Origin of the sequence: Bacillus sp. PAMC26543, from assembly GCF_014250375.1 — a bacterium.
In the GTDB taxonomy this organism is placed as follows: domain Bacteria; phylum Bacillota; class Bacilli; order Bacillales; family Bacillaceae; genus Bacillus; species Bacillus halotolerans.
On the sequence record NZ_CP060193.1, the window covers coordinates 3,861,684 to 3,965,000 of the forward strand.

Consider the following 103,317-nt stretch of genomic DNA (forward strand, 5'->3'; position numbering starts at 1 on the left):
TGAAGGAATACATCCGCCAGAAAATCACAGACTGCATGGACGTGAGCACTGATCCCGCAGAAGGCATTCAAGCCTTTTTGAAGGAGCTCTCTTGTCAATTCTCATGCACAGAGGACATCGAAGGCCTGCCCGTCGGCTTGCTTGCGGCAGAGACATCATTAAAAAGCGAGCCTTTGCGAAAAGCCTGTGATGAAGCCTACAAAGCGTGGTCCCTTGTGTTTGAGGAAAAATTGCAGCTGTCGGGTTACAGCGAGAGCCATGCCAAGGAATCAAGCATCATCATTAACGCGATGATTGAAGGCGGCATTCTTTTATCATTAACGGCAAAAGACAGCACACCGCTTCTTCATATCTCCAGCCGCATTCCCGCTCTGTTGAAGAAATAAAAAAAGAGACATACTACTACAAGCTGAGTGAATACATTCAGATGAACGAGAGGAGAAATAGATTTGGAAACAGCAGCTAAAGCATCTCAGCAATATAAAGTGATGCCAATTATGATATCTTTGCTGACGGCCGGTTTTATCGGCATGTTCAGTGAAACAGCGCTGAATATCGCGTTAACCGATCTTATGAAGGAATTGAACATTACAGCAGCAACCGTTCAATGGTTAACAACAGGCTATTTGCTTGTGCTCGGTATTCTTGTTCCTGTTTCAGGTCTGCTATTGCAGTGGTTTACAACTAGACAGCTTTTTACTGTGTCACTGATTTTTTCAATCATAGGCACCTTGATTGCGGCGCTTGCGCCTAGCTTCTCATTTTTATTAGCGGCGAGAATCGTTCAGGCACTTGGAACGGGACTCTTATTACCGCTCATGTTTAATACGATTTTGGTGATTTTCCCGCCCCATAAACGGGGAGCGGCCATGGGAACAATCGGACTTGTCATTATGTTTGCGCCGGCAATCGGCCCTACATTTTCCGGGTTGGTTCTTGAGCACCTTAACTGGCACTGGATTTTCTGGATCTCTCTTCCGTTCCTTGTGCTTGCGCTCATTTTCGGTATCCTGTACATGCAAAATGTGTCTGATATCACAAAACCGAAAATTGATGTCCTGTCTATTATTCTGTCGACGATCGGCTTCGGCGGCATTGTGTTTGGATTCAGCAACGCGGGTGAAGGCTCTGGCGGATGGTCCAGCCCGACTGTGATCGTTTCACTTATTGTCGGTGTTATCGCCCTTATTCTATTTTCAATCCGTCAGCTGACGATGAAGCAGCCGATGATGAACCTGCGTGCATTCAGATACCCGATGTTTATTTTGGGCGTCATTATGGTCTTTATTTGCATGATGGTCATCCTGTCATCCATGCTGCTTCTGCCGATGTATCTGCAAGGCGGCTTAGTCTTAACAGCATTTGCCTCAGGACTTATTCTCTTGCCGGGCGGTATTTTAAACGGATTTATGTCACCTGTCACAGGCCGTCTGTTTGATAAATACGGGCCGAAGTGGCTTGTTATTCCGGGATTTTTGATTGTGACTATTGTTCTGTGGCTCTTCTCAAATCTCACGACAGCTTCAACAGCAGTGCTGATTATCGTGCTGCATACGTGCTTGATGATTGGGATCTCCATGATTATGATGCCTGCTCAGACAAACGGTTTAAACCAGCTTCCGCGTGAGTTTTATCCGGACGGCACTGCCATTATGAACACACTTCAGCAAATGGCGGGCGCGATCGGAACAGCTGTTGCGGTCAGCATCATGGCTGCCGGTCAGCATGACTACATGAGCAGCGTAAAAAATCCAGCCGATCCGGCAGTCATTCCGCAGGCATTGACAGCTGGCGTTCAGCATGCATTTGTCTTTGCGATGATTGTTGCGATTATCGGTTTAATTGCCGCTTTCTTTTTGAAGCGAGTAAAGGTTGATCATCAATAAGAAAACCCCCTGATCTTGAGGTCAGGGGGTTTTTTATGCCTATATCGGACAACACACTCAAGCAAGACGCGAGCGGCGCCGAAGGAGGTGAACATCTATTTTTAGGTGATCGCTTTTAACGCGCGGATAAAATCGCAGCCATTTCATCAATCGCATAACGCAGTTCGCCCTTCGTATTATAAAAGTGAGGAGCGAGACGGATGACATTGTCCCGCGGAGCGCAAATCACGTTTTTCTTCTTTAGTAACGCCGCCGTTTCCGATGCCCGTTCATCCCGAATGGAAATCATGCCCGGCTGCTGTACCGATGGCGCCCCCGCAAGCTCCAGCCCTTTTTCAGCTGCATATTGAAACGCATCGGCACTCACCGCTTTTATATGATCGCGGATACGGGACATTCCGATATGATTCAGCAGCGATAAAGCCGCAGCCGCTGCATACACGCTAATAAAAGCAGGGGTTCCTGTTTGAAAACGCCTCGCACCTTCTGCATAAGACGACGCCCCAAACCCGTTTTCCCGCCCGAACCAAGCAGATGCTTTGGGCTTCAGCTCGTTCGCCAGCTCTTTTCTCACATAAAGAAACGCCATGCCCGGTATACCGAGCATATACTTTCTGGTGCCTGCCGCCAGCATATCTATGCCCCATTCCTTCACATCAATAGGAAGATGCCCGGCAGATTGATAAGCATCCACAAATACCATCGATCCCTTTCTCTTGGCGATGGCAGCGATGGCTTTTATATCCTGAATGCAGCCGTCACGATAATGAACGTGCGGAACACAGGTCAGCACCGTCTCTTCCGTGATATACCTTTCATATTGTTCGAGCGGCAGCTCACCGTCTATTGAAGGGATCACAGATACATTATAATCAGATTGTGCCTGCCAAATATGAGACACCGCCGGAAAATCCATCTCCGTGTATACAACATGTTTCTTTTTAACAGCAGACAAGGAAGATGCCACGGAAATCAGCGCATCAGAAACTGACGGCACAATCGCAATCTCATCCGGCTCAGCCCCTACCAGTCTCGCAAACTCGTTTCTGGCACTCTCTGTCTTTTCAATCGCTTCATTCCAGTTCGTCCCTCTATGCAGCAAGCTGTCATGATAATCTTGTATCGCCTTTGACACCGGCTCTGCCAACGCGCTCTGTGAGCAGCTGGCAAGCATGATGCGGCTCTGCACGGTTGGGAACAGATGTCGGTACTGCTGCGGCAAATGTTCCATTCTGATTCACTCCTTTTTATTATTTTGATGAAAAATCCAGAAATAAACAATAGAATAATAGAAAAAAGGAGATGGCAGCCATGAGAAAAAAAGTGCTCTTCACAGGTTTTGACCCTTTTGATCAGGAAACTGTCAATCCATCGTGGGAAGCGGTGAAACGGCTGAATGGCTTTGAAACGGATCAGGTGATCATCGCTTCGGCACAAATTCCGACTGTGTTCAGAACCGCTCTCGACACTTTGCGGCAAGCGATTCATAAACATCAGCCGGACATCGTGATCTGCGTCGGGCAAGCCGGCGGCCGGATGCAGGTGACACCGGAACGGGTCGCGATCAATCTTGCAGACGCGCGTATCCCGGATAATGAAGGAAACCAGCCGATTGATGAAGAGATTTCTCCCGGCGGGCCTGCCGCTTACTGGACAGGGCTTCCGATTAAACGCATTACATCTCAAATGAAGGAAAACAGCATTCCGGCGGCTGTTTCCTTTACGGCCGGCACATTTGTATGCAACTATCTGTTCTACGGGTTAATGGATCACATCCACCGTACGTCTCCGCACATTCACGGCGGGTTTATCCACATTCCGTACATTCCGGAACAAACAATCGACAAAACAGCGCCGAGCCTCAGCCTGGACATGATAGTCAAAGCATTGAGGATCGCCGCTGTTACGGCCGCACAATATGATCAGGATACGAAGTCACCCGGCGGCGCGCTGCACTAAGCGGCGGCCGCTTCACTGGTCAGTCTCTTTTTGTATACAAACGCTGATAGTGTGACGCTCACTTCGAACAGGACAAGCAGCGGAATCATCACGAGAAAATCAGAAATAAAATCTGGCGGGGTAATCAATATGGACACCACGATCAGCAGAAAATAGGACAGCTTTCTCGCTTTGGCCAGCCGGTATGGATTTAAGATGCCTAACCTTGTCAAAAACATCACCACAAGGGGCATTTCAAACAGAAAACCGAACGGCAGGCTCAAATTCACCATAAACCTGAAATAGCGGTCAGCGGTAAACATCGTTTCAAAATGGCCGGCAGACAAATGAGTCAAAAAGCCGAGAACGATCGGAAACAACACAAAATATCCGAACGAGATGCCGGCCAGAAACAGGGCGAATAATCCCGGTATGTACATCAGTGTCACGTTGCGCTCCGTTTTTGTCAGCGCCGGCGCTACAAAACGCCAAAGCTGATAGGCGGCAACGGGGATGGAGGCGGCAATCGCACAAATGCCGGCAAGCATCATATATACCCAGAGAATTTCACTCGGTCCGAGAACAGCTAATTTTCCGTCAAAATCTCTGATCAGCCAATCATAAATGTCCTCCACAAACAAAAAAGCCGTAATTAAAAACAGAAGAAAAGCCGCAAGTGTGAAGATGATCCGACGGCGAAGCTCTTCTAAATGTCCGATCAGATGAGTTTCTTTTTTATCCATTCAAAAAAGCCCTCCCTTTCATGAGAAAAAGAGGCAGACCATGCGTCTGCCTCATCAGCACTCAGCCTGCGTTTTTGTCCTGCTTCACCGCTGACAGCTCAGCTGATTTTTCTTCTTTTTCATCACCAGACACAAGTGATTTTGTGGCGCTTTTGAATTCCAGCAGAGTCCGACCGGCGGCTCGCCCGATTTCCGGAAGCTTTGAAGGGCCAAAAATAATGAGGGCGATGACAAAGATCAGAATCAAGCCTGGTATTCCAATGTTTGAAAACATTATGTTTCACTCCTTAATGCGTAATTTTTGCCCGTTTTTTGATCATTTGTTTTTCATGAGCTTTGTTGTGCTCAAAGAAACGATCCTCTTCGACTTCATTGGATTGTTTCACTCCGCCTTGAACCATTGTCGAGGATACCTTTCTCAATCCTGTTTGGTCTTTTTGATAAACGAATGAAGCCCGTGTGGAAATAGCTGCTCCCGGCTCTGTCACAAATGGCATTACCCGATAATCAGCTTTCCACTGGTGCGGCGTTACTGTACAGCGGACATATCCGCGGTAATCGTTAAAGAACTTGATATGTGGATTTTCCTTTAAAATTTGATCGGTATCCGCCCGCTTATCCGCTCCGTTTCCTCCGGATGTGATGGAGGTGCCGACAAATTCAGCCCCGAAAATTTTTGAGCTTGTTTTATTAAAATCGACATGCAGATTCGATGCCCAGCTTGCGTGTACATCTCCTGTCAGCACGACAACATTGTTTAAATTTTTGCTGTTAATGTAATTGACGACCCGTTCGCGCTGAGCCGGATAACCGTCCCATGAATCCATGCTGTAGATCGGGCTTGAGCTTGTCCCGAAATTCCACTTCGCAAAGAAGATTTGCTGTGCCAGCACATTCCAATATGCAGTCGAGCTGCTCAAATTGTTAAAAAGCCATTGCTCCTGTTCTTTTCCTAACAAAGTCCGATTCGGATTGAGCGATTCATCAGAAGGCGGCTTATTGCCGTCGTTATTGGCTTGGTCATCTCTGTACTGGCGTGTATCCAGCACATTAAATGATGCCAGATTTCCATACGTAAAGTGGCGGTACAGCTGCATATCCGGGCCATTCGGCAGAGAGGAGATGCGGAGCGGCATATGCTCATAATAAGCCTGATACGCCGCCGCACGCCGCAATACAAACGCGTCAACCGACTGCCCTTTTTCCGGGATTTTATTGGCATAGTTATTTTCAACTTCATGGTCATCCCACGTGACAACCCAAGGAAACGCCGCATGCGCCGCTTTTAAATTAGCGTCTGAACGGTATTGGGCATGGCGGTTTCGATAGTCCTGCAGCGTAATGATTTCTGCGCTGTTGTGCGTCCGGACATTGCCTGTTTTCGATACATATTCATTCGGCCCGTACTCATATATGTAATCACCGAGATGGAAGACAAGATCAAGCTTTTCCTTCGCCATATGCTTGTAGGCTGTATAATAGCCATGCTCATATTGCTGGCAGGAAGCGAAGGCAAAGGTCATTTTCGGCACATTGGCACCTGGGGCCGGCAGTGTTTTTGTTTTTCCGACAGGACTTAGCTCATGTCCGGTTTTGAATCGGTAGTAGTACACTTTGTTCGGCTCAAGCCCGTCCGCTTCCACGTGGACAGAATGGGCGAGACTCGGTTTGGCCATTTCTGTGCCCTTTCTTACGATCTTGCGGAAGTTCTCATCCTTTGCCACTTCCCATTTTACAGGCACAGCCTGGTTCGGCATCCCCCCGCCGTTCAGCGGATCTGGCGCCAAACGCGTCCAGAGCACGACGCTGTCAGAAAGCGGATCTCCTGAAGCGACGCCGAGCGTAAACGGATAACTAGAGAACTTAGGCGCAGCATTTACTTCAAATGCTCCGACTGACTGAGCAATGGTTAACCCAAGAGAAAGCCCCGCAATTTTTCCAGCCCCCTGAATAAATTTGCGGCGGTCAAACGTATTATTCTGAAAGCTTTCGTCTTTCAATTTCTGTACCCATTCGTCAAAACGACTGTCATATGCCATTCCAGATCCCCTCTCTTCTCATTGATCGCTTTCATTATAGGAAACCATTGTTAATTAGCTGTGAAGAAGTGTGAAGGGATTGTAAGCACTGAACATGGGAAACAGGACTTCATTCACAGCCCTTTCGCCGAAACATGCCGACAGCTGGCAAAACGGCGTATTTTCTGCATATCCTGTCGTTTGCAAGCCGCCCTTTTTACCCATTTTTCTTCACATGATCTTAAAAAAACAAAAACACCGAGCGATTTTGCAAAATCACTCAGTGTTCGGAAAGGCTATCTGTTATTTAGAAAACAATCTGCTGAAAAAGCCCTTCTTTTCCGGTTTTGCAGCTTCAGGCTCTTGTTCTATTAAAATTCCTTTTTCCTTCACTTCTTGCAGCCAAAATGGAAATTCAGTAAGCAATGCATCATAAAGCTCATCATCAGAGATGCATTCAATGTCTTCGATATGCAGGAAGTTTGCGTTATCAACAACACGCCCTTCTAGCGTATCCAGTTTATTAAGAAAATCGAAATTGCCGTTACCGATGCCGACAAACTGCCAAAACACCGGTTTATCAGAGGCAGCTTCAATAATGGGTTTGATGGATTTTTTACACCCTCCATCATTAATAAAAACGATAAAAGCGGGATATGAACTCGGTTCTTCCACAACATATTTATGTAACACATCTTTTATGACCGGCGGCTCATCATTTCTCCCGAATTTATGCAAGAGTTCATTATTCAAAATTTCGCGATCAACATAGCCTGAAAAATCGATTTCAGAGACTGGCTTTAACCGGGAGAATTCATTATCATAAACCCATACATCAAGCAGGCCGTTATCATCAAACTGATCAGCCACAGCCAAAATCCGCTCCACCACTTTTTGAACCGTTCCGTTTTTATACAGCGTTCTCATTGAACCGGTAATATCCAGCACCAGCCCGACACGAGCCGTCACCTTGGTTAACTGCTTTTTCTCCAGTACGATTTTTACGCTCTTCTTTTGCAGGTCAATTGTCGCCATTTTGTCATCTCCTGTAGTTCTTTTATCCGATTATCTCACAGAAATATTTACCATTGGTATAACTTTTTAAAGAAAAAACACCGTTCAGATGTGAACGGCGTCTCTCCTTAAAATGTGTTATATACATTTTCACATGTTTCGCCCGTCGGCTGATAAAAACAATGTGATTTGAATCTGGCCACAAACGGCTGGTTATACCAGGTCGGCGGGCAGTTTCCTCCCGGCTTGAAATACCACAAGCTGAATTTTGCCGGCCAGAACCTCTCCCCGTTTATCGTCCGGCGTGCCAAGGCCCGCTCGCTTTCCCGCGGTCTTTGATAAAAGTATCCATGGGTCACCGCTTCAAACGCATGCGGCTGAAAAATCATCTGCCTGATGGTGCGGAGGCCTTTAAAATCAGAGCAATTGGCCCTCAGCCGATTAATCCCAACATTTCCGACAAGCAGCATCCCCTGCTTTCCTTCACCTTCCGCTTCCGCTCTGAGCAGCCGTGCCATCAAGTTGACATCAGCGCTTGTTGCTCTCACAACCGCCATCACGTCACCTCCCCTTTTTCTCCTTTCATCATATTGCAATACCCAAAGAGTGATGACGGAGGGACAGGAGAAGTTTTAAAATTTATTCTCCCGGTGCTGTCACAAACCATAAAGATCGGTAATTGTAGAAGAAAAATGGACATCTGGCCGTCAAGGAAATCTCCGGTAAAATCCCGGATTCCACGGGCATGGCAGATGCCGCTTCATCCCCTGATTCATAACAGTTCTTCAGCCTTTTTCCACCTGTAGCCGAAAACGCTTTGTAAAGAACACAAAGTAATGTTTAACTTTCCGTATTTGAGGAATCATACATAACAAATCAGATAAAAGAAGGAGGAACCTTATCATGACACATGTGAAAGCGCTCGCGATTAAAGGTATTATGACGATTATTGTTTTGTATTTGGTGCTGGGTCTTGGCTTTGGTTTCACGTTTGGTGATACGCTGCTGATGACGGTTGTGTTAGGGGTCATTTCTTATTTGCTTGGAGACCTTTATGTATTGCCCCGATGGAACAATATGATCGCCACTTTGGCTGATTTCGGTTTGGCATTTCTCGTGATTTGGCTGATGGGCATGCCGCTTTCTATGGGGATGACTGGCGGAGAAATTGCGCTGGCGGCTCTATTTGGAGCAATCGCCATGGCCATCGGTGAATATTGCTTCCATTTCTATATGATGAGCAAAGAAATTGGCAAAAAGCATTATCTTGAAACAAGAACAGATTCATAATCAAAAGGCCGGTGCTGACAGCATCGGCCTTCTATCATAAAGCATCTTCCCGGTCTATGTTTCGGACAGACCAAATCGCTATCAAGATGCCGATCGCACCTAAAGAAAGCGGAATGTAGATAATCGTTGCCAGCGATAACTCGGGGCTTTGCTGGCTGATCAGTATCGTCAATATAACCGATGAAATGATAGCAGCCGGAACAGAGCGTTTCCTCATCCCAAAATATAAAGGAATAAAACTCAAGCACGCAGCCGAAGCGGCATATATCGCCATACTGCCGACCTCTTGCCCGATAGTCTGGACTGATAACATCGCAGGTGTAAGTTGATAATATTGATTGATTTGCGCAAAGATGAATGAAAGCGCAATTTCAGACACCATAATGGTGATAAACGTCAGTCCGCCTGTAATCAGCAGCTTGGCAGCAATCAGTTTTTTCCGGCTGATGGGATATGTAAACATGACGGTAATCGTTTTATTTTTGTACTCGCTAATAATCAATTTGGCAATCAGCACACTGGCGAAAACAACAAATACAGATCTTACAAACGTTCCAAGCAAAAATAGCGTGGATGTCGCATCAGTCATCACCTCCGGCTGCGGGAGTTTTTTTTCTTCTGATGCGATCAAGCATATAAATCCGAGAATACATAGATTTGCAATAACGGCGCCTCTGTAATACCAGCCTAATTTCATTTTTTTTAATTCAAGTTTCATTAAATTCAACATGTTGTTTCAACTCCGTATTTAAGCATCTTGCCGGTCTGCTTTCCTGACTGCCATGTATGAAAAAAACAAACCGACAGCAGCTAGAGATAATGGAATATATACAATGGAAGAAATGGACAGGCCCGGGCTTGTTGAACTCATCAGCATGACGATCACGACAGATGAAATGATGGTTGCCGAGACAGAGTGCTTACGCATCCCAAAAAAGATGGGAACTAAACTGGTGCCAGCGGCGCCAAAAGCGAAAACCGCCATTTTTACCGAATGCTGAGAAATGACATCGGCGCTCAATTCTCCCGGAATGACATGGTAGATCGAATTCAGCATATAGAAAGCGGCTGCTACGAACGCATTTGAGACTAAAATAGTGATAAACGTCAGCCCGCCTGAGATGCTAAGCTTAGCAGCAAGCAGTTTTTTCCGGCTGATCGGGTACGTAAACATCACTTGAATCGTTTTGTTTTTATATTCCGATATGACTAATTTGGCGATCAGTACAGCGCCAAAAACGATAAACACCGCTCTGACAAAAGTGCCAATGACGAGAAATGCATCATCCATGCTTTGGAACGATTCAGTGCCCTCCGCTTTTTCTATGTAACTGACCAACCACATAAAGCCAAGGATAATCAGGTTAGCAATGATAACTCCTCTCACATACCATCCCATCTTCATTTTCCTTAATTCGATTCTGATCAAATTCAGCAACGGTCTCGCCTCCTCTACGCACTGATGTGATTGCCGTTGATCAAGCTGATGAAGTAGTCCTCCAGTGAAGTATACTTTTTATTCATTGATTCAATGTCTACATCATTTAAAATCAGCGCTTTTGATATGGCACCCTGTGATCGTTGAGCATCATAAATCCGAATGGTTTTATCATTTAAGATTTTAAAGTTGGCAATGTGAAGTTCTTTCTCAAGCACAAAGCAGGCTTTTGTCTGATTCGATGTAACGAGTTCGATGTATTCTGTGTTTTGTCCCCTTACATCTTCCATCGACACCTCTTCCAGCAGTCTGCCGTCACGAATGACGCCGATTGTGTCCGCAATTTGTTCGATTTCACTCAGCATATGGCTGGAGATCAGCAGTGTCATTCCATACTCTTTGCTTAATACTTGAAATAAGTTTCTGATCTTTTTAATGCCGACAGGATCAAGGCCGTTTACCGGCTCATCCAATATAAGCAGATCAGGTTTGGTGAGGATGGCGCGCGCTATGCCGAGGCGCTGCTTCATTCCAAGCGAAAATGTTTTGACGGGTTTCTTGTCGATCTGTTTTAAATTCACCATATCGAGCACTTCTTGAATGGCTTTTTTATTGTGGTATCCCATGTATGCACAATGCAGCTCTAAATTTTCGATAGCCGTCAGATTTTCATAGAAAATTGGATATTCAATCATGCTACCGATCTTGCCAAGCACCTCATATGACGTATGAGTGAGATTGTTTCCGAGGATATTGATTTCACCGCTTGTCGGTTTTACAAGACTTGTCAGCATTTTCATGATGGTTGTTTTCCCTGCTCCGTTCGGGCCGAGAAAGCCGTAAATTTCACCTTTTTTGATATGCATGCTGACATCTGATACGACTTCTTTGCCTTGAAACGTTTTGGTCAGTCCGTTTGTTTGTACGATGTAAGTCAACGTTGTTGCTCCTTTCCTCTTTTTCCTGTTTTCTATTGTAGCGGCGGGCCCTGTCATTTTTATTTCTTCATTCTTAAGAAATTCTTACGATTGTTAATAGGTCATTCGTTTTAATGTAATCGTAAACGCTGTCCGTTCATACGGCTTGCTTTGAAGAGAGATGGAGCCCCCCATTTTTTCCACAAGCCTTTTCGTGATCGTCAAACCGAGACCGCTCCCTTGGAATGCTTTGTTTCTTGATTCTTCAAGTGTGTACAGCCTCTCAAATACCCGCTGCTGGTCTGTTTCACTGATTCCTTTTCCGCGGTCCCATACGGAGATGGCAATGCTTGTCTCATCATAAGAAAGTGATAATCCGATAAACTTGCCAACCGCGCCATATTGAATCGCATTGGATAATAAATTTTGCAGGATACGGTCCAGCGCCTCTTCATTTGCATGCGCGTATACCGGTGTATCCGGAATATCAATCTCCGCGTTAAAACCTTTTGCCTGAACGGCATCATAGTAATGCAGGATATTTCGTTTGCATACTTCGTTGATATGTATTTTTGTGATCGGGATTTGTTTGTCTTCAGATTCCAATTTGGCTAAATCAAAAAAAGAGTGGATCATTTGGATGAGTTCATTTGTTTTTTGGTGCAGCTTCTCAAGCAGTCTTTCCCGCTCGCTGTCCGGCATATCCCGGTCACTTTGGATGGCTTCGATATAACCGAGAATGACCGTCAGAGGTGTTTTGAGATCGTGTGACATATTGGTCAGCATCCGTCTCATGGATTGCTCTGTTTTTGCAAACCGGGCGTTGATATGCTGATGATCCTCAGCGAGCAGATTGATGTTGACAAGCAGATTCCTGAGCGCACGGTCATCTGTATGAAGTAAAACCTGATCGGCCGATTCGTTGTCAAGCATGGCGCTAAGCTTTTCTGCCGTATACGTCAAATTCCTGTCCCGGTTCTTTTTCATCATATATTGAATGACATTCAGACACGCCAAAGCGATGATAGCGGCTATCGTTAATACTGCCATTCTAAAACTCTCCCCATTTATAGCCGATGCCCCATAATGTTTTGATATATTGAGGAGACGATGGATCATCTTCAATCTTTTCTCTCAGCCGTCTCATATGTACATTAATGATGTTTTGGTCTCCAAAGTACTCCTCATTCCATACGGAACGATAGATTTGTTCTTTCGTAAACACCTTTTTAGGATTTGCTGCAAATAGTATCAGCAGCTGCCATTCGGTTGACGTCAGCTGAAGCGGTTCGCCGTTTTTCAGAACGGATACATTGTCTATATCGATCGTAAGCTGGTGAACACGAATCACCTGATGTTCAGCCGGTTCACTTGACGAATATTGCGTCGCCCTCCGTATCGCTGCTTTGACTCTGGCTGTCAGTTCAATCATCGAAAACGGTTTGGCGATATAATCATCCGCCCCGAATCCCAGCCCCAGTGCTTTATCAACATCTCCGTCTTTTGCTGAAATCATTAAAACAGGAATCTTGCTTTTTTCCCGAATGATTTTTAAAACATCCATTCCATTCAGCTCCGGAAGCATAATATCAAGCAGAATAAGGTCGTACGCCTGCTCTTGAAACCTCCGAATGCCCTCTTCACCGTCGTAAGCATGCACGATTTCAAAGCCTTCTTTTGTTAAATAATGGTCCACCATTTCACTGATGGAATGGTCATCCTCCACAAGCAATATGCGCTGCATCCTCTCACCTAACCTTTTTCATAGTCAAAAAAACACACATGTCATTACGCTTATTGTAATTGAAAAACATGTGTGTTTTACAAAATTTATTCTTTTTTTCCTGTTTTCAGCTTTCGCCTGCAGCCGTTCTGCTCATCACTGCTCAGCTTTTCTCCTTTACTTGTTCATATGTTTTTGGATAAAATCCAAAAGCGTATTTCCTTGTGCGGTAAGAATGACGCCCTTCCCGCTGCATGCCGGACAAGGTTTGCCTTCTATTTCTCCGGCTCTTTCACAATGCGGACAAGCAACCTCCAGATCATCAGTTGCGATCACCATTTGAATTCCTCCTTTCCCATTGATTAAACATGGACCACCAGCCTTCTTCCATTGGCCGTCACCTCCTTTAAGAAACACAAAAACCCCCGTCCTATCAAAGGACGAGGGTCTCGCGGTACCACCTTTATTAACAGCTAAAAAGCCATTCGCTCATCAGTACAGAAAACGTCAGTTTCGATACTCCTCTCTTGGTAACGGGGAGAGCATCCCGGCATTGCCTACTATCTATTCAGCAATGCAATTCAGAAGCCCATTCGGCATCAGGGGAGGATCGGTTCACACCTGCCACCGACTCTCTGAACCCCGCTCACTGATGCTTACTTGCTCTTCCTCACAATTGTTAATCCGTTCTTCCATTTGTAAAATTTATAATACTCCGTCAATTTACAGAAGTCAATTCTTAATTCAATTTAGGTTCGCCAAGTGCTTCCAGAGCCATATTTACGTGCTCCTCTTGCTGTGTCTGAAGAGCGAACTTGGCAATTTCCAGCGGATACGCCGCCTGCATCTCTGAGATGTGATCCTGCATTTTTGACCATACACGGCCGCCTGCTTGATCATAGCATTCAAGCAAACGGGCTGTTTCTTTTTCTCCGAAAATCATGTGGTAAAAGACAAAATCCTTGGCTGGATCGGCGACTTTCGCTTCTGTCCAATCCAGGAGGCCTGTGACGTGTTCATTTTGATCAATAAGGATATGCGGCGGATGGAGATCGCCGTGTATCAGCGCGGAGAAACCGGGCCAGTATGCATCATCATTGATCCACGTTTGCCATCTTTCCCAAAGCTGCTTAGATACGCCAAACTTATTCTTCACATCAGCCATAGATTCAGCTGTCATTTTCCTGACATCTTCTGGCATCACCACTTCTATTCCGGATTGGCCGGCAGATGTTTGATTCATGCCATGTAATTCTGCCAGTATTTCGGCAAGTGTATGAACAAAATCGTCTGACGGCGGCTGATGACTCATATTCCATACATACTGTTTCTGTTCCAAATCAATCCCAGCAGCAGGCGTTCCGCTAAGCTTCGGGTAAGCGATCAATTCCGGCATATGAATTTTCCAATCCGGCACATCAGCTGTGAGGTGCGCGCGGAGAAAGGCAAGCGTTCTGCCTTCTGAAGCTGCTCTTTCAACTACATCGCTTCGCCGCGGTTTTCGCAGTACCCATGGCATACCTGTATCATCCTCGGCAAATACAACTTGAAAATCCATTCCCGTTTCATTCAATTGAGCGTTATCACAGTGAACCGTCAAACCTTGATTGCGTGCAAGCGCGACAATCTCAGTGATTAGCTGCCTTTCGTTCGGGTTTGTCATCTCTTTTCCCCTTTCTCATATTCCGCCTGTCGTTAGAGAGAAGGGATGTTTTTAAGGAACAAAAAAAGAGGGCAGCATCGCCACCCTCTTTTCATGACAATATAAGGGTACATACATAGGCAGATTCATCCCGATTCCCCGCATCCAGGCGAGTGTCGTTCACTATTGAATTCGTGTCAATCGGAATCTAATGAATGCCATGTCGGAACCCCTCCGTTCATTGTAGTTGATCTCCATCTTACATCATATTCCAGTTTTGATCTACTATAAAAAATGAATCAAGTCACAGGCGCGGGATTAAACAAACACAAATCATTATGAAGGCCCCAATGGTCCGCCCATGTTTGTTTCCTGCCGCTCGCTACATCTAAGACCATGCGAAAAATCTCCCAGCCGACTTCTTCAATACTGGCCTCTCCGGTAGCAATTCGCCCGGCATTGATATCGATTAAATCCGCCCAATGCTCTGTTAATGAATGGCGTGTAGATACTTTCAGCACCGGCGCAGCAGCCAATCCATACGGTGTTCCTCTGCCTGTCGTAAAGACCTGCAGATTCATGCCTGCCGCCAGCTGAAGGGTTCCGCACACAAAGTCGCTTGCCGGCGTCGCTGCAAACAGCAAACCCTTTTTCTCCGCCTTCTCCCCAGGCCCGAGCACACCGGAAATGGGGCTTGTGCCTGACTTTGCTACCGATCCTAACGCTTTTTCCACCACATTGGATAAACCGCCTTTTTTATTGCCAGGTGACGGATTGGCGCTTCTGTCTGCTTCCCCCCGCCTCAGATAGCTGTCATACCACTTCATCTCATCGATCAGCGAACGACCGACCTCTTCGCTGACAGCCCGGGGCGTTAATAAGTGAATCGCATCCCGCACCTCAGTCACTTCAGAAAACAAGACCGTTGCGCCTGCCCGAACCAATAAATCAGCCGCATATCCCACTGCCGGATTCGCCGTCACGCCGGAAAAGGCATCACTGCCGCCGCATTGAAGGCCGATTACCAGATCAGAAACAGGGCAGGTTACACGGACTCTGCTATTGAGTCTGATTAACCGCTGCTCCGCCATTTCCATCATCGATTGAATCATATTCGCAAAGCCTTGATGATCTTGGAGTGAAATGATGTGGTCTTTTTTCTCAGGTGCAATCCGTGCCGGGAGGAGCTTTTCACATCCTAATCCGACCACCATCACTTCCCCGCCGAAGTTCGGATGCTTTGCCAGATTTTGAATCGTGCGGATGGGAATCACGGCGTCTGGGGCATTGATGGCCACGCCGCATCCATATTGATGATGAAGCGGCACGACATCATCGACATTTGGATATTTCGGAAGAAGCTCTTCTTTTATCCGTTTTACCGCATAATCCAGCACGCCGACGACACATTGAACACTTGTGGTGATACCGAGAATATTTTTTGTTCCCGCACTGCCGTCAGCATTTCGATATCCTTCAAACGTATAGCCTTCAAGAGGCGGCAGCGGTTCAGGCACTTTGTTTGCGATAGGAAGGTCATGGAGTTCCGGAGGGGCGGGCATTCTCACCAAAGCTTCCCGCACCCAGCTTCCGCGTTTGATCGGCTGATCTGCAAATCCGATCACTTCTCCATAACGCACGATGGCATCCCCCTGATTCAAATCGGTTAGGGCCACTTTATGGCCTTGAGGAACATCTTCTTCAAGCATCAGCCCGCATGGAAAAACAGTGCCCTTTTTCAGTCCGCCGTCATTTACAATAATCGCCGTGTTATCTTTTACATTCACTTTAATGTAAAGAGGCGCTTGATTCTGTCTGAGGTTCATCACCATAGGAATATCACTCCTCAACATTGTAAACGCTTTCCGATTTTGGTTTAAGAAAAGCCGCAAATCCCGATTTCAAACTGCGGCTGTCATAACAATTATGTTTCGTCTATCCCATTCAAAATTTTGTCACGGACAAATTTCAAATGCTCATACATGTGGTAATGAGCCTGGTAAGGATCTCTTTTGGCAAGGGCGTCGTAGATTTTTTTGTGGTATTCAACCGTAACATCCCTTTCCCTGTACGGAATCTGGCTGTCGATTTTCGCATGCGTGATCAGCAGAGATTGAATCATTCCTTCAACAACGGGATTATTAGCGCTTAATGCAATAATTCGGTGAAATTCTTTATCTGCTTCTCCATAATTGTTGTCAGTGCTGCTGGCGATGTCGTCGATTGTTTTCTGTAAACGCTTAAGCTCTTCTTCATTTATTTTTTCCGCGGCAATCGTCACCAGCCCGAGTTCTAACGCCATCCGCGCTTCAATAATGGCCGGAAGATTATCAGTTGCCAAAGCAAGCATGACGGAAAAAGGCTGCATCCCGATTTTGTCGTTGAAATACGTGCCGCCGCGGGTTTTTCTCGTAATAACGCCCAGCGTCTCTAGTGAGCTAAGCGCTTCGCGAAGCACCGGTCTGCTGACATGTAAGATATCCATTAGCTCCATTTCCGTCGGCAATTTGTCTCCGGCCTTTAATTGTCCGCTTGACAGTAAATGGACAATCCGTTCAATGACCTGCTTGGCTAATGTTTTCCGATTGACTGTATCCACCTTCAGATCTTCTAAACCTTCGTACACGAACAACTCTCCCTTCAGTTGTTCAATTGTAAGACAAAATATTCGTTATGACAATATTTAGAATAAAACTTATCGCACCAGACACGGGCGCTTGCGGTCAAATTCCCAATTGCTGATTAGAAACTGCATAGGGATTGCATCGTTCCGTGCGCCTAAATTCATTTTTCGATAGAGATCATGCGCTTTTTCCACTTGTTCCATATCAATTTCGATGCCAAGCCCAGGCTTATCAGGCACCTTCACACAGCCATCAGCAATTTCTAAAGGCTGTTTGGTTAAACGCTGCCCGTCCTGCCAGATCCAATGGGTATCAATCGCGGTGATGCGTCCCGGAGCTGCGGCCGCCACATGGGTAAACATGGCAAGGGAAATGTCAAAATGATTATTGGAGTGCGAGCCCCACGTCAGCCCCCAATCATGGCACATCTGTGCAACCCGCACCGAACCCTGCATCGTCCAGAAATGGGGATCAGCCAGCGGAATATCGACCGCATGCAGCTGAATCGCGTGCCCCATTTCCCGCCAGTCAGTCGCAATCATATTTGTCGCGGTCGGCAGGCCTGTCGCGCGGCGGAACTCAGCCATCACTTCACGTGCGGAATAACCGTTTTCCGCCCCGCACGGATCTTCGGCATAAGCAAGTACATCATGCTTTCCTCTGCATAATGTAACAGCTTCTTCTAGCGGCCAAGCCCCGTTCGGATCAAGGGTAATTCTCGCCTCAGGAAAACGTTTTGATAACGCGGTGACGGCTTCCATTTCTTCCTCGCCCCGCAATACGCCGCCTTTCAGCTTGAAATCTTGGAAGCCGTAGCGCTCTTGCGCCGCTTCTGCAAGACGTACAACGGCCTCAGGAGTCAGCGCTTCCTCATGGCGGAGGCGGAACCACTCGCAATCTGACTGCTGATTGCTTTGATACGGCAATGTCGTCCGCTTTCGGTCACCAATGTAAAATAGATAACCGAGCATCTTGACCTCATCCCGCTGCTGTCCTTCTCCAAGCAAAGCCGCAACCGGTTCATTGAGAAATTTGCCGAGCACATCTAACAAAGCGGCTTCTAAAGCCGTGACCACATGCACCGCAGTGCGCAAATCAAATGTCTGGATTCCGCGGCCTCCCCTGTCCTGGTCCGCAAACTGCTTTCTGACTGTTTGCAAAATCGACTGGTACGCGCCGATCGATTTTCCGACAACAAGCGGCTCTGCAAGCTCCAGTGTGCGGCGGATCGCTTCCCCGCCCGGCACCTCGCCGACACCCTGATTCCCGCTGCTGTCCGTTAAGACGACAAGATTTCGGGTGAAAAATGGGCTGTGGGCGCCGCTTAAATTCAGCAGCATACTGTCATGCCCCGCGACTGGAATGACTCTCATTTCAGCAATTGAAGGAATATTCGATCTTTTTTCTTTTTGAACCTGTTCCTGTATTGGTGAACTCATCTGTCATCCTCCTTGGATAAAGCGCTTTCATAAGTATTAGACAGGCAGTGATTGATCGGGGTCTTGCTCTTGTTTCTTTAATACGACCCGTTTGATCGGCCCGACCAGCAGCAAATAGCTGAGGACTGCTGCAATCGCATTAGCGCCGACAAAAACGAGCGCGCCATTAAAAGATCCTGTAGCATTCACGATGTAGCCGATCATAATCGGAGTCGTAATCGAGGCGATGTTTCCGAATGTGTTGAACAAACCGCCGCTTAGTCCCGCACACTCTTTTGGCGACGTGTCCGACACGACAGCCCAGCCCAAGGCGCCAAAGCCTTTTCCGAAGAACGCGAGTGACATGATTACAACGACGAGCCACGCTGAATCTGTATAGTTGCAGATAATCATGCTGCAAGACAGCAGCATGCCGACAATGATCGGTCCTTTTCTCGCAAAGGTGAGAGAACGGCCTTTTTTCAGTAAAAAATCAGATACGATGCCTCCAAGCACGCCGCCCGCAAATCCGCACAGCGCCGGGAGGGAAGCCACAAATCCCGCTTCAAGAATGGACATTCCGCGGGCCTGAACCAAATATACCGGAAACCATGTGAGAAAGAAATAGGTGAGAGTCGTAATGCAATATTGCGCGATGTACACGCCAATCAGCATGCGGTTGGTTATTAATTGTTTGATATACGGCCATTTTGATTCTTTTTCCTGCTTGCTTTGACTGTCATCCATTGAAATCAGCCCGCCGCCTTCTTCAATGTACGCAAGCTCGGCTTTGTTGACCTTTGGATGTTTTTTCGGTTCATATACCGTTTTTAACCAGATAAAAGCCAGTAGGATTCCCGCGGCCCCCATCACTACGAAGACGGAATGCCAGCCAAAAGAGTGGGTGAGCCAGCCCATTAAAGGAGAAAAAATGACGATTGCGAAGTATTGAGCTGAGTTAAAAAAGGCTGAAGCTGTACCGCGTTCGGAGCTCGGGAACCAGGAAGCAACCACTCTGCCGTTTCCGGGAAATGAAGGCGCCTCAGAAAGCCCGACTAAAAAGCGCAGCGCGAACAGCAGGATAATCGCTGTGCCAGCGGTAAAGAATCCAATCGCCCCTTGCAGCAGCGTAAAAAATGACCAGAAAAAGATGCTTAACGCAATAACCGTTTTTGAACCAAACCGATCCAGCAGCCAGCCTCCGGGAAGCTGTCCGATGACATAAGCCCAGCCGAATGCAGAAAAAACATACCCCATGGCAACCGAATCCAGCCCAAGGTCATGCTGGACGGAATCACCCGTAATCGAAAGCGTCGCACGATCTGCGTAGTTAATAGACGTCACAAGAAACAGCATAAATACGATGAACCAGCGTACAGAGGTTTTTTTGCCCGCCGGCGAAACATTCGCATGGTCTTTTTTCATAATATCTTCTCCTTTGTCAAAGTAGAGAATCATATGCTGGCGGTGATAAGGCTTGGAAAGAGACAAGCGCCTCTTTCCAGCACCTTTACTGCTTCACAAATACGGTTTTGATCGCCGTGAAGAAGTCCTTCGCGGCCTCACCCTGTTCGCGGGAGTGGGAGCTTGATTGCTTCATGCCGCCAAATGGGGCCTGAAGCTCAACCCCTGCGCTTTCTGCGTTGACCCGGACAAGCCCGGCTTCAATCTCATCAACGAATGAAAGCATACGGCCGATGTTTTGCGTAAAAATAGATGCACTTAATCCGAACTTCACATCATTGGCGATGTCTAAAGCCTCCTTCATCGTGTCCACCTTTAACAGAGCGATGACCGGTCCGAAAATTTCCTCCTGGGCAATCGTCATGTCAGATGTCACGTTGTCAAATATGGCAGGCTGCACATAATATCCGTTTTGATACTTTCCACCCTCCAGCTTTTCTCCTCCGATCAAAAGAGAAGCGCCTTCCTGCTTGCCTTTTTCAATATACGACAGACAGTTATCAAGCTGATTTTTGCTTGCGATCGGTCCCATCCAAACGTTTTCGTTCAAGCTGTCTCCGATCGTAATCTCCTTTGTGCGCTGCAGCAGTTTTTCTTTAAAGCGGTCGTAAATTCCGCTTTGGACAATGACACGGCTTGTTGCGGTGCACTTCTGGCCCGTTGAACGGAAAGCGCCTGTCACCACGGCTTCTGCTGCCGCTTCAAGATCAGCATCGTCCGCTACGATCACCGGGTTTTTCCCGCCCATTTCAAGCTGATATTTGGCGCCTCTCGCTAAAGCGGCTTGCCCGATGATTTTCCCAACCTGATTCGAACCCGTGAACGTAATGGCATTGACCCCGTCATGTTCGGCAATGCCTTGGCCGACAACTGACCCTTGGCCAGTCACCAAATTGATGACTCCCGCCGGAAGTCCCGCTTCTTCAAAACAAGCGATGATCTTCGCACATGTAACGGCAGTTTCTGTTGCGGGTTTGATGACAACAGTATTGCCGTACACCAGTGCCGGCGCCATTTTCCAAATCGGGATCGCTACCGGGAAGTTCCACGGCGAAATCACGCCGACGACACCAAGCGGGACACGGGTTGTAAACATCAGTGCGTCTTTGTCAGTAGACGGGATGACATCTCCTGTTTTGCGCATGCCCTCGCCGGCGTAATAGCGAAGAATCGCAATGCCGCGAGCGGTTTCTCCTTTTGCTTCCGGCAGGGTTTTTCCCATTTCACGCGTCGCACATGCGGCGATGTCCTCTAAGCGCTGCTCCATGATATCAGCTGTTTTGTACAGCAATTGGCCCCGTTCTGCACCCGTCAGCTTCCTCCATCCCGTTTTTGCCTCATTAGCGGCGGCGACGGCCCGGTCCACATCATCAGCCGTTGAACTCTGCACATAGCCGACGATGTCATTCACATCCGCAGGATTTTCCGACTTGATCATGTCGCCTGATTGAGCTTTGACCCACTCTCCATTAATAAAATTGAGATATGTATTTTTTTCCGTGATTACAGACATGCCCATTGCCCCTTTCATGCTTTTTATGTTTGTCAAACCGTCGCGGCCTTCTTCGGGAAACGATCCGCCGCTTGCTTCAAAATGGCTTCCAATTGCTGATAGTGTTCTTTTTCAACCGGTCCGACAGGCGGTCTGGCTGTATTTCTCACATTCATCCCCATAATCTCCATGCCGGCTTTGATCAAGGACACCGCATACCCTTTCCGCTGCTTCCGAATATCGTTGATCGGCAGAATGACATGCTGATAGAGTTCCTTCACTGCATCGTTGTTTCCGTTTTTCAAAGCTTCATAGAACATCCGGGAAATATGCGGAATATAATTCGAAATGGCTGAAGAATAAGAGTGAAAACCGATTGGCAGGTAGGACGGCATCGTCACTTCAGCCATCGGCATTCCGTTAAGCCATCCCAAGCGGTCACCGATTGTATAGGCGAGGTTGATATTCAAATCCATGTTCCCCACCCCGTCTTTCACACCAACAAGCTGTTCAAGCTCCGTCAGCCGCTTGATCTGTTCAAGAGAAAATACGGCGTTGTCGCGCTGATACAGAATGGCATTCAAGTCCGTGCTTTCAATAATCGTTTTGGCGTACTGATACAGCCCCTCCTGTTCGCCATGCACCAAATACGGAGGAAGGATCAAATAGCCGTCAGCGCCTTTTTTCTCCGATATACGCGCCCAATCAAGCGCGGTGCTGAGGTTGCCGCCCACTCCCGTATAGACCGGGACCTTTCCTCCCGCTGCCGAAACCGCGACTTCCACCATGTTTTCGTATTCTTTCTGGCTAAGGGACTGAAATTCCCCTGACCCGCAGGCGATAAAAATCGCTTCCAAGCCTTCTTCCAGCAAAAACTCAATATTTTGAAACAGAGCTTCTTCCTCCAGCTTTCCTTGTGTATTAAAAGGCGCAACCGGAAAACCTAAAATCCCTTCAGGTGCTTTTCTTATACGGCTCATGTACAAAACCTCCTGTCATTTGTGTAAACAGCTCATTTGAAAGCGCTTTAAAATCATGTGGTTGCATATCCTCTCCTTTCCGCATTTCCTTTTGTTTAATTGTAAGACAAATAAACAATAAGTCAATAAATTTATTTTCAGACTTTTCATAAAAACGCTGAAAGCCCCCGTTTTTCCGCATAAAAAAAACAGCCGCTGCTAGCCGGCTGTTTTTTCACATACTTCTTTCTTTCATTGTTTCGTTCAAAAGCTTCGCTTCCAAAAAAAATACGTGGATAAATTTTTTCATATTCACTCTGGCAGGTGCGAGGGGTTTTGCCTCTTCGGATTGAATTTCTTTCATTTTTTGGCTGACGACTGGAAAATCAAAGAATTTTGATGCGTAGGTTTCGAATTTAGGATTCGAAAAATCAGTTGTGCCCAATGAGGCAAAATGGTCCAGCGAATGAATAATGGCTCTGCGGATTCGCTGTTCCGAGGCTTTCATTTCGCGGTTGATTTCCGTTTGTGATGCCGCAGCTCCAAGCTTTCGTTCCGCTACTTGTGTGAAGATTTGTTTTAAAGAAGGGATATTTTTTTCGTAAGGTTCAGATTGTTCATGCTCAGTTAAATACTGAAGGACCGCCATCATATCATGAGCGCCGCCTTCCCCCATCATGCCGAGCTCGGATAGCAAGAACGTTCCCGCTTCTTTTAAGCTGTTGTCATTTTTATACTGAGACCGTGCTTTCCGTTCGGTTCGGCTGACCAGCCGGCTTAAAGAGTTTTGGATATCTCCGATCGAGTTTTCAAGCTCGATTCGTTCCTTCACCTTTTGCAGAACAGTCACAATTTCAATACGGTTAATTGGTTTATGAATAAAATATTCAATGCCGAGAGAATACGCTTCTCCGACCATTTCTTTAGCTTCCACTTGTGAGATCATAACGATTTTCCCGGAATAAGAGTCCTTGATCCGGCGTATGGTCTCAATTCCGTCCCGCCCGGGCATTAATAAATCGATTAACAAAATATCAATCTGCTTAAATTGCAATATATGCCCTTCCACTTGGCTTCCGTCTTCCGCTTCACCCGCAGCCTCTCCAAGGTCCTCATCCTCTATGATCTGCCTTAAAATCGACCGCACCGCGCGGTCATCATCAGCGATAAAAAAACGCATATTATCCGTTCATCCTTTCTGAATCAAATGTCTGGCAGGCAGCCTGATGGTAAAGACCACTCCTTGCTGCTGGTTGTGAAACTTGATGTCTCCCTCAAGCTCTGTCACGATTTCCTTGACGTAGGAAAGCCCAATTCCGGTTGAGGGCGTGCCAAACTTGTCATACGTTGAGGTAAAGCCCGGATCAAACACAATATCTCCTATTTTCTCCGAAATGCCGGGACCATTGTCTTCCACCTGAAATTCTATCATACTCTCATCTGGCTTACGGAGCCTCAGGCTGACCGTTCCCTCATCCCCCATCGCCTCCACCGCGTTTGCCGTCAAATTATTAATGATAGAAAGAACAATAAATACATGATAATCGTCATGCTCGCCCTCTATTGAACAATGAAAATTGATCTGTTTGCCCAATGATTCAGCGTACTTTTCATTCATTCGAATGACAAGCCGGAAAAGGTCCGAGGCATTCATATAATCTTTAAAACTTTCATTAGAAATCAGTTTCGAAAGCCCGGCATATATCCTCTGGTTGTCCTTTTTCACTTCATGAATTTCCCCTGCCAGCCTTAGAATCCTGCCGCCGAGCTGATCGTCCTTGCCCTTCACTTCCCGGTAGAGCTGATAGGATTCGTTTGTCACGTGCTCTGTCGTTTTCAGCGTCTTTTTTAAATGCACTGTTTCTTCATATAAATTCGACACAATCATCAGCATGTGCTCATTTTGCCGCCTTGTCTGCTTTTCTCTGGACTGCGTTTCATACAGCTTCAGCACGTTAAAAAAGCTGATGACAATAAATGTATGAGAAATCGCAACGACCGCGATATCCGTTATTTTCTCAGGCGTCACCACCGTATGAAAAATAAGAAACTGAACGGCCAGCTCGACGCTATCGGAAGCAATTTCAATCATAAATCCATAAAAACCGAGCATTACCGGCCGATCACGATAGCGGTTCGCCCGCAACACATAAAACAGACATGCAAACGTCATGTAAAAGAAAAAGCCGGACGCTTGATCATACAGGATTGGAATCAGCCCTGCGTGTCTTCCGTCCCATAATTCCAATAAAACACGAAATACGAAAACCGATGTTCCAGTCAAAAATCCCGGCAATACAGCGGACACATGCCGCAGCAGCACTAAGAAAAAGAAAAAAGCCGGCGCGCCGAAGCTGATTCGGAACTCTTCATTGAGGGGATAAAATTTCAGTTCGCCTGCAAGCGGCACAGTAACGAGCATAAGCGCCATTATATATGCGTCTTTCTCAAAAAAACGTTCCAGTTTGATTATGATCACATCCTCATTTTTTATTTTGAGGAAAGGACAAAAAACCTGCAAATTTCTTTCGACCCAGTATGTAAGCTTTTTATAAAACCAACGGCTTATTTTCAAAAAATTTTTGTCGTATTTTGTATGATTCTGTAGTCTCCATTATACAGTTATGATACCTTTCCGCATTCTTGAAAGCGTTTAACGCCTCGCCTGTCTTCGATTTTACTCCGCCTCAGTCCCCAATAGCAAAAACAGATAGGAGGAATTTGATGAAAGAACTGATAAAAGAACGCCCGGAAGAAAAGAATCTGGCGTCACAGCTGTATGAATGGGTAGAACATTACCGCCCCTTTGCCGCCAATGGACAAAGCGCAAATTATATCCCCGCGTTAGGAAAAGTTAATGACTCACAGCTCGGCATTTGTATATTGGAGCCTAATGGAGCAATGATACATGCCGGCGATTGGAACGTCCCTTTTACCCTGCAAAGCATTTCAAAAGTCATCAGCTTTATCGCTGCGTGCATGAGCCGCGGCATTCCCTATGTGCTTGACCGCGTCGATGTCGAGCCGACAGGTGACGCCTTTAATTCAATTATCCGTCTTGAAATGCACAAGCCCGGAAAACCGTTTAACCCTATGATTAACGCTGGCGCCATTACAATCGCCTCGCTTCTTCCGGGAGAGACAGCCCGCGATAGGCTGGAGTATCTGTACTCTGTCATTGAAACATTAATAGGGAAACGGCCCAGAATACATGAGGAAGTTTTCCGGTCTGAATGGGAAACCGCCCACCGTAACAGAGCACTGGCTTACTACTTAAAAGAGACAAACTTTTTAGAAGCCGATGTGGAAGAAACGCTGGAGGTTTACCTGAAGCAATGCGCTATGGAAGGCACGACAGAAGACATTGCATTGATCGGCCTGATCCTTGCTCATGACGGTTATCACCCGATTCACCGCCAGCAGGTGATTCCAAAGGATGTGGCAAAGCTCGCCAAGGCTTTAATGCTGACATGCGGCATGTATAACGCCTCAGGCAAATATGCGGCGTTTGTCGGGGTACCGGCCAAAAGCGGTGTCTCCGGCGGCATCATGGCGCTGGTTCCTCCAAGCGCCAGAAGAGAGCAGCCTTTCCAAAACGGATGCGGCATCGGCATTTACGGGCCTGCCATTGATGAATACGGCAACAGCCTGACTGGCGGCATGCTGCTGAAGCACATCGCGCAGGAGTGGGAACTCAGCATTTTTTAAAATAAAAAACGAGGTGATTGTATGCAGCAATTCCTGGAACATATCGTCGGTTTCGCAAATGATTTTTTGTGGTCAAAGCTATTAATTGTATTGCTTCTTTCTTTGGGGATCTATTTTACGTTCAGGCTTAAATTTTTGCAGGTTCGCATGCTGAAGGAAATGGTCAGGGTGTTAAAGGAAGGCGCTGCATCCCGGTCGAAAAACAGCATCTCTCCGTTTCAAGCGTTTTGTATCAGCATGGCAGCCCGTGTCGGCACCGGAAACATTACGGGTATTGCCATTGCGATTGCGCTGGGCGGGCCTGGTGCGATTTTCTGGATGTGGATTATTGCCATTATCGGGTCAGCGTCAAGCTTTGTCGAAAGTACACTGGCTCAAATTTATAAGGTGAAAGATGCAAACGGCTTCCGCGGCGGTCCTGCTTATTATATGGAAAAAGGACTGAACAAAAGATGGATGGGCGCCTTGTTCGCCGTTTTAATCACGCTGTCGTTCGGTATCGTCTTTAACTCGGTTCAATCAAATACGGTCAGTCTCGCGTTTGAAAACGCGTTCGGCACAAACCGCCTGACACTTGGACTCATTTTAATTGCTGTGTTTGGAACGATTATCTTTGGCGGAATCAAACGCATCGCAAAACTGGCTGAATATATTGTTGTTGTTTTGGCTGTCCTGTATATCGGAGTCGCTTTTTTCGTGATTCTCACAAACATCACCCAGCTGCCTGCCGTTTTTGCGCTTATTGTCAAAAACGCGTTTGGATTTGACCAGGCGGCCGGCGGCGCTTTGGGAGCGGCTTTAATGCAGGGTGTCAGACGGGGGATTTTTTCAAACGAAGCGGGAATGGGAAGCGCACCGAATGCCGCTGCCACCGCGACGACAAGCCATCCTGTAAAACAAGGGCTGATCCAGGCATTTGGTGTGCTTACTGATACGCTGGTCATTTGTACAAGCACGGCCTTTATCATCCTGTTTTCAGACGCCTATCATACACCGGGACTGAGCGGAATCGCATTAACTCAAGCCTCTCTCAGCTCCCATATCGGACCATGGGCATCAGGCTTTCTCGCCATCCTGATCCTCTTATTCGGATTCTGTGCCTTGATCGGCAACTATTATTATGGCGAAACCAATATCGGCTTTTTGAACAAAAGCAAAAAACTGATCTTTGTTTACCGTATCGGCGTGCTTGCAATGATCGTGTTTGGCTGTGTAGCCAAGGTGCAGCTTGTATGGGATTTGGCCGATTTGTTTATGGGCTTGATGGTCGTCGTCAACTTAATCGCCATTTTCTTATTGTCGAAGGTGGTTTTTGCGGCTCTCAAGGACTATACCCGTCAGAAAAAAGCGGGCAAAGATCCCGTTTTTTATAAAAATGTCATAAAAGATCATGAGCGGATTGAATGCTGGGAGCTTTCAGAAACGCCTGCTGATCCTCATAACAAACAAATATCATAACGCAGAAGGTGTTCAGATCAATGGAATCTGAACACCTTTTATCTTTCGGTTGATTGACAAACATCAAGACGTCCTTTACCATTTTCATATCTTTTCAAAAAATCAGAAAGAAGGAACGGAACAGCCTATGAATCCAATTCAGCATCTATTAGATACATACCCGCTTATCGTGTTAGACGGCGCGATGGCAACCGAGCTTGAACGCAAAGGCTGCGACTTGAATGACAGTCTCTGGTCGGCAAAAATTCTGATGGAGCAGCCAGACCTGATTAAACAAGTTCATACTGATTATTTTGCGGCAGGCGCCGACTGTGCGATCACCGCCAGCTATCAGTCTACGTTTGAAGGCTTTGCCGCACGCGGGCTCAGCGAAGCGGAAGCCCGCCGGCTTATCCAGATGTCCGTCAGTATCGCGGCCGAAGCCCGTGATGAATTTTGGGCACAGAAAGGTAACCGCTTGAATCGGCCAAAACCGATCGTTGCGGCCTCTGTCGGCCCGTATGGCGCCTATCTTGCGGATGGCTCTGAGTATCGCGGAAACTACGGAATCTCTGAGGATGAGCTGGCTGAATTTCACCGCCCCCGTATGAAAGCCCTGATTGACGCCGGTGCGGATGTTTTGGCATGTGAAACGATTCCATGTCTTACTGAGGCAAAGGCAATTGTCCGTCTGCTGAAGGAATTTCCTGAAACATATGCGTGGTTCAGCTTCAGCGCGAAAGACGGTCTGCATATCAGTGACGGAACCCCTGCCGCTGAATGCGCGTCATGGCTTGATCAGCACAGTCAAGCGGCGGCGGTCGGGATCAACTGCACTCCGCTTCAGCATATCCCTTCATTGATTGCTGAGCTAAAGAAGAACACTTCTAAACCGATTATCGTCTATCCGAATTCAGGCGAACAGTATGATCCGGACACCAAAACATGGAACGGCGCAGCATGCGGCGAGCCTTACGGACAAAACGCGCGCATCTGGTATGAAAACGGAGCAAAGCTGATTGGCGGCTGCTGCCGGACAAAACCGGAGGATATTAAAGAAATTGCCGGCTGGGCCCGGACTTTAAAAACCACTTGACTTATCGGAATAGTTTGTATATTCTAACCTAAAAGCCGGCTTGCCGGAATCTCGTGTCACCCGCTGACATGAGATTTTTTATTAGGAAGCCATCAAATCGCCGTATAGAAAGTTGGAAAAAGATGAAATCCGCTCACAACAAGAATGAGACAAACTTTCAGAGAAGTATGAAAAGCAGACACCTCTTTATGCTTTCATTAGGAGGCGTCATCGGAACCGGTCTGTTCTTAAGTTCAGGCTATACCATACAGCAAGCAGGCCCTGCCGGAACCATCCTTGCGTACTTAGTCGGCGCGGGAATTGTCTATTTGGTCATGCTGTGCCTTGGCGAATTGTCTGTAGCCATGCCAGTGACAGGCGCGTTTCATACCTATGCAGCAACATACATAGGGCCGGGCACAGGTTTTACGGTCGCCTGGCTGTACTGGCTCACATGGGCCGTTGCATTGGGATCTGAGTTCACAGCGGCAGGCCTGCTAATGCAGCGCTGGTTCCCCGATACGTCTGTTTGGATGTGGAGCGCCGTTTTTGCTTTGTTGATTTTCTTGCTCAACGCGTTTTCAGTCAAGTTTTTCGCTGAATCAGAGTTTTGGTTTTCCAGCATTAAAGTATTAGCCATTGTATTATTTATTCTTTTAGGCGGCGCCGCTATGTTCGGCATCATCCCGATCAAAGACGGGGGCGCTGCTCCGATGCTGTCCAACTTCACAGCGGAAGGCGGGCTCTTTCCGAATGGATTTGTCCCCATTTTCATGACCATGCTGTCTGTCAACTTTGCCTTCTCAGGAACTGAGCTGATCGGAATTGCCGCGGGAGAAAGCGTCGATCCCGACAAGACCATACCAAAAGCGATTAAAACAACGGTCTGGCGTCTCTCACTCTTCTTTATCGGAACCATTTTTGTACTCTCAGGGCTGATTCCGATTCAAGAAGCGGGCGTTATCAAAAGCCCATTCGTTGCAGTCTTTGACAGAGTCGGTGTACCGTACGCAGCTGACATCATGAACTTTGTCATTCTGACAGCCATCCTGTCAGCCGCTAATTCCGGACTTTACGCTTCGTCCCGTATGCTTTGGTCACTGTCAAAAGAACAGACGCTTCACCCAACATTTGCAAAGCTGACATCAAAGGGAATCCCGCTAAACGCGCTGGTGTTCAGCATGATTGGCGGCATCCTGTCATTACTGTCCAGCATATTTGCGCCAGACACGGTGTACGTTATACTCGTGTCGATTTCCGGCTTTGCCGTCGTTGTCGTTTGGATGGGCATCGCCGCTTCTCAATTCATGTTCAGAAAACGTTATTTGGAAGCGGGAAACAAGGTCACAGATTTGAAATACCGAACGCCTTGGTACCCATTTGTGCCGATTGCCGCATTTCTTTTATGTCTGGCATCCGTGATTGGCATTGCCTTTGATCCGAATCAAAGAATCGCGTTATATTGCGGTGTGCCGTTTATGGCCATCTGCTATGCGGTGTATTACACGAAAAACCGCAAAAGCCGTCCGGCCGCTGATATGACCCATTCAAAATAAAAGAACCTGCCCCAAGGCAGGTTCTTTTTCTATCCTCATACTTCCACTGTCCAATGAAACGGGTCTTTCACTTTTCCAAGCTGAATGTCAGTTATCGTTTGATACAGCTTTTTTGAGATTTCTCCTATTTGCCTGTCGTTCACAATCACCGTTCTTCCATGAATATTGAGTGCGCCGACAGGCGTAACAACCGCAGCCGTACCTGTGCCGAATACCTCTGTCAATTCCCCTCGTGCGGAGGCTGCATAAATATCATCGATCGATATCTTTTCTTCCCGGACCGGGATGCCCCAGCTTCTGATCAGCTCAATAGCAGAAGCTCGTGTAATCCCGCTCAAAATGCTTCCGCTTAATGCAGGAGTCACAACTTCTCCATTTATGACGAAAAAGATATTCATGCTCCCTACTTCTTCCGCGTATTTCTTTTCAATGGCATCCAGCCATAGCACCTGATCATAGCCTAATTCATTCGCCTTCTGCTGCGCCTGAAGACTCGCCGCGTAATTTCCTGACGTCTTGGCATTTCCGACTCCGCCATTAACTGCCCGCACAAACTCATCTTCCACATAGATGTTAATCGGCTGCAGCTGATCGCCATAGTAAGAGCCGACAGGCGAAAGCACGATCATAAATGTATAGTTTTTTGACGCCTTTACACCGAGACTCGGTTCAGTGGCAATAACAAACGGACGAATATACAGCGACGTTCCCTTTTCCCTCGGAACCCACTCTTTTTCCAGCTCGACCAATTGCGTCAGTGCCTCCAGCACCAGCTCTTCGTCTACAGGAGGCATACTCATTCGCTGACATGATCTGTTCAGCCTTTTAATATTTTGCTCCGGCCTGAACAGCAGCACCCTGCCATCTTCAGTTCTGTATGCTTTCAAACCTTCAAAAACAGCCTGGCCGTAATGGAAAACAGAAGAGGATGGATCGAGCATAATCGGTGCATAAGGAGTAAGTCTTGGACGATGCCAGCCCTTTTCCTCCTCATAATCCATCACAAACATATAATCTGTAAAGTATTTGCCGAACCCTAAGGATGAAGGGTCTGGTTTTTCCTTCTTTGATGTGATTTTCTCTCGTTCAATAAGCTTGTTCACTGATAAGCACACCTTTCTAGATGAATTTGTTTAAATTTTCTGTCAATTTTGAGCTGCAAATCGGTAATGCCTTTCTTTTTTACAGGCGGTTTTCCGTTCTCATTTGATATAAGAGGGCTCAAATATAAATGTCAGAATATTCTTTATCGTCTTCGGCTATTATACACTACATTTAGTGTAAGATGAAGGTGAAGTTAAAGAAAAAACAGCCAGAGATTTTTCCGGCTGTTTTCGTTAAACTGCTAAAAACAAAATGACGGCATGACCAATCAGCAGAATATAAACCGCGATCCCTAACTGCCAGTTGACCTTCCGCGCCAATGCAAAAACAATCATCAAGGCCGGCAAAATAGCTGTTCCAGCCAGCTTATTGACCGTCAAATCCGGGCTGTTCGTTACATCATAATGAATCGGCATATCTGCCGGAAGAAAAGGATAAAACACCATAGAGAGTATGACAGCCGCAATGACAGACCCCCACACTACTTTCTCATTCATCAATAGAAACATAGAACCAGTCCTCCTCATCACTTCCTAAAACAATAAAGCGTTTTCTTTATCTCCCATTGCTTTACGATTGATATGACTGTTCTACGGTGAATTTCGTTCGGTCTCCTCGTGTAATAATTTGTGCATATTCTACTACTTCTTCATTTTTGTCATAGGTGAGGGATTCCGATAAAAATGCAGGCGCTCCAACATTGGTTAACAGGTGCCCGCTGATCGTTTCATCCGTTAAAATCGGTTCGATCGATTCCGTCCCCCTGCTGATTTCGATATTGTATTTTGTTCTTAATAATTCAAACAGAGATCCGGTGCACTCTTCCTGCGCTAATCCCGGTGCCGCTTTCCAAGGTATATATGAGGTATGGTATTGCAAAGGTTCACCCTCGGCGTATCTGACTCTGATAAGCTTGTTAACAGGCTCATTCTCTTTCATTTTCAGCAGCTCGGCTATGGAATGATCGGCAGGGATCACCACAAGTTCAAGCACTTTTGACTCAGAACGCAGCCCCCTCATTTGTTCTGCAAAACTCGTAATCTTATGCGGAATCGGCGTTTGGATTTTAGCTGCCGATACAAATGTTCCTTTTCCTTGGATTCTCTGAATATATCCTTCAAGTTCAAGCTGCTGCAAAGCCAGCCTTACAGTTGTTCTGCTGACATCATATTGCTCGCAAAACTCGCTCTCTGTCGGCAGCTGATCATTCGCCTGATATTTGCCCGACTTGATTAATTCAATGATTTTAAATTTGATAACAGAATATAAAGCTGCCATTTCATCCTCCCCATTCTGTATGTAAACCGATCTTTTTGAATGAAACCATAATACCATCTGCATTCCTATTTTGAAAGATTTGTACTTCCTTTTGTAACAAATTTTCAGAAAATAACGTTGACAATTTTATGGCGATGGTGCTAAATTCGTAATGACAAATATCATAAATTGATCATAACAAATATGATGCTTGTCTATTTCATTGAGGGGGTGTCAGATGAAGATCATCGTTGCTGATCATTATGAAGATCTCTGTAAGTTAAGCGCTAACATGATTAAGGAATATGTACAGGCAAAGAAAGATGCCGTTCTTGGTCTGGCTACCGGCAGCACGCCGATCGGCTTATACAAACAGCTCATTTCAGACTATCAGGCAGGCGAAATTGATTTTTCAAAGGTTATAACATTTAATTTGGATGAATACGCAGGCCTGTCTCCATCTCATCCACAAAGTTATAACAAATTTATGCACGAGCATCTTTTTCAGCATATCAATGTTCAGCCTGACCATATTCATATCCCGCAAGGAGACAATCCCCAGCTTGAGGCTGAGTGCAAAGTGTATGAGGAACTTATCCGCCAGGCGGGAGGCATTGATGTGCAAATCCTTGGCATCGGCTCGAATGGCCATATTGGTTTTAATGAACCCGGCTCTGATTTTGAGGACCGGACACGAATCGTCAGGCTGTCTGAAAGCACGATACAGGCAAATGCCAGATTTTTCGGCGGCGATCCTGTACTTGTGCCGAGGCTTGCCGTTTCAATGGGCATAAAAACGATCATGGAATTCAGTAAACACATTGTGTTATTAGCAAATGGCGAGGAAAAAGCGGACGCGATCCGAAAAATGGCTGAAGGGCCTGTGACGCCGGACGTACCGGCCTCGATTCTTCAAAAACACAATCATGTAACCGTTATCGCCGATCAAAAAGCAGCTCAAAAACTGAAGAACTTATAAAACAAATAGAAGGAGACTGTTATGTTTAAAAAGGCATTTCAAATTCTGCAACAGCTCGGCCGCGCTTTGATGACTCCGGTTGCCGTCCTGCCGGCAGCCGGTCTGCTGCTCCGTTTCGGTGACAAGGATTTACTTAACATTCCTATTATAAAGGATGCGGGCGGCGTTGTATTCGATAACCTGCCGCTGATTTTTGCCGTAGGTGTCGCGATTGGTTTAGCTGGCGGCGAAGGAGTAGCCGGGCTTGCCGCTGTCATCGGATACTTGATTTTAACCGTCACCCTGGATAACATGGGAAAACTACTCGGCCTTCAGCCTCCTTATGAAGGGGCCGAGCATCTGATTGATATGGGGGTATTCGGCGGCATTATCATCGGGCTGCTTGCCGCATATTTGTACAAGCGTTTTTCATCAATAGAGTTGCACCCCGTCCTTGGATTTTTCTCAGGAAAACGATTTGTCCCGATTATTACTTCGGTCAGTTCATTGGTCATCGGCGTTATTTTCTCATTTGTTTGGCCGCTAATTCAAAATGGAATTAACGCCGCCAGCAGCTTAATTGCCGATTCAACGGTCGGCCTGTTCTTTTATGCAACAATCTATCGCTTACTGATTCCTTTTGGACTGCATCATATTTTTTATACACCTTTCTATTTTATGATGGGCGAATACACAGATCCATCGACAGGCAATACCGTAACCGGCGATCTGACAAGGTTTTTCGCCGGAGACCCGACTGCGGGACGTTTTATGATGGGCGATTTCCCTTACATGATTTTCTGTCTGCCGGCAATCGCGCTTGCCATCATCCATACCGCGCGGCCCGAAAAAAAGAAAATGATTTCCGGCGTCATGATTTCAGCAGCGCTTACGTCTATGCTCACTGGAATTACAGAGCCAGTTGAATTTGCTTTCTTGTTCGTCGCGCCTGTGCTTTATTTAATAAACTCTATTCTTGCCGGCATCATCTTTGTCGTGTGTGATCTGTTCCATGTCCGTCACGGCTACACCTTCTCCGGCGGCGGCATTGACTATGTGCTGAATTACGGGCTTTCGACAAACGGCTGGGTCGTCATTCCTGTCGGGATCGTCTTCGCCTTCATTTATTACTATTTGTTCCGTTATGCGATTTTGAAATGGAATCTGAAAACACCCGGCCGTGAAGCAGATGAAGATGATCAAAGTGAAGCCAAATCTCCTGTTTCAAAAGACCAGCTCGCCTTCCACGTATTGCAGGCGCTGGGCGGCCAGCAAAATATCGCCAACCTCGACGCATGTATTACAAGGCTGCGTGTCACCGTTCATCAGCCAAGCCAAGTAAACAAAGACGAACTAAAGCAGCTTGGGGCGGTAGGTGTGTTAGAAGTGAACAACAACTTCCAAGCGATTTTCGGCACAAAGTCAGATGCTTTAAAAGATGATATCAAAACGATTATAGCTGGAGGTGTCCCGGCTGCCGCCGCGGCGCTTGATGCTGAAGCCGAGACCCAGCAGGAGCCTCCTGCCGAAGAGTCTTTTATATATCCGATACAAGGAGAAAAACTCTCCCTATCCGACGTGCCTGACCAGGTATTTTCAGAAAAAATGATGGGTGAGGGTTTCGCGATTGATCCAACAGAAGGAAAAGTCGTTGCCCCCGCTGACGGCGAGATTGTATCGATATTTCCGACAAAGCACGCCATTGGCTTTACAAGCGCTGGCGGCACGGAAATGTTGATTCATGTCGGCATTGATACGGTGAAGCTGAACGGAGAAGGCTTTGAAGCTCATGTCACGAGCGGCCAAACCGTCAAACAAGGCGAACTGCTTCTAACCTTTGAACTGAATTACATTAAGCAGCATGCTGCTTCCGCCATAACGCCTATTATTTTCACAAATGTATCTGAGGAACAAATGAACCGTATGAACATGAAGTAAAAAAGTCCCCCTGACGCGGGGGACTTTTTATCCAACATAATGAAAGCGCTATCAAAATAAATTTTTAAAAAAGGGGTTTGCATTTGATTCACGAATGGTATGAATAAGCCTCATCATATCATTCTAAAGGGGGATTCATTTGAAAAAATTTATCGCGTTTCAAATTTTAATCGCATTGGCTATCGGCGCAGTAATCGGCCACTTTTTTCCTGATTTCGGAATGGCGCTCAGGCCTGTCGGTGACGGATTTATCCGCTTGATTAAAATGATTGTCGTGCCGATTGTATTTTCTACCATTGTCATCGGAGCTGCTGGAAGCGGAAGTATGAAAAAGATGGGCAGCCTCGGCGTAAAGACCATTATCTGGTTTGAAGTGATCACCACTTTGGTGCTGGGCCTGGGACTTTTATTGGCAAATGTCTTAAAACCGGGCGTCGGGCTGGATCTTTCTCACTTAGCGAAAAAAGATATTCATGAACTTTCCGGCTATACAGAGAAAGTCGTGGATATCAAACAAATGATCCTCGATATTATCCCGACAAACATTATTGATGTCATGGCCAGAAACGATTTACTCGCTGTCATTTTCTTTGCGATTTTATTCGGTGTTGCCGCCGCTGGCATCGGCAAAGCCTCTGAACCAGTGATGAATTTTTTTGAATCGGTCGCTCAGATTATGTTTAAACTGACGCAAATCGTCATGGTGACCGCTCCTATCGGCGTGCTTGCCTTAATGGCCGCCTCTGTAGGCCAATATGGCATCGAACTCCTCCTCCCCATGTTTAAATTAGTCGGTACTGTTTTTCTTGGTCTGTTTCTGATCCTCTTTGTCCTCTTTCCGCTTGTTGGTCTCATTTTTCACTTTAAGTATTTTGAAGTGCTGAAAATGATATGGGATCTGTTTCTGATTGCGTTTTCCACAACCAGCACCGAAACCATTCTTCCTCAGCTTATGGATCGAATGGAGAAATACGGCTGTCCGAAACGGGTGGTATCATTTGTCGTTCCCTCCGGCTTATCGCTGAATTGTGACGGATCAAGCCTATACTTATCGGTTTCCTGTATATTCTTGGCACAGGCCTTCAATGTAGACATGACGCTGTCACAGCAGCTTCTCATGATGCTTGTGCTTGTCATGACCAGCAAAGGCATCGCCGCTGTTCCGTCGGGCTCCCTTGTCGTTCTTTTGGCGACTGCAAACGCTGTGGGGCTGCCTGCCGAAGGCGTCGCCATTATTGCAGGCGTGGACCGCATCATGGATATGGCCCGAACAGGTGTTAATGTACCGGGACACGCGGTCGCCTGCATCGTGGTTTCTAAATGGGAAAAGGCCTTCCGCCAAAAAGAATGGGCCGCCGCAAACGGACAAACGGAAAGCATGTAAAAAAAGAACACCTCTCTGCATGAGAGGTGTTCTTTCCATATTATTCAGCAGCAGCGTGCTCTTCTTTTTCAATCGCTGCAAGTCTGGCGCTAACTTCTTCCGCCGTCATATTGTGTTCTTGTACATATAAGTTTCTTGGGTTCGTGCGGCATTCGTGGCTGCAGCTGCGCATATATTTGTATTCATTTTCCGGTGTGCATATGATTTTCTTATTGCATGATGGATTTGCACAGTTGACATACCGTTCACACGGTTCACCTGTAAAGTAGTCTTTTCCGACAATGACATGCTCGACACGGTTGACCGGCACGCTGATTCTTTCATCGAATACGTAGCATTGGCCGTCCCAAAGCTTTCCTTGCACCTCAGGATCTTTTCCGTATGTGACGATTCCGCCGTCAAGCTGTGATACATCTTCAAAGCCTTGCTTCATCAGCCAGCCTGAGAATTTTTCACAGCGCACGCCGCCCGTGCAGTATGTCAAAATCTTTTTGCCTTCAAGCATCTCTTTATTTTCTTCGATCCACTCTGGCAATTCACGGAACGCCTCGATGTCAGGACGGACAGCTCCTCTAAAATGGCCGAGATCATATTCATAATCATTACGCGCATCAAGGACGACTGTATCAGGATCCTGCATCTTTTCAAAGAATTCTTTAGGCTTCAAATGCTTTCCTGTTGTTTCATTCGGATCCACATCATCCTCAAGGCGAAGCGTCACAAGCTCTTTTTTATGACGGACGAACATTTTCTTGAACGCATGATTTTCTTCTTCATCAATCTTGAACACCATATCCGCAAACCGTGGATCAGCTTTCATGGCTTGCATATATTGTTCAGTCTGCTCAAACGTACCGGATACCGTACCGTTAATCCCTTCAGCTGATACAAGAATACGGCCTAACAAACCAAGCTCCTTACAAAAAGCCAGATGCTGCTCTCTAAACACCTCCGGCTCTTCAATCGGAACATATTTATAGTAAAGTAATACTCTGTATTGTTTTTCCATGATATAAACACCCTGTTCAATGATATAGTTAGTTGTTATGCACACTCTTACTATATCATACAGGAAAACACCTCAAAGATGAACACATCCGCCCAGACTGATAAAAATATCCAAACTCTTACAAACCCAGGAGGCGAGCGGGTTCGGGGAAAAACAATAGTATTTTCCATTCATTTACTAATAAAATCACATGTATTTTTCAGATAACTATACTTATAATTCTTCCTCAAACGATAAATTAACAGGCTCATCTAAAAGCTCTCCCGGCATTTCAAGATTTGTTGAAGGAACGCTCTCATCTACCTCTTCAAAAACAACATGATCCATCCACACTTGGCCTGGTCCCGATAACTGAACGCCGAATGAAATGACAGCACTATTTTCAGGAACATCCAAAACAACAGCGTAATGATTCCAATTGGTTGTTCCTGTAATTGGCCTGTTGCTCATATTATCAAATTGAAGAACATCTTCAGCCGCACTGTCAACCCGCATCCAAAGCGATGCGAAATGCTTTACGCCTTTTGTTTTGATAAAACATGATAGACGCAATCTTTTCCCGAGATAACGGTCCGCCTTAAATTGCTGCATCATCGTCGCAAATTCCCCGATGTCCTGCACCATTGTTGATTTTAAATACCCCGACGCCTTGCCCTGATGCACATTTTCTCGATCAACCCCTATTTCAAATTGAAATGGATGACTACCGCTTAATACCCAGCCCTTCATTTTTTTCTCCATCCAAGATTCCTCCTTTTTTGCAGTAAAACGTTTCATAAATGTTCGATATGCTCCCGGCGGCATGTGATACATTTTTTTAAATGCCCGAGTAAACGCCTCTTGAGATTCAAACTGATAATGCAAGGCAATGTCGATAATGCGAACATCTGTATAAAGCAAAGCAGCTGCCGCATTCGCAAGGCGTCTTAAACGTATATAAGAAGCAACCGACATGCCAACTTCTTTTTGAAAAATCCGATGAAAATGAAATTTAGAAAAGCCTGATACGTTTACAATATCCTTGCCAGATATCGGCTCATGCAAATGTGATTCAAGCCAATCAATGGTTTGCTGAACAGCTTTTTCATAATACATGGAACACTTTAATCTCCTTTCTGTTTCAGAATAAAAGATCCCGCCTTACATGTTTTGATTATTTTTGCGATATGTAAAAATCCCCTGTGTGTTTACACAGGGGATCTTCTTTCCTCACTTTATAATAACAGAAGGCGTTATATGCTCCAGCCAAATCACACCGTCATATTGTTCCTTCAATATCATTTGCTCCTCCTTGAAACCCCAATACAGCGCTGTACGCGGCGTATACATCCATGAAGTTCCTTTGCTTTTTTTGGTATGGAGAAAATCAACAAAGACCGATGGATGGTTCGCAGCTTTCAGCAAGTCTTCAAGACTTCCAGCCGGCGGCGGGCTTGTTACCGGATTAACGGTCTTATTATCGGAGCTATCCAGACTGGCTCCAGAGTACGCATAGATTCCAATGGTATAGGTCTGTTTTTTCAGCCGCTCAGGCAAATAATCACCCATGTTAGGTCCGTTTAGCTGTACCCAGTCCTTTATCATTTTGGTATTCTGTTTGCGAAGATGGTAATTGTGCCCCGAGACGATAATCTTCTTTTTTGGATAAAGCGTTTCTGCAACCCACTGAAATTGTTCAGCCATCATGCGGTCTCTCATAAAGAATGAAAAATCCTCCATATTCTCCGGATAATCCATTAGCTTTTCTTTCATTTCTTCCAGCATGTATGTTTCCATTACGTCAATTCTCAGCTGAAGGGAATGCACAAAGATCTCATAAGCTTTCGGCTCTTTCGGAAGGTGCGCTTTTAGCGTTGAAGCATGTGTGTCAGCGAACTTGATAAGCTCCCTGTAGTTTGTCACAAGCGCTTCTTTCTTTTGCGTAAATTCTTCCATCGTTTTGCTGTTTGACACTAAGCTGAAAAAATCATTTTCTGATTGGGAAAGCAGCTCGGCTTTTTCAGGGTCCACCGCCTTTACCCATTGATTCGCAGCACCGTCGAATGAATTCTTCAGGCTTTGAATATCAAATCCAGTGAGAATAAGCGGATCACCTTTCTCTTTTTGCTCTTTCATATAATCAAACAGTTCAACCACATCTTCTGTGTGCCATACGGGGTAAATGGATTGTTTCATCATGCTCTTCGGGGTTAATTGATCCATGTGAAGGTAGGATGCATTTGCTTCGGGAAAGCCAGACTCAAAGGCCAGTACATCATATCCCAGTTCTTCGTGGAGGTATTTGATCATGCGGACCTTTGTTGCATTCATCTCACCTGAGCCATGTGTGGTTTCTCCTAACTGGACGATTCGTTTTCCTTTCAGCACTTTCTTCAGAAATCGAAGATCTTTGTTTGAAGCATCGGAAGAATCCAGCGGATGGGCATTCCGTTCAATCCAGCGATCCCGATGTTTTTCTTCAGAAGCAGCACGGGCGGGCGCCGCAAAAGAAGAAAACGCCAGACAGACGATCAGCAGCGGCAAAGTCATTTTTACTAACTTATGTTTCAATTCTATCTCTCCTTTTCTGCTAGGTTCTCTAGTAGTTACGAGATAGTTATAGAAAAAGTTTCCTTTTCAGTTATATATAAAAAAAAGCTTCTGCTGATAGAAGCCGTTTTTTTAAGAGCCTTTCATTGCCTGATGAAAATAAAACCGATACGTATTTCTCAAAAACGTTTCAACCGGAAGCTGCACATCCGATTGGTATTTGCTGATGATGAATGGAAACCGCTCCAATCCTTTTTGGCGCAAATCGTTCACTTGCTCTGCATCAGTTGCCGCCTCTTGCAGAACTGTTTCCACAATCGGCCAGCACGCTTCCTGCACCTTGTGAAGAGCCGCTCCATCTCCGGTTTGCTGATAATGTGTGATCCAGCTGACGATTTGTTTTTCCATCACTCTCACCTTTCTTCAAAAAAAGAGGCGCCGCTTCCATTTGCGAGCTCCTCTTCTTTACTCTCCATAACCTAACAGTTGCCCGACTTGGACTTCTTGGCCTTCTGTTACATCAGCAGACGGCCGGAACGCGTCTTTTTCAAAGATCAAAATGACGGTTGAACCAAATGAAAAGTACCCCAGCTCCTCGCCGATCTTCAATTGATCACCTGTGCTGGTCTGCACGATGGAGTTAATATTCATCGCGCCGACAGGAATCATCAGCACGTTTCGATTGCCGCTATTCAACTCATAAACAACTCGGTAATTTTTCGACAGTACATCTTTTCCGTATTTTAATCCTAACTGATTCACCGGGTATGAACGGTTCCCGAGTTCTGCCAGCTTTTGATATGTGCAGCTGATCGGGGAATGAAAACGGTGGTAATGCCGCGGGCTTAAGTACAGCACGACGAAATATCCACCGTTGTATTGATGATCAGCGCTTTTACAGCCGGTCAATTCAGCAAATGAGTAGTCTTTTCCCTTTACCGTAAAGGTTTGATTATGATTGATAGTCCCTATCGTCTGAACGACACCGTCAACGGGGCTGACCACAGCATGCGCCTCTTTTGAAACAGGGCGCCGCTCCAAATTAATATTCCGAATAAACAATTCGGAAAGCGAACCGTAGTCAGCAGCCGTTCCGTCTACATCATTCCAGTTAATCTGAAAGTGTTTAGAGAAGAGCGGAATGACCGGCTTACTGATTTTCGATTCGCAAAACCCTTTGATCAGGCAGGATGATAATCGATGGTTTGTCAGTTCTATCAATGATCGGTACAGAATCTTTACAGCCGTATTAAACATGAATAATCCCTATAACCCTTCCGATTGTAATAAAAATAAAGCACCACAAAAAGGCGCCGATCGCTGCATACGCGATATACGTTTTCAGCTCCATTTTGCCGATTCCCGAAAAGTAACACGTCACATGCCGGACGCCTGGAATAAAATAACCTAATATAAGAGAATACGGTCCGTATTTCTTCATCCATTTTTCTACTTTCAGCATTCTCTTTTCTTTCAAACCGACCCATTTGCCATACTTATCGATAAACGGACGCCCGGCCTTTCTGCCGATCATGTAGCTGATCATCATCCCTAACAGGGCTCCGACAAAGCTGATAAAAATGGCAAGCTCATAATTCAGCACATCAATATGCGTAAAATAACCGACGATTGTCATCATGACTTCGTCGGGTATCGGCAATCCAATAATTCCAAGAACAAGCATTAAAAAAATAGCGAGATAACCATAATCCGCTATCAGCTGCTGCACTAATTCCATCTTTCGGACTCCAGATTTTCTGCTGCGTGTTTTTTAAAATGAGGAAATTTCACTTTGCTCACCATTAAATAAGACAGCCCGCATGTGCCGAGCGCCAGCAGAATCGGGTTATTCACAAAGCATAAAATGACGAGACACATTGCCGCAAATGGAATCGGCATTCCGATAAACGTCGGAAGCTTGCTTTGTTCAACATTAAATTTAGAGAGCCGAAGCATTCCGCAAATACTGTAAGCCAGCGCGCATAGTATCCCGATAAACGGCAAGGCATATAAAGCGACACTGTAGGCGAGCATGGATGGCGCCACGCCAAATGTGACCAGATCCGCAAATGAATCCAGTTCTTTCCCCATATCAGATACAGCATTCAGCTTACGAGCAGCCATTCCATCGAAGAAATCGAGAAACATGCCGGTAAAAATGAAAATCACTGCTGAATGGATGTTGTGAAATATTAAGGAATGAACCGCCAAAAGCCCGCAAATAAAGTTTCCTATCGTAATCATACTGGGTATATAATTCACAGTGTAACCAAACCTCCAATTGAAAAAAACCTTATATCAACACGACGTTGTATATCGAATCAGCGTTACAGGAAAAATCTCTCTATTAAACATGATAACATAGACTGCCAGAAAAAAAGCAGCACTCAAATTCTATTATTATACAACATTTGTTACCTTTTGAACAATGAATGCCAGTCTTTTCAATTTATGTACTCATTTCATTTTCGCCTAAAAATGACATTACACGTTTATTGACATAGTCCGGCTGCTCCAGAGGTAACAGGTGTCCCGCATTCTTGACCATTTCCGTCTGAATCCCCGCGACTAATACAGAAGCTCTTTCTAAAGCCATTTGCTGATGGTACATCACTTCATGCTCGCCGAACATCAGCAGTATCGGAACCGTGATTGACTTTAACTCCGCGTCTGTGAACACGTAGGGAAAGCCATTTTCTTTCGGTGTCAGGCTTCTTTTCTCATCCTGCCACTTGACTCCAGCCTTGATCTGCTTTTGCAGTATGGGATGAAGCTGATAGCGGTCAGCTGTCAGCCACTTGATGTAAGCATCAGCCCCGCTCGGCTCACTAAGGCCTGCGGCATATTTATAGACATCCGGATGAAATGATATAAACGCTTCAGCAGGACTCATGACAACCGCTCGTTCCACTCTTTCAGGCATATCAAGCAGAAAGTTCACTGTATGAAGCCCGCCAAGGGAAAACCCGGCCAGATGTGCTGTCTTAAGTCCAAGCGAATCAAAAACATCTTTCAGCCAGTGAGCGCAATCAGCTCTCGTATCCAGAGAGGCTGATGGTATACTTTTATTTTTGTCTCCTATTATATCGACTGCATATGTACGATATTGACCGCTCCACTCGGCGATATTCGGATACCACATGACAGAGCTGAAGAGCCCCCCGTGAAGCAGTACGAGCGAAGGTGCGTCCTTTGGCCCACTTGCCATGATATGTGTTTTTCCGAAACGAGTAGAAACATAGAAAGCTTCCGAATCAATCGGCCACAAAGAAAGGCTTTCATCATAAGCCTGGTAAAAGCATGTACCGCCTTCAGCCGCGGCAAGCTGCATCGAATCCTGTTTCATCTTTTTCTTTTTCCTCCGACTTTCATTTATATATAGAGAAAGGAGACTGCCCTTTCTTGTAAGAAAAAATACCCATTCTTATTATCTCATATAACAATTTTCCAGTATATAGTTTGATCATATACGAAGATCAATAAAAAAAAGACGCTCTTCCTAAACTTGAAGGAAAACCGTCTATTCTTTAAAGACTAATGGAATAACCTTATCTTTTTTGTCCTTTGTTAATGACACTTGATGTGTCACAGACGTTTCATTCTTCGTCAAGGCGATGGAATAGTCACCCTTTTTCCCGGTATCCCATGTGATGTCTCCGTTTTTGTCTGTCAAACCGAGAATCTCACCGATCTCTGTATTCGGCTCCTGATCTGATGCCGGCGCTTTGACAATCGTTACTTGAACGCCTTCCATCGGTAACCCGGCATCGTCTTCCACATGAAGGGTCACAGGAATCGTTGTTTCTTTCTGAGCAGAATCTGAATGCGCCTGAGAGCTGCATCCGCATAAAAACAAAATAGAAATGAAAACGGCCAGTTTACCGTATTTATTGCTTTGCCCAATATTGAATATTGTTGAATACATCATTCGTCACCCTTGTTCCCAAGTTATATGACGATCCTCCGTTGGTATGGATTGCAATGGCCGTCTGCCCCGTATCACTATAATTGCGGTAAACAGGCGAGCCGCTTTGGCAGCCGTACGTATCAGTTGTATAGGTCAGCTTATACGTTTCCGCAGAGCGAATCGGCTTTGTATCAGACCACATGGTGCCGAAAGTCTTGTCACACGGAAATCCTGTAACTGATGTAGAGAGGCCGACGGGGCTGCTGCTGTTTGTTGTTCTATAACCATACCAGCCAACCGTGTTGCCAGGAGAACCATTTAGTTTTATTGCACCGTAATCATAATTGGTATCTTTGCTTTCCGTCCATCCTTTAACGGAGTAAAACATCGTGCCGGAATAAGTGCCGTATGGATACGATGAACCATTGCGGCCCGGCGCAGCAGTGATCGAAGAAGCCCACCCGTGATCCTGGCTGTACACACAATGTCCGGCCGTTACCACAGTATTCGGGTTCACTAAAAAGCCTGTGCATCCATAAGTGCTTGAGGTATTGGGATATTTGACAGATAGCTGAACCGTTGCTCTGTAAGGAAATGACGTAGTGCCTGAAATTCTGACGCGTTCATCAGATCCAATTACACTTGATGGCTTTAAGGATTTAATGTTTTTTTCTGATTCTATGAGCTCGTGTAATGTTTTGCTTGTTTTTCCGGTTCCTTCATAAGGATCAGAAACCAATTCCGCTTTCGACGTCTGGTTATTGCTGACTTCAGCTTCCTTTCCCGTATTGGAGACAGAGGTTTGCGGGTTCTCCGCCGCTTCTGCCGGCGTTCCGAAAGATACCGCCGCTGCCGTTGCCAAACACAAAATCGTAAACCCTGCAAAGCATTTTTTTCTGAATCTTGAGACTACTCTCATTTTAGTCATCCCCCTCCTTTTGTGTCAACCAGCCTTTTCATTGGAAGACTTTTACATTATAATCAAGAATTTGATTCTTATGATACAATTTTTGGCGGGATGATAAAAAAACGGGCCATGTATCAAGACAAGGCCCGTCTGTTTCATGTTTATTGAATCGATAGTTGATCCAGCGCTTTCTTCGCGTTCTCTCGCGCTTTTCCAACAGTGTCAGCCGCAGAAAGCGCAACCGCCATACGGCGTCCGACCTTCGTTATCGGCTTTCCAAACACGCGCACTTGTGTATTTGGCACTGCCAGCGCGTTTTCCAAACCTTCAACAGTGTAATCCGCTGACTCTTCCGGTGCTTTGAGGGGCCGGCTGGCGCCTGGAGAAAGCTGTGTGATTTCTGTAATCGGAAAGCCGAGAATCGCCCGAACATGCAGCGCGAATTCCGACAAATTTTGCGTCACCAGCGTCACAAGACCTGTATCATGCGGTCGAGGAGACACCTCACTGAAATACACCTTGTCTTTCGCAAGGAAAAGCTCAACACCAAACAGACCGTACCCGCCAAGCTCATCAGTAATGGCTTTCGCAATATGCTTCGCCTCTTCAATTTGCTGCTCTGTCATATGATGAGGCTGCCATGATTCGATATAGTCTCCATCCTTTTGCTCATGGCCGATCGGCGCACAAAATACCGTACCGTTCACTGCACGCACAGTTAAGAGTGTAATTTCTGATTCGAACGGGATAAACTCCTCGACGATCACGCGTCCGTTCTTCACTCGTCCGCCTTCCATCGCCGTCTCCCAGCAGCTCTCCAAGTCCGCTTCTGAGCGGCATACGCTTTGGCCTTTTCCCGAAGAACTCATCAACGGTTTGACGACACAAGGGAAGCCGATATGAGCTGCAGCCTGTACAAATTCTTCATATGTATTCGCAAATTCATAGCCTGCCGTCGCAAGCCCGAGCCTTTCTGCCGCAAGCCGCCTGATGCCTTCCCGGTCCATCGTCAGCTTCGCCGCACGCGCATTTGGGATCACGTGAAACCCTTCCTCTTCAAGCTTCAGCAATTCATCCGTCGCGATCGCCTCAACCTCAGGCACAATCAAATCAGGTTTTTCTTTCTCAATAATGTGTCTGATCTGCTCACGATCCAGCATGTCAATGACATAGCTTTTATGCGCCACATGCATCGCCGGAGCATGCTCGTAGCTGTCTACCGCCACCGTCTCTACCCCGAGACGCTGGGCTTCAATCACAACTTCTTTCCCCAGTTCACCTGAGCCTAACAATAAAACCTTCTTTGATTGATACATCTTTGCCCCTCCTATCTGTTCAAAAACCATTATAACTGAAATATTCAAAAAATAAATTTCGCAATAAAAAAGCTAAAATAAGAAAACCCTTATTTTAGCTTATGATTCCAATACATTAATTGCCGCCACAACATCCGCTTCACAAAAAGAACCCATCAAACATAACGATTCTTCCGGCTTGCACGCGTGAGCCGCAACAACTTTCTTCGCATGCTCTTGATTCTTATAGATGCCTAAATCACTCAGTTTCACCGGAAAGCCAAGCTGCTGATAAAACGGAATCAGCTCTTCAATTTCCTGATTTCTCTTCTCAAGCGCAAGCTGAATCAGTATGCCGTACGCCACCTTTTGTCCGTGCAGTACATGATGGGTTTCCGGGATAAAACTCAGACCGTTGTGAACCGCATGGGCACCCGCCATCCTGCCGAAGCGTCCGGCATAACCGCCTACAGTTCCTGCCAAAGTAATAATGGTTTCTGCTACAGCTGTGAAAGAAGCCGAGGCTTCCCCTCTCTCAAGGCTTTCAACAGCCTTAAGGCTTTCCTGCAGCAAAAGATCACGAATATAGACAGACTGCCTAAGCCCTGCTTCGACCATTAATGAAACAGGCTCCTTCGTATTTCTGATAATGGCTTCCGCTTCATACCACTTCGCAAGCGTGTCGCCAATTCCGCTTTTGACATATTCGATAGGAGAAGAAAGCAGCAATAACGGATCAACGAGTGTCAAATAGCTGGAACGTTTATGATAATCGACTCGGATAAAGTTGCCTTCTTGATCATAGATCACGCTCAGCGGCGTGCTTGCCGCGCAAGTTCCAGGGATTGTCGGAACAGTTATGACTTCGATATCCATATGATCTGCAACAGCTTTTGCCGTGTCTAACACTGTTCCGCCGCCAATCCCGATAATGAGATCAGCAGATGCCGCTTGTTCCGCAATCTCCCTTATTGCTTCAGGCGAGCTGTACCCTTTATGCTGAATCACTCTCCACTCTGGCGGAATCGCAGCATACTTTTGAAACGCCTCATACGACTTGATGCCCGTTACAACAACAGGATGCTTCCATTCCTTCACAAATGCCGGCAGCTCTTTTACAATTCCTAGTTTGCATATGTATTGATTCGGACCGCTTCGGACAATATCTTCTGGCTGCATCTCTCATCTCTCCTCCATTTTTTCATCAATCATCTCACTCTCTTTAAAATGGTGTCAATCCGCTTACCCGCAAACCACCCGCCAATGGCATAAGCGCTGAAAAATGGTGCAACCCCTGTAAATCCTGCCTCATAGAGCTGTTCCTCTGCTATGCGGCAACTGGATGAGTACTGACGCCTATTGAATCCTCAAATGTCTCCCAATCCTCCCTGAGAAATGCCATTGGCTAATGGCGAAACATAAGTTTAGTAGCAGGTAATGAAAACCATCTGCTTTCTCCTTTTAGCGCTTATAATTACATGATGCCGATTATCACAATCATCTCTTCTATCTTGATTCTGCAGGAAAAAATGACACGGATTGCTCTTCTGGAGGGGCGCTTACACTAGGACTCTACTTTTCAGAGCTGAAAGCGAAATGGAAAGAGGAACGGGTTTTAAAGATGCCGTATTGGCATCCTTTTTTAAACTCGTCCTACGTTTGCCACCTATAAATGAACGCGATCTAAAGAAGGAGGAATCGAAATGGATGAAATGGTTTTAATCACACAGCAGTGGCTGAATGAGACGTACAGGGGCAAACATGGGTATAACCCAGTAGAAGAAAGCGGGAAAACTGGGTGGGATACGATCTACGGTCTGACTCGGGCGCTTCAAATTGAACTAGGTATCTCAGAGCCAGCTGATAACTTCGGGCCGACAACACAGCGCTTATTTAAGCCTCTTAAACGCCAAGCTCCAGATTCAAAACCAAGCAACATGAATTTTATTTTACAGGGGGCTTTATGGTGCAAAGGCTTTAATCCCGGCGGTTTTACAGGCGTCTTTTACGAAAAAACAGAAAATGCGGTGAAGGAGTTTTAGAAAGCTGCAGGACTGACAACTCAGGACGGAATTGTCACCACCTTGATTATGAAAGCCTTATTGGACATGAGCGCTTTTAAACTAGTGTCTGGGGGCGATTCAAGAATCCGTCAGATTCAACAAAACTTAAACCGGGACTACAATGACTATATCGGTTTAATGCCTTGTGACGGACTGTATGCCCGCGATACCAACAAGGCCCTTATTTATGCTTTGCAAAAAGAAGAAGGTATGAGCACAAGTGTCGCCAATGGATTTTTCGGAAACGGCACAACAAGCTTATGCCCTACTTTAACTCCCGGTGATTCAAGAACAGGCTTTATTTTAATTGTTCAGTACGCCCTTTATTGCAACGGAAAATCATTCGACCCTGGTGAGTTTGACGGCAAATATGGCGTCGGTGTTGTTTCAGCCGTTAAAGCATTTCAAGAGTTCATGTGCCTGCCGCAAACAGGTTATGCAGACATGCCGACCATTAAAGCTTTATTATCAAGCTCAGGAGACACAACACGCGCCGCTTCAGCTTGTGACACCGCTACTATTATTACTGCAGAAAAAGCCCAAACACTGCGGAATAACGGTTATAAAACAGTTGGCAGATATTTAACCGGAAATGTGCGGACAAGCAGCGGCCTCACATCAAAAGCCCTGACATCTCAAGAACTTGCAGTTATTTTTGATGCCGGATTAAAGGTCTTTCCGATTTATCAAGACGGCGGCTATGAATCTTCTTACTTTGTAAAAGACCAAGGAACAAGAGATGCTTACAGTGCGGCATCAGCAGCTCGCAGACTAGGCTTCCCATCCGGAACGACCATTTATTTTGCTGTCGATTTTGATGCCTACGATTATGAAGTAACAGATAAAATTATTCCTTATTTCAAGGAAATCAAGTCAGCTTTTGCGAAAATGCAGACATTTTCTACTGCGCCTAAATACGAAATAGGCGTATACGGACCAAGAAATATTTGTATCCGAACCCAAGAAGCAGGACTCACAAAGTATAGTTTTGTAGCAAATATGTCAACTGGCTTCAGCGGCAATCTCGGCTATCCGATGCCAAACAACTGGGCCTTTGATCAATTTTATGAAGGAACAATCGGAAGCGGTTCTGGAAGCATCGGGATTGATAAAGACGGCTTTTCAGGAAAAGACTCTGGAGTAAGCCATGTAAATCCACCGTCTGATCCGGTATATGATGCAAGACTGCGTACACTGACAGACATTTTATCTACCATTCCAGCTTTAGAAAATCTATCAGGTCTCGCAAACGCGATGTTTGAATTTGATACGACAGAAACCATTTTCACATCACCAGAGTTGGATATTATTCTATCCACATCACTTCTGGCAACCATACCAAGTGAAGGCTCACCAAACACAATTACCATTACAAATGGTAAACCAGGTGCCTATATCACGGGTTTATTGGGCGATACCCAAACGTCTCTCACTGCGTCACAAATTGATTCTTATCAAAACCTTTTAAACAGTCTCAGCTTGTCAGTACGTAATGGTTATCTGGAGGTTTATGTAAATCCAACTGCTCAATCATTAAATATTCAATTTAAAATCTATACGCCTGATATTCCAGTAGGTGACAGTGCTACAACTGGACTTACGACTACGATTACGTTTAAAATAAAACAGAAGCACTTTAGATTACCAGATTCGGAAGAAGAAGTATACACACCAAATTGGGATACTATTGTAAACAACATGCTGCTGGTAGGTACAGGTATTATTGTAGTTGTAGGTATTGGTGCTTTAGTACTCTTAGCACCTGAGGCAGGAGCAGCGGCAGTACTGTTCGGTTCGTTATTAGCAGCTTTTAGATAGTTTTATAATCCATGAATACTCTATGAGTATTCATGGATTTATTTTCAAGGAGGATTCTACATGAAAGTTGATATGCAAACTTATAGGAAAACAGTCAAAAAAATTGAAACTGAATTGTTTCCTGTCAGAAATAATGATAATGAATTATTGACATATCTTATGAAACAAGATTCATTGACATTAAATCAAATGAAAATGTGCTTAACTGAACCTGAACTCACATTCAAGCATTCTATTAAAATCGTATTTTCCGTCACATTAATAACACTATATATATTTTTTTTCAGCACTCATTATAATGACTTAATAGCCATGTCTATACAAATGTTGTTTGCGTTAATCGGCTTGTTTTGGATTGTTGCATCTTTTGCAAATGCTAAAAGAATTCAAATCTCCCAAAACTTCAAACAAAAAGCCGAAAACACCCGCATTGTCGGTATGATCGACTTCGTATTAGAACAAAAATACAAAAAAAGCATCTCTGAATAATCCTCGCCAGAGATGCTTTTTCTCTCTTATACCTTCTCCATCACAGGCGCACTGTCACGATTCATCGCCGCAGGCTCCCTCAGCATCACGTTCATCACGCTTGCAAGCACAAGCATTCCAATCGATAAATAAAAAGCCAGCGTATACTCACCTGTTACGGTATAAATGACGCCGGGCACATACGCTCCGAGGGCAGAGCCAATTTGATGGGCAAGTGACAGCCAGCCGATCATGAGGCCGATCGAGTAATTCTGAAAGTACTGGGTGGCAAGCATTTGCGTCGGCGCTACCGTTGCAAAGTCCACCAATCCAAACAGAACCGCAAAGCCTAAAAGCAAGTAGGGTTCGTGGCTGTAAATCAGAATCACAATCGACAGCGCGCGCACCGCATATAAAAAACAGAGGATTTTCCGGCTGCTCCACCGATCCGCTATGATTCCGGACAGTAAGATACCAGCGATATTAAAACCGGCCAGCAGACTGACAGCGGCGCTCGTAACAGTCGTAGAAAAACCGTGATCATGAGAAAAGGGAATCAAATGGGTATCCATCAGCCCGACGGTCGTAAAGCCGCAGATTAAAAATGGAAGGATCAACAGCCAAAACTGCTTCATACGAAACATCGCGGTTACTGAGCCTGCTTTGGTTTTTGATCCTGTTTCTAACTCCTCCTCAGCAGTCCCGCCGATCGGCTCTTCATTTTTTTCTGAAGGATGATTTCGCAGCAATAAAAGGGCTGCCGGAAGGACAATGACCATTAACAGCAACCCCAATGCCACAACCGTCAGCTTCCAGCTAAACCAATGGATCAGCATAAGCGAGCCGGGAACCAGCAGCATTTGCCCCGCTCCAAAGCCCGCTTCCATGATTCCAAAGGCAAGGCCGCGCTTTTTGCTGAACCAATTCACCACCAGCACACTTGTTGCTACATTCGACGCTCCGCCAACTCCGAGTGACACCCCCAACCCGTAAAGCAGAAAGAGCTGCCACGGTGAAGTGATAAAACATGTCGAGAAAATGCTGATCCCGGTCAGTAACGTGCTCCATGATAAAACTGCCCGTGCGCCCCATCTGTCCACAAGCCGCCCGATCACAGGCTGGGATATCCCGTAAACAATAAAGCTCAGCGTTGAAATCAGCGAGATGGTGCCCCTATCCAGCGAAAACTCCCGCTCCCAAGGCTCGACAAACGCACCAAACGACAGGCGCACACCTTGTACGGCCAATAAAATCAAAAAGGTGATAAAAACGATGATCCAAGCATAGTGGAGTCTTTTCATGACAGCTCTAAATCCCATCGTTCTTCTGTCAGATGCTGTCCCCATAATGGCGTTTCTTCTTTCACTTCACTCAGTCTGAATCCAAATTTCTCGTAAAGCGGGCGGGCTTCAGCCATACTGCTCACTGTCCAAAGAAAAATCCGTTCAAACTTCCTCTCTCTGCTATATGTAACGAGATGCTCAAGCAGTTGCGTGCCCAGCCCTCTGCCTCGAAACGCGGCATCAACCAAGAACCATCTCAGCTGCACCGTCTTTTTATCTTGTTTGACCAATCCCACACAGCCTGCAAATTTTCCGCCGCTTTCCGCGATCCATATCTTTTCAATTTCCGCGTCAAATGTCTCATGGAGATAAGCTAAAAATGTATCATCCCAGCCATGAGTCTCTGCATAAAATTGCCTTTGCTTTTCAATGAGAAGGTGAATATCATCCGAAAGATAATAATCTCTGATTGAAATGCCTGATGACCTGGATGAGAGCGACTGAGACAATATGGCTTCAATCTCCTCCATAGCCATCGCAAGCTTGTGCTGCTCTTTGTCATCGATTTCCTTCAGCATCAGCTCAACCTGTTCATTCGCTTTCTTCTCAAGCTTTTTATAAATGGCTTCCCCCGTTTCCGTCACATATATATAATGATGGCGGGCATCAGCTTTGCTCTTCTCTTTATAAATCAAATCTTCTTTTTCAAACTGTTTCAGTATTCTGCTGACATATCCCCGGTCAAGCCCCAGCTTATCCTGAAGATCTTTCGCCGTACAATTTGACGTATTGTAAATCTCAAACAAAATCCGTGTCTCCGTTAAGGAAAACGGGCTGTCATAAATGTGTTCGTTAAGGAAGCCAAGAACATTCGTGTAAAAACGATTGAACTTTCTGAATTTTAAGCCCGTTGCTGATTCATTGGTTTTCAAACTTCTCCCCACTTTCTTATATCGTTGATTAAAGCAATTATAATCACATATAGTTGCCATAGTCAACGATATGTCAAAAAAGCGGAGGAAAATTTCATTTTCCAGATGCCTTCCTCTTCCTCAACACCATCAATGTAATATACGATAAAATCAGCGAAAACAAGCTATAGACAACGGCCCATCCCAAAAAAGATTGATTAAAAACCGTAAACGTAAGCACGAGAGAAATGATCAAACTAACTAACGGCATCATATATACATTTTTACAAACATAAGTCCCGGCGACCGATAACACAATAATTGCTAACGGTAAAATGCCGAATGCGATATCTAATTTATCCACCTGCAACAGCCTCCCCCCAGATTTTTATGTTATTTGTAAAAAAACATAACTACCAAAAGGATAACATTTACTTTTCACACAATTTAAAATTACCCGTTTACATTCACTCCAGACTATGATAATTTAAGAAAGCGCTATCACGATAAGTTAATAGCTTGGATGGAGATGAGGAGAGCCAGGAATTCCACCCCTTTTGACAAGGGGGTGTTTTCTGGCTCTTTTTGTTTTTTCAGAAGGAGGGCACGCCACACATCCAACACAAACAGCAAAGGGGATGATTTGATGTTTCACTTATTTAAACCGGCTCCGCACATTGAGAGACTGGATGATTCAAAGACGGATGCAGCTTATAAACGGCTCAGGCTGCAAGTATTCTTAGGTATTTTTATCGGCTACGCAGGCTATTACCTGCTGCGGAAAAACTTTGCTTTTGCCATTCCTTATCTGCAGGAACAAGGTTTTTCAAAAACCGAGCTTGGATTGGTGCTGGCCGCCGTATCCATTGCGTACGGCTTTAGTAAATTTATTATGGGCATGGTGTCCGACCGTTGCAACCCGAGGTATTTTCTCGCGACAGGCTTATTTTTATCTGCAATTGTTAATATTCTTTTTGTTTCTATGCCCTGGGTAACTTCGAGCGTCACCATCATGTTTATTTTTATGTTTATCAATGGATGGTTCCAAGGAATGGGCTGGCCTCCATGCGGCAGAACGATGGCCCATTGGTTTTCTATTAGTGAACGCGGCACGAAGATGTCGATTTGGAATGTCGCTCACAACATTGGCGGCGGGATTCTGGCTCCGCTTGTCACTCTTGGGATTGCTATGTTTGTCACTTGGAAAAGTGTATTTTTCTTCCCTGCCATTATTGCGATTCTGATTTCATTTTTAATTGTCCTTTTGGTGCGGGATACCCCTCAATCTTGCGGGCTTCCGCCAATTGAAGAGTACCGGAACGACTATCCAAAACACGCTTTCAAAGATCAAGAAAAAGAATTAACGACAAAAGTAATCCTTTTTCAATATGTACTTAATAATAAGTTTCTTTGGTACATCGCATTTGCAAACGTATTTGTTTACTTTGTGCGGTACGGCGTTGTGGACTGGGCGCCTACTTACTTAACAGAAGCCAAAGGGTTCTCTCCTGAAGACTCCCGGTGGTCGTATTTCCTTTACGAATACGCCGGCATACCGGGAACGATCCTGTGCGGCTGGATCAGCGACCGCTTCTTTAAGAGCCGCCGCGCACCGGCAGGCGTTCTGTTTATGGCAGGTGTTTTCATTGCCGTATTGGTGTACTGGCTGAATCCGGCCGGCCATCCGCTGGTAGACAACATCGCTCTGATCAGCATCGGCTTCTTAATCTATGGGCCTGTGATGCTCATCGGTCTGCAAGCCATTGATCTTGCTCCGAAAAAAGCAGCCGGAACTGCAGCTGGTTTGACCGGGTTTTTCGGATACATCGGCGGGTCTGCTTTCGCAAACGCGATTATGGGATTTGTCGTTGACCGATTTGATTGGAACGGCGGCTTCATCATGCTGATCTCATCTTGTATACTGGCCATCGTGTTCTTGGCTTTGACATGGAATACGGGAAAACGGGCGGAGCATGTTTAAGAAAAGATTATAAAAGATTAATATTTTTCCAACATGCCATTTACATCCGTTTTCTAACATAAAAGCTGTTACTGCTTGTTCATAAGGAGGAAGAAAAGATGAGAAAAAATAGATTACTAGCTTTGGTTCTGCTATCTTTTGGTTTGCTGTCGTTTATGGTTACACCAGTTTCAGCAGCCTCAAAAGGAAACCTGCTGTCTCCTGACCGTATCCTGACAGTCGCGCACAGAGGGGCTTCCGCATATGTGCCTGAGCACACGATCCTATCTTACGAAACCGCTCAGAAAATGAAAGCCGATTATATTGAGTTGGATTTACAGATGACAAAAGACGGGCAACTCATTGTTATGCACGATGAAAAACTGGACCGCACCACAAACGGCACGGGCTGGGTGAAGGATCATACGCTCGCGGAGATTAAGAAACTTGATGCCGGCTCTTGGTTTAATGAAGCTTACCCGGCAAAAGCGAAGCCGCAGTACGCCGGCCTTAAAGTTCCTACATTAGAAGAGGTATTAAACCGTTTTGGCAAACATGCGAACTATTACATTGAAACAAAATCGCCTGACACCTATCCAGGCATGGAGGAAAAACTGATCGCTTCCTTACAGAAGCATAAACTGCTAAGCAAGCATTCCAAGCGCGGCCAAGTGATCATCCAATCGTTCAGCAAAGAAAGCCTGTTAAAAATTCATCAATTACAGCCTAACCTGCCGACTGTTCAATTGATGGAAGCAAAGCAGATAGCTTCAATGACAGATGCTGATTTGGAGGAAATCAAAACCTACGCTGTCGGCGCAGGTCCGGATTATAAAGCGTTGAATGCAGAAAATGTCCGCATGATCCGCAGCCACGGTCTGCTTTTGCATCCTTACACAGTCAATACAGAAGCAGATATGCGCCGCCTGCTGGACTGGGGAGTGACAGGAGTGTTCACCAACTATCCTGACCTTTTCCACAAAGTAAAAAAGGGTTATTAAAAGAAAAAACCTTGCGCCCACAGCGCAAGGTTTTTCTTCATTTATTCTTTTCCCGCAGCAGCTTCTGACTGTGCGCTTACCAGCTGGCTATTAATCTCCTTCGCATCTTTCAAATACTCTGTCTTGAATCCGCTCTTCAGCGCCCACACATAGAAACCGAGCGATACAAAGGCAATCAAGGCCATATCCCAGCCATACGTAATGACGTTCAGACCGCCGAATTTGTCACTGCCCAAATAGGAAATCATCATCATGACAAGCAGGTAAAACACCATCCATATGCCACCTTTAAAGTTTTGGCCAAATCCTTTCCATTTCGCCTTGGCCTGGTAATAGAAATAAATCGGAAGTCCGATCAAAATAATAAACAGAACCTGCCCTGTTAACGGCCAGCGCGCCCAATACAGCACGAGCGACGCAAAGATAAATCCAAGCGGCGCAATCACGCTTAAGCCTTTTAATCGAAGAGGCCTGTACAAATCCTTCCCTGTCCGTCTCAATGTCATCACTGTAACCGGGCCGGTGATATAAGAAATTAACGTGGCTACAGAAATAATTTCCGCTAACACACCCCACCCCCTGAACAGGAACAAAAAGATAAACGAAACAATCAAGTTAAAAAACATCGCTTGGCGCGGAACGCCGTAAATCGGATGAAGCTTGCCAAACACGCTCGGCATGTATTTGTTCTTCTCCATTCCGTAAATCATGCGGGAAGTCGTCGCCGTATACGTAATACCTGTTCCGGAAGGTGACACAAAAGCATCCGCATATAATACGATGACAAGCCAGTTAATATTTAATGCAATCGCCAAATCAGCAAAAGGAGAATTAAAATTAAGATGGCTCCAGCCGTGAGCGATATCAGACGGATTCACCGCTCCTATGAAAGCAATCTGCAGCAGCACATAAATGACTGTTGCAACTAACAGAGAACCGACAACCGCAATCGGGATCGATTTCCCAGGATTTTTGGCTTCTCCCGCCATATTGATCGGGCTTTGAAATCCGTTAAACGCAAACACGATACCAGAAGTTGCAACCGCAGTCAGAACACTTGCCCAGCCATTCGGTGCAATGCTTTGGCCCGCTGTAAAGTTTTCTCCATGAAATCCGACAAAGAGCAAAGCGCCAATTGTCAGTCCTGGAATAATGATTTTAAAAATTGTAATTAATGAATTCGCTTTCGAAAACAAATTGACTGTCCAGTAGTTCAGCAGAAAATAAATCAGAAGCAAAACAGAAGCGAACACCAATCCTTCTCCTGTCAGCGTTCCGTTTTTCACCAAACCGCTTGTCCATTTCGCCCATTCCCATGGCCACGAACTCATATATTGAACAGAGGCTACAGCTTCAACAGGAATAACGGATACAATTGCAATCCAGTTGGCCCAGCCTGCAATAAATCCGATAAACGAACCGTGTGAATATTGCGTATATTTCACCATTCCTCCTGCCTCAGGGAACATAGAACCTAATTCACTGTAAGAAAGAGCAATAAATAAAATAACAATCATGCCGATAACCCATGAAATAATAGCAGCAGGCCCCGCAATTTGGGCAGCGCGCCACGCCCCAAATAACCAGCCTGACCCGATCATCGACCCGAGCCCGACCATCATAAGGGCAAACGTTCCCATTCTTCGATGTAACTGATTCATATCGTAAACACCTTTCATGTATGATGACATTCTGTTGCTAAGTTATATTATTATTCTGATTACTTTACTTTGTCAATATTTATCGAATGATAACTAAAATAATAAAAAATCAATGTATCTCGCCTTCCAATATAGGAATTTAGTAACTAGCTTCACCCAAAATAGAATTTACTGTAAAACAATTGATAAAATACACAGAGGTTTAGCCTTAAGCAGAACGGGAATGATACAGGAAACATTATTTTTAAAATAGAAAGGAGTTATTACCATGAAACAAAAGCTGTTACTTTCCGGTCTCGCTGTTTCAACTGTCGGCATCACTTCTTATCTATTAAAAGACCCGTCAAACCGCCAAAAGGCAAGAGAATTCATTCACAGCATGAAAATGAAGATAACAAAACAACCGGACATGGAAACGTTCCCAGTCGATAAAGCCGGTCACCCGCACCCGCATGACATTGAGGACAACAAAATGGTATCCGAAGGCTCCATGTATCCTGTTCAATACTACGATGAAAAAAAGAAGTAATCAAAAAGCTCTCTTCGAAAAGGAAGAGAGCTTTTATATTTAGCTTTTCCGTCTAATGCTGCTCATCACAAAACCGCTTTCAGGCAATGACGGCATTCTGGCAAGACTGTAATGCAGCGATTGTGTTGGCACGTCATATTCAACCTGATTCACGAGAAAATCCAGGCTCGCTTTCATCACTTCAATGGTAATCCCTTCCCCCGGACAGCGGTGGCCCTTCTCCGCGTTGCCCCCGCCTTGAGGGATGAAATCAAACGGATTGTCCTCCCGCTCTTTAAATCGCTCAGGCCGGAACTCATCAGGCTTGTCCCACATACGGGGATCATGATTCGTTCCATACACATCAAGCAGCACTGATGCACCCTTTTTAAACTCACAATCATTCCATATAAAATCTTTTTTGACAACGGCTCCTAAAAACGGTCCGAACGGATAAAATCTGCGCACCTCCTGCACAAACATTTCTCTTTCCTGACTGCCTCCAGAACGAAGCCATTCCTTATACTTCGGGTGTTCATGCAGCGCCAACGCTGAAAACGAAATAAAGTAAGCTATCGCTATAATCGGACGCAGCACATTAATGAGCTCGATGGCTGCCATGCGGGCATCAAGCCGGCTCCCATTCTCTTGCGTATAAAAAGCCATTTCATGCAGCGCTGAACCATTTTCAGTTTTCAGCCTGCCGCCGCGGACCTCTTCAATCATTTTTTCAATCCACTCTTCTGTTCGGGGTCTCGCTCTTCTTCCCTTCCAATGCCGCGGTCCCACAGCACCGAACGCGTCTACCATGTCGATGAAATCGTCCGCTCTCTCTTTCACTTCCGTTTCCTTCAGCGGAACACCCGCCCAATAGCAAGCCACCCGGCATAAGATTTCTTTTGCTTCATCAAACAACACAACCTGATCCGCCATTTCCCATCTTGTAACAGCCGCTTCCCACTGCTCTGTCATCAGCTCAGCCAGCCGTTTTTGATGGGGCGGTGTCATTAATGACAGAAAAAGCAGCTTCCGATGAATATGAGCGTCGCCATCCATTGTCTGGATTGCATTGACGCCAAACAGCGATTTCTGCACTCGTTTCGGGAGAGCACCCTGCCGCTGAAACCGTTCGGTATCATAAAATACCTTCGCAGCCTCCGCGCCGCTCATACAAATAAATGTTTTTCCAAGCAAGCGTGCCTGGAACAAATCCGAATGGTAATGCTCTTTTCTATTCTTTATAAACAAATATCCTTCCCGCATCAAAGCCACACTGTTATCGAGGCTTTTGTCATGTGGAATCTGCTCATTCATCCCGCAACCCTGCCTTCCTTTTTTACTTCTGTTTTCACGTTATCTCACGAAGATAAACCCCATTACAGTATTTGTCTCCAAGCATTTTTTCATTACTTTTAAAGGTAGAAAAGCAGAAATGGAGAAAAGATAGATGATCAAAACAAAGGGGAGATCAAAGTGAAGAAATGGATATATGCTTTTCTTGTGCTCGTCATTGCCGTGACAGGAGGTTTGTCCGTTCATGCAAAAGCGCCCGCCAATGAAACAAAAAAACACCTGAATGTCAGCCGAATGGATGTGGATAAGGAGTTCAAGGATACTGACGGAACCTTCATCCTTCATGATCTAGAAAAGGATAAGACATTTGTCTACAACAAGGAACGGGCCAACAAAAGACAAACTCCTCAATCTACCTTTAAAGTGACCAATGCCATAATCGGCTTGCAGGTAAAAGCCGTCCGGGATGAATATGATGTCAAACGCTGGGATGGCGTCAAACGCGAATTCGAATCATGGAACCGCGACCATACACTTGGCTCAGCCATGCGGGAATCTGCCATCTGGTATTACCAGGCATTAGCGAGGGACATCGGCGAGGAAAGAATGAAAACATGGCTTCATACCCTGTCATACGGAAACGAAGATATCAGCGGCGGAATCGACCAGTTTTGGCTGCAAAGCTCTCTGACAATTTCTCCGTTGGAACAAGAAGCCTTTATGGAGAAGCTTTACAAAGAGAATCTCCCGTTTGACAAAACGGTCATGAAAACGGTCAAACGCATGATGATTCAAGAAGAAGGAGATCATTATACGCTTTACGGTAAAACCGGAACCCGCCTGACAGACATGGGATTAGGATGGTTTGTCGGATTCATCAAAACAGAGCACGGCTCCTATACGTTTGTCACAAATGTTGATGACTCCGGTACAACAGCCAAAAACATCACAATTGATATTCTAAAAAAATATGGCCTGATCACTTCATAAATGAATGAGCCCTGCAAACGTACAGGGCTCTTAAATGTCATGCTCAAAGCAATAATGATTCACAAGCTCTTCAATCAAATCATGACCCGGGTAATTTCCGTTAAACTCGAATTCAATTTCTTCAACAAATTCTCCATGATGATACACGTGGATCGCCCCATTTTGCCGGACGACACTAAACTCCGGCTGAAACGTATATCCGCTTCGTTCAATCGCACCCAATTTCATTCCCGCCTTTCTCAAAGCAGTAATTCATACACCTCATTTAATTCCTTGGCCCGTTTTTGATCCTGTTCGTCTTGGGCATACTTAATTTCCTTTTCCAGCACCTGATTCAAATATGACATCTCATCGTCATCCAAATCCTTTACAAACTCCTCTTCATTGGCATAGCGCTTCGCCAGCATCTTCTTGCAAATCCGCAGACAGACTTCGTTTTCAAGATGATTTGAAAGTGATTCGCGCAAATAACCGAGTGTAACATCCATAGTATAAGCACCTTTCCTTTGCGTTCTATATCCTATAGGTTGCTGAAATGAGAAAAATCCATACGTAAAAAATGAAAAAAGAGACATCAATCAATGTCTCTTTTTCCTGTATTATTCAGCTGCTTGATTTCTTTTTGTAAGATCCGCCTGCACGCGCTTCCCAATTCCAAAAGCATAATAACTGATGACCACAAGAGCTAAGAAAATAACCCCTACAATTAAAGATATCCGAGTATCATCATTAAACCACATGCCGACAAGAACCATCAGCAAGAAAGCAATCGTCAAATAATTTGTGAAAGGTGCAAACGGCATTTTGAACGGATGTTTATCTAACGCCGCGCCCTTCGCTTTTCTGAATCCGAGGTGGCTGATCAAAATGATAAACCAAGGAATCATCCCCGGCAGCACGCTTGCGCTGTATACATAAACGAAAATCTTCGGCGGCGCAACATAGTTCAGCACAACGCCGACAGCTAATCCGATCAGCACCGCGATTGTGCCATACAGCGGCACACCATTGCGAGAAATCTTCGCAAAGAATTTCGGTGCCTGTCCATTGACACCTAATGTATAAAGCATACGTCCCGCGCTGAATATCCCGCTGTTGCAGCCTGACATCGCCGCCGTGATAACGACAAAGTTAATAATGCCAGCCGCTGCTGTAATTCCAACTTTAGAAAACGTAGACACAAACGGGCTTCCAAGTGAATTCAGCTCATCCCAAGGATATACCGTCACGATCACAAAAATAGCACCGATATAGAAAATCAAAATACGCCAGATAATGCTTTGAATCGCGTTGCGCAGCGTGTTTTGCGGGTCCTTTGCTTCTCCGGCAGTAATCCCGATCAGCTCAACCCCTTGATAAGCCGCAATAACCAGAGACAATGCAAAGAAAAATCCTGAGAAACCGCCCGCAAAGAAGCCTCCGTGAGACCACAGATTAGACAAACCGATAGCATCTCCGCCGTTGCCAAAGCCAAAGAAGATAATCCCGATTCCGGCAATAATCATTAAGATAATCGTCACGATTTTAATCATCGCAAACCAAAACTCAAACTCGCCGAACGACTTAACAGAAATTAAGTTCGCCGCACCGAGAATTGCCATAGCTACGATACCAGGTATCCAAGCAGGCAAATCCGGGAACCAATATTTCATATAAGAACCGACTGCGATAATTTCTGACATGCCGACGATAATCCACTGGAACCAGTTGCTCCACGCCGTCATATAACCAGCAAGGGGATGAATGTATTTATGGCCGAATGTTGCAAAAGAACCGGTACTCGGCTCCACATACAGCATTTCACCCATTGCACGCATGATAAAAAAGATAAAAATTCCGCAAATCGCATAAGCCAGAAGGACAGAAGGGCCAGTCCATGAAATCGTGCTGGCAGAACCCATAAATAAACCAACACCGATCGTACCGCCCAAGGCAATCATCTGAATATGACGTGCGCTCAAACCCCTCTTCAATTCTTTATTTTCCACTCCGCTTCCTCCTCTTAAAAACGAATACATGTACAGCTCAACCGAAATAGGATCAAGGCCGGCCAGCCTCCAAAACGTTCTTCATTTCTTATTAAGCTGCAAATATCAGAAAATTCAATCATAAAATTGTTAGATAATCTCCAAAATTACTTATTTCATCATAATAAATTTCTCTGGAAAATACAATTGTTTTTTTCGGGTAAACACTTTCATTCAATGGGTTTGATCTATCACTTTAATTAAAATCTTTTATATGAATATAATGAAATCATGACAATATTGAAAACGATGCATGATACAGCTGCTTTCATGAGATGGGCATAAAAAAATAAGCTGTTCACGATGAACAGCTTACCTAATAATTCACGCCGGTTTGACGTTTTAATGTTTCAAGCCACTCTGTATCACCTGTCCCATAGCCCTTGCTTTGCCCCAAATCTCTCAAAGACCCATTCCTGTAGCCAATTGACAGAATGAAATCAGGGATGGCATCATACCCGATTTTCGCAATGTTACTGAGCTGTGAACCATAGTGAGATATAGCATAGGAAGCAGTTTGTTTTTGCATAGGATCATTCTCAAGTTTTTCTTTATATACCTCTAATAGATCTCGTCCGTCAGGTGTGATGTATCGGCCATCGACAACTTCTAAATCCTTCAAATGGTAGCCTGTGACTTCGTACATCTCACGAACTGCTTGGTACTTTTGATACGCCGCTTCGGAATATTGTGCTGAATCGCTGGTCTGGCTTTTCAAGATATGTAAAAACAGCTCTTTGCTGTTGTCTCCAGATTGCAGCAATCGCTCAATTTGACCGATGAGCTCCTTGTCGTCTGTTCCGCTCACCTTTACCTTATAATCGATGGGTGTAATGGTAAACGTAAGTTCTGTACCCGCCGGGATTTGAATATGGTTCCGATTCAGGAGCACTTGAAGCTGTTGGTTAACTTGGCTTCGCTGGAACACCTTTGCATTCTCGGATTCCACTTCCCCATTAAACGTAAGATTGCGAAACGCTGCATCCTGGAGGTTATAGTTTTGCGCCTTTCCTTTGAATAGCCATTCTGTTTCATTATCGTAAGCAGCCTGTCTTTCTGCAGCTGACAGATCACTTCTGAAATAAGGAGACTTCGAATTTTGATACTTATCCTTTATATAACCTAAAGGATCGGACTTCGTTTTGTTTATCGCATTCAGCCGACTGTACTTTTCATCTAGAATTTTGATTCGGATATCGCTCTCAGATTCATAAGGATTATTGGATCGAATCACAGCTTCTTCCCCTGTGTCTTTCACTGTTCGGTCATTTGCTGATTGAAACATTTTGCTGAAAGTCCCGTTGTTCCCCGCTACACTGGTTTTTGAGTAATTGAGCTGATCGATTCCCTTCTCAGAGGGCCGTGTCTCAAGCCGGCTGTATGCCTTTTCCAGCACCTCTGCAGATGTACTCCTGCCTTTATCAGCCGAAACCTTTTTTGTGATATTCTGTGCCATGAGCTGGGTGCGGATATATTGACGATTCAGACGCATTCGATTCCCTCCTGAATAATTCTCTCCTCTCTATTTATCGGCAAATCTCTTGTATATATTAACCTCTTAAAACATTTATTTACACTTGAAACTTTATTATGTATGATGGAAAAAAAAGGAGGTTTTCTCATGGCTAAAAAATGGATCATTCAATTCGCTCTCATGCTGTCAGTTCTATTTACTTGTACTTATTCTGCTTCCGCAGCCGGAATCACTGCCATTACAGGGAACAATTCATTTGATACAGCAGTCCCAATCGGATATTGGAAATATAAGAATATAGACACAACGATACTGGAAGCCGGACAAGATGAAGCCTATTTCACATTTACAGCCAATAAGGGAGAAAAAGTATACGTAAGAAGTACATACCAGAGTGCGTACACAGGGATGAAAATTGAAATTTACGATAAGAACAGAGTACCTGTTTCGCAAGGCACAGAAGTCATTAATCCTAATACATTTTCTTCTTTTATTTATGCAAACGCCGACGCCCAAAACACCACTGATACATTCTATGTGAAAGTGTCCCGCGGCACCTATACTGGAAACATGTATTTCACACTTTCAATTGAAGACCGGATCAAATCCGGCAGCGGAACGTTCCAATTCAGCGGCGTGGCTGAAAATAAAGGAAATACAAACCTTAGCCCCTCAGGTTCTGACTCCAGCGTCATCAAGCTTGACTTAACAAACCAATCAGGAATTCCTCGTGATGCCACTGTAACAAGAGTCCAAACAACCGCTACTCAAACACCAAGCCAGGGAAATACACGACATATCATCATGACGAGTGAAAACAGCGAATGGCGCCGTGCTCTTGTGAATAGCTCAACTTCGGGATCTTATGATATATCCTTAACAGACCAACTCAGTGTGGCAAAGGTATGGAGTTTTAAATACAATACATTAGCGACTGCGAAATCAACGATGAGTAATGTAAAGGCAAAAATAGATTATCAATACGATGTCACAAAGCAGTTTTAATGTCATACTGAGCTGGCTCAGATTCCATGATCCGGCTCTTTTTTATGCTAAGCTTCCATAGAATAGACTTAGCCCAAGATGCAATTGTTTTGATAAACTATAATCAGTACAACCAAGGGAAGTGCATTGCAAATGGCATTAAAACAGTTAAAAAAGCTATTATTTGACCGCCCACTGAAGAACGGCGTCATACTGAACAACCAATACAAAATCGAAGAATGCCTCGGCATGGGCGGCTACGGCTTGGTTTATGTGTGCACCGATATCCATACGCAAACACCGTACGTCTTAAAACAGCTCCGTCCGACAAAAGCCAAAAAACAAAAGGAAAGAGTCCGATTTCAGCAGGAAATTGGTCTGCTCAAAAGCATCAGCCACCCGCAAATCCCGGCCTTCATAGAAGACTTCAGCTTAGACGGACAAGCCTGCTATGTCATGCAGCTGGTCGAGGGCGATAATATAGAGGAATTGTTATTTTTTCAAAAACAGCCGTTTAGAGAGCTGATGGCATTACAGCTGATGTCTCAGCTGCTGGACATTGTAGAATACCTGCATGAACGTCTCATTTTTCACACTGACATCAGAACGCCAAACATTATGATGAATCACGGTAACGTATATCTTATCGATTTCGGCCTTGCCAAACAGTTATCTCATGAAGAAGATGAGGAATTAAAGCTCAGAAAGCAGGATGACTTCTTCGATCTCGGAGAAACCCTGTTGTTCCTGCTGTACTCTCAATATAAAGGGAAAAAGAAGAAAAACGCCACTTGGCTGGAGGAATTAACGCTGACAAAAGAAGTAACGCTGCTGCTGAAAAAATTATTGGGCATTGATGAAGAGTATCAGCACACGGCTTCCATTCGCGAAGACCTGAAGCGTGCGATTCAATCAGTGACATAAAAAAACCCTTGTCCCAATGCGGAACAAGAACTTTTTTTGCGATTAACTGCTGCTGTAGCTCCGGCGTTTGTAGCGGTGGCTGCCGCCATAACGATCGTAATGTCTTCTTCTGCCAGAACTGCTGCTGTAGCTCCGGTAATGGCGGCGCCGGCTGCTGCTGTAGTGCCGGTGTCTGCGATGGCGATCACTCGAGCTGCTAGAGAGGTACTTGATCGTTTTGATGATTTTTTTAAACATATGCTGTTCACCCCTTTTCTGCTTCCTATTATATATAATTGTTCGGTAGAAAGAAAAACATAGCCCGATCACTTTTTTGAAAACAAAAACGCAGTCCCATTTTCATTTGTCTGCAGCTCATAGCTAATATGAAGCAACCGGCATATATCCTCAATAATCTTCAACCCAAGCCCGTTACTATCTTGATCTCTATCAAATCCAATGCCATCATCGCGAATCGAAACAGCGCCGTTTTCTATCGTGACTTCCAGCTTTTCAGCTTTCGAATGCTTTAGCGTATTTTGAAAAATGTTATCGAATAACCTTTGGATCCATAAACTGTTGCTCATCCATATCAAACTTTGGTCTGACGGCTTAAATTGCAATTCTATGCCATTGATACTGTATAAATAATCCCACTTTTTCACTGTGGTTTCTAATAGATCAGAAATATTGACTTCTTCATTTACAATATAAGAACTCTCTAACGTTTCGGCTGAGTAATGATTGAATTCATTCGTTAATTCCGCAATATATTCAATTTGCTGGTACAAAGATTCAAATGCGGTTTGATCCTGGCACTGGCTCTCCAAATAAAATAACTGCAGCCTGAGAGCTGTTAAAGGTGTATTGATATCATGCCTTAGTTTTTGCAGCAGCTCCTTTTTTATTTCCTCTCGCTGTCTTAGTTCCAGTTCCCGGTACGTTGTCCGTTCAATTAACAAGTTGACCGACTTGATCAATTCGCCAATTTCATCAGCGTGTTTCACTGCTATTTTATCGGGCACCTTTTGATCACTCGCCAGATGCCGAATGGTTTGATTCAATAGATTGATTTTACGCAGCAGAGAATGGATCGATTTTGAAAATAAAAAAGCTAACAATAAAAGTGATAATAAAAATACGGCCAGCATTACCGGATACGCAAAAGACCTGTGAAAGGGCATGCCATGATTGATCGGTTTAAACAGGCTGTCATAAATCACCGACATCAAAATGCTAACCGCCAGCAACAGTACAGGAACACTAATGACGGCCGTACATAATAACAGCTGATATTTTGTCTTTAGCTTCATTTCTTCACAACGGTATTCAGCCGATACCCTTCTCCATAGATATTTTCAATGATCTCACCCGCTACATCATTAATTTTCGCTCTGATTTTTTTAATGTGCACATTCACGATATTCGGATTTCTGTCTTCAAGCTGCCATAGATAATCAAAGAAATGTTCCTTTGTTAAAATATTGTTTCTGTTTTCATACAGATAAAAGAATATTTTCCGCTCAATCGCGGTAAACAGCACTTCATGGTGCAAACTCCCATTGAATACCTTTTTGGTGTCTGCATCAATATATAAATGTTTGATTTGTGTAAAGGTGCCATAATGATGATCAAGCATATTTTTCATTCTCAGCAGCAGTTCTCTCGGATCAAAAGGCTTTACCATATAATCCTCGCCAATTTTCAACCCTTGAAGCTTGCTGTCCATGTCATTGCGGGCGGACAGAAAAATAATAGGAAGGTTTAACCCTAAATCTTTAATTTTCTTAGACATTTGATACCCGTCCTCACCCGGCAGCATCACATCCATAATGACCAAATCCGCCTTCTGAATCACCGAAAGCACATCCGCTCCATCTGTTTTCCACATCACATGATATCCCTCACGCTGCAAAATCTTCTGCAGCAGATCACCAATCATGACATCGTCTTCCACGATTAAAATATGATAACCCTTCATCTTAGCGAACCTTTCTAATAAACTCCATGGAAAGTTTATATATTTGATCGGGCTGATATAAATAAATACTGTGTGTTCCCCTTAGTTCCTTTATATCGGCTGTATTAAATTGAGCCGCAAACGCTTCATAATCTTTTCGGTTTTGTATGGCATACTTTGAATTTCTATTTTGGTCAGAGACCGCATCTAAAATGAGGACGGGAGTTTCTTTTGGCGCCGGCAAATTTACTGATTTGCTGCCGTTTTGGTCAGACTGTAACAGCTCATGCTCCATATCAGCATTAAAAAATTGCTTAAAATTAATGGCTTTATAGATTTCTTTTTCTTCATCAGTTAAAAACGACTGCCGAATCACCTCAGAATTGTATACTGCGGAAGGCATAAATCGATGAAAACCGATCGAAGTCAACAGTTGGAACCCCCTCACTTTCAGTCTGTCAATCTCGCTCATTTTATGCGTGACATACTGCTGAGGCAATCCAATATCCATCGCAACAATCGCCTTAATTTCCTCAGGATATTTCTGCGCCCAATAAATCGCTTCAATCCCGGATATGGAATGAGGCATTAAAATATAAGGAGGCTTATTCCCGCTTTGCAGAAGCGCTTTTCTCGTCTGTTCTAATATTGTATCAATATCCCTGCCATCATCATACACGTCGCTGTAGCCATAGCCCCCACGATCCACTACAGCAATCTTGTTTTCTTTTGAAAACTTGCTGTACAACCCTTTCATCTCATAAGCAGGCGCCGCAATCCCTGAACCGGACATAAACACAAACGTATCCTTCCCGCTTCCCTCTTGATACACATTCATCTTTTTACCGTCAACATCGACTAATGTGCCTTTTTCTTTAAGGAGTGCTGCTTCCTGATTTAGCTGGTAATGGTGGTAGATAAAGACCGAGACGGCTGCAAGCAAAATCAAAGCACCTATGCTGCCAAAAAAGATTTTTACGACTTTCCATAACGTTTTCATATGATGCTCCTTTCCCGTGATACTGAAAGGATACGGTATGAAAATAAATAACTGATTAACTTTGGAACAGTTTTATTTTCATATTTGACTTTGCCCTTACGGAAAGGTGTACATTTGGAGCATGGCAGAACATTTGATGAATATACCCACTAATAAAAAAATATTTCATGATTAAAAAAACCTTCCTGCTTATAGGAAGGACCGTTTGCCATACATACTGACAAGAATGTCAAATCATTCTGTGATTGATTCAACCAGGGCAAATGAATTGGCCATTCTTTTATTATTTGTTCAGCTTTCATCCTTTCAATCCTCCTTATCTTTAAGCTGAAAAGCAATCAGCTTTCCTAATGCCTCTTCAGCCGCAAACGGAGCAACCATTCCTGAAGGATGTTCATGCTCATGTTTTAGGCATTCATACATCTTCGGTTCAATGTAAGAAGGATCGATCCATGCAATACACCAGGATGCCCAAAAACGAGATTGTCCTTCACTTTCTTGAGCGATTTTGATGACAAAGGGCAGACTGGCCTTCCCGATTCTCATAAGTGAAATGGCCGCAGCCATCCTTGTATCTTCGGCATGACTTTTTAATAAACATGACAGTTCCTCCGCTGCTTCACCCGCACCTTCCCCAAACTCGCCTAAAACGGCCGCCGCAATATTACGCAAAGAACCTTCCTCTTTTAAGGCCTCAACCAAAACAGGTATTGCATCTTGTCCTGATTTCTTTAGCTCCCCTATCGCTTGAACAATTGTGATCTCATTTGTATTCGCTAAATTCTGAACAGACAACGACAATTCATCACCATTTGATTTCATAAAAGAGCCCCTCTCTCGTTTGATAACAGATACTCAGCATATTTTCCACAAAGATATATCAGTAAGCGCCTTAACTTTCAATTAACTTATAAATACCACAAACACTGTAAATACTCCTGTGAGGAGCTAATAAAACGACTAACAAACTGACCATTTTGACATCATATATACTACTGTTAACTTGTTTGTCAGTTAGTATCAGTAATACTACTATAAGAATCTCGGCTGCCCTTTGAGTGAGATGATGCAAGTGTTTACTCCCCAAGTGGCAACTTCCTTGACATTTACGCGGATGTTGAGGTTTACATGCTCTTGTGTTTCCAGTTTTCGAGCAAGGCAATCGTGCCGTACTTCACCTCACCGCCGGCAAAGCCTTAAGAAATCTCTTTCAGCTTCAATGGCCTTTGACACATACAGAACGATACCGGCCCTTGGAAAGCTTATGGACTGACTTTGATAAAAAAACACCCGCTTGATAACAAGCGGATGTTAGATCTTTCGAAATGAACCCATTGAATTTTAAGAAGTATATTATTGATTGATATCTTTTAGCGCCTGTTTCGGTTGTGAATGAAAAATCATCAATGATGCAATAATTGCAATCATAACCCCTAATGCACCAATCCAGGTAATCGAGGCCAATGATACGTTTTCTACAAAAACCCCTCCTATCCCTGCGCCGACTGCCATGGCGAATTGCATCATTGACTGATTCATGCTAAGCAAAACACCTGACATTCCCGGTTCTATTGTGGCCAGGTGAAATTGCTGTGTCGGACCGGTAGACCATGCGGCAAACGACCATAATATCAGAATCACCAACACTCCGATATGGGAATGGGTGACAAGTGACAGCAGAATCAGTGTGACGATATGCAATGTCATCCCGCCAACGAGTGTAAAGGACACTCCCCATTTATCGGTGCTATATCCCCCAAACTTTGATCCAATCAAACTGGCTATTCCAAATATAAGCAAAACACCGCTAAGCAGCTTGCCGCTTATTCCTGAAATGTTCAAGAGATACGGTGACAGATAGGTATAAGCAACAGAATAACCTCCAAGCCAAAAGAAAGTGATTGATAAGCCCATCGCCACTTTCCGTTTTTTGAAAAGAGCAAGCTGTTGAAGCAAAGGTACAGGTTTATCCCCTTCAGTATGCGGAAGAGTAAAGAACATAACGGCCATTGCGATCAATCCCAACAAAGCAATTGCACCAAATACAGACTTCCAGCCTAATGCTACTGCTATCATTCTTCCAAGCGGAACACCAATGATTAAAGAAGCGGTAAATCCCATAACGACCGTAGCGATGGCACTGCCCTGCTTCCCTTCCGGCGCAATCTTAGCGGCAATCGTTAATGCGGTTACCACAACCACACCTGCTCCCATCGCCATAATGATCCGCGCTGCAATAAACCAACCATAACCAGGCAGAACAAAGGCCAAGATATTGCCGAACACAAACAAACCGAGAGCATAAATCATCAATCTGCGTCTATCCATACTTGCTGTCAACGCCATGAGTACGGGTGTTAAAAGAGCATATACAAGTGAAAAGATCGTAATGAGCTGGCCCGCGGCGGCCAAGGTGATCCCGAGTGTATGCGCAATGTGATCCAAAATACCGGAAATGATGTACTCTGAAGTTCCGACTAAAAAGCTGACAATGGCTAACATATAAATTTTCCAGGTGTTAGACATAAACATTCACTCCTTAATTTTTATTAAAACAACATATCACGAATTATCGATATGTTAATTTAAAAAATAAACACATCGTAATATGTCGATATGTATGGCGTAAAAATAAACATCTTTTGATGTTTATTTTTATATCTCTGTTTTAAGAAAGTCCGCAAGTTTCCCAATGGCTTCTTCATCTCTTTTGTAATAAGTGTACTTTCCGATTCGTTGAGCCTTAATCAGGCCGGCTCTTAAAAGGATGGTGAGATATTGGGAAGCCGTTGATTGCGTCATTTTCAATTTGTCTGTTATTTGACTGACACATACCCCGATTGTGTTCATATCAATCCCTTCATGGGGTGAAAAATGACGATCAGGTTCCTTCAGCCATTGCAAAATTTGCAGCCTTGATTCATTTGATAAGGCTTTGAATACTTCAATGGGTTCCATATCGTTTATTATATCGTTATATTCCGATATGTCAATTCGTTTTTTCGTTTTTGATGACTGACTTCTTTTTAGACATTAAAAATCTGAAGACTTATTTCAGTTCAGTTGGAGGTATTACAGAACTTAACTTTCGCATATCTACTGTTAGATTGACCTTTAGAAAGCGCTGCTTTATATATACTTTGCTCTCATTCTGCTTTTTTACTCTCCAAATATTATAGATTTTTCTCAAGATCATTACATAATTTAAATACCATCACTCGTTCACCTGTCCGAGAGCTTAAATCAGTATGAAAACTTTTCACTTCTTCTCCAGTTATCGTTAGGATAATATCCTTTAGACCCTCTATCCCTGATTCAACTAGCTCCGAACGAGTTTGTTTGATAGATAACATACCCTCTTTTGATCCACAAACTGCATATTCTGCTGGTGTTAAAATTCCTTTTAAATTAACGATGATCATATCCCGCAGTATATCAGTTTTAACAGATACAGACCCACGCCCAAGATAATCCTTCTCCCATTGCGTAATAGACTTACTGATCTCTGATTCAATAGAACCTTTCGTTTTTTTCATATATAACACATCTCCTGGCAAAAAAATTGGCATATTCTATTAGTTATTTCGTCTCATTAATATTCTCTTACAACATATCCTTCATATACACCTTCAATATCCAAATCAGTTGTGCCGTTTCTTGTGACCGCTACAATTTTGGATAACATATTTTCTTCCATCATAGAGTGTACATGCAAAAATCGAACGCTCCCTAAATGGGTTTCCTCAACTTCTTCATAAGATTTTAAATGATAAAAATGAATTGCTTTTCTTATTACTTTTTTCATACATTCCATATTTTCTCGATCAAACGAGCTCATTTTTTCTATTGTTTTCGTGACAAAATCAGTTATACTAGCGCCCATTACATTCTCCTTAAAACTGCTTTCTCCCCATATATGGGTGTAGAAGCTGACCACTTCACTCCATCATGACAAGCAATGATCAGGTAAGGCTTGACCTGTTTTAATAGAAGGAACCTCCACAATTGAGGATTCCCCATCCTTATGATCAACGATTAAACCTCTGACTTTAACATATGACGGCACCAGTGGATGTTGACGAATGATATCAACACTTTTTTCAACAGCGCCACTGCTATCTTCATTTAGCCATTCATCGACTGTACCGCCTAAAAATTCAGGCTTGCAATTTTGAAAGAGATAATCCAATGTCTGTATTTTATCTTTCATTGTTTCAAGTTGAGTTAGTCCATGACCTGTTGAAGTCTGCTTATCTTTTGTTCTTACTACAAAGACCTCCTCAACATCTTCCTGGTAAATCGCAAAAATAACAGACCTCATGATTTCTCCATAAGGATGTGAGATAGCGGCACCATAGCTTTGGATAGTCAACATATTTTCTGCTGGAGTGTTAGTCACTTCTTGTAAAATAGGCTCCAAGCCGTTTTCAATGTCCGTCAAAAATAATACTTTTTTATCTACATTCATATAACACACCTCTTCCTTATGTTTATCATTTTTATATTGAGTAACAAATCCATTTGAGAAATGTTTGGATTCATAATTACCAGCTTTCCCAACATCCTTCTGGATCAATACTAGCCAGTCGAACCCATCCATTTTGAACTTTTTGCAGAAATACTGGGTCATTATTTAATAACCGTTCTACATGTTGTCTAGGCGCTTGGATAACAATCAACAAACGAAGAGGAGAATGATAAGCCTCATGGTCTGATTGCATGACCGATTGCCAAGGCAGTCCGGCTAACAAGTCACTTGCATTCCCCTGCATCACTCCGAGACCTGCAGTAACGGTTTGAGTTGCTTTATTTCCGCTGCCATAATAATGGGGTGCTACTGTTGATGCGTAATATTGTAAATTAATCCATTGGGCCACAGTTCCAGGTCCTGCAATAATATTTGCTAGGAGTTCACCGCTTTCATCCTGCTTCCAATCATAATTATGAAGGAAAGCTCTTCCTTCCAAATCACAATCCTGTGTTAGTTCACGTTGGCCGATAATAAAAGCGGCATTACGAGCCAGTCCCCATTCCGGACGTATCTCACTCCAATCTTCCGCAAATCGGTGTGCCTCAGCCTTCGGGTTTTTAAGGTTCGATTGGACATTCGGTAATTGGGCCAGTCGTTCTGCATTTGCATGATGTTTTACTTTCGGCATAACAGCTTCAATATGATCAAATGCTTCCTGTGCAGCTTCGGAAAGCTCTGGTACATAAAGCCAATGTAATTCATCCACCGTTGTATTATGTTCAGCAGCGGCAAAAACCGTATCCTCAGGGATTTTCATTCCTTCAGTTAATAGAGCTTCTCTTACCTCTGAAAGATTACATAAAGCAGCTAAAACTCTTGCATTGAATCCGCCAGCCGCTCCACCGCAGGCACCACAATCAAGAGCCGCGGCATAAGGATTATTGGTGCTTTGACTGCCATGTCCGCAAATCACGACTAAGGGTGCAAAATTCTCTGTTAATCCCATCATTTTTAGTGCTTGCCGAGCATAGTTCACTTTTTCTTCTTCAGTAAAACCCACTGGTATCTCTGCCTCTGTGTCATTAACATGATGAAGCGAGAGTTTTGTATCAGGTTTCCGTAACCAAGTCTCACGAAGATTACGAATAAAACGTTCTGCTCTTCTTGGCGCAAAGCTGCGTGCCACCATTTGCAAACTAAGCCAAGGTCCACTTAGCTCAGGTAGAAGTAAGCTCGTAAGTACATTCTGTTTCATCTTTTTAAATGTATAGCTTAAGGAATGAACTGCCTGCTTGCGTTGGTTGTATTTTTCGAGTACATCTTCATCTGCGAACTCTTTTATTTTGTTTTGCGGTTTTTGTATGACCGGCAAAGAGGCATGACTGTGTTTACTGCCAAGTTCACAAGTTGCAATCGGCACCCCGAAGAAACCAGCAACACCAATCGTTTCAAACGGGCCTGCTTTTTCTAATTGACGACGAAAAGGCTCTGATCGTACATCGATACAGAATGCTAATTGAGCTAATGCAGATTTTTTACCGTTGGTTTCACGTTGTTTCGAGATGATCTTCTGACTTAATCGATCAGTGTGTGTTTGCTCCCATGCTTCTAACCAAAGTTTCCTGCGAAGTTTCTCATCAAAGCTGTAGGCAAATGATAAATATTCGTTTTGTTCATCGGCCGGCATCTGTGCCCATTCTTCTAATGTAAGGCCCCCCCAATGAATCCAAGCTGCTATAAGGGGAGTAATTGAAATTTTATTCTCAAATCGTTCATTATTAATAGGTAAATATGGCTTTATAAGAGCCCACTCCATGGATATCCGAACTGCTAAATATTCTGTTAGAAGTGCATGTTCATGGCTCGATTGTTGGGAGCGCCAAAGCATCATCCCTGCCCATCCGGGTAAGGAAAGTAAATGGCCTTCAAGATAACACTGGATTTCTGATTCTGGGATTTCTAGTGCGAATAACGCTTCTTGTAAAGCCACATGTGCCTCTTGCGGCCAACCTTTTAACCTTTCACGCTGCTTTTTACTAAGTGCTGGATCATACTGAATGAGATGCTGCCAGGCACGATAGAAACCTTCCTCACGGTTGGGCATTGTCCAGCCTGCTTGAGAGTCATCAAGATATAATTTACTCCACTTAATGACATGATGATCTAGGATATTGATTAACCTTTCACCATCTTGATTTTCTATATACGAACTGATTGGCTGCATAAAAACATTCTCGATATGATCCACTCCACTGCATTCATTCACCAATTTCTCCAGCTTATGTGATGATAAAAGGTCGGAAGGCAGTGGTTCTAATTTTAATCCAGCATGACAAAATCGCTCTGCCGCATCCCTTGGAATATGAAAGGAATGTGAATCAAGCCAATGCTGCAGCCCCATTTCCACAAAATCTTCATCAATCTCACCTTTATTCTTTGCTGAACGGATCATAGACGCACTAGGATATATATCAACATCACGAGTATGTTTCAGCCAGCTTGCAACCTGATCAAAAGGTTGGTTTTCAAGTCCCATCCACGGGTTACGTGCAGCGAATGTTGAAATAGGCCAAAGTGGTGCAATGACTCGGCTGGCAGATTCAATTAAAACGTTAATATCTCTTTCTTGAACATCAATATCTGTCTCTTTCTTTTTTACATTTTCTTTCATTAATACGGATGTAATGCCCAACACTTTTACCTCCTTATGATAAATATTGTTTAAGGTAGTCTGGATGACTCTCTACTGTCTTGGGTTTTGCTTCACCTAATCGCACTAACCAAAGATAGAGTACTGCGAAGAAAACTGAAGAACGATGACGAGCAACCCAAGTGCCTAGAGCACTGCCAAATAGCAAGAGACATACGACAATGATGACAGCTGTCATTGGAGGTTGAACACTTTGAAAAACGCTTGTATGCAGCCACTTATAGAAGAGGTTATGAATGATAAAATATACAAAGGCTGCTCCTCCTAAACATGTTAAGCCAGCAATTCGACCCATTCTTCCCTCTCCAAAAGCTACAAGCTGAGTCCAAGAAACGGACAATGACCACCCTAAGATCAGCGCACTAATGAATTGATACCCCTCTCCAGGAGCAGCGAGCCAAAAAGCAACGCCTAAAACTAAGGATAAAATCCGACCAGCCATGACCCATAAATAGGATGTTCTTTCATTAGTACGATCCGATACTTCATGACGCCCTACTGCTGAACCAGCTTGTAGAAACAACGTAGCTTTGAATAAACCATGTAAAATAAGATGAATAATGGCTGCTGTATAAGCCCCTAGTGCACACTGAATGAGCATAAATCCCATTTGTCCAATCGTGGAGCCTACTAGCTGGCGTTTATAGTCAACCTGGACCAAACTAATACCCGTTCCAATCAATACAGAGATGCCAGCAAGCAGAAGTAAAATAATCGATGCTATACCACCATTAAATAGAGGTGAAAATCGAGTTAGTATAATCCCGCCTGCATTTACTAAACCTGCGTGCATAATCGCAGAAACAGGAGTTGGAGCAACAATAGACTCAATTAACCATCTGTGGAATGGCCATTGAGCCGCAGGAATGATCACTGCTAATACAATCAATAGATTAATCCCTGTTCTCTCCCATGCCCCCAGTTGAGCTAAGCTTTCATTTGTTAAAACCAATGATAACTGCCATTGACCTGTGACTTGGAAAAGCCAAACTATCGCGAAAAACAAAGAAAGCCAGCTTAACAAAAATAATCGGCCAGTAACCTTGGCTGCTTCACTAGCGACTTGCCAAGCACTGTTTAACCTGATAAGCAGGGTTAAACCGACAAGAGTTGCTCCCCAAGAAATAACCATCAAGCGGAGATCACCACTTAACCACGCAATTGAAGCAGCACCTGTAGTGAAAGTAAAAAGCGTAAAATATTTTCGATAAGATCGATCACCCATTAAGTAACGTACAGAAAAACGCTGAATGATTAGGCCAATTGTCAAAACAAAGAAGGTCATTAACCAAGCTAAGGAATCGAAGTACCAAGGGCCAACATTTCCATTCACACTCCTATTGGCAAGAATCACTAAGGAAACCAACGGCGGTAAAGCCAAGATACCAATATGAATGCGAACAAAACTCAAGGGTACGCGTGGATGTAAAAACAATAGTCCGCTTATCCCAGAAGCAATAAGCATAATAAAAAATAATGTTAATAATGATGACAAACTCAGCGAAACTAACATTTCAAATTCTCCCTTTTTAAAAGTCGTTATTGCTCAAAAGACCTTTAGATCAGATCATATTTTCTATAATTTAATACAAATTTTATATATCTCTATTTTTTTCCAATAAAAAAAGCCGACAATTTCACAATTTCAATGATGTTTTTAATCATTGAATCTTGAAAATTGTCGGCTTCACTTCAACTAACTTCTGCGAAGTTTTTTGAAGAGCTACCTTATTATTGGTCATTTTACTATATGCTATGTTTTAACTTCCTTCTAAAGGAATGAAATCATCGCTACATTTTAATATAGTGCTTAATTATCAAATAAAATCGACTTATGTTTCTCCTCCATTTAAATTAGGATACTTTTTCATCCTGTCAAGATTAGTTGAAAGAATGCTAAAGACCTAATAATTTAACAAACGAAAATAAACATCTGGGCCGATTATTAAGTTAAGTATAAGATATGCTAAATTTTAAACATTGTCAACCAAAACTCATATTCTAATTCATTGGAAATCAAATTTGATGTCGGAGTTCAGAGAATGCAGTATCAAACTTCCTCCCTACATGGTAACTACATTTCTCTTTAATAGATTCGGAAAAATGCTTGTACCTTTTATTCGGTTCGGATGTAAAGTGAAATATCCTCAACCTCTTGGACAGTGAGTACAGCTTCAATGAATTATTGCTAATTCTCCTGACCAATGGTACATATTTTTTGAATCTTGACGTGATTAAATGTTTCGTTGCTGCACCTTATTATAAAGCATCTGTCCTCATCATTGTTAAATGAGCTCCATACAAACCCACCTGATAAAATAAAACTATCCGTTCACTTATAAACGAACAGATGTTAGCCCTTCTATAAAAAAACCCCTTTGGCTAATAACCAAAGGGGTTAAACATTTATTATTCCACAGTAACACTCTTCGCAAGGTTACGCGGCTTATCAACATCACAGCCGCGATGCAGTGCAGCATAGTAAGCGATCAGCTGCAATGGAACAACAGATACCAACGGAGCAAGCGCTGGGTTTACTTCCGGTAATACGAATCTGTCATCCGCATCGTCTAAGCCTTTCAGTGAGATGATGCATGTGTTGGCTCCGCGAGCGGCAACTTCTTTGACGTTTCCGCGGATGCTTAGGTTTACGTGCTCTTGTGTTGCCAGTGCGAATACTGGTGTTCCTTGTTCGATCAAGGCGATGGTGCCGTGCTTCAGTTCGCCGCCGGCAAAGCCTTCTGCCTGGATGTAAGAAATCTCTTTCAGCTTCAATGCGCCTTCGACACATACGAAGTAGTCGAGGCCGCGTCCGATGAAGAAAGCGTTTCTGGATACAGTCAGGTATTCACGAGCGATCATTTCCATTTCGTCTTTCTGGTCGCAAAGGGCTTCCATTGCGTTTGCTGCGATACCGAGTTCTTTGACTAGATCAAACCCGATATCGATGCTGTTTTTGTCAGCAGCTACAGATGCAAGAACCGCAAGAACTGCGATTTGTGCTGTGTATGCTTTTGTTGACGCCACAGCGATTTCAGGGCCTGCATGAAGCAGCAATGTATAGTCAGCTTCACGGGAAAGCGTTGATCCCGGTACGTTTGTGATCGTCAGCGCTTTGTGTCCGAGTGCTTTGACTTGAACAAGAACCGCGCGGCTGTCTGCTGTTTCTCCGCTTTGAGAAAGGAAAATGAAGAGCGGTTTCTTAGACAGAAGCGGCATGTTGTAAGAGAATTCACTCGCTACATGCACTTCAACCGGCACGTTTGCCCACATTTCAATGTATTGTTTACCGACAAGTCCTGCGTGATAGCTAGTTCCGCAGCCAATGATATAGATGCGGTCCGCTTCCGCTACAGCCTCAGCGATATCGCCAGGCACAGACAGTTTGCCGTTTTCGTCTTGGTACGTTTGGATGATTTTGCGCATCACAACTGGCTGCTCATCCGTTTCTTTCAACATGTAGTGAGGGTACGTGCCTTTTTCGATATCACTGGCATCCAGCTCAGCGATATAAGACGCACGTGAAATAACGTCGCCATCAAGGTTTTTGATAACAACTTGATCATCAGTCACGATGACCATTTCTTTATCCATAAGCTCTACATATTCGTTTGTAACTTGAAGCATTGCCATCGCGTCAGACGCCACGACGTTGAATGTATCTCCAAGTCCAACTAATAGAGGGCTTTTGTTTTTCGCTACAAAAATCGTTTCTTTGTTATCGTTATCGAATAAAGCAATTGCGTAAGAGCCTTTTAACAGTGTAAGTGTTTTGCGGAACGCTTCTTCTGTATCAAGTCCTCCGTTGACAAATTGCTCGATTACTTGAACGACTACCTCTGTATCGGTGTCACTTTTGAGCTCTACATCTTGTAAATAGTCCTGTTTCAGCTGAACATAGTTCTCGATCACGCCGTTATGAACAAGTGTAAAGCGGCCCAGTGCGCTTTGATGCGGGTGAGCGTTCAGATAGCTTGGTTCGCCGTGTGTTGCCCATCGAGTATGGCCAATTCCTGCTTTTGCTCCTACATTGGCATCCACAACTTCACGAAGATCGGCAATGCGTCCTTTTTCTTTAAACACATGGATCCCCTGTTCGTTGGCAACTGCGATACCCGCAGAGTCATAGCCGCGGTACTCAAGCTTCTCCAATCCTTTTAACAAAATTTCCTTCGCATCAAGCTGACCGATATAACCTACGATTCCACACATAATTTCTTCCTCCTAAGATTGTAAAAGGAGACGAAGAAAGTCATTTTTCAAGGGGACTTTCAATCGTCCCCTCCTACATGTTTTATGGAAGATCATGTGATTTCCCTTTGTTCAAGGAGTCGCCTCCTTGGTTTGAAGAAATCCTTACGGCTGTGATCTGCATACTCAGCCGGGAGGCATCCGCCGAAAAATCGATAACCTCCATCCTCGTCAACTAAGCCTTTTTTCGGGCGCTTAGTTCGGGCGCTATAATTATAAGTGAAACAAAATCCCGTCTTTCCTGCCTCTAGAAAACAAGAACAAGACAAGCTTGATTTTACAGCATGTGCCAAGAATGGTCAATTGTTTTTTAAACAACTTTGCCGCCTGTCTCACAATTATTATATGTGAGTCGCACTTGTCTTGTTCGCTCTCTGTTTATAGATTTCGTTACTCTAATCCCATTTCTGACCGGACGACTTCAACAATGCTATTAACATATTCATCGCACAGTTCTTTCGTCTTCGCCTCAGCCATCACACGAACGAGCGGTTCAGTGCCAGATGGGCGCACTAAAATCCGGCCGTCGCCGTTCATTTCTTTTTCAACCTCAGAAATAACGGCTTTTACTTTTTCGTTTTCTTCGACTTTATATTTATCAGTTACTCTCACATTGACTAAAAGCTGCGGAAACTTCTGCATTTCAGCCGCAAGCTCTGACAGCGGCTTGCCTGTCGCTTTTAATGTATTCATCAGCATAATGGCGGACAATAATCCGTCACCTGTTGTGTTGTAATCAAGGAAAATTAAGTGGCCGGACTGTTCTCCGCCGACATTGTAGCCGTCTTTTTTCATCGCCTCTACCACGTAGCGGTCGCCGACAGCCGTCTGCACGCTCTTTATCCCTTCTTTTTCAAGCGCTTTATAGAAACCGAGGTTGCTCATGACTGTGGAAACAACCGTATCATCCTTTAAGCGGCCCTCTGATTTCAGGTATTTTGAGCATATGTACATAATTTGGTCGCCGTCAACGATATTTCCTTTTTCGTCGACTGCGATCAGTCGGTCGCCGTCACCATCGAACGCAAGGCCGATATCAGCATTTTTCTCTTTTACAAACGCACTGAGCGCTTCGGGATGAGTCGATCCGACTCCGTCATTGATGTTTAATCCGTTCGGAGAAGTTCCCATTGTCGACACGTCTGCGTCTAAATCGGCAAACAAGTGTGTCGCAAGCGATGACGTCGCTCCGTGTGCGCAGTCAAGCGCAACATGAATGCCTGTAAAATCTTCGTCGGCAGTCTGTTTTAAGAATTGCAGGTACTTTTGGCCGCCTTCAAAATAGTCGTTTACAAGTCCCAAGTCAGCTCCAACCGGTCTTGGCAGCTTATCCTCCGGTTCATCCATCAGACGCTCAATTTCAGCCTCCTGTTCATCAGAAAGCTTAAATCCGTCTCCTCCAAAGAACTTGATTCCGTTATCCTGCACTGGGTTATGAGAAGCAGATATCATGACGCCCGCCTCTGCATCCATCGCTTTTGTTAAATAGGAAACACCAGGTGTAGAAATGACTCCCAGACGCATGACTTCTGCGCCAATTGATAAAAGTCCGGCGACAAGGGCTCCCTCCAGCATATGGCCGGAGATGCGTGTATCGCGGCCTATCAGCACTTTTGGACGTTGTTTGTCTTTTGTCAGCACATACCCGCCGAAACGTCCGACTTTAAAGGCCAGCTCAGGCGTAAGCTCGCTGTTGGCAACACCTCTTACACCATCTGTTCCAAAATACTTGCCCATTTTATAATCGCTCCTTTTTTATTCTGATGAAGATTGTGAACCTGTATTTGATTCATCTTCATCCTGATCCTGATTTTGATCTTGGTTTTCGTCTTGATTTTGATCATCATTGTTTTTATCGCTGTTCGTTGTATCTTCTCGCTGATTATTCTCTTTGTCATTCGTCTTGTCATCAGTGTCATCCTGGTTCCCTGACGTCGTATTGCTGTTATCTTTTGTTGTCGTATTCGTTTTTTTAGACGTAAGCTTGATTTTTGCATTTTTCTGCCCCAAGGACCAGGTTACATTTTGAGGCCCGTTTACTTCAAGCTTCACACTGTGCTCTCCGTCATCTAAATCAGATACATTCACATACAATTCTATGTCTGATTTCTGCAGTTTTTTTATGTTGCCGGGAGAGCCTTTGGCCGTAACATCTATCGTTTGTGATTCCGGATCCAGAAATTCAATGTTCTGTGAGCTGCTCAGCCCCACAGTCTTAATAGGGACATTCTCAAACGTCTGATCCGCTTCACTATCTACTTCTATATGCAACGTCACCTTTGACGGCGAGATTTTTTTGACGCCGTCAGGAAGCGGAATATCTGCCTCGATATCAGAATCCTTTTTGATTTTGCTTAAATCTAAGCTGACACCGTCTATAAATTCAAGAGAATCCAAGACATCCTGCGAGCCGTAAACCGTCACCTCACTGGGACTTGATTCGATATTCGCTATGCTGACCCCGTCAGGAAGGCTTCCTGTCCGCTCAATTTTAAAGGGCAATTTTTTACTCGGACTTGTCACCGGAACGGTAATTTTGATGACCGAGGGCTCCACATCGACAGGAAGCGCGTTTCCGTCTTTATCATAGACAGTCACTTTCGCTTCCTTTTCAATCGTTTCATCTGCATTTTCCAGGTTTACCGAAGCTTTCACAAGAGAAATATTATCAATCACAGCTTTAGAACCGGTAATCTGTACATTTTTAGGACTGACAATCGGCTGCTCCGGAGAATAGCCTTTTTTCATCTTGCTTTTGTTGTAATACTCCACTTCAACAGGAAAGCTTTCTGTCGTGCGTTCTTGAATGGTGACGGTCGTCACGGACGGATTAATGGATATCGTCAGCCCATCCGACACGTTTTTGGCCTTAAGCTCGACCTTATGCGTGCCGGTTTTCAGCTTCTCCATATCCGCGTATATCTCAAAATTCTTTGTCTGTCTCGCCTTCTTCACGGCGCTTGTCGGACCTTTTATCGTGACATTCACCGTTTGCGGAACGCCCGTCACGACATAATTTTCATCATCGTAATATGCTTTAACCGGTATATCAGTCAGTGTTGCCTCATCAGTTGTAGATGTCGGAAAAAATGATTCACCTGGTTTTTTCGGAGTTGGTGCTTGGTTGCTGTTAACCGCTACATAAAGCAAGAGCGCGAAAAGCAGCGCAATGACTTTCACAGCCCAGCGGTTGTTTAAGAATTTATCCATTTTTCTTGCCCCTCCAATACCAACGGTTAGAAGAAGTCTCTCTGGTGTTCTTCTTAAACTCTGCTTCAAGCATTTCTTTCAGCGCTTCTTCCGTCAGCTCTCTGTGAAGGTCGCCATTCCTCGCCACACTGACGCCGCCGGTCTCTTCAGACACGATAATCGTCAAACTGTCTGTAACTTCACTGATTCCGACAGCCGCTCTGTGCCGCGTTCCCAGTTCTTTTGAAATGAACGGGCTTTCAGAAAGCGGCAAATAACAGGCGGCAGCGGCAATTTCATTATTTTTCATAATGACCGCTCCGTCATGAAGCGGTGTATTCGGGATAAAAATATTGATCAAGAGCTCAGAGCTGACCTTTGCATTCAAAGGAATGCCCGTTTCAATATAATCCCCCATACCCGTATCCCGCTCAATGGTTAAAAGGGCGCCGATCCGGCGTTTCGCCATATAATTGATCGCTTTCGTTATAGCCTCAATTGTTTTCTGCTGCGCTTCCTCCACCGGCGTGCCGCTCCTCGAGAAGAAACGGCCCCGTCCAAGCTGTTCAAGCGCTCTTCTCAGCTCAGGCTGAAAGATAATAATAATTGCTAAAAATCCCCATGTTATCGCTTGGTCCATCAGCCACTGAAGCGTGCTGAGGCCCAAATATTGACTGGCCATACGGACAAGCACGATCACAACGATTCCTTTTAAGAGCTGAACCGCCTTCGTGCCGCGTATCACCATAATCAGTTTATATATCACATACCAAACAAGGAGAATATCAACGGCATTGCCGAGGTACTGCAAAAAAGGGATATCCTCAAAAGCCATTTCCTCGTCCTCCAAGAATTCAGTCATTTCGTATTTTGAAGTTTAATGTGTTACGCATATGTACTTTACATAGCGAGCCCATTATACCACATTTCGTTTTGGCAAGTGAAATATGCCAGCCGTTTGAGAACCTAAAAAAAGAGTAAAGCGCACCACACGCTTTACTCTTCTCCGTTCGGATCTAATGCATTGAATACACTTTTCCCCGCAGACTTCATTTTATACCATGTCCAGTCGAATAATTGATTAATCTCCTCAATTTGACCGGTGACTTGTCCAGCAGAGGCCATATACTTTTCTCCGTTTACAACGGTTACATCCCCGTCTATTTTCCCTTTAATAATCAGCTTGCCGTTTTTGACGGTGACATCACCTTTGACCGTCTCACCTTCAGGCACGATCACAGTGTTGTTCTGCACGACCAGATTCGGCTGCTTCGACACGCTGAAGTTGTGGTCATTGTGCCAGCTGTTTAACAATCCTCCGCCCATCAAAATGATGAATACCGCAGCAGCCGCGATAACCGGATGGGATCTGAACCATCTTTTCACAGAAGCTCTTTTCTTCTCCTTAGGCAATTTTGCCATGACGTTAGCGGTAAAATCGGCGGGGGCTTCGACATGCGATGTGCTCCGGACGAGCGCAATGGATTTTTCCATCTCATAAAAATGCTTTCTGCATTCCTCGCATGCCTCCAGATGTTCTTTTAATACTTGTTCATCTTTCGGAAGGATATCTCCATCAAGATGCATATGCATAAGCTGCACAATTTGTTCAGGACAGCTCATTTCATCACCCCACTTAAAGATCCCTTAATTGTTTTCTAAGAGCCTCTCTGCCTCTGTGAATCCGCGTTTTTACAGTCCCCACAGGAATGTTCAGAATCTCGCCGATTTCAATTAATGAGAGTTCATCAATATACTTTAATACAATGACAGTTCTGTATTTGTCAGGAAGCTTTAATATTTTCTGCTGAATCGTGTGTGAAAGCTCCAGCGATACGACTGCATCTTCAGGCAAAACTCCATCTGCGGCGATTTGGGAATACATCGTCAAGCCTTCTGTACCCGCCACTTCTGCATCGAGGTAATAATCCGGCTTCTTTTTGCGAATGCGGTCAATGGTCAAGTTGGTCGCAATTCGATAAAGCCAAGTTGAAAATTTCCGGTTGATATCAAAACTGTCGATATTGACGTACGCTCTGATGAAAGCCTCTTGTGCGATATCTTCCGCCTCATGCACATTGCCAAGCATACGGTAGCAAAGCTGATAAATTTTATCCTTGTAAATATCTACGATGTCCGCAAATGCATTTTGATCGCCTTTTTTGACTTGCTTAATTCTCTTTTTAATCATCATTTCCATATTTATCTAACCTCTGCCTTCACCGGTCTGTATGTATACGAGCTTCGTTTCTAAAGGTTTCAATTTTTTTATAAAATAAGTTTAACAAATTTTTGGCAGGGTGTAGATGGCAATTTGTGAATAAACTACCTTAACATATTTTTAAAATTATTATACAGACTGAACAGTTAGAAGTTGGAATGATTTTTTCAAAAAGAAAAAAGACACCTTTGATCAAAAGGTGTCTGTGACTGGGCTAGCTGGATTCGAACCAACGCATGACGGAGTCAAAGTCCGTTGCCTTACCGCTTGGCTATAGCCCAATGATGGTGGAGGGGGGCAGATTCGAACTGCCGAACCCTGAGGGAGCGGATTTACAGTCCGCCGCGTTTAGCCACTTCGCTACCCCTCCATATTTTTTAAAAAAACAGTGCCGGCAAGAGGACTTGAACCCCCAACCTACTGATTACAAGTCAGTTGCTCTACCAATTGAGCTACACCGGCAAGATGGTGGAGGATGACGGGCTCGAACCGCCGACCCTCTGCTTGTAAGGCAGATGCTCTCCCAGCTGAGCTAATCCTCCAAATGGTGACCCGTACGGGATTCGAACCCGTGTTACCGCCGTGAAAGGGCGGTGTCTTAACCGCTTGACCAACGGGCCGTTTGTGTTCTCGTCGAGCTGACAAAAGTTATTATATACAGGTTCCCCCCCTTTTGTAAAGAGGAAATTTAAATTTTTTATTTTCAAACTTTTTAACCCCTTTTTTAACTGAAAAAGCCTCCTACCATTTATCATTTATTTTAAGATAGATATAGATCGAATTAAGAGAGGAGAAACCAATATGATACTAGTCAGCTCTTGCCTCGGCGGCATTGAATGCAGATACAACGGTTCGCATGCCGCATCAGAGAAAATCCGAAAACTGATTGAAGAAAAACAAGCAGTGATGGCTTGCCCTGAACTTCTCGGCGGCTTCTCCACTCCCCGAGAACCAGCAGAAATCATCGGAGGCACTGGTGAGGATGTTCTTAGTGGAGCCGCGAAAATCATAACGTCTTCAGGAGAAGATGTAACAGATTTATATATGAAGGGCGCGGCCCAAACATTGGCCTATGCAAAAGAAATCAACGCCTCTGCCGTCATATTGAAAGAAAACAGCCCATCATGCGGAAGCAATTTCATCTATAATGGCTCATTTTCAGGCAAAAAAATCACTGGAAACGGAGTAACCGCCGCGCTATTAAAACAAGCGGGGTACCGTGTAATTTCTGAAAACCAGTTAGACGACATATTGTAAGGAGGCTCATCATGATGCAAGATATCTCTTTATCCTTCTATAAGCCTGAGCATTTGCCGGAGCTTTACGCATTTACTTTACACGATGATGACAAACGCTTTACCGCTCTCCCTAAAGAGGTGCTGACCCAGGCCCTAAGCATTCAGGAGCGCTATCCGGTTGTCATCTTAAAAGGTGATCTGCCAATAGGCTTTTTCATTCTACATACGTCAAAAGAAACCATTGCTCCCTATTCCAACAATCCATTTGCTTTATTGCTCAGTTCCTTATCATTAAACTCTGCCCACCACGGACAAGGCTATGCGAAAAAAGCCATGCTTCAGCTCCCCTCTTTTGTTAACGGGTATTTCCCATGGTGCGATGAAATCATTTTAGCCGTCAATCACCTGAACACCCGTGCAAAGCAGCTTTATATGAAAACCGGATTTCTTGATAAAGGACGCCGAAAAATCGGGCCGCTTGGCGAACAGCTGATACTTCATTATTTCTTATAGCCTCTTTTGAAATAAAGTTTCAAAAATTAAAAATGATAGTTGAAATATCATAACAGAAATGAATATACTGAATATTGAGATATATTTATTTTTACACAGGGGGCATCCTCATGTCAGAACAATTGAATCTTCACAGCCTTACAACGGAATCACGCAATAGCCAAACATCGGAAATACACAAAGCAAATACCCTCGATATCTTAAAAATGATTAACAATGAAGATATCAAAGTCGCTGCCGCCGTTCAGCGTGTCCTTCCCGATATCGAAGCAGCCGTCGAATGCGCGTATGAATCCTTTCAAAATGGCGGACGGCTCATTTACGCAGGTGCAGGCACTAGCGGCCGACTCGGTGTGATGGACGCAGTTGAATGTCCTCCGACCTACAGCGTCAGTCCTGATCAGGTAATCGGATTAATGGCCGGCGGTCCCAACGCATTTTTGCAGGCGGCTGAGGGGATTGAAGATCATGAAGAAGCAGGGGCCGAGGATTTACGATCCATCCATCTCACCTCAGCCGATACAGTGATCGCGATTGCAGCAAGCGGCCGTACGCCTTATGCAGCAGGTGCGCTGAAATACGCCCGCAAAATCGGAGCAAACACCGTCTCCCTTACCTGTAACAGTCAATCTGCCATCAGCAAACACGCTGATCACAGCATTGAAGTCGTCGTCGGGCCAGAAGTCATTACAGGCTCGACACGTATGAAAGCCGCAACCGCTCATAAAATGATTCTAAACATGATATCCACCGCTGTAATGGTCAAAATCGGCAAGGTCTACGAAAACTTGATGGTGGATGTCAATGTCAGCAACAAAAAACTAAAAGAACGCGCCATCAGCATCATTCAAAGCCTTACAGACGTTTCTTATGAGAAAGCGCAATACACACTTGAACAGGCGAATCTTCATGTCAAAACAGCAATTGTTATGCTCAAAACCAGCACAGATCAAAACAAAGCGAAGACATTGCTTGATGAAGCGAACGGTTTTATAGACAAAGCAATTGAAAACTACCATTCATGATAAGGAGAGACAGTAATGGCGACAGGCGGTTTAGCTATCATTCAATCAATGAAACACAAGCTGCCACAATCAGAGCGTAAGCTTGCGGACTACATATTAGCCCATCCCCACAAAGCGATAGAAAGCACAGTCAGCGAAATCAGCGCCTTAGCTAATTCAAGTGACGCTGCCGTCATCAGGCTCTGCAAGTCACTGGGACTAAAAGGATTTCAGGATTTAAAAATGAGGGTAGCGGGCGATCTGGCAAAACCTGCTGTTCAAGGCTACCGGGACATCGCTCCTCATGAATCGCTGCCTTCCATCTCTGAAAAAGCAGCCGGCAATGCTATTCAAGCAATTCAAGACACCTCAGATCTCATTGATTATCAAGAGCTTGAGCGCGCTGTTTCTCTGCTGCTTCAAGCGAACACTGTACATTTCATCGGCCTGGGCGCCTCGGGAATTGTCGCCAAGGATGCACAGCAAAAATGGCTTCGAATTCATAAACAGGCGACTGCTTTCACGGACACTCATCTTGTGGCATCTTTAATCGCAAATGCAGATAAGAAAGACATTGTATTTGCCATTTCATTTTCAGGTGAGACACAGGAAATCATCGAGCTGCTTTCGATGGCAAAGGAAAAAGGCGTCACAATCATCAGCCTCACACAATTCAGCCAAACCTCCGTCTCTGCATTATCCGACGTTTCATTATATACAGCCCATTCCAACGAGGCCCTGATTCGAAGCGCAGCCACTTCCTCCCGTCTCGCCCAGCTTTTTATGATTGATGTTTTGTTTTTAAGCATGGCGGCCGAGCAGTATGAAGAAACGGTCGGCTGCATTGATAAAACGAGAGAAGCAATCAAATCTATGAGAAAGACATAAGGCATCTTGAAAGGGAGGGGTTTGTATGAGCAAAGAAAAACACTACTATACTCTGGCGGAAAAAATCCTTGAGCTATGCGGAGGGAAATCCAATATTTCTTCCTATACGCATTGCATGACCCGCTTGCGCATTACGCCTTACGATGTCAGCAAAACGGATAGTAAGGCGTTAAGAGAACTTGATGGCGTCCTTGGAGTCGTCGAAGCTGAAACCCTGCAGATTATCCTCGGCACTGGTGTCGTTAATCATGTCACCGCCGCTTTTTCGAAGCTGGTATCATCAGAAGAAGATTTTAATCTAAAAGAGGCCGCCGTCAAAAAGAAATCCGATATCAATCGTAAGAACGCCACCCCGTTTAAGCTTTTTTTACGTAAAATAGCCAGCATCTTCATACCTCTCATTCCCGCACTGGTCGCTTCAGGCTTAATTACCGGAATTACCAAAGCGGTAATTCAAGCCGGCTGGCTCTCTGCAGAATCACAAACGGCTATTGTCCTCACAGTCATCGGATCAGGCCTATTCACTTATCTCGGCATTCTCGTCGGCATTAACGCGTCAAAAGAATTTGGCGGGACGCCCGCTCTCGGCGCTCTGGCAGGAATTCTGATCATTAACCCGGAAATCGCAAAGATCAGCTTATTCGGAGAACAGCTTCTTCCCGGCAGGGGAGGCCTCATCGGCGTTCTATTCGCAGCTATATTCATTGCTTACACAGAACAATTCGTCCGCCGCTTTATTCCTCAATCACTCGATATTATCGTAACGCCAACAGTTTCACTTTTGATCACTGGAATATTGACGTATGTCGTTTTCATGCCTTTAGGCGGGTTCATTTCAGATATCATCACATCCGGTCTTCTGTCCATCTTAGACATCGGCGGAATCGCTGCAGGCTTTATTCTGGGCGCGACCTTCCTCCCTCTCGTTGTAACCGGGCTACATCAAGGCCTGACGCCGGTGCACATGGAACTCATCAATTCGATTGGTGATGACCCGCTTCTCCCTATCCTTGCTATGGGAGGCGCGGGACAAGTGGGCGCAGCCTTCGCCATCTTCGTTAAAACAAAGAAAAAAACGCTGAGAAAAGCGATCACAGGGGGTCTTCCTTCAGGACTGCTCGGCATCGGTGAACCGCTTATATTCGGTGTAACGCTGCCGCTTGGCCGTCCGTTTTTGACAGCGTGCTTAGGGGCGGGTATCGGCGGAGCTTTTCAAGCTTATTTTCAGGTAGCCACAGTTGCGCTCGGCGTCTCCGGATTGCCGCTCTCTTTTCTGGTGCTGCCTTCACAAATCATCTTATATATCATTGGTCTCTTTATTTCCTATGCGGCAGGCTTTTTATTGACCTACGCTTTCGGATATAAAGATGAAATGGCTGCCCAGTTCGATTAAATGATGACGTTTTAGGAATAGTAACGGCATAGAAACACGGAAAGGAGCAAGCTTGTGAGAACGAAGACATTAGCATTACTCAGCGCTATTTTAACCGTGTCCATTCTGACGCCGAACGAAGCCTTCGCACAAACCGCCCTTCATCAAGCAGACAACCAGGTTGAGCCGAAAACAATAAATCCAGAAACTGCACAGTTTTCGTCGAAGAAACTAAGGAAGGTTGATCAGATGATTGAACGGGACATTGCAGCAGGATTCCCCGGCGCCGTTCTGGTCGTCGTGAAGGACGGCCGTATGATCAAAAAAGAAGCATACGGCTACAGTAAAAAATATGACGGGGCTGAACTGTTGCGCCGTCCGGCAAAAATGAAAACCCGCACGATGTTTGACTTGGCATCAAACACAAAAATGTATGCGGCCAATTTTGCTTTACAGCGCTTAGTCAGCCAAGGCAAACTCGACGTTTATGAAAAGGTATCTGCTTATTTGCCTGATTTCAAGGATCAGCCTACAGATCGCATCAAAGGGAAAGATAACATTCGTGTCATTGATGTCCTGCAGCACCAATCAGGGCTTCCATCCAGCTTCTACTTTTACAGCCCGGAAAAAGCCGGAATGTATTATTCGCAAGAGCGGGAGAAAACCATTGAATACTTGATGAAAATCCCGCTGGATTATGAAACAGGAACAAAACACGTATACAGTGACATTGGATACATGCTTCTCGGCTGTATTGTCGAAAAACTCACCGGCAAACCGCTTGATGTCTATACGGAACAAGAGCTCTACAAACCGCTGAAGCTGAAACATACGTTGTACAATCCGCTGCAAAAGGGCTTTAAAGCAAAACAGTTCGCAGCCACTGAACGTATGGGCAATACACGAGACGGTGTTATCCATTTCCCTCATATCCGCACAGACACGCTGCAAGGAGAAGTACATGACGAAAAAGCCTTCTATTCGATGGAAGGCGTTTCGGGCCACGCCGGACTGTTTTCAAACGCTGATGATATGGCGATTCTGCTTCAAGTCATGTTAAACAAAGGAACGTACCGAAACGTTTCATTATTCGATCAGAAAACAGCTGACCTATTTACGGCGCCATCAGTTACAGATCCGACATTCGGCCTTGGATGGCGGCGAAACGGCAGTAAAAGCATGGAATGGATGTTTGGCCCTTATGCAAGCGAAAATGCGTACGGACATACTGGCTGGACAGGAACGGTTACCATCATTGATCCGGCATACAATTTAGGCATCGCTTTGTTAACAAATAAAAAGCATTCACCTGTCGCTGATCCAGCGGAAAATCCGAACGTGTTTGAGGGTGACCAATTTTCAACAGGCAGTTACGGAAGCGTCATTACCGCGATTTATGAAGCAATGAAATAATCGACGATAGGAGGAAGTTGTTATGAAACCTGTCATTTCGCTTATCCTTTCCACCGTCCTTTTTCTTTCATGTTTTCTCGGTGTCAGTCAGACAGCTGAAGCAAAACCCCGCAGCTCAGATGATGCCAAGCAGATCGTTGATCGTATGACGTTAGATGAAAAACTTGGCCAGATGCTGATGCCGGATTTCAGAAACTGGAAAAAGGAAGGTGAGTCTTCTCCGCAAGCCTTCACAAAAATGAATGAGGAAGTCGCTGGCCTCATCAAGAAATATCAATTCGGCGGCGTCATACTATTTGCAGAAAATGTAAAAACAACTGAACAAACGGTACGGCTGACAGACGCATATCAAAAGGCCAGCCCTAAGATTCCGCTCTTACTCAGCATTGATCAAGAAGGCGGGATCGTGACGAGATTAGGGGAGGGCACTAATTTCCCAGGCAATATGGCGCTTGGCGCAACAAGAAGCAGAATCAATGCATATCAGACCGGCAGCATGATTGGAAAAGAGCTTTCTGTCTTAGGCATCAATACAGATTTCAGCCCAGTCTTGGACATTAATAATAACCCTGATAATCCCGTGATCGGTGTGAGATCATTCAGTTCTAATCGTGAACTGACAGCACGACTCGGTTTATATTCTATGAAAGGTTTGCAACGGCAAAATATCGCCTCTGCTCTTAAACATTTCCCGGGACATGGAGACACTGACGTTGACAGCCATTATGGACTGCCGCTCGTTTCTCATAACCAGGAACGGCTTCGTGAGGTTGAACTCTATCCTTTTCAAAAAGCGATTGATGCCGGAGCAGATATGGTGATGACAGCTCATGTTCAATTCCCAGCCTTTGATGACACCACATATAAAAGCAAGCTTGATGGATCAGATATTATGGTTCCCGCTACACTTTCAAAGAAAGTAATGACCGGGCTGCTTCGGGAGGAAATGGGATTTGGCGGTGTAATCGTCACTGATGCTCTCAATATGAAAGCCATAGCAGATCATTTCGGTCAGGAAGAGGCGGTCGTCATGGCCATAAAGGCTGGTGTTGATATCGCGTTAATGCCTGCCTCAGTTACATCTTTAAAAGATGAACAAAAATTGGCAAGCGTGATTAACTCCTTAAAAGAAGCTGTTAAAAATGGAGACATTCCCTTACAGCAAATCAACAAATCGGTGGAAAGAATCATTTCCCTGAAAATAAAGCGCGGTATTTACCCCGCTCAGCATGACAGCAACATAGATAAAAAGGTGAAGAAAGCACTCAAAACAGTGGGAAGCAAACACCATACGAAGACAGAGCAAAAAATCGCTGAAAAGGCAGTGACAGTATTAAAAAATGATCAGCATACCTTGCCGTTCAAACCCAAAAAAGGCAGCCGAGTTTTAATTGCCGCACCTTACGAGGAACAAACAGCATCCATTGAAAAAACCATTCACGATTTAGTGCAGCGAAAAAAAATCAAATCTGTTTCTCTTAACAAAATCAACTTTGCAGAAAAGGTATTTAATGCTGAGCATGAAAAACAAGTAAAAGAAGCTGATTATATTATTACAGGCTCTTACGTTGTAAAAAATGACCCTGTCGTCAACGACGGTGTCATCGACGACACGGTAACAGATTCAAGCAAATGGGCCACCGCTTTTCCGAGAGCTGTCATGAATGCCGCACTGCAGCACAAAAAGCAATTTGTCTTAATGAGTCTGCGCAATCCATATGATGCCGCCAATTTCGAAGAAGCAAGTGCTTTGATTGCCGTCTATGGTTTTAAAGGATATGCAAACGGGCGTTATCTTCAGCCGAATATTCCGGCCGGCGTTAAAGCGATCTTCGGACAATCAAAGCCAAAGGGCACGCTGCCAGTCGACATTCCATCCGTCACAAAACCGGGAGACATCCTTTATCCATTTGGCTATGGAGTAAACATCAAAACGGGAAAACCGCTTTAATAAGGAGGAGCATATGAAGAAAACGGTATTGGTTCTTCTCGCAGGGCTTATGATGTTCGGGACAATGACGGCTGCCTCAGCTTCGCCTAATTCAGAAAAACAAACAGCAAAAAAACCTAAAGTCCAGACCGGCATTGATATCCTCTTGTCACGACACAAAAAGCAGCTAATGGGAAAAAGAGTTGGACTGATTACCAATCCAACAGGTGTGAGTGTATCCCTTAAAAGCAGCGTAGATATTCTTTACGAAGACCCCGATATACAGCTGACAGCTTTATTCGGGCCCGAGCACGGCGTTCGCGGCGACGCTCAGGCAGGAGACGAAGTAGGCTCTTACATTGACGAAAAAACCGGGGTTCCCGTATACAGCCTTTACGGAAAAACGAAAAAACCCACTCCTGATATGCTGAAAAATGTCGATGTTCTTCTATTTGACATCCAGGACGTCGGGACTCGTTACTATACGTACATTTATACAATGGCTTATGCAATGGAAGCCGCTAAAGAAAACGGAATTCCTTTTATCGTGCTGGACCGCCCGAATCCCCAAGGCGGAAAAAAGGTTGAAGGACCAGTGCTGGAGCCCGAGTACGCATCCTTTGTCGGACTCTATCCCATTCCGTTAAAGCACGGGATGACCATTGGAGAATTGGCTTTACTATTCAACAAGGAATTTAATATTAATGCTGATGTGTCAGTCGTAAAAATGAAGCACTGGAAACGCTCTATGGATTTTGACGAAACCAGACTGCCTTTCGTCCTCCCTTCACCGAACATGCCAACCGCAGAGAGCACATTTGTATACCCTGCAACAGGGTTAATTGAAGGAACAAATGTATCTGAAGGGCGGGGAACGACTAAGCCATTCGAGTTGATCGGGGCTCCCTTTATCACAAGCACAGAGCTTGCAGAAAAAATGAACAGTCTTCATCTGCCTGGCGTTACGTTCAGAGCTTCCTCCTTCACTCCAACGTTCTCTAAACATCAAGGAACACTTTGCCACGGCGTGCAGCTCTATATTACGGACAGAGAAAAATTTGAAGCGGTTAAAACAGGACTGTCGCTTATTAAAATGATACATGACCTCTATCCTGATGATTTTCAGTTCCTAGCGTCTGGCTCATTTGATAAATTGGCAGGCAACGGCTGGGTTAGAACAAAAATCGAGAACGGTGCTTCAATTGATGAAATCATTGACACCTATCAAAAACAGCTGAAGCAATTCAATAAAACCAGAAAACAATATCTCCTATATTAAGACTTAAGAATGGTATGTTACACGTGTAACATTTTCTTACCCAACAAAAGCATGGTCATTTTCCCTTGCCCGCACATTGCGGCAAGGGTTTTTTAAATCCAAAAACAACACGCTTTATATAGGAAAACTTTCATTTATTTGGTACAATCTTATTGAAAATGATTATCAATTAAGCAAGCGTTTCTGAAAAGGTGGTCTTCTCCTTGCAAAACTCAATGATTTATCATCCGGTACAAATTGAATATATGAAGAAAACGAGTGATCTCTTCTCAGAACAGCAATTGGCCGACTCATTCGTACTGATCTTTCATTTAAAAGGAGATGGACATATTTCTATCGGAACAAGAACCGCTCCTCTCCAAAAAAAGACACTGTATGTTTGTCCGCCTCATGAGACATTCGGCATTACACCTGCAGAAGAGAGAAATATAGATGTGTGTCTGATCAGACTTCACTGCTATACAGCGGAAACCCGGCAAGATCTCTTAAAACCATGCACTGAAACTGATTTATCCAGTCTAAACCTTGTGAATGTTTCACATATCGAAAACCTTTCAGCCCGGCTTCAAGAACTTGCAGAAATATGGACAGAATCAGCTCAGCTTTCTCAATTAAAATGTGTGATAGAGGTTCAAAGCCTGATTTATGATCTATTCACAGCTAATGTATCCGATCAAAACGATACACAATCTGCGATTGAAAAAACAAAACATTACATTGAAACTCATGCCGATACAAAAATTACACTTGCCCAGCTCTCAAAAATGGCAGGAATCAGCGCCAAGCATTACAGCGAAACCTTTAAAAAATGGACAGGCCAGAGCGTAACAGAATTCATTACAAAAACTCGGATTACCCGAGCAAAGCGGCTTATGGCAAGATCCAACTGTAAACTGAAAGAAATCGCCCATCAAACCGGCTATCAAGATGAATTTTATTTCAGCAGAATCTTTAAAAAGCACACAGGTTCTTCACCTACAAGCTATATGAAAAAACGCAGGCAAAAACTAGCCGCCTATGGAAAGGGAACAATGGGACAGCTCATTCCTCTGCATCACATACCGTTTGCAGCCGCACTCCATCCAAAATGGACGGCTTACTATTATCAGCATTATTCAGCAGATATTCCAGTACAGCTCAGCGCATACCGGTTTAATGAAAAATGGGAGGAAAACCTGCAGACGTTGTCCCAAGCTGAACCCGATATCATTTTCAGCATGGATTCTGTTTCTTCAGAAGAACAAAAGCGCCTGAACAGCATTGCAGAAGTATGTTACCTTCCTGCAGAAGAAAACTGGAGAGCACACTTTCTGCACACCGCCTCGTTTTTAAAGGAAGAATCGGAAGCTGAAAAGTGGCTCGCAGCCTATGATAAGCAGACGGCTGCCGCTAAAAAGACATTGCTGCACGCCCAAGAGTTTCGTTATCTCTTTCTTCGTCTGCATAAGCAGCGCTTTTATATGGCGCATAATCGCAGCGTACGCGAAGTCTTCTTTGAAGATTTAGGGTTCAAACCGGCTGACACGCCTTCAGAACAAGCGATTTCATTAGAAGACATCACAAATTGCCAAGCTGACTGTATCATGCTCTTTCTTTTTAAAGAGCCGGAAACCATTGCTTATTATCAGCAATTAAAACAGTCGGAAATATGGCAAAACCTAAGCGCAGTGCGGAACGGACGTGTGTATCACCTCTCTTCAGACCCATGGAATGAGTACTCGGCTTGCGGGCACGAGCGGATTGTTCAGCAAACCATTTCTATGCTATCCGGTGATAGTCCATGATAAATATGGAATTTGTCCATGGTGTTATGTCTGTTCATTCTCTATAATTCCAATTGATAATAGTTATCAATTGAACAGGAGGCACTTAGATGAAAAAGCTATCTCTTACCTTATTAATCTTGCTTCTCGCACTCACAGCGGCAGCTTGCGGCAGCAAGGAAGAATCCTCTGCGAGCAAAGCGAGCGGCACAAAGTCCGAGAAAAAGAAAATCGAGTATTTGGATAAAACGTACGAAGTAAACGTACCGACAGATAAGATTGCCATTACGGGAAGCGTTGAATCCATGGAAGACGCAAAACTGCTGGACGTTCATCCGCAGGGTGCAATCTCATTCTCCGGAAAATTCCCTGAAATGTTCAAGGACATCACAGATAAAGCAACACCTACAGGGGAAAAAATGGAGCCAAACATTGAAAAAATTCTTGAAATGCAGCCAGACGTGATCCTGGCATCTACAAAGTTCCCTGAAAAAACCCTGCAAAAAATAAGCACGGCCGGCACTACCATTCCGGTTTCACACATCTCATCAAACTGGAAGGAAAATATGATGCTGCTAGCCCAGCTGACTGGAAAAGAGAAAAAAGCGAAAAAAATCATTGCAGACTATGAACAGGATCTAAAAGAAACAAAAACGAAAATCAGTAAACAAGCAAAAGATTCAAAAACGCTTGTCATCAGAATCAGACAAGGGAATATTTACATTTATCCTGAACAAGTGTACTTCAACTCAACTCTTTATGGCGACTTAGGCCTTAAAGCACCGAATGAAGTCAAAGCCGCAAAAGCGCAAGAGCTGATTTCATTAGAAAAACTCAGTGAAATGAACCCTGACCACATTTTCGTCCAATTTTCTGATGATGAAAATGCGGATAAACCTGATGCATTAAAAGATTTAGAGAAAAATCCAATCTGGAAAAGCCTCACAGCAGTCAAAGAAGATCATGTGTACGTCAATTCAGTTGATCCTCTTGCACAAGGCGGTACGGCTTGGAGCAAAGTCCGCTTCCTGAAAGCGGCATCTGAAAAATTAACACAAGACTAAATTAGAGTAGGTTTTTGTATGTATTCAAAACAGTGGACACGTATCATTTTGATTACTTCTCCATTTGCTATTGCATTATCATTGCTGCTTTCCGTCCTCTATGGCGCAAAGCAGCTTAATGCTGATATTGTCTTTGCATCACTTTTTCATTTTGATCCGGGAAACACAGACCATCAAATCATATGGCATTCCCGGATTCCAAGGGCTGCCGGCGCTCTGCTCATTGGGGCAGCCCTTGCTGTATCTGGAGCGCTCATGCAAGGCATCACACGCAATTATTTGGCATCGCCCTCAATTATGGGTGTTTCAGATGGTTCCGCGTTTATCATCACGCTTTGTATGGTTCTGCTTCCGCAATCATCTTCGCTTGAAATGATTATTTACTCTTTTATCGGCTCCGCATTTGGAGCTGCATTGGTATTCGGCCTGGCAACAATGCTGCCTAACGGGTTTACGCCCGTACAGCTAGCCATCATTGGCACAGTCACAAGCATGCTGCTTAATAGTTTAGCGGCTGCCATATCGATCTATTTTCAAATTTCACAGGATCTGAGTTTCTGGTACAGCGCCAGACTTCATCAAATGAGCCCCGACTTTCTAAAGCTTGCCGTTCCATTTTTCCTGGCGGGTATCGTCATAGCTGTTTCTCTCAGCAAAAAGGTGACCGCTGTATCACTAGGCGACGATATCTCTAAGAGTTTGGGCCAAAAGAAAAAAACGATCAAAATCATGGCAATGATCTCTGTCATCATTTTAACCGGAAGTGCCGTAGCGCTTGCCGGAAAAATTGCGTTTGTCGGTTTAGTCGTTCCGCATATCACGAGATTTCTCGTCGGCTCAGATTATAACAGACTGATTCCTTGTTCCTGCATCTTGGGCGGCGTCTTTTTAACGCTGTGCGATCTCGCCAGCAGATTTATCAATTATCCATTTGAAACACCGATTGAGGTTGTGACTTCTATTATCGGCGTTCCTTTCTTCCTTTATTTGATCAAACGAAAAGGAGGAGAGCAAAATGGCTAAAAAATATGCAGTGTTAATCGTATTGATTCTTGTCGTCAGCTATTTCAGCATGACCAGCGGATCGTTTTCTGTTCGTCCGACAGAGCTGCTCTCCACTCTTTTTCAGATCAATCCCAATCCGCAGTATGAAGTTTTGCTATTTGACTTAAGACTGCCGCGAATTGTCATGGCAGCCATTATCGGACTCGGACTTGGCATAGCAGGAGCTGTCATTCAGGCCATCACACGAAACGGTCTTGCAGACCCGGGAATATTGGGAATCAATGCGGGAGCAGGGGCAGGCATTGTGGCGTTTATGCTGTTGTTCCAAGGCCAGAAAGAAGTAACTTCGATTGTCGCGGCAATGGGAATGCCGTTTTTCGGCCTGATCGGCGGACTGGCTGCTGCAGTCATGATTTACATATTCGCTTGGAACAGAGGCAATTTAGATTCAGGCAGAATTATTCTGGTAGGAATCGCGATTAATTCAGGCTTCAGCGCCTTGTCTTTGTTTTTATCATTAAAAATGGACCCGCAAGATTATGAAATGGCCATGGTATGGAAAAACGGCAGCATCTGGTCGGCAAACTGGACATATATCACAGCTATTCTTCCGTGGATGCTGCTGTTTATTCCGATTCTTCTGGCCAAGTCTCGTTTGCTCGATACCATCCGCTTTGACGAAGACACGGTCAGAAGCCTTGGCATTTCGTCAAATAAAGAAAAAACCATTCTGCTCGTCGCCTGTGTCGCCATCATTAGCGCCTGTGTCTCTGTAGCGGGAAGCATGGCATTTGTCGGCTTAATCGCGCCTCATATTTCCCGGAGATTGGCCGGTGTCGAACACCGCTATATTTTGCCTTTGAGCGGTTTGATCGGCATGCTGCTTGTATTGAGCGCAGACTTTGCCGGAAAACTGTTTTTCCAGCCCGCAGAAGTGCCAGCCGGCATTATTTTGGCGATACTCGGTGTTCCGTATTTCTTATACCTGCTTTTCAAGCAAAAAAAGGGGGAGAATGTTTGAACGGATCTTTATCAGAACATAAGGCAGGCGACAGGATGTTCAAGCTGTATCTTCCTCCTTCCTACAGTACGGACAGCAGGGCATTTCCTTCTGTTTACGTACAGGATGGCGGTTCTTTGTTTCAAGATCAACTAGAATTGATAGAAAACAGGTTTCATCAAAACAGGGTGCCTGAGCTCGTTCTGATCGGCATAGAGGCTAAAAATCGGCTCGACGAGTACACTCCTTGGCCCGCAGCATCACTCAGTGATCAGTTTCCAGACTTCGGCGGTAAGGGGGCTGACTATCTTTCTGAAATAACAAACCGGCTCATTCCGTTTGTGGAAGAAAATTGGAATGTCTCCAGAAGGGCTCAATCCAGAGGTATGATCGGCGCCTCATTAGGCGGCCTCATCTCAATGTTCGCCTTTCTGAGACATTCATCATTATTTGGAAAAATAGGATCTCTCTCAAGTTCATACTGGTACGAGAACGCAGCAGAAACTATCTATACTTCCTCTGTAAGAGCGGGTTCAACGCGTATTTTTATGTCTGTCGGCAGTGAAGAAGGCGCCGGAAAACAATCGATTCAGCAGACGATGCTCCAAAAAACAAAATACGTGCACGAGAGCCTAATAGAAAAAGGGTTCACTCAAGATCAGCTGTGCCTCGTCATTGAAAAAGGGGCGGTGCATCACCGCAAGCATTTCTGCAAACAATTTATCAATGTGCTGGAATGGCTATACGGAAAAAACCGCTCCAACATATGAGCGGTTTTTTCATGCCTTCTGCAAGACCGGTTTTAATTCGAAACGGTTCAGCATATAGCCGAACAAGGCAGCCAGGATTTGCTGAAACAGCATGCCAATCACAACCGGAACAGCCACCTGAGACGGAAAGAAAGTGACGGCAAGAACAGCGCCGGCACTGATATTCCTCATGCCTCCCGTAAAAATAAGAGAGACAATTTCCTCCTGCCGCCTTTTCATCATTTTTCCGATAAACCACGCCGCAGCATACCCGGTTAACGCGATACAAAAAACAGTGACAGCAATCCCTAAAAATCTTAAATCAATCGCTTTGAAATAAGGAGCTATCGCAGAGCTGTTAATCGCAATCACGGCCATCAGGCACAGCTTTGAAAAGGGAGACAGCGTACTGCTCAACGCCGCGGTTCTTTCTGGAGATGACATCTGATTAAACAGCATGCCCAGGAATGAAGGAATCACTACCATCACAATCAGACCCTTCATCATTCCCCAGATATCCATGTGAACCTGGGCACCGGCCAGCACAGAAAGACTCAGCGGAACGATTAACGGCGACAGCACGGTATCAATCAATATGATAGAAAGCGTCAAACCAACATTTCCTTTGTACATTGCAGCCCAAATCAAGCTCGTAATTCCTGTAGGGATGACAACAGCTAATGTCAAACCCGTGATCGTTAATGGATCACCTTGAAATATGAGATGTCCGCTGCCCCAGGCGAAAAGCGGCATAAAAATATGAAGAACAAATAATGCAAGAATCATAGGAAGAGGATGCGCCAAGGCGTGTCTTAAAGACTGAAAGTTCGCGCTCAAGCTGCCCGCAAACGTAATAAAAGCAAATATCCAAGGCACTGCGCTTTCATATCCATTTAAAAACTGAGACAGCAGCACGCCAAGCACAACACTAGTCGGTGTCAAAAGCGGCATGACTTTCCCCAATACACGGTTCAGCTTCTGAAGCATCATATACAAGTCCCCTATTAAAAATTTCTTTCTCTCTATTATATCAATGCAGTTCAACCATATGTTATATAAAAAAGCCCAGATCTCATCAATCTGGACTTTCATACTTTTATGCCATCTGTTTCATAAGGGCTTTACTTGCATTATTCAGCCCCTTTAATTCAGCTTCAATTCCTTGCTCTTTAAACTTCGCAACAATTTTATCAAGCGCAGCCGCTCCTGAATCATCCCATATGTGAGCATCGGTCAAGTCAATGACAACTCGCTCGATATCCTCTTGATAAATAAACGCATTCGTAAGATCAGTTACTGACGCAAAAAAGATCTGTCCCTTCACTTGATACGTTCTCAGCTTTTGATCTTCTGCATGAGAAACGATCTTCAGCTTCGAGATTTTGGCTACGAAGAATACGGCACTTAACAGAACACCGACGAATACGCCTTTCGATAAGTCATCCGTCACGACAACCGTAATCACTGTCACAACCATTACAATTGAATCTGTAATCGGCGCTTTTTTCAAGCCTTTTAAAGAAGACCAATCAAATGTGCCGACAGATACCATAACCATAACAGCCACTAACGCAGCCATCGGAATGTTTACAACAACATGACTCAAAACGGCAATTAAAAACATAAGAAAAGCACCGGCAACAAAGGCTGATAACCGTCCGCGGCCGCCCGCTTTTGTATTAATAACAGATTGTCCGATCATAGCGCAGCCCGCCATACCGCCAAAAAATCCAGTGACGATATTCGCGATTCCCTGTCCGCGGCTCTCTTTATTTTTATCACTGTCCGTATCCGTCATTTCATCAATAATCTGTGCTGTCAGCAAAGATTCAAGCAAACCGACAAACGCCAAAGCAATGGAATAAGGAAAAATAATTTTGAGCGTTTCGAAGGTAAACGGAACATCAGGTATTAGAAAATGAGGCAATGAACTAGAGATATTGCCCATATCTCCAACCGTCCGCACATCCACATGGAATGTGACCGCAATAATCGTCATCACAATAATTGCGACAAGCGGAGATGGCACCGCAGTCGTAAACCTCGGCAGTACATAAATAATAACCAATGATCCGGCAAGCATCGCATACATGCTCCAAGATGCACCTTCAAATTGAGGCAGCTGCGCAGAAAAAATCAGAATCGCCAGCGCATTCACAAACCCGATCATCACAGAACGAGGAATGAATTTCATTAATCTCGCAATTTTACTGATGCCTAAGATCACCTGAATAACACCTGTCAAAATGGTGGCCGCAAATAAATACTGAAGCCCGTAATCGGCAACCAGCGACACCATCACAACAGCCATCGAACCAGTCGC

The 103,317-nt window shown here is 44.5% G+C and carries 97 protein-coding genes, 5 tRNA genes, 4 pseudogenes and 1 other annotated feature (2 of these 107 running past the window's edge); of the genes and pseudogenes, 33 read left to right on the forward strand and 73 right to left on the reverse strand.

The window, feature by feature from the left end; all coding sequences use genetic code 11:
- Together H7F27_RS19405 and lmr(B) are read left to right on the forward strand one after the other, a co-directional pair.
- Positions 1 to 386, forward strand: the 3' portion of a protein-coding gene (locus H7F27_RS19405; RefSeq protein ID WP_024120104.1) for a transcriptional regulator LmrA. It extends 181 nt beyond the left edge of the window; only the last 386 of its 567 coding nucleotides appear in the window; the start codon falls outside the window, past its left edge; it ends in the stop codon at positions 384 to 386.
- Positions 387 to 443: 57 nt separating this feature from the next.
- Positions 444 to 1,886 carry a lincomycin efflux MFS transporter Lmr(B) gene (gene lmr(B) / locus H7F27_RS19410; RefSeq protein ID WP_063623076.1) on the forward strand — a complete coding sequence of 481 codons (1,443 nt, stop codon included), beginning with the start codon at positions 444 to 446 and terminating at the stop codon, positions 1,884 to 1,886.
- Between the two features lie 115 nt (positions 1,887 to 2,001).
- On the opposite strand, the gene H7F27_RS19415 is transcribed toward lmr(B), so the two are convergent.
- The gene (locus H7F27_RS19415; RefSeq protein ID WP_185848331.1) at positions 2,002 to 3,117 is read right to left on the reverse strand and encodes an aminotransferase class V-fold PLP-dependent enzyme; all 1,116 of its coding nucleotides are present in this window, start codon (positions 3,115 to 3,117) and stop codon (positions 2,002 to 2,004) included.
- Positions 3,118 to 3,197: 80 nt separating this feature from the next.
- Between H7F27_RS19415 and pcp the strand changes: the two genes are divergently transcribed.
- Positions 3,198 to 3,845: a pyroglutamyl-peptidase I gene (pcp, locus tag H7F27_RS19420; protein WP_185848332.1), complete on the forward strand. Its 648-nt coding sequence runs from the start codon at positions 3,198 to 3,200 to the stop codon at positions 3,843 to 3,845.
- Here the strand turns inward: pcp and tatC are convergent.
- From tatC to H7F27_RS19450, 6 genes are all read right to left on the reverse strand, one after another.
- Positions 3,842 to 4,567, reverse strand: a complete 726-nt coding sequence (gene tatC / locus H7F27_RS19425) for a twin-arginine translocase subunit TatC (protein WP_024120100.1) — start codon at positions 4,565 to 4,567, stop codon at positions 3,842 to 3,844. The two genes, pcp and tatC, sit on opposite strands and share 4 nt — an antisense overlap.
- Before the next feature lie 61 nt (positions 4,568 to 4,628).
- Positions 4,629 to 4,841 carry a sec-independent protein translocase protein TatAD gene (tatAD, locus tag H7F27_RS19430; RefSeq protein ID WP_010332899.1) on the reverse strand — a complete coding sequence of 71 codons (213 nt, stop codon included), beginning with the start codon at positions 4,839 to 4,841 and terminating at the stop codon, positions 4,629 to 4,631.
- A gap of 13 nt (positions 4,842 to 4,854) precedes the next feature.
- Entirely contained in the window at positions 4,855 to 6,606 is a 1,752-nt protein-coding gene (phoD, locus tag H7F27_RS19435) for an alkaline phosphatase PhoD (RefSeq protein WP_185848333.1), read from the reverse strand.
- 54 nt (positions 6,607 to 6,660) lie between these two features.
- Positions 6,661 to 6,810 carry a hypothetical protein gene (locus H7F27_RS19440; protein WP_049809871.1) on the reverse strand — a complete coding sequence of 50 codons (150 nt, stop codon included), beginning with the start codon at positions 6,808 to 6,810 and terminating at the stop codon, positions 6,661 to 6,663.
- A 78-nt stretch (positions 6,811 to 6,888) separates the two neighbouring features.
- Complete coding sequence (locus H7F27_RS19445) at positions 6,889 to 7,620, reverse strand: vWA domain-containing protein (protein WP_105991800.1); 732 nt, start codon at positions 7,618 to 7,620, stop codon at positions 6,889 to 6,891.
- A gap of 107 nt (positions 7,621 to 7,727) precedes the next feature.
- A complete protein-coding gene (locus H7F27_RS19450; protein WP_024120097.1) occupies positions 7,728 to 8,156 on the reverse strand; it encodes a cell wall hydrolase in 429 nt (142 codons plus the stop codon).
- A 346-nt stretch (positions 8,157 to 8,502) separates the two neighbouring features.
- Between H7F27_RS19450 and H7F27_RS19455 the strand changes: the two genes are divergently transcribed.
- Entirely contained in the window at positions 8,503 to 8,889 is a 387-nt protein-coding gene (locus H7F27_RS19455; RefSeq protein ID WP_010332895.1) for a YndM family protein, read from the forward strand.
- Positions 8,861 to 8,923, forward strand: a pseudogene (locus H7F27_RS21035) (hypothetical protein); the annotation flags it as partial. The gene H7F27_RS19455 and the pseudogene H7F27_RS21035, both read left to right, overlap by 29 nt.
- Here the strand turns inward: H7F27_RS21035 and H7F27_RS19460 are convergent.
- The 15 genes from H7F27_RS19460 to H7F27_RS19530 all read right to left on the reverse strand — a co-directional run bounded on the left by H7F27_RS19460 (position 8,924) and on the right by H7F27_RS19530 (position 24,988).
- Positions 8,924 to 9,619, reverse strand: a complete 696-nt coding sequence (locus H7F27_RS19460) for an ABC transporter permease (RefSeq protein ID WP_185848334.1) — start codon at positions 9,617 to 9,619, stop codon at positions 8,924 to 8,926.
- An 18-nt stretch (positions 9,620 to 9,637) separates the two neighbouring features.
- Positions 9,638 to 10,324 (reverse strand): ABC transporter permease, encoded by a 687-nt coding sequence (locus tag H7F27_RS19465; protein WP_081638227.1) that lies wholly within the window; start codon positions 10,322 to 10,324, stop codon positions 9,638 to 9,640.
- Positions 10,325 to 10,341: 17 nt separating this feature from the next.
- Entirely contained in the window at positions 10,342 to 11,265 is a 924-nt protein-coding gene (locus tag H7F27_RS19470; protein ID WP_095714488.1) for an ABC transporter ATP-binding protein, read from the reverse strand.
- 93 nt (positions 11,266 to 11,358) lie between these two features.
- Positions 11,359 to 12,294: a HAMP domain-containing histidine kinase gene (locus tag H7F27_RS19475; RefSeq protein ID WP_024120095.1), complete on the reverse strand. Its 936-nt coding sequence runs from the start codon at positions 12,292 to 12,294 to the stop codon at positions 11,359 to 11,361.
- Position 12,295: 1 nt separating this feature from the next.
- The gene (locus H7F27_RS19480) at positions 12,296 to 12,976 is read right to left on the reverse strand and encodes a response regulator transcription factor (RefSeq protein WP_105955433.1); all 681 of its coding nucleotides are present in this window, start codon (positions 12,974 to 12,976) and stop codon (positions 12,296 to 12,298) included.
- Positions 12,977 to 13,144: 168 nt separating this feature from the next.
- Entirely contained in the window at positions 13,145 to 13,306 is a 162-nt protein-coding gene (locus H7F27_RS19485) for a tryptophan RNA-binding attenuator protein inhibitory protein (protein ID WP_024120093.1), read from the reverse strand.
- Between the two features lie 94 nt (positions 13,307 to 13,400).
- Positions 13,401 to 13,650 (reverse strand) — a binding site (T-box leader).
- Between the two features lie 56 nt (positions 13,651 to 13,706).
- The gene (gene mphK, locus H7F27_RS19490; protein WP_185848335.1) at positions 13,707 to 14,630 is read right to left on the reverse strand and encodes a macrolide 2'-phosphotransferase MphK; all 924 of its coding nucleotides are present in this window, start codon (positions 14,628 to 14,630) and stop codon (positions 13,707 to 13,709) included.
- Positions 14,631 to 14,908: 278 nt separating this feature from the next.
- Positions 14,909 to 16,441 carry a galactarate dehydratase gene (garD, locus tag H7F27_RS19495; protein ID WP_185848336.1) on the reverse strand — a complete coding sequence of 511 codons (1,533 nt, stop codon included), beginning with the start codon at positions 16,439 to 16,441 and terminating at the stop codon, positions 14,909 to 14,911.
- 92 nt (positions 16,442 to 16,533) lie between these two features.
- A complete protein-coding gene (locus tag H7F27_RS19500) occupies positions 16,534 to 17,235 on the reverse strand; it encodes a FadR/GntR family transcriptional regulator (protein WP_185848337.1) in 702 nt (233 codons plus the stop codon).
- 69 nt (positions 17,236 to 17,304) lie between these two features.
- Positions 17,305 to 18,672: a glucarate dehydratase gene (gudD, locus tag H7F27_RS19505; protein WP_185848338.1), complete on the reverse strand. Its 1,368-nt coding sequence runs from the start codon at positions 18,670 to 18,672 to the stop codon at positions 17,305 to 17,307.
- A gap of 36 nt (positions 18,673 to 18,708) precedes the next feature.
- The gene (gene gudP / locus H7F27_RS19510) at positions 18,709 to 20,076 is read right to left on the reverse strand and encodes a glucarate transporter GudP (protein WP_185848339.1); all 1,368 of its coding nucleotides are present in this window, start codon (positions 20,074 to 20,076) and stop codon (positions 18,709 to 18,711) included.
- A gap of 85 nt (positions 20,077 to 20,161) precedes the next feature.
- Positions 20,162 to 21,628, reverse strand: coding sequence for an alpha-ketoglutaric semialdehyde dehydrogenase GucD (gucD, locus tag H7F27_RS19515; RefSeq protein WP_185848340.1), 1,467 nt, complete (start codon positions 21,626 to 21,628; stop codon positions 20,162 to 20,164).
- Positions 21,629 to 21,660: 32 nt separating this feature from the next.
- Positions 21,661 to 22,587, reverse strand: coding sequence for a 5-dehydro-4-deoxyglucarate dehydratase (kdgD, locus tag H7F27_RS19520; protein WP_059292043.1), 927 nt, complete (start codon positions 22,585 to 22,587; stop codon positions 21,661 to 21,663).
- A 214-nt stretch (positions 22,588 to 22,801) separates the two neighbouring features.
- Complete coding sequence (locus tag H7F27_RS19525; RefSeq protein WP_185848341.1) at positions 22,802 to 23,746, reverse strand: glutamine utilization two-component system response regulator GlnL; 945 nt, start codon at positions 23,744 to 23,746, stop codon at positions 22,802 to 22,804.
- Positions 23,747 to 23,755: 9 nt separating this feature from the next.
- Positions 23,756 to 24,988 (reverse strand): two-component system sensor histidine kinase GlnK, encoded by a 1,233-nt coding sequence (locus H7F27_RS19530; protein ID WP_081638223.1) that lies wholly within the window; start codon positions 24,986 to 24,988, stop codon positions 23,756 to 23,758.
- Between the two features lie 302 nt (positions 24,989 to 25,290).
- Here H7F27_RS19530 and H7F27_RS19535 point away from each other — a divergent pair, with 302 nt between their 5' ends.
- The 4 genes from H7F27_RS19535 (at position 25,291) to mmuP (ending at position 30,342) form a co-directional block, all read left to right on the forward strand.
- Positions 25,291 to 26,274 (forward strand): glutaminase, encoded by a 984-nt coding sequence (locus H7F27_RS19535; RefSeq protein ID WP_024120081.1) that lies wholly within the window; start codon positions 25,291 to 25,293, stop codon positions 26,272 to 26,274.
- 21 nt (positions 26,275 to 26,295) lie between these two features.
- Positions 26,296 to 27,732 (forward strand): alanine/glycine:cation symporter family protein, encoded by a 1,437-nt coding sequence (locus H7F27_RS19540; RefSeq protein ID WP_185848342.1) that lies wholly within the window; start codon positions 26,296 to 26,298, stop codon positions 27,730 to 27,732.
- A 127-nt stretch (positions 27,733 to 27,859) separates the two neighbouring features.
- On the forward strand, positions 27,860 to 28,807 hold the full coding sequence (mmuM, locus tag H7F27_RS19545) for a homocysteine S-methyltransferase (RefSeq protein WP_106021244.1): 948 nt from the start codon (positions 27,860 to 27,862) through the stop codon (positions 28,805 to 28,807).
- 122 nt (positions 28,808 to 28,929) lie between these two features.
- Entirely contained in the window at positions 28,930 to 30,342 is a 1,413-nt protein-coding gene (gene mmuP, locus H7F27_RS19550; protein WP_185848343.1) for an S-methylmethionine permease, read from the forward strand.
- Positions 30,343 to 30,377: 35 nt separating this feature from the next.
- On the opposite strand, the gene H7F27_RS19555 is transcribed toward mmuP, so the two are convergent.
- From H7F27_RS19555 to gamR, 3 genes are all read right to left on the reverse strand, one after another.
- A complete protein-coding gene (locus H7F27_RS19555) occupies positions 30,378 to 31,445 on the reverse strand; it encodes a branched-chain amino acid aminotransferase (RefSeq protein ID WP_185848344.1) in 1,068 nt (355 codons plus the stop codon).
- 234 nt (positions 31,446 to 31,679) lie between these two features.
- Positions 31,680 to 31,955: a DUF1648 domain-containing protein gene (locus H7F27_RS19560; RefSeq protein ID WP_024120076.1), complete on the reverse strand. Its 276-nt coding sequence runs from the start codon at positions 31,953 to 31,955 to the stop codon at positions 31,680 to 31,682.
- Between the two features lie 61 nt (positions 31,956 to 32,016).
- Positions 32,017 to 32,724, reverse strand: coding sequence for a transcriptional regulator GamR (gamR, locus tag H7F27_RS19565; RefSeq protein WP_024120075.1), 708 nt, complete (start codon positions 32,722 to 32,724; stop codon positions 32,017 to 32,019).
- A gap of 217 nt (positions 32,725 to 32,941) precedes the next feature.
- Between gamR and nagB the strand changes: the two genes are divergently transcribed.
- From nagB to gltP, 3 genes are all read left to right on the forward strand, one after another.
- On the forward strand, positions 32,942 to 33,682 hold the full coding sequence (gene nagB / locus H7F27_RS19570; protein ID WP_095714494.1) for a glucosamine-6-phosphate deaminase: 741 nt from the start codon (positions 32,942 to 32,944) through the stop codon (positions 33,680 to 33,682).
- A gap of 21 nt (positions 33,683 to 33,703) precedes the next feature.
- Positions 33,704 to 35,599, forward strand: a complete 1,896-nt coding sequence (gene ptsG / locus H7F27_RS19575; RefSeq protein WP_095714495.1) for a glucose-specific PTS transporter subunit IIBC — start codon at positions 33,704 to 33,706, stop codon at positions 35,597 to 35,599.
- A 139-nt stretch (positions 35,600 to 35,738) separates the two neighbouring features.
- Positions 35,739 to 36,983 (forward strand): glutamate-aspartate/proton symporter GltP, encoded by a 1,245-nt coding sequence (gene gltP, locus H7F27_RS19580; protein ID WP_101860214.1) that lies wholly within the window; start codon positions 35,739 to 35,741, stop codon positions 36,981 to 36,983.
- 40 nt (positions 36,984 to 37,023) lie between these two features.
- Here gltP and H7F27_RS19585 read toward each other — a convergent pair whose 3' ends face one another.
- The 12 genes from H7F27_RS19585 to H7F27_RS19640 form a co-directional block, all read right to left on the reverse strand.
- Positions 37,024 to 37,992, reverse strand: coding sequence for an oxygen-dependent tRNA uridine(34) hydroxylase TrhO (locus H7F27_RS19585; RefSeq protein ID WP_024120071.1), 969 nt, complete (start codon positions 37,990 to 37,992; stop codon positions 37,024 to 37,026).
- 213 nt (positions 37,993 to 38,205) lie between these two features.
- Positions 38,206 to 39,087 (reverse strand): helix-turn-helix domain-containing protein, encoded by an 882-nt coding sequence (locus tag H7F27_RS19590; RefSeq protein WP_101860215.1) that lies wholly within the window; start codon positions 39,085 to 39,087, stop codon positions 38,206 to 38,208.
- A 114-nt stretch (positions 39,088 to 39,201) separates the two neighbouring features.
- Entirely contained in the window at positions 39,202 to 40,521 is a 1,320-nt protein-coding gene (locus H7F27_RS19595) for an erythromycin esterase family protein (RefSeq protein WP_373271216.1), read from the reverse strand.
- A gap of 132 nt (positions 40,522 to 40,653) precedes the next feature.
- Positions 40,654 to 40,929: a hypothetical protein gene (locus tag H7F27_RS19600; protein ID WP_024120068.1), complete on the reverse strand. Its 276-nt coding sequence runs from the start codon at positions 40,927 to 40,929 to the stop codon at positions 40,654 to 40,656.
- A gap of 57 nt (positions 40,930 to 40,986) precedes the next feature.
- Positions 40,987 to 41,778, reverse strand: coding sequence for a phosphatidylserine decarboxylase (locus H7F27_RS19605; RefSeq protein WP_095714499.1), 792 nt, complete (start codon positions 41,776 to 41,778; stop codon positions 40,987 to 40,989).
- Positions 41,771 to 42,259 carry a DedA family protein gene (locus tag H7F27_RS19610; protein ID WP_024120066.1) on the reverse strand — a complete coding sequence of 163 codons (489 nt, stop codon included), beginning with the start codon at positions 42,257 to 42,259 and terminating at the stop codon, positions 41,771 to 41,773. Before H7F27_RS19610 ends, H7F27_RS19605 begins: the two co-directional genes overlap by 8 nt.
- Positions 42,250 to 42,783 carry a CDP-diacylglycerol--serine O-phosphatidyltransferase gene (pssA, locus tag H7F27_RS19615; protein WP_095714500.1) on the reverse strand — a complete coding sequence of 178 codons (534 nt, stop codon included), beginning with the start codon at positions 42,781 to 42,783 and terminating at the stop codon, positions 42,250 to 42,252. The genes H7F27_RS19610 and pssA overlap by 10 nt, the downstream gene beginning before the upstream one ends.
- A gap of 187 nt (positions 42,784 to 42,970) precedes the next feature.
- The gene (locus H7F27_RS19620) at positions 42,971 to 43,867 is read right to left on the reverse strand and encodes an enantioselective carboxylesterase CesB (RefSeq protein ID WP_101860217.1); all 897 of its coding nucleotides are present in this window, start codon (positions 43,865 to 43,867) and stop codon (positions 42,971 to 42,973) included.
- A gap of 174 nt (positions 43,868 to 44,041) precedes the next feature.
- Positions 44,042 to 44,446, reverse strand: coding sequence for a DUF2606 family protein (locus tag H7F27_RS19625; RefSeq protein WP_024120063.1), 405 nt, complete (start codon positions 44,444 to 44,446; stop codon positions 44,042 to 44,044).
- On the reverse strand, positions 44,409 to 45,347 hold the full coding sequence (locus H7F27_RS19630; RefSeq protein ID WP_024120062.1) for a trypsin-like serine peptidase: 939 nt from the start codon (positions 45,345 to 45,347) through the stop codon (positions 44,409 to 44,411). Before H7F27_RS19630 ends, H7F27_RS19625 begins: the two co-directional genes overlap by 38 nt.
- Before the next feature lie 149 nt (positions 45,348 to 45,496).
- Positions 45,497 to 46,651: a phosphoribosylglycinamide formyltransferase 2 gene (purT, locus tag H7F27_RS19635; protein ID WP_185848345.1), complete on the reverse strand. Its 1,155-nt coding sequence runs from the start codon at positions 46,649 to 46,651 to the stop codon at positions 45,497 to 45,499.
- Positions 46,652 to 46,750: 99 nt separating this feature from the next.
- A complete protein-coding gene (locus H7F27_RS19640; RefSeq protein ID WP_185848346.1) occupies positions 46,751 to 47,809 on the reverse strand; it encodes an iron-containing alcohol dehydrogenase family protein in 1,059 nt (352 codons plus the stop codon).
- Between the two features lie 524 nt (positions 47,810 to 48,333).
- Between H7F27_RS19640 and H7F27_RS19645 the strand changes: the two are divergent.
- Positions 48,334 to 50,511 (forward strand): annotated as a pseudogene (locus H7F27_RS19645) (glycoside hydrolase domain-containing protein).
- A 60-nt stretch (positions 50,512 to 50,571) separates the two neighbouring features.
- A complete protein-coding gene (locus H7F27_RS19650; protein ID WP_101860220.1) occupies positions 50,572 to 51,000 on the forward strand; it encodes a hypothetical protein in 429 nt (142 codons plus the stop codon).
- Between the two features lie 26 nt (positions 51,001 to 51,026).
- On the opposite strand, the gene H7F27_RS19655 is transcribed toward H7F27_RS19650, so the two are convergent.
- From H7F27_RS19655 to H7F27_RS19665, 3 genes are all read right to left on the reverse strand, one after another.
- Positions 51,027 to 52,280 (reverse strand): MFS transporter, encoded by a 1,254-nt coding sequence (locus tag H7F27_RS19655; RefSeq protein WP_101860254.1) that lies wholly within the window; start codon positions 52,278 to 52,280, stop codon positions 51,027 to 51,029.
- Positions 52,277 to 53,194, reverse strand: a complete 918-nt coding sequence (locus H7F27_RS19660) for a bifunctional helix-turn-helix transcriptional regulator/GNAT family N-acetyltransferase (RefSeq protein WP_101860221.1) — start codon at positions 53,192 to 53,194, stop codon at positions 52,277 to 52,279. Before H7F27_RS19660 ends, H7F27_RS19655 begins: the two co-directional genes overlap by 4 nt.
- 94 nt (positions 53,195 to 53,288) lie before the next feature.
- A complete protein-coding gene (locus H7F27_RS19665; RefSeq protein ID WP_024120055.1) occupies positions 53,289 to 53,537 on the reverse strand; it encodes a YbeF family protein in 249 nt (82 codons plus the stop codon).
- 282 nt (positions 53,538 to 53,819) lie between these two features.
- Here H7F27_RS19665 and glpT point away from each other — a divergent pair, with 282 nt between their 5' ends.
- The gene (glpT, locus tag H7F27_RS19670; RefSeq protein ID WP_101860222.1) at positions 53,820 to 55,154 is read left to right on the forward strand and encodes a glycerol-3-phosphate transporter; all 1,335 of its coding nucleotides are present in this window, start codon (positions 53,820 to 53,822) and stop codon (positions 55,152 to 55,154) included.
- Between the two features lie 98 nt (positions 55,155 to 55,252).
- The gene (locus H7F27_RS19675; RefSeq protein WP_101860223.1) at positions 55,253 to 56,134 is read left to right on the forward strand and encodes a glycerophosphodiester phosphodiesterase; all 882 of its coding nucleotides are present in this window, start codon (positions 55,253 to 55,255) and stop codon (positions 56,132 to 56,134) included.
- 41 nt (positions 56,135 to 56,175) lie between these two features.
- Here H7F27_RS19675 and H7F27_RS19680 read toward each other — a convergent pair whose 3' ends face one another.
- Complete coding sequence (locus tag H7F27_RS19680) at positions 56,176 to 57,795, reverse strand: glutamate/serine transporter AimA (RefSeq protein ID WP_024120052.1); 1,620 nt, start codon at positions 57,793 to 57,795, stop codon at positions 56,176 to 56,178.
- Between the two features lie 268 nt (positions 57,796 to 58,063).
- On the opposite strand from H7F27_RS19680, the gene H7F27_RS19685 reads away from it, so the two are divergent.
- Positions 58,064 to 58,324 carry a hypothetical protein gene (locus H7F27_RS19685; RefSeq protein WP_024120051.1) on the forward strand — a complete coding sequence of 87 codons (261 nt, stop codon included), beginning with the start codon at positions 58,064 to 58,066 and terminating at the stop codon, positions 58,322 to 58,324.
- 39 nt (positions 58,325 to 58,363) lie between these two features.
- On the opposite strand, the gene H7F27_RS19690 is transcribed toward H7F27_RS19685, so the two are convergent.
- Positions 58,364 to 59,617: a CYP152 family fatty-acid peroxygenase CypC gene (locus H7F27_RS19690; RefSeq protein ID WP_101860224.1), complete on the reverse strand. Its 1,254-nt coding sequence runs from the start codon at positions 59,615 to 59,617 to the stop codon at positions 58,364 to 58,366.
- A gap of 159 nt (positions 59,618 to 59,776) precedes the next feature.
- Here H7F27_RS19690 and blaOXA point away from each other — a divergent pair, with 159 nt between their 5' ends.
- The gene (gene blaOXA, locus H7F27_RS19695) at positions 59,777 to 60,586 is read left to right on the forward strand and encodes a class D beta-lactamase (RefSeq protein ID WP_101860225.1); all 810 of its coding nucleotides are present in this window, start codon (positions 59,777 to 59,779) and stop codon (positions 60,584 to 60,586) included.
- 30 nt (positions 60,587 to 60,616) lie between these two features.
- Here blaOXA and H7F27_RS19700 read toward each other — a convergent pair whose 3' ends face one another.
- The 4 genes from H7F27_RS19700 to H7F27_RS19715 form a co-directional block, all read right to left on the reverse strand.
- A complete protein-coding gene (locus H7F27_RS19700) occupies positions 60,617 to 60,808 on the reverse strand; it encodes a DUF5370 family protein (protein ID WP_024120048.1) in 192 nt (63 codons plus the stop codon).
- Between the two features lie 17 nt (positions 60,809 to 60,825).
- On the reverse strand, positions 60,826 to 61,074 hold the full coding sequence (locus H7F27_RS19705) for a sigma-G-dependent sporulation-specific acid-soluble spore protein CsgA (protein ID WP_010332841.1): 249 nt from the start codon (positions 61,072 to 61,074) through the stop codon (positions 60,826 to 60,828).
- A 111-nt stretch (positions 61,075 to 61,185) separates the two neighbouring features.
- A complete protein-coding gene (locus tag H7F27_RS19710) occupies positions 61,186 to 62,574 on the reverse strand; it encodes an amino acid permease (RefSeq protein WP_024120047.1) in 1,389 nt (462 codons plus the stop codon).
- 355 nt (positions 62,575 to 62,929) lie between these two features.
- Entirely contained in the window at positions 62,930 to 64,105 is a 1,176-nt protein-coding gene (locus H7F27_RS19715) for a DUF4885 domain-containing protein (RefSeq protein WP_101860226.1), read from the reverse strand.
- A gap of 129 nt (positions 64,106 to 64,234) precedes the next feature.
- Here H7F27_RS19715 and H7F27_RS19720 point away from each other — a divergent pair, with 129 nt between their 5' ends.
- Both H7F27_RS19720 and H7F27_RS19725 read left to right on the forward strand, forming a co-directional pair.
- Complete coding sequence (locus tag H7F27_RS19720) at positions 64,235 to 65,092, forward strand: hypothetical protein (protein WP_101860227.1); 858 nt, start codon at positions 64,235 to 64,237, stop codon at positions 65,090 to 65,092.
- A 132-nt stretch (positions 65,093 to 65,224) separates the two neighbouring features.
- Entirely contained in the window at positions 65,225 to 65,995 is a 771-nt protein-coding gene (locus H7F27_RS19725) for a serine/threonine-protein kinase (protein WP_024120044.1), read from the forward strand.
- Here the strand turns inward: H7F27_RS19725 and H7F27_RS19730 are convergent.
- The 25 genes and pseudogenes from H7F27_RS19730 to H7F27_RS19845 all read right to left on the reverse strand — a co-directional run bounded on the left by H7F27_RS19730 (position 65,980) and on the right by H7F27_RS19845 (position 86,396).
- Entirely contained in the window at positions 65,980 to 66,243 is a 264-nt protein-coding gene (locus H7F27_RS19730) for a hypothetical protein (RefSeq protein ID WP_255238365.1), read from the reverse strand. The two genes, H7F27_RS19725 and H7F27_RS19730, sit on opposite strands and share 16 nt — an antisense overlap.
- 57 nt (positions 66,244 to 66,300) lie before the next feature.
- Entirely contained in the window at positions 66,301 to 67,287 is a 987-nt protein-coding gene (locus H7F27_RS19735) for a two-component system sensor histidine kinase YbdK (RefSeq protein WP_180948915.1), read from the reverse strand.
- Positions 67,284 to 67,955, reverse strand: a complete 672-nt coding sequence (locus H7F27_RS19740) for a two-component system response regulator YbdJ (RefSeq protein WP_095714768.1) — start codon at positions 67,953 to 67,955, stop codon at positions 67,284 to 67,286. The genes H7F27_RS19735 and H7F27_RS19740 overlap by 4 nt, the downstream gene beginning before the upstream one ends.
- 1 nt (position 67,956) lies before the next feature.
- Positions 67,957 to 68,934, reverse strand: a complete 978-nt coding sequence (locus tag H7F27_RS19745; RefSeq protein WP_185848347.1) for an alpha/beta hydrolase — start codon at positions 68,932 to 68,934, stop codon at positions 67,957 to 67,959.
- Between the two features lie 218 nt (positions 68,935 to 69,152).
- Positions 69,153 to 69,236: pseudogene (locus H7F27_RS19750) on the reverse strand (TlpA family protein disulfide reductase); the annotation flags it as partial.
- 4 nt (positions 69,237 to 69,240) lie between these two features.
- Positions 69,241 to 69,756 carry a HEAT repeat domain-containing protein gene (locus H7F27_RS19755; RefSeq protein WP_101860228.1) on the reverse strand — a complete coding sequence of 172 codons (516 nt, stop codon included), beginning with the start codon at positions 69,754 to 69,756 and terminating at the stop codon, positions 69,241 to 69,243.
- 228 nt (positions 69,757 to 69,984) lie between these two features.
- A pseudogene (locus H7F27_RS21045) lies at positions 69,985 to 70,130 on the reverse strand (hypothetical protein); the annotation flags it as partial.
- A 157-nt stretch (positions 70,131 to 70,287) separates the two neighbouring features.
- Entirely contained in the window at positions 70,288 to 71,460 is a 1,173-nt protein-coding gene (locus H7F27_RS19760) for an MFS transporter (RefSeq protein WP_101860229.1), read from the reverse strand.
- Between the two features lie 129 nt (positions 71,461 to 71,589).
- Positions 71,590 to 71,892 (reverse strand): ArsR/SmtB family transcription factor, encoded by a 303-nt coding sequence (locus tag H7F27_RS19765; protein WP_024120036.1) that lies wholly within the window; start codon positions 71,890 to 71,892, stop codon positions 71,590 to 71,592.
- 215 nt (positions 71,893 to 72,107) lie between these two features.
- Positions 72,108 to 72,470 carry a Na-translocating system protein MpsC family protein gene (locus tag H7F27_RS19770; RefSeq protein ID WP_003241432.1) on the reverse strand — a complete coding sequence of 121 codons (363 nt, stop codon included), beginning with the start codon at positions 72,468 to 72,470 and terminating at the stop codon, positions 72,108 to 72,110.
- 56 nt (positions 72,471 to 72,526) lie between these two features.
- On the reverse strand, positions 72,527 to 72,817 hold the full coding sequence (locus H7F27_RS19775; protein WP_101860230.1) for a DUF6407 family protein: 291 nt from the start codon (positions 72,815 to 72,817) through the stop codon (positions 72,527 to 72,529).
- A gap of 63 nt (positions 72,818 to 72,880) precedes the next feature.
- Complete coding sequence (locus tag H7F27_RS19780; protein WP_101860231.1) at positions 72,881 to 73,402, reverse strand: carbonic anhydrase; 522 nt, start codon at positions 73,400 to 73,402, stop codon at positions 72,881 to 72,883.
- 76 nt (positions 73,403 to 73,478) lie between these two features.
- Positions 73,479 to 76,097 (reverse strand): DUF2309 domain-containing protein, encoded by a 2,619-nt coding sequence (locus tag H7F27_RS19785; protein ID WP_101860232.1) that lies wholly within the window; start codon positions 76,095 to 76,097, stop codon positions 73,479 to 73,481.
- Positions 76,098 to 76,110: 13 nt separating this feature from the next.
- Positions 76,111 to 77,628 carry an NADH dehydrogenase subunit 5 gene (locus H7F27_RS19790; protein WP_101860233.1) on the reverse strand — a complete coding sequence of 506 codons (1,518 nt, stop codon included), beginning with the start codon at positions 77,626 to 77,628 and terminating at the stop codon, positions 76,111 to 76,113.
- A gap of 896 nt (positions 77,629 to 78,524) precedes the next feature.
- Positions 78,525 to 80,327, reverse strand: a complete 1,803-nt coding sequence (gene glmS / locus H7F27_RS19795) for a glutamine--fructose-6-phosphate transaminase (isomerizing) (protein WP_101860234.1) — start codon at positions 80,325 to 80,327, stop codon at positions 78,525 to 78,527.
- A 429-nt stretch (positions 80,328 to 80,756) separates the two neighbouring features.
- The gene (glmM, locus tag H7F27_RS19800; RefSeq protein WP_101860235.1) at positions 80,757 to 82,103 is read right to left on the reverse strand and encodes a phosphoglucosamine mutase; all 1,347 of its coding nucleotides are present in this window, start codon (positions 82,101 to 82,103) and stop codon (positions 80,757 to 80,759) included.
- Positions 82,104 to 82,121: 18 nt separating this feature from the next.
- The gene (locus tag H7F27_RS19805; RefSeq protein WP_101860236.1) at positions 82,122 to 83,576 is read right to left on the reverse strand and encodes a CdaA regulatory protein CdaR; all 1,455 of its coding nucleotides are present in this window, start codon (positions 83,574 to 83,576) and stop codon (positions 82,122 to 82,124) included.
- A complete protein-coding gene (cdaA, locus tag H7F27_RS19810; protein ID WP_024120028.1) occupies positions 83,569 to 84,390 on the reverse strand; it encodes a diadenylate cyclase CdaA in 822 nt (273 codons plus the stop codon). Before cdaA ends, H7F27_RS19805 begins: the two co-directional genes overlap by 8 nt.
- A 161-nt stretch (positions 84,391 to 84,551) precedes the next feature.
- Positions 84,552 to 85,178, reverse strand: a complete 627-nt coding sequence (gene rsiW / locus H7F27_RS19815) for an anti-sigma-W factor RsiW (RefSeq protein WP_059292084.1) — start codon at positions 85,176 to 85,178, stop codon at positions 84,552 to 84,554.
- Positions 85,179 to 85,191: 13 nt separating this feature from the next.
- Positions 85,192 to 85,755 (reverse strand): RNA polymerase sigma factor SigW, encoded by a 564-nt coding sequence (sigW, locus tag H7F27_RS19820; RefSeq protein ID WP_010332813.1) that lies wholly within the window; start codon positions 85,753 to 85,755, stop codon positions 85,192 to 85,194.
- Between the two features lie 230 nt (positions 85,756 to 85,985).
- Positions 85,986 to 86,057, reverse strand: a tRNA-Gln gene (locus tag H7F27_RS19825).
- Between the two features lie 4 nt (positions 86,058 to 86,061).
- Positions 86,062 to 86,146 (reverse strand) — tRNA-Tyr (locus H7F27_RS19830).
- A gap of 19 nt (positions 86,147 to 86,165) precedes the next feature.
- Positions 86,166 to 86,238: transfer RNA gene (locus H7F27_RS19835), tRNA-Thr, on the reverse strand.
- A gap of 4 nt (positions 86,239 to 86,242) precedes the next feature.
- A tRNA-Val gene (locus H7F27_RS19840) sits at positions 86,243 to 86,318 on the reverse strand.
- A gap of 3 nt (positions 86,319 to 86,321) precedes the next feature.
- Positions 86,322 to 86,396, reverse strand: a tRNA-Glu gene (locus H7F27_RS19845).
- 181 nt (positions 86,397 to 86,577) lie between these two features.
- Between H7F27_RS19845 and H7F27_RS19850 the strand changes: the two genes are divergently transcribed.
- The 13 genes from H7F27_RS19850 (at position 86,578) to H7F27_RS19910 (ending at position 101,015) form a co-directional block, all read left to right on the forward strand.
- Positions 86,578 to 87,033 carry a 2-thiouracil desulfurase family protein gene (locus H7F27_RS19850; RefSeq protein WP_101860237.1) on the forward strand — a complete coding sequence of 152 codons (456 nt, stop codon included), beginning with the start codon at positions 86,578 to 86,580 and terminating at the stop codon, positions 87,031 to 87,033.
- A gap of 11 nt (positions 87,034 to 87,044) precedes the next feature.
- Positions 87,045 to 87,527 (forward strand): GNAT family N-acetyltransferase, encoded by a 483-nt coding sequence (locus tag H7F27_RS19855; protein WP_101860238.1) that lies wholly within the window; start codon positions 87,045 to 87,047, stop codon positions 87,525 to 87,527.
- A 110-nt stretch (positions 87,528 to 87,637) separates the two neighbouring features.
- The gene (gene murQ, locus H7F27_RS19860; RefSeq protein WP_101860239.1) at positions 87,638 to 88,552 is read left to right on the forward strand and encodes an N-acetylmuramic acid 6-phosphate etherase; all 915 of its coding nucleotides are present in this window, start codon (positions 87,638 to 87,640) and stop codon (positions 88,550 to 88,552) included.
- 15 nt (positions 88,553 to 88,567) lie between these two features.
- A complete protein-coding gene (locus H7F27_RS19865) occupies positions 88,568 to 89,419 on the forward strand; it encodes a MurR/RpiR family transcriptional regulator (RefSeq protein WP_024120024.1) in 852 nt (283 codons plus the stop codon).
- A 25-nt stretch (positions 89,420 to 89,444) separates the two neighbouring features.
- Positions 89,445 to 90,812 (forward strand): PTS transporter subunit EIIC, encoded by a 1,368-nt coding sequence (locus tag H7F27_RS19870; protein ID WP_101860240.1) that lies wholly within the window; start codon positions 89,445 to 89,447, stop codon positions 90,810 to 90,812.
- 54 nt (positions 90,813 to 90,866) lie between these two features.
- Complete coding sequence (pbp4b, locus tag H7F27_RS19875; protein WP_101860241.1) at positions 90,867 to 92,204, forward strand: penicillin binding protein PBP4B; 1,338 nt, start codon at positions 90,867 to 90,869, stop codon at positions 92,202 to 92,204.
- A 22-nt stretch (positions 92,205 to 92,226) separates the two neighbouring features.
- A complete protein-coding gene (locus H7F27_RS19880; RefSeq protein ID WP_101860242.1) occupies positions 92,227 to 94,155 on the forward strand; it encodes a glycoside hydrolase family 3 protein in 1,929 nt (642 codons plus the stop codon).
- Between the two features lie 13 nt (positions 94,156 to 94,168).
- The gene (locus H7F27_RS19885; RefSeq protein ID WP_101860243.1) at positions 94,169 to 95,413 is read left to right on the forward strand and encodes an exo-beta-N-acetylmuramidase NamZ family protein; all 1,245 of its coding nucleotides are present in this window, start codon (positions 94,169 to 94,171) and stop codon (positions 95,411 to 95,413) included.
- Positions 95,414 to 95,616: 203 nt separating this feature from the next.
- Complete coding sequence (locus H7F27_RS19890) at positions 95,617 to 97,197, forward strand: bacillibactin transport transcriptional regulator Btr (protein WP_185848960.1); 1,581 nt, start codon at positions 95,617 to 95,619, stop codon at positions 97,195 to 97,197.
- A gap of 89 nt (positions 97,198 to 97,286) precedes the next feature.
- On the forward strand, positions 97,287 to 98,240 hold the full coding sequence (gene feuA, locus H7F27_RS19895) for an iron ABC transporter substrate-binding protein FeuA (protein ID WP_024120018.1): 954 nt from the start codon (positions 97,287 to 97,289) through the stop codon (positions 98,238 to 98,240).
- An 18-nt stretch (positions 98,241 to 98,258) separates the two neighbouring features.
- Positions 98,259 to 99,263: a FecCD family ABC transporter permease gene (locus H7F27_RS19900; protein ID WP_024120017.1), complete on the forward strand. Its 1,005-nt coding sequence runs from the start codon at positions 98,259 to 98,261 to the stop codon at positions 99,261 to 99,263.
- Positions 99,256 to 100,266 (forward strand): iron ABC transporter permease FeuC, encoded by a 1,011-nt coding sequence (feuC, locus tag H7F27_RS19905; RefSeq protein WP_185848348.1) that lies wholly within the window; start codon positions 99,256 to 99,258, stop codon positions 100,264 to 100,266. Before H7F27_RS19900 ends, feuC begins: the two co-directional genes overlap by 8 nt.
- Entirely contained in the window at positions 100,263 to 101,015 is a 753-nt protein-coding gene (locus tag H7F27_RS19910; RefSeq protein WP_024120015.1) for an alpha/beta hydrolase, read from the forward strand. The genes feuC and H7F27_RS19910 overlap by 4 nt, the downstream gene beginning before the upstream one ends.
- 9 nt (positions 101,016 to 101,024) lie before the next feature.
- Here H7F27_RS19910 and H7F27_RS19915 read toward each other — a convergent pair whose 3' ends face one another.
- Together H7F27_RS19915 and H7F27_RS19920 are read right to left on the reverse strand one after the other, a co-directional pair.
- Positions 101,025 to 101,945: a bile acid:sodium symporter family protein gene (locus H7F27_RS19915; protein WP_081638220.1), complete on the reverse strand. Its 921-nt coding sequence runs from the start codon at positions 101,943 to 101,945 to the stop codon at positions 101,025 to 101,027.
- A 145-nt stretch (positions 101,946 to 102,090) separates the two neighbouring features.
- On the reverse strand, positions 102,091 to 103,317 hold the 3' portion of the coding sequence (locus H7F27_RS19920; RefSeq protein ID WP_101860246.1) for a SulP family inorganic anion transporter. The gene runs 207 nt beyond the window's last position; the window shows 1,227 of its 1,434 coding nt (coding positions 208-1,434); its start codon lies off the right edge, out of view; its stop codon occupies positions 102,091 to 102,093.

Bases quoted from the DNA above. Each gene is read 5' to 3' on its own strand.
- H7F27_RS19415 (WP_185848331.1), bottom strand. From the start codon at position 3,117: ATGGAACATTTGCCGCAGCAGTACCGACATCTGTTCCCAACCGTGCAG.
- pcp (WP_185848332.1), top strand. From the start codon at position 3,198: ATGAGAAAAAAAGTGCTCTTCACAGGTTTTGACCCTTTTGATCAGGAA.
- tatC (WP_024120100.1), bottom strand. From the start codon at position 4,567: ATGGATAAAAAAGAAACTCATCTGATCGGACATTTAGAAGAGCTTCGC.
- tatAD (WP_010332899.1), bottom strand. From the start codon at position 4,841: ATGTTTTCAAACATTGGAATACCAGGCTTGATTCTGATCTTTGTCATC.
- phoD (WP_185848333.1), bottom strand. From the start codon at position 6,606: ATGGCATATGACAGTCGTTTTGACGAATGGGTACAGAAATTGAAAGAC.
- H7F27_RS19440 (WP_049809871.1), bottom strand. From the start codon at position 6,810: ATGGGTAAAAAGGGCGGCTTGCAAACGACAGGATATGCAGAAAATACG.
- H7F27_RS19445 (WP_105991800.1), bottom strand. From the start codon at position 7,620: ATGGCGACAATTGACCTGCAAAAGAAGAGCGTAAAAATCGTACTGGAG.
- H7F27_RS19450 (WP_024120097.1), bottom strand. From the start codon at position 8,156: ATGGCGGTTGTGAGAGCAACAAGCGCTGATGTCAACTTGATGGCACGG.
- H7F27_RS19455 (WP_010332895.1), top strand. From the start codon at position 8,503: ATGACACATGTGAAAGCGCTCGCGATTAAAGGTATTATGACGATTATT.
- H7F27_RS19460 (WP_185848334.1), bottom strand. From the start codon at position 9,619: ATGTTGAATTTAATGAAACTTGAATTAAAAAAAATGAAATTAGGCTGG.
- H7F27_RS19475 (WP_024120095.1), bottom strand. From the start codon at position 12,294: ATGGCAGTATTAACGATAGCCGCTATCATCGCTTTGGCGTGTCTGAAT.
- H7F27_RS19485 (WP_024120093.1), bottom strand. From the start codon at position 13,306: ATGGTGATCGCAACTGATGATCTGGAGGTTGCTTGTCCGCATTGTGAA.
- mphK (WP_185848335.1), bottom strand. From the start codon at position 14,630: ATGACAAACCCGAACGAAAGGCAGCTAATCACTGAGATTGTCGCGCTT.
- garD (WP_185848336.1), bottom strand. From the start codon at position 16,441: ATGGTGATGAACCTCAGACAGAATCAAGCGCCTCTTTACATTAAAGTG.
- gudD (WP_185848338.1), bottom strand. From the start codon at position 18,672: ATGAGTTCACCAATACAGGAACAGGTTCAAAAAGAAAAAAGATCGAAT.
- gudP (WP_185848339.1), bottom strand. From the start codon at position 20,076: ATGAAAAAAGACCATGCGAATGTTTCGCCGGCGGGCAAAAAAACCTCT.
- gucD (WP_185848340.1), bottom strand. From the start codon at position 21,628: ATGTCTGTAATCACGGAAAAAAATACATATCTCAATTTTATTAATGGA.
- kdgD (WP_059292043.1), bottom strand. From the start codon at position 22,587: ATGAGCCGTATAAGAAAAGCACCTGAAGGGATTTTAGGTTTTCCGGTT.
- H7F27_RS19525 (WP_185848341.1), bottom strand. From the start codon at position 23,746: ATGCGTTTTTTTATCGCTGATGATGACCGCGCGGTGCGGTCGATTTTA.
- H7F27_RS19530 (WP_081638223.1), bottom strand. From the start codon at position 24,988: ATGCTCGTTACTGTGCCGCTTGCAGGCGAACTGAAATTTTATCCCCTC.
- H7F27_RS19535 (WP_024120081.1), top strand. From the start codon at position 25,291: ATGAAAGAACTGATAAAAGAACGCCCGGAAGAAAAGAATCTGGCGTCA.
- H7F27_RS19540 (WP_185848342.1), top strand. From the start codon at position 26,296: ATGCAGCAATTCCTGGAACATATCGTCGGTTTCGCAAATGATTTTTTG.
- mmuM (WP_106021244.1), top strand. From the start codon at position 27,860: ATGAATCCAATTCAGCATCTATTAGATACATACCCGCTTATCGTGTTA.
- mmuP (WP_185848343.1), top strand. From the start codon at position 28,930: ATGAAATCCGCTCACAACAAGAATGAGACAAACTTTCAGAGAAGTATG.
- H7F27_RS19560 (WP_024120076.1), bottom strand. From the start codon at position 31,955: ATGTTTCTATTGATGAATGAGAAAGTAGTGTGGGGGTCTGTCATTGCG.
- gamR (WP_024120075.1), bottom strand. From the start codon at position 32,724: ATGGCAGCTTTATATTCTGTTATCAAATTTAAAATCATTGAATTAATC.
- nagB (WP_095714494.1), top strand. From the start codon at position 32,942: ATGAAGATCATCGTTGCTGATCATTATGAAGATCTCTGTAAGTTAAGC.
- ptsG (WP_095714495.1), top strand. From the start codon at position 33,704: ATGTTTAAAAAGGCATTTCAAATTCTGCAACAGCTCGGCCGCGCTTTG.
- H7F27_RS19585 (WP_024120071.1), bottom strand. From the start codon at position 37,992: ATGGAAAAACAATACAGAGTATTACTTTACTATAAATATGTTCCGATT.
- H7F27_RS19590 (WP_101860215.1), bottom strand. From the start codon at position 39,087: ATGTATTATGAAAAAGCTGTTCAGCAAACCATTGATTGGCTTGAATCA.
- H7F27_RS19595 (WP_373271216.1), bottom strand. From the start codon at position 40,521: ATGACTTTGCCGCTGCTGATCGTCTGTCTGGCGTTTTCTTCTTTTGCG.
- H7F27_RS19600 (WP_024120068.1), bottom strand. From the start codon at position 40,929: ATGGAAAAACAAATCGTCAGCTGGATCACACATTATCAGCAAACCGGA.
- H7F27_RS19605 (WP_095714499.1), bottom strand. From the start codon at position 41,778: ATGTTTAATACGGCTGTAAAGATTCTGTACCGATCATTGATAGAACTG.
- H7F27_RS19610 (WP_024120066.1), bottom strand. From the start codon at position 42,259: ATGGAATTAGTGCAGCAGCTGATAGCGGATTATGGTTATCTCGCTATT.
- H7F27_RS19620 (WP_101860217.1), bottom strand. From the start codon at position 43,867: ATGAAACAGGATTCGATGCAGCTTGCCGCGGCTGAAGGCGGTACATGC.
- H7F27_RS19625 (WP_024120063.1), bottom strand. From the start codon at position 44,446: ATGTATTCAACAATATTCAATATTGGGCAAAGCAATAAATACGGTAAA.
- H7F27_RS19630 (WP_024120062.1), bottom strand. From the start codon at position 45,347: ATGAGAGTAGTCTCAAGATTCAGAAAAAAATGCTTTGCAGGGTTTACG.
- purT (WP_185848345.1), bottom strand. From the start codon at position 46,651: ATGTATCAATCAAAGAAGGTTTTATTGTTAGGCTCAGGTGAACTGGGG.
- H7F27_RS19640 (WP_185848346.1), bottom strand. From the start codon at position 47,809: ATGCAGCCAGAAGATATTGTCCGAAGCGGTCCGAATCAATACATATGC.
- H7F27_RS19650 (WP_101860220.1), top strand. From the start codon at position 50,572: ATGAAAGTTGATATGCAAACTTATAGGAAAACAGTCAAAAAAATTGAA.
- H7F27_RS19655 (WP_101860254.1), bottom strand. From the start codon at position 52,280: ATGAAAAGACTCCACTATGCTTGGATCATCGTTTTTATCACCTTTTTG.
- glpT (WP_101860222.1), top strand. From the start codon at position 53,820: ATGTTTCACTTATTTAAACCGGCTCCGCACATTGAGAGACTGGATGAT.
- H7F27_RS19675 (WP_101860223.1), top strand. From the start codon at position 55,253: ATGAGAAAAAATAGATTACTAGCTTTGGTTCTGCTATCTTTTGGTTTG.
- H7F27_RS19680 (WP_024120052.1), bottom strand. From the start codon at position 57,795: ATGAATCAGTTACATCGAAGAATGGGAACGTTTGCCCTTATGATGGTC.
- H7F27_RS19685 (WP_024120051.1), top strand. From the start codon at position 58,064: ATGAAACAAAAGCTGTTACTTTCCGGTCTCGCTGTTTCAACTGTCGGC.
- H7F27_RS19690 (WP_101860224.1), bottom strand. From the start codon at position 59,617: ATGAATGAGCAGATTCCACATGACAAAAGCCTCGATAACAGTGTGGCT.
- H7F27_RS19705 (WP_010332841.1), bottom strand. From the start codon at position 61,074: ATGGATGTTACACTCGGTTATTTGCGCGAATCACTTTCAAATCATCTT.
- H7F27_RS19715 (WP_101860226.1), bottom strand. From the start codon at position 64,105: ATGCGTCTGAATCGTCAATATATCCGCACCCAGCTCATGGCACAGAAT.
- H7F27_RS19720 (WP_101860227.1), top strand. From the start codon at position 64,235: ATGGCTAAAAAATGGATCATTCAATTCGCTCTCATGCTGTCAGTTCTA.
- H7F27_RS19725 (WP_024120044.1), top strand. From the start codon at position 65,225: ATGGCATTAAAACAGTTAAAAAAGCTATTATTTGACCGCCCACTGAAG.
- H7F27_RS19735 (WP_180948915.1), bottom strand. From the start codon at position 67,287: ATGAAGCTAAAGACAAAATATCAGCTGTTATTATGTACGGCCGTCATT.
- H7F27_RS19740 (WP_095714768.1), bottom strand. From the start codon at position 67,955: ATGAAGGGTTATCATATTTTAATCGTGGAAGACGATGTCATGATTGGT.
- H7F27_RS19745 (WP_185848347.1), bottom strand. From the start codon at position 68,934: ATGAAAACGTTATGGAAAGTCGTAAAAATCTTTTTTGGCAGCATAGGT.
- H7F27_RS19755 (WP_101860228.1), bottom strand. From the start codon at position 69,756: ATGAAATCAAATGGTGATGAATTGTCGTTGTCTGTTCAGAATTTAGCG.
- H7F27_RS19760 (WP_101860229.1), bottom strand. From the start codon at position 71,460: ATGTCTAACACCTGGAAAATTTATATGTTAGCCATTGTCAGCTTTTTA.
- H7F27_RS19765 (WP_024120036.1), bottom strand. From the start codon at position 71,892: ATGGAACCCATTGAAGTATTCAAAGCCTTATCAAATGAATCAAGGCTG.
- H7F27_RS19770 (WP_003241432.1), bottom strand. From the start codon at position 72,470: ATGAAAAAAACGAAAGGTTCTATTGAATCAGAGATCAGTAAGTCTATT.
- H7F27_RS19775 (WP_101860230.1), bottom strand. From the start codon at position 72,817: ATGGGCGCTAGTATAACTGATTTTGTCACGAAAACAATAGAAAAAATG.
- H7F27_RS19780 (WP_101860231.1), bottom strand. From the start codon at position 73,402: ATGAATGTAGATAAAAAAGTATTATTTTTGACGGACATTGAAAACGGC.
- H7F27_RS19790 (WP_101860233.1), bottom strand. From the start codon at position 77,628: ATGTTAGTTTCGCTGAGTTTGTCATCATTATTAACATTATTTTTTATT.
- glmS (WP_101860234.1), bottom strand. From the start codon at position 80,327: ATGTGTGGAATCGTAGGTTATATCGGTCAGCTTGATGCGAAGGAAATT.
- glmM (WP_101860235.1), bottom strand. From the start codon at position 82,103: ATGGGCAAGTATTTTGGAACAGATGGTGTAAGAGGTGTTGCCAACAGC.
- H7F27_RS19805 (WP_101860236.1), bottom strand. From the start codon at position 83,576: ATGGATAAATTCTTAAACAACCGCTGGGCTGTGAAAGTCATTGCGCTG.
- cdaA (WP_024120028.1), bottom strand. From the start codon at position 84,390: ATGGCTTTTGAGGATATCCCTTTTTTGCAGTACCTCGGCAATGCCGTT.
- rsiW (WP_059292084.1), bottom strand. From the start codon at position 85,178: ATGAGCTGTCCTGAACAAATTGTGCAGCTTATGCATATGCATCTTGAT.
- sigW (WP_010332813.1), bottom strand. From the start codon at position 85,755: ATGGAAATGATGATTAAAAAGAGAATTAAGCAAGTCAAAAAAGGCGAT.
- H7F27_RS19850 (WP_101860237.1), top strand. From the start codon at position 86,578: ATGATACTAGTCAGCTCTTGCCTCGGCGGCATTGAATGCAGATACAAC.
- H7F27_RS19855 (WP_101860238.1), top strand. From the start codon at position 87,045: ATGATGCAAGATATCTCTTTATCCTTCTATAAGCCTGAGCATTTGCCG.
- murQ (WP_101860239.1), top strand. From the start codon at position 87,638: ATGTCAGAACAATTGAATCTTCACAGCCTTACAACGGAATCACGCAAT.
- H7F27_RS19865 (WP_024120024.1), top strand. From the start codon at position 88,568: ATGGCGACAGGCGGTTTAGCTATCATTCAATCAATGAAACACAAGCTG.
- H7F27_RS19870 (WP_101860240.1), top strand. From the start codon at position 89,445: ATGAGCAAAGAAAAACACTACTATACTCTGGCGGAAAAAATCCTTGAG.
- H7F27_RS19880 (WP_101860242.1), top strand. From the start codon at position 92,227: ATGAAACCTGTCATTTCGCTTATCCTTTCCACCGTCCTTTTTCTTTCA.
- H7F27_RS19885 (WP_101860243.1), top strand. From the start codon at position 94,169: ATGAAGAAAACGGTATTGGTTCTTCTCGCAGGGCTTATGATGTTCGGG.
- feuA (WP_024120018.1), top strand. From the start codon at position 97,287: ATGAAAAAGCTATCTCTTACCTTATTAATCTTGCTTCTCGCACTCACA.
- H7F27_RS19900 (WP_024120017.1), top strand. From the start codon at position 98,259: ATGTATTCAAAACAGTGGACACGTATCATTTTGATTACTTCTCCATTT.
- feuC (WP_185848348.1), top strand. From the start codon at position 99,256: ATGGCTAAAAAATATGCAGTGTTAATCGTATTGATTCTTGTCGTCAGC.
- H7F27_RS19915 (WP_081638220.1), bottom strand. From the start codon at position 101,945: ATGCCGCTTTTGACACCGACTAGTGTTGTGCTTGGCGTGCTGCTGTCT.